The 115,343-nt window shown below is 33.2% G+C and carries 93 protein-coding genes (1 of these 93 running past the window's edge); 51 read left to right on the top strand and 42 right to left on the bottom strand.

Annotated elements, in window-relative coordinates:
• From ACWNT5_RS13775 to ACWNT5_RS13755, 5 genes are all read left to right on the top strand, one after another.
• Nucleotides 1-359 carry the 3' portion of a helix-turn-helix domain-containing protein gene (locus ACWNT5_RS13775; protein ID WP_299606361.1) on the top strand. Its footprint begins 181 nt before the window's first position, so only the last 359 of its 540 coding nucleotides appear in the window; its start codon lies off the left edge, out of view; it ends in the stop codon at nt 357-359.
• Nucleotides 360-725: 366 nt separating this feature from the next.
• Complete coding sequence (locus tag ACWNT5_RS13770; RefSeq protein WP_299605906.1) at nt 726-1,076, top strand: cupin domain-containing protein; 351 nt, start codon at nt 726-728, stop codon at nt 1,074-1,076.
• 234 nt (nt 1,077-1,310) lie between these two features.
• Complete coding sequence (locus tag ACWNT5_RS13765) at nt 1,311-2,348, top strand: beta-1,6-N-acetylglucosaminyltransferase (protein ID WP_299605908.1); 1,038 nt, start codon at nt 1,311-1,313, stop codon at nt 2,346-2,348.
• A gap of 17 nt (nt 2,349-2,365) precedes the next feature.
• Complete coding sequence (locus ACWNT5_RS13760) at nt 2,366-2,551, top strand: hypothetical protein (protein ID WP_299605910.1); 186 nt, start codon at nt 2,366-2,368, stop codon at nt 2,549-2,551.
• A 22-nt stretch (nt 2,552-2,573) separates the two neighbouring features.
• A complete protein-coding gene (locus tag ACWNT5_RS13755; RefSeq protein WP_299605912.1) occupies nt 2,574-2,876 on the top strand; it encodes a co-chaperone GroES in 303 nt (100 codons plus the stop codon).
• Between the two features lie 98 nt (nt 2,877-2,974).
• On the opposite strand, the gene ACWNT5_RS13750 is transcribed toward ACWNT5_RS13755, so the two are convergent.
• From ACWNT5_RS13750 to ACWNT5_RS13740, 3 genes are all read right to left on the bottom strand, one after another.
• Nucleotides 2,975-4,747: an alanine racemase gene (locus ACWNT5_RS13750; RefSeq protein WP_456517648.1), complete on the bottom strand. Its 1,773-nt coding sequence runs from the start codon at nt 4,745-4,747 to the stop codon at nt 2,975-2,977.
• A gap of 145 nt (nt 4,748-4,892) precedes the next feature.
• A complete protein-coding gene (locus tag ACWNT5_RS13745) occupies nt 4,893-5,810 on the bottom strand; it encodes a DUF1611 domain-containing protein (RefSeq protein WP_299605917.1) in 918 nt (305 codons plus the stop codon).
• Nucleotides 5,811-5,851: 41 nt separating this feature from the next.
• Nucleotides 5,852-6,034 carry a hypothetical protein gene (locus ACWNT5_RS13740; RefSeq protein ID WP_140592049.1) on the bottom strand — a complete coding sequence of 61 codons (183 nt, stop codon included), beginning with the start codon at nt 6,032-6,034 and terminating at the stop codon, nt 5,852-5,854.
• A gap of 878 nt (nt 6,035-6,912) precedes the next feature.
• On the opposite strand from ACWNT5_RS13740, the gene ACWNT5_RS13735 reads away from it, so the two are divergent.
• Both ACWNT5_RS13735 and ACWNT5_RS13730 read left to right on the top strand, forming a co-directional pair.
• Nucleotides 6,913-7,215 carry an HPF/RaiA family ribosome-associated protein gene (locus tag ACWNT5_RS13735; protein ID WP_456517769.1) on the top strand — a complete coding sequence of 101 codons (303 nt, stop codon included), beginning with the start codon at nt 6,913-6,915 and terminating at the stop codon, nt 7,213-7,215.
• Between the two features lie 200 nt (nt 7,216-7,415).
• Nucleotides 7,416-8,255 (top strand): universal stress protein, encoded by an 840-nt coding sequence (locus ACWNT5_RS13730; protein ID WP_456517647.1) that lies wholly within the window; start codon nt 7,416-7,418, stop codon nt 8,253-8,255.
• A gap of 147 nt (nt 8,256-8,402) precedes the next feature.
• Here the strand turns inward: ACWNT5_RS13730 and ACWNT5_RS13725 are convergent, their stop codons facing one another.
• From ACWNT5_RS13725 to ACWNT5_RS13715, 3 genes are all read right to left on the bottom strand, one after another.
• Complete coding sequence (locus ACWNT5_RS13725) at nt 8,403-9,290, bottom strand: RsiV family protein (RefSeq protein WP_456517646.1); 888 nt, start codon at nt 9,288-9,290, stop codon at nt 8,403-8,405.
• Between the two features lie 148 nt (nt 9,291-9,438).
• Nucleotides 9,439-9,723, bottom strand: a complete 285-nt coding sequence (locus tag ACWNT5_RS13720; protein ID WP_456517645.1) for a hypothetical protein — start codon at nt 9,721-9,723, stop codon at nt 9,439-9,441.
• Between the two features lie 84 nt (nt 9,724-9,807).
• Nucleotides 9,808-10,212, bottom strand: coding sequence for a hypothetical protein (locus ACWNT5_RS13715; RefSeq protein WP_456517644.1), 405 nt, complete (start codon nt 10,210-10,212; stop codon nt 9,808-9,810).
• A gap of 124 nt (nt 10,213-10,336) precedes the next feature.
• Between ACWNT5_RS13715 and ACWNT5_RS13710 the strand changes: the two genes are divergently transcribed.
• From ACWNT5_RS13710 to hemN, 4 genes are all read left to right on the top strand, one after another.
• Entirely contained in the window at nt 10,337-11,485 is a 1,149-nt protein-coding gene (locus ACWNT5_RS13710; RefSeq protein WP_456517643.1) for a PAS domain-containing sensor histidine kinase, read from the top strand.
• A 7-nt stretch (nt 11,486-11,492) separates the two neighbouring features.
• A complete protein-coding gene (locus tag ACWNT5_RS13705; RefSeq protein WP_456517642.1) occupies nt 11,493-12,545 on the top strand; it encodes a response regulator in 1,053 nt (350 codons plus the stop codon).
• 88 nt (nt 12,546-12,633) lie between these two features.
• Nucleotides 12,634-13,467 (top strand): universal stress protein, encoded by an 834-nt coding sequence (locus ACWNT5_RS13700; protein ID WP_456517641.1) that lies wholly within the window; start codon nt 12,634-12,636, stop codon nt 13,465-13,467.
• A 23-nt stretch (nt 13,468-13,490) separates the two neighbouring features.
• Nucleotides 13,491-14,855, top strand: a complete 1,365-nt coding sequence (gene hemN, locus ACWNT5_RS13695; RefSeq protein ID WP_299605934.1) for an oxygen-independent coproporphyrinogen III oxidase — start codon at nt 13,491-13,493, stop codon at nt 14,853-14,855.
• Between the two features lie 90 nt (nt 14,856-14,945).
• Here the strand turns inward: hemN and ACWNT5_RS13690 are convergent, their stop codons facing one another.
• The 9 genes from ACWNT5_RS13690 to ACWNT5_RS13650 form a co-directional block, all read right to left on the bottom strand.
• Nucleotides 14,946-15,650, bottom strand: a complete 705-nt coding sequence (locus ACWNT5_RS13690) for a sulfite exporter TauE/SafE family protein (RefSeq protein ID WP_456517640.1) — start codon at nt 15,648-15,650, stop codon at nt 14,946-14,948.
• Entirely contained in the window at nt 15,651-16,097 is a 447-nt protein-coding gene (locus ACWNT5_RS13685) for a FixH family protein (protein ID WP_456517639.1), read from the bottom strand. It lies immediately after the preceding gene.
• A 19-nt stretch (nt 16,098-16,116) separates the two neighbouring features.
• Nucleotides 16,117-17,538 carry a cytochrome c oxidase accessory protein CcoG gene (gene ccoG, locus ACWNT5_RS13680; protein ID WP_456517638.1) on the bottom strand — a complete coding sequence of 474 codons (1,422 nt, stop codon included), beginning with the start codon at nt 17,536-17,538 and terminating at the stop codon, nt 16,117-16,119.
• 16 nt (nt 17,539-17,554) lie between these two features.
• Entirely contained in the window at nt 17,555-18,511 is a 957-nt protein-coding gene (locus ACWNT5_RS13675) for a cbb3-type cytochrome c oxidase N-terminal domain-containing protein (protein WP_456517637.1), read from the bottom strand.
• A complete protein-coding gene (locus tag ACWNT5_RS13670) occupies nt 18,508-18,699 on the bottom strand; it encodes a CcoQ/FixQ family Cbb3-type cytochrome c oxidase assembly chaperone (RefSeq protein ID WP_299605945.1) in 192 nt (63 codons plus the stop codon). Before ACWNT5_RS13670 ends, ACWNT5_RS13675 begins: the two co-directional genes overlap by 4 nt.
• Before the next feature lie 4 nt (nt 18,700-18,703).
• A complete protein-coding gene (gene ccoN / locus ACWNT5_RS13665; protein ID WP_456517636.1) occupies nt 18,704-20,911 on the bottom strand; it encodes a cytochrome-c oxidase, cbb3-type subunit I in 2,208 nt (735 codons plus the stop codon).
• 1 nt (nt 20,912) lies between these two features.
• Nucleotides 20,913-21,107: a cbb3-type cytochrome oxidase assembly protein CcoS gene (gene ccoS, locus ACWNT5_RS13660; protein ID WP_299898393.1), complete on the bottom strand. Its 195-nt coding sequence runs from the start codon at nt 21,105-21,107 to the stop codon at nt 20,913-20,915.
• Nucleotides 21,108-21,273: 166 nt separating this feature from the next.
• Nucleotides 21,274-21,873, bottom strand: a complete 600-nt coding sequence (pdxH, locus tag ACWNT5_RS13655; protein ID WP_299605951.1) for a pyridoxamine 5'-phosphate oxidase — start codon at nt 21,871-21,873, stop codon at nt 21,274-21,276.
• Nucleotides 21,857-24,265: a heavy metal translocating P-type ATPase gene (locus tag ACWNT5_RS13650; protein ID WP_456517635.1), complete on the bottom strand. Its 2,409-nt coding sequence runs from the start codon at nt 24,263-24,265 to the stop codon at nt 21,857-21,859. The genes pdxH and ACWNT5_RS13650 overlap by 17 nt, the downstream gene beginning before the upstream one ends.
• A 116-nt stretch (nt 24,266-24,381) precedes the next feature.
• Here ACWNT5_RS13650 and ACWNT5_RS13645 point away from each other — a divergent pair, with 116 nt between their 5' ends.
• The 13 genes from ACWNT5_RS13645 to ACWNT5_RS13585 all read left to right on the top strand — a co-directional run bounded on the left by ACWNT5_RS13645 (nt 24,382) and on the right by ACWNT5_RS13585 (nt 34,035).
• Nucleotides 24,382-25,308 (top strand): universal stress protein, encoded by a 927-nt coding sequence (locus tag ACWNT5_RS13645; RefSeq protein ID WP_456517634.1) that lies wholly within the window; start codon nt 24,382-24,384, stop codon nt 25,306-25,308.
• Nucleotides 25,309-25,374: 66 nt separating this feature from the next.
• The gene (locus ACWNT5_RS13640; protein ID WP_456517633.1) at nt 25,375-26,223 is read left to right on the top strand and encodes a universal stress protein; all 849 of its coding nucleotides are present in this window, start codon (nt 25,375-25,377) and stop codon (nt 26,221-26,223) included.
• 99 nt (nt 26,224-26,322) lie between these two features.
• Complete coding sequence (locus tag ACWNT5_RS13635; protein ID WP_456517632.1) at nt 26,323-27,174, top strand: universal stress protein; 852 nt, start codon at nt 26,323-26,325, stop codon at nt 27,172-27,174.
• Between the two features lie 34 nt (nt 27,175-27,208).
• A complete protein-coding gene (locus ACWNT5_RS13630; protein ID WP_456517631.1) occupies nt 27,209-28,057 on the top strand; it encodes a universal stress protein in 849 nt (282 codons plus the stop codon).
• 65 nt (nt 28,058-28,122) lie between these two features.
• Nucleotides 28,123-28,971 (top strand): universal stress protein, encoded by an 849-nt coding sequence (locus tag ACWNT5_RS13625; RefSeq protein WP_456517630.1) that lies wholly within the window; start codon nt 28,123-28,125, stop codon nt 28,969-28,971.
• Nucleotides 28,972-29,038: 67 nt separating this feature from the next.
• A complete protein-coding gene (locus ACWNT5_RS13620; protein WP_456517629.1) occupies nt 29,039-29,890 on the top strand; it encodes a universal stress protein in 852 nt (283 codons plus the stop codon).
• An 11-nt stretch (nt 29,891-29,901) separates the two neighbouring features.
• Entirely contained in the window at nt 29,902-30,306 is a 405-nt protein-coding gene (locus ACWNT5_RS13615; RefSeq protein WP_456517628.1) for a hypothetical protein, read from the top strand.
• 83 nt (nt 30,307-30,389) lie between these two features.
• Nucleotides 30,390-30,800: a hypothetical protein gene (locus ACWNT5_RS13610; protein WP_299898409.1), complete on the top strand. Its 411-nt coding sequence runs from the start codon at nt 30,390-30,392 to the stop codon at nt 30,798-30,800.
• Nucleotides 30,801-30,884: 84 nt separating this feature from the next.
• Nucleotides 30,885-31,328, top strand: coding sequence for an Hsp20/alpha crystallin family protein (locus ACWNT5_RS13605; protein WP_456517627.1), 444 nt, complete (start codon nt 30,885-30,887; stop codon nt 31,326-31,328).
• A gap of 81 nt (nt 31,329-31,409) precedes the next feature.
• Nucleotides 31,410-31,853, top strand: a complete 444-nt coding sequence (locus tag ACWNT5_RS13600; protein ID WP_456517626.1) for a hypothetical protein — start codon at nt 31,410-31,412, stop codon at nt 31,851-31,853.
• 5 nt (nt 31,854-31,858) lie between these two features.
• Nucleotides 31,859-32,380, top strand: a complete 522-nt coding sequence (locus ACWNT5_RS13595) for a hypothetical protein (RefSeq protein WP_456517625.1) — start codon at nt 31,859-31,861, stop codon at nt 32,378-32,380.
• Nucleotides 32,373-33,041: a hypothetical protein gene (locus ACWNT5_RS13590; RefSeq protein WP_299898416.1), complete on the top strand. Its 669-nt coding sequence runs from the start codon at nt 32,373-32,375 to the stop codon at nt 33,039-33,041. Before ACWNT5_RS13595 ends, ACWNT5_RS13590 begins: the two co-directional genes overlap by 8 nt.
• Nucleotides 33,010-34,035, top strand: a complete 1,026-nt coding sequence (locus tag ACWNT5_RS13585) for a 2-hydroxyacid dehydrogenase (RefSeq protein ID WP_456517624.1) — start codon at nt 33,010-33,012, stop codon at nt 34,033-34,035. Before ACWNT5_RS13590 ends, ACWNT5_RS13585 begins: the two co-directional genes overlap by 32 nt.
• Nucleotides 34,036-34,042: 7 nt before the next feature.
• Here the strand turns inward: ACWNT5_RS13585 and cls are convergent, their stop codons facing one another.
• The gene (gene cls / locus ACWNT5_RS13580; protein WP_456517623.1) at nt 34,043-35,464 is read right to left on the bottom strand and encodes a cardiolipin synthase; all 1,422 of its coding nucleotides are present in this window, start codon (nt 35,462-35,464) and stop codon (nt 34,043-34,045) included.
• 15 nt (nt 35,465-35,479) lie between these two features.
• A complete protein-coding gene (locus ACWNT5_RS13575) occupies nt 35,480-36,316 on the bottom strand; it encodes a universal stress protein (RefSeq protein ID WP_299605993.1) in 837 nt (278 codons plus the stop codon).
• A 433-nt stretch (nt 36,317-36,749) separates the two neighbouring features.
• On the opposite strand from ACWNT5_RS13575, the gene ACWNT5_RS13570 reads away from it, so the two are divergent.
• Genes ACWNT5_RS13570 through ACWNT5_RS13560 form a run of 3 tightly spaced genes read left to right on the top strand, consistent with a single transcriptional unit; the run spans nt 36,750 to nt 42,545 of the window.
• Nucleotides 36,750-38,663, top strand: coding sequence for a T9SS type A sorting domain-containing protein (locus tag ACWNT5_RS13570; protein ID WP_456517622.1), 1,914 nt, complete (start codon nt 36,750-36,752; stop codon nt 38,661-38,663).
• 30 nt (nt 38,664-38,693) lie between these two features.
• Nucleotides 38,694-39,824, top strand: coding sequence for a hypothetical protein (locus tag ACWNT5_RS13565; RefSeq protein ID WP_456517621.1), 1,131 nt, complete (start codon nt 38,694-38,696; stop codon nt 39,822-39,824).
• A 57-nt stretch (nt 39,825-39,881) separates the two neighbouring features.
• On the top strand, nt 39,882-42,545 hold the full coding sequence (locus ACWNT5_RS13560; RefSeq protein ID WP_456517620.1) for a T9SS type A sorting domain-containing protein: 2,664 nt from the start codon (nt 39,882-39,884) through the stop codon (nt 42,543-42,545).
• Between the two features lie 59 nt (nt 42,546-42,604).
• Here the strand turns inward: ACWNT5_RS13560 and ACWNT5_RS13555 are convergent, their stop codons facing one another.
• Both ACWNT5_RS13555 and ACWNT5_RS13550 read right to left on the bottom strand, forming a co-directional pair.
• Nucleotides 42,605-45,346, bottom strand: a complete 2,742-nt coding sequence (locus tag ACWNT5_RS13555) for a CHAT domain-containing protein (protein WP_456517619.1) — start codon at nt 45,344-45,346, stop codon at nt 42,605-42,607.
• A 100-nt stretch (nt 45,347-45,446) separates the two neighbouring features.
• Entirely contained in the window at nt 45,447-46,787 is a 1,341-nt protein-coding gene (locus ACWNT5_RS13550) for a S8 family peptidase (protein WP_456517618.1), read from the bottom strand.
• 388 nt (nt 46,788-47,175) lie between these two features.
• Here ACWNT5_RS13550 and ACWNT5_RS13545 point away from each other — a divergent pair, with 388 nt between their 5' ends.
• The 4 genes from ACWNT5_RS13545 to ACWNT5_RS13530 all read left to right on the top strand — a co-directional run bounded on the left by ACWNT5_RS13545 (nt 47,176) and on the right by ACWNT5_RS13530 (nt 50,392).
• Entirely contained in the window at nt 47,176-47,748 is a 573-nt protein-coding gene (locus ACWNT5_RS13545) for an RNA polymerase sigma factor (RefSeq protein ID WP_299606007.1), read from the top strand.
• A 6-nt stretch (nt 47,749-47,754) separates the two neighbouring features.
• The gene (locus tag ACWNT5_RS13540; RefSeq protein WP_456517617.1) at nt 47,755-48,546 is read left to right on the top strand and encodes a tetratricopeptide repeat protein; all 792 of its coding nucleotides are present in this window, start codon (nt 47,755-47,757) and stop codon (nt 48,544-48,546) included.
• A 165-nt stretch (nt 48,547-48,711) separates the two neighbouring features.
• On the top strand, nt 48,712-49,146 hold the full coding sequence (locus ACWNT5_RS13535) for a response regulator (RefSeq protein WP_299606012.1): 435 nt from the start codon (nt 48,712-48,714) through the stop codon (nt 49,144-49,146).
• A gap of 211 nt (nt 49,147-49,357) precedes the next feature.
• Complete coding sequence (locus tag ACWNT5_RS13530) at nt 49,358-50,392, top strand: bestrophin family protein (RefSeq protein ID WP_299606015.1); 1,035 nt, start codon at nt 49,358-49,360, stop codon at nt 50,390-50,392.
• A gap of 124 nt (nt 50,393-50,516) precedes the next feature.
• On the opposite strand, the gene ACWNT5_RS13525 is transcribed toward ACWNT5_RS13530, so the two are convergent.
• The gene (locus ACWNT5_RS13525) at nt 50,517-51,320 is read right to left on the bottom strand and encodes a DUF3298 domain-containing protein (protein WP_299606018.1); all 804 of its coding nucleotides are present in this window, start codon (nt 51,318-51,320) and stop codon (nt 50,517-50,519) included.
• Between the two features lie 385 nt (nt 51,321-51,705).
• On the opposite strand from ACWNT5_RS13525, the gene ACWNT5_RS13520 reads away from it, so the two are divergent.
• The 3 genes from ACWNT5_RS13520 to ACWNT5_RS13510 are packed head-to-tail and all read left to right on the top strand — an operon-like array spanning nt 51,706 to nt 53,084.
• Complete coding sequence (locus ACWNT5_RS13520) at nt 51,706-52,485, top strand: prohibitin family protein (RefSeq protein ID WP_299606020.1); 780 nt, start codon at nt 51,706-51,708, stop codon at nt 52,483-52,485.
• Between the two features lie 29 nt (nt 52,486-52,514).
• Complete coding sequence (locus ACWNT5_RS13515) at nt 52,515-52,733, top strand: hypothetical protein (RefSeq protein ID WP_299606022.1); 219 nt, start codon at nt 52,515-52,517, stop codon at nt 52,731-52,733.
• A 45-nt stretch (nt 52,734-52,778) separates the two neighbouring features.
• A complete protein-coding gene (locus ACWNT5_RS13510) occupies nt 52,779-53,084 on the top strand; it encodes an HPF/RaiA family ribosome-associated protein (protein WP_299606023.1) in 306 nt (101 codons plus the stop codon).
• 195 nt (nt 53,085-53,279) lie between these two features.
• Here ACWNT5_RS13510 and ACWNT5_RS13505 read toward each other — a convergent pair whose 3' ends face one another.
• The 7 genes from ACWNT5_RS13505 to ACWNT5_RS13475 all read right to left on the bottom strand — a co-directional run bounded on the left by ACWNT5_RS13505 (nt 53,280) and on the right by ACWNT5_RS13475 (nt 67,328).
• Entirely contained in the window at nt 53,280-54,887 is a 1,608-nt protein-coding gene (locus ACWNT5_RS13505; RefSeq protein WP_299606026.1) for an isocitrate lyase, read from the bottom strand.
• A gap of 678 nt (nt 54,888-55,565) precedes the next feature.
• Entirely contained in the window at nt 55,566-57,290 is a 1,725-nt protein-coding gene (locus ACWNT5_RS13500; RefSeq protein WP_456517616.1) for a tetratricopeptide repeat protein, read from the bottom strand.
• A gap of 332 nt (nt 57,291-57,622) precedes the next feature.
• The gene (locus tag ACWNT5_RS13495) at nt 57,623-63,304 is read right to left on the bottom strand and encodes an immunoglobulin-like domain-containing protein (RefSeq protein WP_456517615.1); all 5,682 of its coding nucleotides are present in this window, start codon (nt 63,302-63,304) and stop codon (nt 57,623-57,625) included.
• A 400-nt stretch (nt 63,305-63,704) separates the two neighbouring features.
• On the bottom strand, nt 63,705-64,544 hold the full coding sequence (locus ACWNT5_RS13490) for a helix-turn-helix transcriptional regulator (protein ID WP_299606033.1): 840 nt from the start codon (nt 64,542-64,544) through the stop codon (nt 63,705-63,707).
• A gap of 8 nt (nt 64,545-64,552) precedes the next feature.
• Nucleotides 64,553-64,942, bottom strand: coding sequence for a hypothetical protein (locus ACWNT5_RS13485; RefSeq protein WP_299606036.1), 390 nt, complete (start codon nt 64,940-64,942; stop codon nt 64,553-64,555).
• Between the two features lie 38 nt (nt 64,943-64,980).
• A complete protein-coding gene (locus ACWNT5_RS13480) occupies nt 64,981-65,391 on the bottom strand; it encodes a SpoIIAA family protein (protein ID WP_299606039.1) in 411 nt (136 codons plus the stop codon).
• Nucleotides 65,392-65,693: 302 nt separating this feature from the next.
• Nucleotides 65,694-67,328 carry a 7TM diverse intracellular signaling domain-containing protein gene (locus ACWNT5_RS13475; RefSeq protein ID WP_456517614.1) on the bottom strand — a complete coding sequence of 545 codons (1,635 nt, stop codon included), beginning with the start codon at nt 67,326-67,328 and terminating at the stop codon, nt 65,694-65,696.
• A gap of 325 nt (nt 67,329-67,653) precedes the next feature.
• Between ACWNT5_RS13475 and ACWNT5_RS13470 the strand changes: the two genes are divergently transcribed.
• Entirely contained in the window at nt 67,654-68,409 is a 756-nt protein-coding gene (locus ACWNT5_RS13470) for a DUF481 domain-containing protein (RefSeq protein WP_456517613.1), read from the top strand.
• A gap of 27 nt (nt 68,410-68,436) precedes the next feature.
• Here ACWNT5_RS13470 and ACWNT5_RS13465 read toward each other — a convergent pair whose 3' ends face one another.
• The 3 genes from ACWNT5_RS13465 to ACWNT5_RS13455 form a co-directional block, all read right to left on the bottom strand.
• Nucleotides 68,437-69,186, bottom strand: coding sequence for a LytR/AlgR family response regulator transcription factor (locus ACWNT5_RS13465; RefSeq protein WP_299606047.1), 750 nt, complete (start codon nt 69,184-69,186; stop codon nt 68,437-68,439).
• 7 nt (nt 69,187-69,193) lie between these two features.
• Complete coding sequence (locus tag ACWNT5_RS13460; RefSeq protein ID WP_456517612.1) at nt 69,194-72,244, bottom strand: two-component regulator propeller domain-containing protein; 3,051 nt, start codon at nt 72,242-72,244, stop codon at nt 69,194-69,196.
• A 282-nt stretch (nt 72,245-72,526) separates the two neighbouring features.
• Nucleotides 72,527-73,093, bottom strand: coding sequence for a hypothetical protein (locus ACWNT5_RS13455; RefSeq protein WP_299606052.1), 567 nt, complete (start codon nt 73,091-73,093; stop codon nt 72,527-72,529).
• Between the two features lie 193 nt (nt 73,094-73,286).
• Here ACWNT5_RS13455 and ACWNT5_RS13450 point away from each other — a divergent pair, with 193 nt between their 5' ends.
• The 3 genes from ACWNT5_RS13450 to ACWNT5_RS13440 all read left to right on the top strand — a co-directional run bounded on the left by ACWNT5_RS13450 (nt 73,287) and on the right by ACWNT5_RS13440 (nt 75,856).
• Entirely contained in the window at nt 73,287-73,760 is a 474-nt protein-coding gene (locus tag ACWNT5_RS13450; RefSeq protein WP_299898449.1) for an RNA methyltransferase, read from the top strand.
• Between the two features lie 105 nt (nt 73,761-73,865).
• Nucleotides 73,866-75,212, top strand: a complete 1,347-nt coding sequence (locus ACWNT5_RS13445; protein WP_456517611.1) for an alanine/glycine:cation symporter family protein — start codon at nt 73,866-73,868, stop codon at nt 75,210-75,212.
• A gap of 107 nt (nt 75,213-75,319) precedes the next feature.
• The gene (locus ACWNT5_RS13440) at nt 75,320-75,856 is read left to right on the top strand and encodes a hypothetical protein (RefSeq protein WP_299606060.1); all 537 of its coding nucleotides are present in this window, start codon (nt 75,320-75,322) and stop codon (nt 75,854-75,856) included.
• An 87-nt stretch (nt 75,857-75,943) separates the two neighbouring features.
• Here ACWNT5_RS13440 and ACWNT5_RS13435 read toward each other — a convergent pair whose 3' ends face one another.
• Nucleotides 75,944-77,884 (bottom strand): OmpA family protein, encoded by a 1,941-nt coding sequence (locus ACWNT5_RS13435; protein WP_456517610.1) that lies wholly within the window; start codon nt 77,882-77,884, stop codon nt 75,944-75,946.
• A gap of 295 nt (nt 77,885-78,179) precedes the next feature.
• Here ACWNT5_RS13435 and era point away from each other — a divergent pair, with 295 nt between their 5' ends.
• The 6 genes from era (at nt 78,180) to ACWNT5_RS13405 (ending at nt 88,951) form a co-directional block, all read left to right on the top strand.
• Complete coding sequence (gene era, locus ACWNT5_RS13430; RefSeq protein ID WP_299606065.1) at nt 78,180-79,061, top strand: GTPase Era; 882 nt, start codon at nt 78,180-78,182, stop codon at nt 79,059-79,061.
• A gap of 381 nt (nt 79,062-79,442) precedes the next feature.
• The gene (locus tag ACWNT5_RS13425; protein ID WP_456517609.1) at nt 79,443-84,239 is read left to right on the top strand and encodes a collagen-binding domain-containing protein; all 4,797 of its coding nucleotides are present in this window, start codon (nt 79,443-79,445) and stop codon (nt 84,237-84,239) included.
• A gap of 184 nt (nt 84,240-84,423) precedes the next feature.
• Entirely contained in the window at nt 84,424-85,950 is a 1,527-nt protein-coding gene (locus tag ACWNT5_RS13420; protein WP_456517608.1) for a choice-of-anchor I family protein, read from the top strand.
• Between the two features lie 250 nt (nt 85,951-86,200).
• Nucleotides 86,201-87,508, top strand: coding sequence for a ribosome biogenesis GTPase Der (der, locus tag ACWNT5_RS13415; protein WP_299606071.1), 1,308 nt, complete (start codon nt 86,201-86,203; stop codon nt 87,506-87,508).
• Nucleotides 87,509-87,516: 8 nt separating this feature from the next.
• On the top strand, nt 87,517-88,131 hold the full coding sequence (locus ACWNT5_RS13410; protein WP_299606074.1) for a hypothetical protein: 615 nt from the start codon (nt 87,517-87,519) through the stop codon (nt 88,129-88,131).
• A gap of 217 nt (nt 88,132-88,348) precedes the next feature.
• Nucleotides 88,349-88,951: a hypothetical protein gene (locus tag ACWNT5_RS13405; RefSeq protein ID WP_299606077.1), complete on the top strand. Its 603-nt coding sequence runs from the start codon at nt 88,349-88,351 to the stop codon at nt 88,949-88,951.
• 625 nt (nt 88,952-89,576) lie between these two features.
• On the opposite strand, the gene ACWNT5_RS13400 is transcribed toward ACWNT5_RS13405, so the two are convergent.
• From ACWNT5_RS13400 to ACWNT5_RS13360, 9 genes are all read right to left on the bottom strand, one after another.
• Nucleotides 89,577-89,996: a hypothetical protein gene (locus ACWNT5_RS13400; protein ID WP_299606078.1), complete on the bottom strand. Its 420-nt coding sequence runs from the start codon at nt 89,994-89,996 to the stop codon at nt 89,577-89,579.
• Nucleotides 89,997-90,012: 16 nt separating this feature from the next.
• Complete coding sequence (locus tag ACWNT5_RS13395; protein ID WP_299606080.1) at nt 90,013-93,798, bottom strand: DUF6443 domain-containing protein; 3,786 nt, start codon at nt 93,796-93,798, stop codon at nt 90,013-90,015.
• Between the two features lie 7 nt (nt 93,799-93,805).
• Nucleotides 93,806-97,411 carry an RHS repeat domain-containing protein gene (locus ACWNT5_RS13390; RefSeq protein WP_299606083.1) on the bottom strand — a complete coding sequence of 1,202 codons (3,606 nt, stop codon included), beginning with the start codon at nt 97,409-97,411 and terminating at the stop codon, nt 93,806-93,808.
• A 19-nt stretch (nt 97,412-97,430) separates the two neighbouring features.
• Entirely contained in the window at nt 97,431-97,760 is a 330-nt protein-coding gene (locus tag ACWNT5_RS13385) for a hypothetical protein (RefSeq protein ID WP_456517607.1), read from the bottom strand.
• Between the two features lie 35 nt (nt 97,761-97,795).
• On the bottom strand, nt 97,796-98,617 hold the full coding sequence (locus ACWNT5_RS13380) for a hypothetical protein (protein WP_456517606.1): 822 nt from the start codon (nt 98,615-98,617) through the stop codon (nt 97,796-97,798).
• 109 nt (nt 98,618-98,726) lie between these two features.
• Nucleotides 98,727-99,812 carry a hypothetical protein gene (locus tag ACWNT5_RS13375; protein ID WP_299606087.1) on the bottom strand — a complete coding sequence of 362 codons (1,086 nt, stop codon included), beginning with the start codon at nt 99,810-99,812 and terminating at the stop codon, nt 98,727-98,729.
• A gap of 392 nt (nt 99,813-100,204) precedes the next feature.
• Entirely contained in the window at nt 100,205-100,534 is a 330-nt protein-coding gene (locus ACWNT5_RS13370) for a MerR family transcriptional regulator (RefSeq protein WP_456517605.1), read from the bottom strand.
• 2 nt (nt 100,535-100,536) lie between these two features.
• Nucleotides 100,537-101,655, bottom strand: a complete 1,119-nt coding sequence (locus ACWNT5_RS13365) for a CapA family protein (RefSeq protein ID WP_299606093.1) — start codon at nt 101,653-101,655, stop codon at nt 100,537-100,539.
• A gap of 5 nt (nt 101,656-101,660) precedes the next feature.
• Nucleotides 101,661-102,638, bottom strand: coding sequence for a M23 family metallopeptidase (locus tag ACWNT5_RS13360; protein WP_299606096.1), 978 nt, complete (start codon nt 102,636-102,638; stop codon nt 101,661-101,663).
• Nucleotides 102,639-102,814: 176 nt separating this feature from the next.
• On the opposite strand from ACWNT5_RS13360, the gene alaS reads away from it, so the two are divergent.
• Both alaS and ACWNT5_RS13350 read left to right on the top strand, forming a co-directional pair.
• Nucleotides 102,815-105,448 carry an alanine--tRNA ligase gene (gene alaS, locus ACWNT5_RS13355; RefSeq protein ID WP_456517604.1) on the top strand — a complete coding sequence of 878 codons (2,634 nt, stop codon included), beginning with the start codon at nt 102,815-102,817 and terminating at the stop codon, nt 105,446-105,448.
• Nucleotides 105,449-105,505: 57 nt separating this feature from the next.
• Nucleotides 105,506-106,453, top strand: a complete 948-nt coding sequence (locus ACWNT5_RS13350; protein ID WP_456517603.1) for a GSCFA domain-containing protein — start codon at nt 105,506-105,508, stop codon at nt 106,451-106,453.
• Here ACWNT5_RS13350 and ACWNT5_RS13345 read toward each other — a convergent pair.
• Together ACWNT5_RS13345 and ACWNT5_RS13340 are read right to left on the bottom strand one after the other, a co-directional pair.
• Complete coding sequence (locus ACWNT5_RS13345) at nt 106,450-106,872, bottom strand: hypothetical protein (RefSeq protein WP_299898469.1); 423 nt, start codon at nt 106,870-106,872, stop codon at nt 106,450-106,452. The genes ACWNT5_RS13350 and ACWNT5_RS13345 overlap by 4 nt on opposite strands.
• A gap of 192 nt (nt 106,873-107,064) precedes the next feature.
• Entirely contained in the window at nt 107,065-107,868 is an 804-nt protein-coding gene (locus ACWNT5_RS13340) for a S24 family peptidase (protein WP_299606108.1), read from the bottom strand.
• A 289-nt stretch (nt 107,869-108,157) separates the two neighbouring features.
• Between ACWNT5_RS13340 and ACWNT5_RS13335 the strand changes: the two genes are divergently transcribed.
• The 5 genes from ACWNT5_RS13335 (at nt 108,158) to ACWNT5_RS13315 (ending at nt 115,185) form a co-directional block, all read left to right on the top strand.
• On the top strand, nt 108,158-108,313 hold the full coding sequence (locus ACWNT5_RS13335) for a hypothetical protein (RefSeq protein ID WP_299606110.1): 156 nt from the start codon (nt 108,158-108,160) through the stop codon (nt 108,311-108,313).
• A gap of 2 nt (nt 108,314-108,315) precedes the next feature.
• The gene (locus ACWNT5_RS13330) at nt 108,316-111,744 is read left to right on the top strand and encodes a hypothetical protein (protein ID WP_456517602.1); all 3,429 of its coding nucleotides are present in this window, start codon (nt 108,316-108,318) and stop codon (nt 111,742-111,744) included.
• Between the two features lie 137 nt (nt 111,745-111,881).
• Nucleotides 111,882-113,759 (top strand): hypothetical protein, encoded by a 1,878-nt coding sequence (locus tag ACWNT5_RS13325; protein WP_456517601.1) that lies wholly within the window; start codon nt 111,882-111,884, stop codon nt 113,757-113,759.
• 12 nt (nt 113,760-113,771) lie between these two features.
• The gene (locus ACWNT5_RS13320; protein ID WP_299606119.1) at nt 113,772-114,689 is read left to right on the top strand and encodes a hypothetical protein; all 918 of its coding nucleotides are present in this window, start codon (nt 113,772-113,774) and stop codon (nt 114,687-114,689) included.
• Between the two features lies 1 nt (nt 114,690).
• Entirely contained in the window at nt 114,691-115,185 is a 495-nt protein-coding gene (locus tag ACWNT5_RS13315; RefSeq protein WP_299606121.1) for an SMI1/KNR4 family protein, read from the top strand.
• Nucleotides 115,186-115,343: the final 158 nt, after the last annotated feature.

Genomic DNA, 115,343 nt, shown 5'->3' with positions numbered 1-115,343 from the left:
TTCTAATTGAAAAGATAAGAAATGTTATTGTTGAAATGATTCATTATACAAATGAAATTCCCAAAGTTAATTATTCTGATTATATAAGTGAAAAAGTTGGTTATAATTACACATATCTAGCAAATATATTTTCAGAAGTGAAGGGAATTACTATTCAGCAATTCATCATTATCCACAAAATAGAAAAAGTTAAAGAATTACTTATTTATGATGAACTAAATCTTACAGAAATAGCTTATAAACTTCATTATAGTAGTGTTGCTCACTTATCTAATCAATTTAAAAAAATCACAGGTTTAACACCCACTTTTTATAAAAAACTGAAGGAAAAACGTAAACAAAGTCTAGAGGATTTATGATAAATAAACATAAATTCATATAGCTTGTTCGATGTTCAAAATGTTTGATACTGCAGAAAAGTGTGATATATGTAATGTAGGCTTAAACTAGTGTAACACATTAAAGTATTAATTAACTGAATTTCGTATCCATAACGAACTCTTTTTTATAGATGAAGAGGTATTCATTATCTAAAAACAAAAACCATGGCAAAAGGAAAAGAAGGTAAATCTAAGTTAGGTAAAAAAGCACCTGTAAAAAGTTTGAAAGAAAAGAGAGCTGCAAAAGCTGCAAAAAGAAAGGAGAAACGGAGCGAGGAATAATTAGTAAATACAAATCGTTGCTGACGTATTCTAATTTAACATTAATCATCCATAATATCTTTTATGAAGAATAAAGAACTAGAAAAATCCTATAAGTATAAATTGGTTGATACCATTGATTATGTGCCTGGATCTGTGGTGATGAAAACAATTCTAAAGAAAAACACGGGAATAGTAGCCATATCATCATTTGATAAGGGAGAAGTCTTGACTTTTACAACTTCTCCTTTTGACAATTTTATTCAAATTATTGATGGGGAAGCTGAGATTATTATTAATGAAGAATCAAATATTGTTGAAACAGGTCACGCAATTATTATCCCTGCTCATGCAATAAATATAATGATGGCAAATAAACGATTTAAAATGATATCGATTATCATTAAAAGTGGTTATGAAGATGTAAGTATCTAAAATTTGAAAATAAAGTATATGGAAAGGCAAGAAAGTAAATTCAAACCGGGCGATACCGTTTATGCCAAAGTAAACCCTGAAGTCAAATTGGTCGTACGGTTATATTACCGGCGAATATACTATTGTACGTTTGCTGAAGATCCTAAGAAAAAGGAAGTAGTATTTTTTGAAAGAGAGCTTGTTCAATGAATGTTAAAAATAATAAAAATTAAGAATTAAATGACATACATATAAATGACAAAAAAAATACACATAGCAAAAAAGCAAAGTTTTCATTTCAATATCCCGAAAAGTAAACCGAAGATTGCTTACTTCATATTGGCACATCGTTTCCCTAAACAATTCAGACGATTATTTAAGACAATTTATCACCCAGGAAATCACTACTTAATCCATATTGATCAAGAATCCGATGCTTCTACTAAAAAGGGTATTAAAGCTTTTTTAGAAGATTATTCTAATGCTTATATTTTAAGAAGTGAGAATGTAGTGTGTGGAGGATACAGTCGAGTACAGTCTGAAATTAATGGAATGAAGTATCTCTTAAAACGTTGTCTCAAATGGGATTTTTTTATTAATCTAAGCGATCAGGATTTTCCTTTGAAATCTAACAATTTTATATTTGATTTTTTGGGCAAGAACATCGGTAAAAACTTCATGAAGATTGCTAATCAGATTAGAGATCGCCCAGATACGATGAATCGAATTGAAAACTATTTTCACGAAACTGATATTGGTTTTTCGGGCATACCTTATCAAAGATCCTTCATGAAAAATGTAACCCCATATATAGGAGGGCAATGGATGATCTTGACTAGGACTTGCTGTGAATTTATCTGCTATAACCCTGAAGTAAAAAAATTTGAAGATTTCTATCACAATATATGGTTGGCAGATGAATCATTTTTTCAAACAGTACTAATGAATACTTCATTCAAAGAAACAATCGTAAATGATGATAAAAGAGCTATTATATGGATGTCTGACGAAGGGATGAAATTGAAACCTAAAACTTTGACTGGATCAGATATTGACTTTTTGATGCAAGGAGACAACTTATTCGCCCGAGAATTTGATGAGAATATTGATGTGTTGGTATTGGATTTTTTGGAAGAATCTATAAAAGCAGATCCAATACTAAACAATTCTATTAATATAGATTTTAATCTTATTCCAACTCATAATATGGATACAAAAAAAAGTGTCGTATTAAGCCCAGAAACAATTATAAATCCTCCTACTCAATTAAGAAAACTTAATGGCAATAAATAAATAGTAAAATGGCTAAAATGAATATTACGAGAAGTTGGAGGGAGCAAAAGGTGATGCTAAAACGAAGGTTTTCTTTTCTATCGGACGGGGATTTTGATTTTAAAGATGGACAAAAAGAAGCAATGCTTGATAATCTTGCTGTTAAACTTAAAAAAACAAGAACAGAGCTAGAAGTACTTTTTGCTGAATTACAAACCTATTGAATTATACTTAACAAAAATAATCATGCATAAATTTAAAATACAACCTCTTTCTGATAGGGTGCTTGTAAAAGCAGACATCGCAGAAGAAAAATCAAAAGGAGGTATCATTATACCGGATACTGCTAAGGAGAAATCTCAAAAAGGTATCGTACTAGCCGTCGGAAAGGGAAAGAAAGATGAACCCATGACCGTAAAAATTGGTGATGCCGTATTATATGATAAATATTCGGGCACAGAAATTACGGTTGAAGGAATTGATGCACTTATTATGAAAGAGTCAGATATCTTTGGTATTATTCGGCCAGTCAGATTAGAACTCATATAAAAAGATTTAACAAATATATGTTGAAACTAAGATGATGAGTTATGTATAGATATGAAGATTAACAAATCGGTATATCCTAAAGATAAAAGGGAGTTTTGTCAGGGTATTTTAAAAACAGTTGATTGTACATAAGACTCTTCTAAAATGGCATAGTGAGCATATTTTTTATTTTTTTCTACTGCCCAACCAATATTGCCATAGTCAAAATGCCAATATTCTTTATGATCACACACAAAATCTTCATTCTCGAAAAGTTTCATAAGTAGCTTACGGTTTTTCCTTGCTTCCTCACTAATGCTAGGATGTTTGGGGTAACATTTTTCATTTAAATCTATATGTAGGCCATCGTTAGTTCCGAAATCCAGGACACATTTCTTTCGCAAATCATAAATCAAAGCATCAACCGCGCCTCCAGTTGAATGGGTAGATTGTTTTCTTGGGGCGATAAACCTTGATACTAGCTCATTAATTTCTTCTGCGTTTTTTTTTGGATATTTCTTTTTCATAAAACTTGCTTTTCGCTCCCATAGTTTCTGCTGATGCTCAAATGATCTCCAGGCAGATCTAATAATTAACCTTTTGTCCTGATCATCCAGAAGCTTACTTATTCGACCTATTTTTTCGTAGACCTCTTTTCTAACTAAATAACGATAGTTTTTTTGAATGGACTTTTCGAATATTAAATTAAAATTAGAATCCTGAAGACTTATCAATGGGCTTAGATCATCTTTGATAGTCATAATGGCTGCTTTCTTTTTGTGCGACCTATTTTTCTCTTCGACTACAAGACAATAATCTTTTGCGCTTATTGGAGTCTTGATGTTTTTAAAAATATAGGGTGAATTCATAGCGGTAACTAATGCTCCATATTTTAATGTAAATGACACCTCGTCTCCAACTTTTAAGTCTTCTTTTTTGGCATTGATTATAATGTGATCCCCACCCGCTCCTAGGATTTCAATATTTAATTTTGGGGTTAATCCATTCACCATTACATCTTGAACCCCCATGGCTAAGATAGCTCGTTTTATCATGCCTTGGTCTTTTAAATTTGGTTTGTTACCAAAAGCGTTAAGACCAATTTCGCCATCTGGTACTGATGATTTGTTTTTCAGTTCGATAACCTTGGCTGTCAACATAAAGGCGTCTTGATAAAGTTTTGGAATCGGCTTTCCGCTTAAAGGTTCATAACCTAAAAATATAGACTCTCCAAGTCTCAAATTATTAATCTTGCCTAAATCTTTTGTAGTATTAAACCAATTATAATTAGCTGAGTTCCCTCCTGAGATTATAGATAGCTTTATGTTGAACTTCTTCTCAATACTATTAGCAATAGAGGATAGTATGTCCATTTTTTCCGCGGTGGGTTTAACTCCGGAAAAGCAGGCAAGATTTGTACCTATACCTTCAAGTTTAATACCTTTTAGAGTTAGTACCTTTTTGATAGTGTTTTCCAATTGTAACGGTAATATTCCTTCACGTAAATCTCCTAATTCTACCATTAGTATAATTTTATGGATCTTACGGTGTAGGATAGCATATTCTGAAAGTTTTTTTATTACAGATAATTCCGAGTTTAAACTCATATCAGTATCTAATACTACTGATTCCGTTTGACTGATCATTGGAGTTCTAATCAACAGGAAATTTGCTTTGACTCCAGCAATACGCATTTTTTTGATATTTGATATTCTGGAGTCAGCAAGAATTTTAATCCCGCTCTTTACCAAAATATTAGCAATATGAGGATCCGCACAAACTCCTTTAGTAACAGCAATGATATCTATACCTTTTGACCGAAAAAGGGAACTTAAACCCTTAGCGTTATTAGCAATTTTGTTAAGATTAATATCTATTCTTGGGGTTGGCATAGTAGTGGATTGATACGATTTAAATCAGGAAATATTTCTTAAAGTTTTTCTACCAATTTACCACAGTCGTTTTTTAGGACATCAGTAACAGGTAATTGATATTTTACTTCATAAGCCTTTGTTATATTTTCAACTTCTTCGTCAATCATATCTTCGTGATTGCAATTACCTTAGACCCAGTGAAGGTTTCTAACATTTTTATTTCACTCTCAAGTGTTGGCATTAGAATATCTGGAAAATCACACCTGTTGCGCCTTTTTGGTGGATGTTGAAGGACAATAGCCTTAGGCATAGCACCTTTTAGGGTAGCACTTGAAGAGGTAAATGCCGGATGGCTCAGTGCTCCTTGTCCTTCCACTACAATAATATCGGGTTGTTCCTTGATTGCTTCCAGAACAGCATTTTCAACTTCTCCGTTTGCAAAACCAGAGCTTAGTACATCTATGGCAATACCATATTTGGAACCTTGAAGTATTCCTGTCTGACCTGTAGTTATGAAGATCGCATTTAAACCTATTTTCTTTAGGGCTTCTACTAGCTTAAGTGCTGTAGTTCGCTTACCAACCGCACAATCTGTACCAAATACTGTTATGACAGGAGTTTGAACGTCTCTGATTTGCCCTGTAAAATTATGAAGGTTTTCTTTTGAAGGTGGTTTTCTTACATCAAAAATAGATACATTGTATTTATTTGCAAGCTCTATACAAACTGGATCATCCGAAAGAAACTCTGGTAGTCCATTTACAATATGCATTCCAGATTTAATGGCTGTGTAAATAACTTTTTTCTCTTCATTATTAAGTAATGGTGCGAGTGGAGCAATCCCATAGATAAAGTATTTTGGAACGCTATCTAATATCTCAATCGCTTTGTTAAAATTTTGGAATATTGGTATCTCATTTTTAATTCCATCCAAATACTCTCCGGCATCAAGACCTGATTTAGCGCTATCTATAATCCCAACGATTTTATACTTTCCAGAATGCCTGACAAGACCATTTGCGACTTTACCATCTAATTTGCCAAATTCATTTTCGCAATAAACTATTGCTGATGTTTTCATAATTTGTGCGATTTAAGATAAAAAATAGATTTTGGAATAGTTTAACTTCCCACCAATGCTCTGGCGGTCAAACCTAATTCCCATCTATCGGGGTCATTTTGAAATCCACAGTAATAAACTCCATTAATATATCTTCGAACGATAAGAGAAATATTAGGATTGATTTTAGTGAATACGGTATCTCCTATTTTGTATTTACCAATTACCTTATTATCAAGTTTCATATCTACTATATTATAATTTTTTAATACCTCTTTAATAAAATTTGATCCTTCTAATCTTATTCTTAGAGTTGTTAAGTTTCTTTAAATTCCGGAGATCATACTTGGAGGATCATAATCGCCGGAACCTAAAGTTTTATTAGTAAATTACTAATAAAAAGAAACAGAAAAATGGTTGTAAGAGAATTGTCTTTTTACAAAACCTATTCTAACAATTATTTTTTACTATTTTTTGAATAATAGTCTTTCTTTAAAAAAGAATCATAATTTAAAATGTAAATATCTTTATAATTAATTAATTAAAGGTTGTATAATAAGAGTTGAATGTTACATAAATCACAGTTTTGGTACTATTTGATATTATTATAGGAAAAGTAATAAAATTTAAGATTTCAGAACATGGTTTATAATCACTTATATGTTTTATTTACTACGTTTTTGTCTAAAATGTTTAAAAACCTATTGATTTATTAACATAATATTTGGAATTATAAGCATTTCAGTACTGCGTTTTTGCTTCTAGAAAGAAATATAAACCATGCTCCGTTTTGGAGCATGGTTTTTTAGTACGGAATTGTTGTTAAATGTATCGGTTTGCATGCTCCAAAAAAATATAAAAAACTCTGATACAAAGTGTTGTGGTTTTTTTGATCTGTCCTCATAACCCGAAGGTCACAGGTTCGAGTCCTGTTCCCGCTACTAGGAAAAAGCTTCAGAAATAATCTGAAGCTTTTTTTATTCTCAAAATTAGATGTGCAGTATTTTGGTTTTCTTCGTATAAGCTCACATAAAATTCAAAAAACATAACACATTCATGATAAATGTCATATTTATCGGATTCTACAGGAATTACTTTTGGAGTATATTTTAAAGTAATGCCTATGAAAACAAATATTCAGTTCGTGCAGATGCCAACCAGTGAAACTATGGAGGGTTATGTTCATGAAAAATTAGAAAAACTCTACAGGAAATACGATTGGATTATTAAATCCGATGTTTTTTTCAAAAAAGAAAATGATCCCAAAGGAAAAGGGAAAATTTGTAATATAGAACTAAGTATTCCTGGTCCTAGAATTTATGCTACTTCCAATGAAAATAATTTTGAAATGGCATTTAAAGAAACTATTAAGGATATCGAGACACTGCTGAAGAAAAAGAAGCAGGAGATGAAACCATATCATTAGTACCATTTACAAATTTGATAATATTCGATTCTAAAGGGTGCTATCAATCAATATACTTATCTAGTGATGCTCTATGAATTTATTTATAAATCCATACATATAAACCCATGAAATAAGGCATAACAATTAAGTTGATATTCACCAATATGATTAGATGGCCATTCCGTCTAACCATTAAAAAACAACAAAAATATAAACAGATGAAAAAAATTCTTGTCCCGGTAGATTTTTCGGAATATTCCGAATACGCTTTAGAAGCGGCGGCTATTATTGCTAAAAAATTAAACTCAGAAATTATCGTATTACATATGCTTGGTTTATCAGAAGCCATTCTTACCAAAGATGAAAGTCAAGAAGTAGCAGAAGCTATGTATTATATGAAACTAGCAGAAAAAAGATTTAGCACTTTTTTAGACAAACCGTATTTAGAAGGAATTAAAGTTTCAGAAACGGTTCAGAACTATAAAATCTTTAGCGAGGTAAATAAAGTGGCTAAAGAATATGATGCAGATCTCATCGTAATGGGATCACACGGAACAAGTGGAATGAGCGAAGACATATTCGTCGGTTCGAATACAGAGAAAGTTGTACGAACTTCTGATGTACCCGTATTGGTAATTAAGCAAGCGGTCACAGATTTTAAGATACAAGAAGTGGTTTTTGCATGCGATTTCAAAATAGAAAATATTCGTCCTTATGTAAATGCAATTAATTTGTTCGAATCTTTTGGAGCTAAAATACACCTATTGTATATTAATCTTCCTGGAGATAGTTTTAGAAGCTCTGACCAAATAGAAGAAAGGGTGAAAGAGTTTTTGTTTAAAGCTGATGCTGGAAGTATTGATAGGTTTAAGGACGTTGTTTTTTATAATGATTATACCGTAGAAAATGGTATTTACAAGTATAGTAATCAGGTAGATGCCGATGTGATTGCTATTCCAACTCATGGAAGAAAAGGACTTTCTCACTTTTTTAATGGAAGTATCGGAGAGGATATAGCAAATCATGCTAATAGACCTGTGATTACATTTAGAATTTAAAGCACATATAAAATAAGTTGAGTTTGTATCAAAACGGTTGACAAATAGTCAACCGTTATTTTTTTATCCATTATTGGAAGTATATAAATTTTCTTTCCTAGTATATTAATTGGTACACTAGAACTGTTTTCAATCTAATGAAAACTGCTAGTTACCTATCATAGGAATGTCTTTATAATTCCTAATTAAATGCATAACCGTTGTTATTGGAATTTGGATACTATACGTTCCAGTGTAGGATGGGCAAATAATGCAATCATCAAAATAGTAAGTGATAGTTTCGTCATTGATCACAAAATTGTTTTTATAAGCATTGAAATCTGATTCGGAGATTTCCCAACAGTCGTAATACATTTCTCCAGAATGGATAGATGCTTTTATTTCATCATTCAGAATACTCAATAATTCTTTTTCAGAGCCTAGATCAAAGAAGTCATTGTAATATATAAATTGATGTGTATCCATTTCATAATTAAGACATTCAAACATATACGTAGAATGTTTCATACCCGAATAATAGTTTTCTTTATAAATAACTACACTGACTAAGTCGTTTTTGGCATTGTATATTTTGTAATCGATCAATCTTTTATCCATACATCGTGCTATTTGCATACTGTCGCAAAAGATTACCTTATCCTCCATGATTTCATTTTCAGTAGCTTCAATGTTTAAATAAGTTTCACTTATATAAGTGTTAAAGACAGCATACCCTTTATTAATGTCTTCGTTCAGATATGGATAGGTATAATCCAAAATATAATAATCTTCTGCCTTGTATAATTTTTTATTAATAACTAAATCTTGCAGCTGTGCTTTATCATCGGGAGCAGTAATTAATTTTTTTCTTTTGATTGCCTTCGTTTTTTCTTGGTGCATTTCTAGATTTTCTTCAGAAAAAACAGCTATAGAATCGATATCATCACTATTTGTATCATGATTAGTAGCTTTTGTATGAGAAGGTTCGGGATGAGAAGATGCTTTAGGTTTACAACCTATAGTACATATAATCAGGATAAGAATTAAATATTTCATAAGTATAATTTTATAGTATCAATGTATATCGGATATGCTAGAATAAAAATGACTTTTATCATCTTAATTATCGAACAGATTTTAAAAACAAAAAAGAGTGAACCTTAATAAAAGCTCACTCTTTTTTCAAGTTTATTAATAATGTAAATTAAAAGAGAGTATTGATAAGAATAATTAATGAGTTTATTGCTAAGCTGGTGATCAAAAGATCTAATACCAATTTTGGTTTTTGTACGGTTAATATAGCTGCATTATGAGCACTACAAATCGCTACACTTAGAAATACCGTAAACATTTCTATAGCGCCATGACCACCCATTAAAGTAGACATAATTGCTACAGAACCTAGACAGGTGGAAGCGATAATTGCTAAAGCAGAATATCCAATGTAATTTTCAGAAAAGTCGGTGTTTATTTTTGCATATAGTGTCATAATAATTTGGTTTTTAATTTGTTGTAAAGGTATGTCAGGTCTCAGAACTGAAATATGATATTTGTCAGTAATGGAAAAAAAAGATTAGTTCTCAAAAAGCAATTTTAATTTACCAAGCATCATTAATTCAGATTTATTTTTTCCAGAGAAAGCACTAGCAATGGCATTACAGGTGGACCATATAAGTTCTTTGATCTGATTAGAAAACATGGAAGTGTATTCCGTATAAAAGTTTTGGAACTCCTCAAAACAGTCTTCTGCATTAGGTGTTTCATAATCTAACCAATCAAAAACAATTTCTATTTGAAACGCTGCATCTATTCCAAATTCATCTTCGAGATCACCTAGTGGCAACCATTCTGATTGTACAATCTTATGCAAAGATTCATATTCGGAAACGCGTACTACCTTGTCGGATGCAGCAATGGCATAAAATAGTTTACCTAAGCTTTGATACAATGCTACTCCAATATTTTGTGTTGTATTCATGGTGTATTTTTTTAATGTTGAAGTAAAAGTAATAGGTGTTACGGAGAAAAATTATGACATAAATCAGGTTGCTGTTTTTTTGTGTAAATTTGTGGATACACCCAAAAAAACAACCTCCATTTATATGTCATTAACCGGTGATAACACTTTTGATATTCTTTCTGAAGCGATTTCTGAAGGAGTAATTATTGTAGATGAAAATCAAATGATTGTTGCCACAAATAGTGCTTCAGAACAAATTTTCGGTTATGAAAAAGGAGAGCTTAAAGGACAATCGCTAAATATTCTGATTCCACAGCAATATAGAGGAAATCATGGAGGACATTTCCAAAGCTTTATGAAACATAGTCAAAAACGGCAAATGGGAATTGGGAGAGATATTCATGGAGTAAAAAAGAATGGAGATACCTTTCCTGTAGAAGCAGGATTAAGCCCTTTTCAGATATATGATAAAACATTTGTCATGGCATTGGTAATGGATATCACAGAACGCAAAAACTATACAGAAAAACTGGAAAGCACCGTAAAAGAGCGGACTAAACAGTTACAGGAAGCTTTAGAGAAAGAAAAGGAACTAAATGAGTTAAAAACAAAGTTTTTATCATTAGTATCACACGAATTCAAAACCCCTTTAAGTGGTATACTAACTTCTACTACTTTGATCGGTAAATACCAAAAAACAGAACAACAAGAAAAGCGAGAAAAACACCTTCATACTATTAAAAGTAAGGTGAAGTACCTAGATAATATCTTAACAGATTTTTTGTCTATAGAACGGCTAGATAGTGGAAAAGTAAATTATAAATTTTCCACTTTTCCTTTGAGCAAAGTAATTAACGAAGTAGTCTACGATGCCAATATGCTGCTAAAAGATGGACAAAAGATCAATTATCCTCAGGACATTGATGAATATACCTTAGAGTTTGATGAAAAAATATTGGAGTTAACACTAACCAATTTAATAGGAAATGCGATCAAATATTCTGGAGAAGGTACTATCATAGATTTGCAGGCTTATCCAGAAAAAGAGACCTTCGTTTTTAAGGTAATTGATCAAGGTATCGGGATCCCAGAAAAAGAACAAAAGTTTATCTTTAACAGATATTTTAGAGCAGAAAATGCATTATTGGATCAAGGGACTGGCATAGGACTAAATATTGTAAAAAGTCATATAGAAAATCTTGGAGGTTCTATTACTTTTTTAAGTGTAGAAAATCAAGGTACTACCTTTACCGTTACAATTCCTACAACTATAACAGCAATACACAAATAACTAAATGATGAGTAAGGTTTTATTAATAGAAGACGATACAGCATTACGAGAAAACACAGCAGAATTACTGGAATTGTCTGACTATGATGTTACTACTGCACCTAATGGCAAAGTAGGTATAGAAAAAGCAAAAACCGAAAATCCAGACATTATTGTTTGTGATATTATGATGCCCGAAGTGGATGGATACGGAGTGCTAGAGGCACTATCTTTACATAATCATACGCATCAGATTCCTTTTATCTTTTTGTCGGCAAAAACAGAACATAAAGAAATACGCAAAGGGATGGATCTGGGAGCTGATGATTACCTTACCAAACCTTTTGAAGAAGAAGAATTAATAAGTGCAATCGAAAGTCGCTTGGCTAAAGCAGCGATTTTAAAAAAGATGATGACAGGTAGTGCTGTTGCTTTAGAAGATCAAGAGGATACGCTGCGAAACTTACATGAATTGAAGAACTTTTTTGATGATCAGGGTGAGATTTCTAATTATAAAAAAGGAGAAGTTATATATAAAGAAGGAGATCATTCTAATAAAATTTATCTCATCCTAAAAGGAGTGGTAAAAACTCATAAAATGGATGAAAGCGGGAAGGAATTGATCACAACTTTGTACAAACCCGATGATTTTTTAGGGTTTACTTCTTTCATGGATAATATCCCGTATCAAGAATCTGCAACAGCAGTAGAGGAGACCGAACTCGCTGGAGTTTCTAAAAATGAACTAAAAGATATTTTAGCAAAAAGCAATAATATATCCTTGGAACTAATGGAGCTTCTTACAGATAATCTCTCAGATATCAAGGAACAATTATTACAGATGGCCTATAGCTCTGTACGTAGAAAAACAGCACAGACAATACTTCAGTTTGCAGAAATTTTAAATAAAAAAACTGAGGAAAACATTAAAATTTCACGAAACGATTTAGCTAGTGTGGCAGGAATAGCCACTGAAAGCTTGATACGTACACTGTCTAGTTTTAAAAAAGATGGTCTAATAGAAATTGAAGGCCGAAATATCAAGATACTAGATTTATCTGCATTACAATTGATGGAATAATTTTTCAATAAATTTCCAAACCTGATATTTGTCATATTTCGGGAGGTAGCGACCAGATATATTTGTATATAACTAGGTGGCGAAAGACATGAATAATATATTAATTCCGACTGATTTTTCTGACAATGCATGGAATGCTTTGGATTATGCTGTTTCTTTTTTCAAGAAAGAGGAATGCTCTTTTTATTTACTTCATGTTTCCGCTTCTGAAATGGTTGCATCAGGAATCACTTCTGAAATTATCATGAATCCTTTTGAAGAAAAACCAACAGTATCAAAACGTTTCACAGATCTTCGAGAAAAAATCAAACAGTTTCCCACCAACAAAAAGCACCACTTTTTTACGCTTCACGAATATGGTTATTTAGTAGATACTATACGAAATATTGTAGCCGAAAAGTCTATTGATTATATCGTCATGGGTACCAAAGGGGCGTCGGGATGGAAAGAAAGAACGATCGGAAGCAATACTGGAGATGTAATTACCAAAGTGAAGTGTCCGATTTTAGTAATACCCGAAAAAGCAACTTATATAAAACCAATAGAAATAGCTTTTCCGACAGACTATAATCTACAGTATAGAAGCAAAGTTTTAAATACCATTAGAACCGTTGTTGCCACTAGTGATGCAAATTTTCGAATACTTCATATTGCCAAAAAAGAGAAAGAACTTTCTGAATTGCAAAAAGAAAATAAAAACCTTCTTGATGATTATCTGGGAGATACTCTAAAGCACAGTTTTCATTTTCTTTCTACCGCTAATATCGAAGAAGGAGTTCAATCTTTTGTAGAAAGTAGTAATATAAATATGATAACAATGATTGCAAAAAATGTGAATTTTTTTCAGCGAATTTTATTTCGTCCTACAGTAGAAAAAATTAGTTATCACACCCATATTCCTTTTTTTGTTTTACACGAATAATAAACCCTAATAATTTCTAACGAATGTGTACAAGTTTAATCACCAAGTATAATGTACCAGGACCTAGGTATACAAGCTATCCAACAGTGCCCTATTGGAACAATGATATGTTTTCGCTTAAAAAGTGGACAGAATCAGTTCAAAAATCTTTTCATGTTACCAATAATTCTAAAGGAATCAGTATCTATATACATTTGCCATTTTGTGAGAGTTTGTGTACTTTCTGTGGCTGTCACAAACGAATTACCAAAAGACACGAAGTAGAAATACCTTATATTAATGCCGTTATAAAAGAATGGCAATTGTATGTTGACCTATTTGGAACTAGGCCAATAATTAAAGAACTACATTTAGGAGGAGGTACTCCTACATTCTTCTCTTCTGAAAATTTGCAATACTTACTACAAGGTATCTTTTCCTTTGCAAAAAAAGCAGAAGGATTCGAATTTAGTTTTGAGGGGCATCCTAATAATACAACACGAGAACAGTTACAGGTCTTATACGACGTAGGTTTTAGAAGAGTAAGTTTTGGGGTGCAGGATTATGATGAAACGGTACAGAAGGCTATCCATCGTATTCAGCCCTTTGAAAATGTGAAATATGTTACAGAAGTTGCCAGAGAAATTGGTTACACATCCATAAGTCATGATATCGTTTTTGGATTGCCTTTTCAAACAGAAGAAGCAATTATTAGAACAATCAAAAAGACAAAAGAATTACTTCCTGATCGATTGGCTTTTTATAGTTATGCACACGTTCCTTGGCAAAAAGGGAACGGTCAACGTGGCTTTAAAGAATCAGATCTTCCTACAGCTGCTCAAAAAAGAAGACAATATGAAATAGGTAAAGAATTATTAACGAATCAAGGGTATATAGAAATTGGAATGGATCATTTTGCACTCAAAAGTGATGCACTTTATACATCCAAAATGGAAGGAGATATGCATCGTAATTTTATGGGATATACCATTTCTAATACCAAATTGATGATTGGTTTGGGCGCTTCTTCCATTAGTGATAGTTGGTATGGTTTTGCTCAAAATGTAAAAGGTGTTGAAGCTTATCAGAACTTAGTTCATGAAGGAATCATACCTATTTATAGAGGTCATATGTTAACGAAAGAAGATGAAATCATCAGAAGGCATATACTGAATTTGATGTGTCATTTTGAAACAGATTGGAGTATAGATAATCTTCATTTTGATGAATTAGCAGATGTATCTGATCGATTAGAAGAAATGGAAAGTGATGGATTAGTAGAAGTGACAAATCATAATATAAGAATTACCAAAAAAGGACAACCTTTTGTTCGTAATATTTGCATGGCATTTGATTTAAGATTACAGCGCAATAGACCAGAAACGCAATTGTTTTCAATGACAATCTAGAATACGAAGAAGCTTCAATATTGAAGTGTAACAAAAACCAGCATAATTTTATTCAATTTTAACCCGAATTATATACCGTATGATTCGGGTTTAATGACATTCAAAATTGGTAGAGACAATAGGGGATGCTTGTTTTGGAGAAACATAAGGTATTCCTAGTCCTATTCCTCGTAAAATAAAAAGTAATCCCATTACAATGATAAATATAGGGATCATCTTTTGTATCCGTTGTCGTATCCAAGTTCCTTTGAATAAGTTGTTTGCAAATACTATTGCAGTCATCAATGGAATTGTACCCAATCCAAAAAGAATCATGTATAAACTTGCCTGTACGATATTTGAAGAAGTGATAGCACCAAAAACAGCCATATACACAAGTCCACAAGGTAAAAAACCGTTTAAAAAACCGATGGTTAAAAAGGTATCTGTAGTTTTCTTTTGCAAATTATGACCAAGAGCAGCTTTTACTTTTGTAATTGCATAATAAATTGGTCGGGTAAAAGTGTTTTTCTTGGCTTTAATTGCTGGTACTAGGACTATAAGAATCATTAAAATTCCGATGACGATCGATAATCCTTGTTGTAGATTAAAAATATGAAAACTTTTCCCCAGTAAACCAAAGAAAAAACCTATCATTCCATACGCTAATAGCCTACCAGAATGATATATTAAAACCTGAAATAGTTTTTTAGCACTATTGGACTTATGTACTGGGAGCATAAATGCGATTGGCCCGCACATTCCTATACAATGAAAACTGCCTAAAAAACCTAATATGAAAGCAGATATTAACACTTAATATGTAAATGATTTTTTATATAAGTAATGGATATCTCCATACTTCCAATCTATTGTAATTTTCCATTTTCCTTCGATCATATTTTCGTCTGGAATTATTATGGTATTGCTTTCAAGATTAATTGGAATAGAAAAGTCTAATTGCTTATTTGATGGACGATATAATGAAATAACTCCACTGATTTTTTGAAATTCCTTTTCTTCAGGAAATGTGATGGACAGACCTATAGGTGTTTTTTTAATAAAAACGTCATTAGGCAAAGCTCTTGCATTTTTCTCAGCGTCAATTTCCTTCTGAAAAGCTAGTTCTTTTTTGTAATATTCCTCGGTTACGAGGTCGTGCTCATATTTCTTGTTGGTATTCATACGTACTACGAAGTACATAATAAAGGTTATGAATCCTATAAATACCAATACGATTGCGGTTCCCCAGTTTATTTTCATGGTCTTAGGTTTTTAATTTCTATCTATAACTTCTTGGCCCCAAAAAAGCCGCATAAGTTGTTTCTATTAGTGTATCATTACTATAAACTCCTATTTTTAGTTTGTCTTTATCCCCACTTAGCGCAGATGCATGAACCTCAATAAACAATGTTCCTTCGGCCAGTCCTTGTCTAGGCACAACAAAGTTCTTATGCGTTACTTGCTCAATTTTTCCTTGATGTGATAACAACTCAAAATGTACATCTATAATATCTTCAGTGGTTTTGTTTACCAACTTATACGTAAATACATTACTAATCATATTATTTTCCTTTCTTTCATAAAGTTGGCCAGGTAATCGGAGGATATTGGCTTCTACGTCATTTCTTAAGAACAACATTCCAGTAAGTACACCTGTCAGAATCAATAATACACCGGTATATCCTTTTAATCGGGAAGTGAATTCAAATTTTGCTTTTTTTGCAATGTTCTCCTCACTCGCATATCGAATAAGTCCTTTAGGTAGGTTCACGCTTTCCATGATATGGTCACAAGCATCTATACAGGCAGTACAGTTAACACATTCTAGCTGGGTGCCGTTACGAATATCAATACCTGTAGGACATACATGTACACATTGAAAACAATCTATACAATCTCCTTTTCCAGTACTTGGGCGGTCTTCATTTTTTTTAAACTTGGCTCTGCCTGTCTCTTTCTCTCCACGTTTATAATCGTATGCAACTACAATCGATTTTGAGTCTAATAATACTCCTTGTAATCGACCATAAGGACAAGCTATAATACATACTTGTTCTCTAAACCATGCAAAAACAAAATAGAAAACAGCCGTAAAAATCAGTAATGAAACTAGAGTGCTAACATGTTTTAAAGGGCCATCAATGATATATTGTAATAATTGATCACTTCCTATAAGATAAGCCAAAAATACATTGGCGATTAAGAAGGAAATGATAAAAAATATAATCCACTTTGCTATTCTTTTTCTGATTTTTTCTGCATTCCAGACTTGCTTATCGAGTCGGATTTGTTTTCCTCGATCACCTTCTATCCAGTATTCGATTCTTCTAAAAACCATTTCCATAAAAATCGTTTGTGGACATACCCAACCGCAGAATAATCTCCCGAAAGCCACAGTGAATAAGGTGATGAATATAACTCCTATAATCATGGAAATCACAAACAAATGAAAATCCTGAGGCCAAAAAGGAGCTCCAAAAATATTGAATCGTCGTTCCAGGACATTAAAAAGCAGGAATTGATTTCCGTTGATCTTAATAAAAGGAGCAGAAAACAGAAAGATTAACAATCCGTAACTTACCCACTTTCTATATTTATAGAATTTTCCGCTTGGTTTTTTGGGGTATACCCATGCTCGTTTTCCTTCTGCATTTACAGTAGCAATCGAATCTCTGAACTTTTCATTTGTTGGCGTTTCCAAGAGTTTTGATTTTCAATTATTCATTCAGTGCGACAGAGGTTGAATCTGATACTAATTCTTGTATTTCTTCCTTTGATTGTTCTTTTTTTGGAGCATCAGGATCTATCCATAGTTCTCCTTGTGCTTCTTTTGGTTCGGCAGGAGTTGTTCCTTCTAAGGTGATGATATAACTAGCTACCTGAGCCATTTCTGCAGGTTTTAATGTTTGTTTCCAGGCCACCATTCCTTTACCATCTCTACCTCCTTCAGAAATGGTACGAAATATGTTCTTAATTCCACCACCCAAAATCCAATATCTGTCAGTTAAATTTGGACCAATTCCACCTCCACCATCAGCTTTGTGGCAAGCAACACAATTCGCTGTAAAAATGGCTTTTCCAGAACTAATATCCGAAGCATCAGTTAATAGTGTTACTGTATTTACATCGACTAAATCTTTGGCGGTTTTTTTGTATTCTTCGATCGCAATTTTAGCTTCAGCCATTTCTGTTTCATACTCTTCTCTTTGGGTGTAGTCATTAAACACATGGAAACGTATCATATAGATCATGCCGAATACGATGGTAGCATAAAATCCATATACCCACCAAGGAGGAAGATTATTATCTAATTCTTTAATGCCATCGTAATTATGGTCTAGGATGATTTCATCCTCTTGCGCTACCGGTTTACTATCAAGAAGCTTTAGATAGATATCTTTTAACCATTTGAATTGTTTTTCTTTCTTAATCTTTTGAGCAAGTACATAACGTTCTTGGGCATCTGGTTTTAGAGATAGGAATAGTATATTTTGTAATGCAGCTAAACTAATTTCTATCGCAATAGCAAATAACGCAATCATACCTAATACTAACCAACTAAGAGGTTCTTCAATAAATGCTGAATTGCCGTTAGTTTCAACTGTAAGTTCTATTAAAATATACGCAATGAGTAAAAAGGTACATACTCTTATATATGATGCGGTTGTTTTCATAATGTTAGGTCTTTATCGATTTCTGTTTCTAATGGTATATGACTTACTTCTTTGATGTGTTCTTTTTTTGCAGAAATAACCCACCAAAATAATGCGGTAAAGAAGATGAAAAATATCAGGAGAGAAATCATAGGATAGATTTCTATTCCCTCAATACTTTCCATATGACCTTTTATAAATTTTAGCATAGCTTTATTCTTTAGTTTGTACTATCGTTTCTTCGTCTTGATTTTTGACTTTAATATCTGTTCCTAATCTTTGAATGTAGGCGATAAGTGCTACTACTTCTCGATGTCTCATCTCTATGAAGTCTAACCCATTTTCTTCAGCATATTTCTTATCGGCTTCGTATGTCTTTGCAAAATCAGGATCGGTATATAGATTTTTTTCAATTTGTATAGCTTGCTCGTCCATCCATTCTTGTGCTCTTGCAATCTCCTCTGGAGTATAGGGAACTCCTAGGGTTACCATAGCTTCCATTTTTGTTTCTGTTTGAGATCTGTCGAGCTTATTTTTTATCAGCCATTTGTAGCTAGGCATGATAGAACCCGAAGAGGTGCTTTGTGGATCGTAGAAATGATTAAGATGCCAATTATCAGAATATTTTCCTCCTATCCTCATAAGATCTGGTCCTGTACGTTTACTACCCCATAAGAAAGGATGATCATATATATATTCTCCTGCTTTTGAATATTCTCCATAGCGTTCTACCTCACTTCTAAAAGGCCGAATCATCTGAGAGTGACAAGAAACACAACTCTCTCTAATATAAAGATCACGTCCTTCTAACTCAAGAGGCGTATAAGGTTTCACGCTTGTGATAGTAGGAATATTAGAATCAACCATTAATGTGGGGATGATTTGTACGGCTCCTCCAATAAGAATAGCGATAGTTGCAAAAATGGTAAGCTTTACGGGTCTTCTTTCTAACCAGGTATGGTACCCTTCTTTAGCTGTTCTGTGTCGTGTTACCTTAGTAAGAGGAGCTGCTTCGGCAAGTTCGTCTGCAACTTTGCTTCCACTTTTCACTGTTTTCACAACATTATAGAGCATAATGAATATTCCTAATATGTAGATGCTTCCACCAATAGCACGCATCCAATACATCGGTATAATTTCATTTACGGTTTCTAGAAAATTTCCATATACCAGGCTACCATCAGGATTAAATTGCTTCCACATAGAAGCTTGAACAAATCCTGCTACATACATAGGTAATGCATACATGATAATACCAAGAGTACCTAACCAAAAGTGAGCATTTGCCAATCCTGTAGACCATAATTTGGTTTTGAAGAGTTTAGGAATTAACCAATATGCCATTCCAAAAGTTAAAAATCCATTCCATGCTAATGCGCCCACATGAACGTGAGCGATCACCCAATCACTAAAATGGGCAATGGCATTTACATTTTTAAGAGATAACATTGGACCTTCGAAAGTCGCCATTCCGTAACCAGTGATGGCAACTACCATAAATTTAAGTACAGGATCTGTACGGACTTTGTCCCAGGCTCCACGAAGAGTTAATAAACCATTGATCATTCCACCCCATGATGGAGCGATAAGCATTATAGAAAAAGCAACTCCAAGATTTTGTGCCCAATCTGGTAACGAAGAGTACAACAAATGATGAGGACCAGCCCAGATATATATGAAAATAAGGGACCAAAAATGTACTATCGATAATCGATATGAATAAATAGGTCGATTGGCAGCTTTAGGAATGAAATAATACATTAATCCTAAGAATGGAGTAGTAAGGAAAAAAGCCACTGCATTATGACCATACCACCATTGTACCAATGCGTCTTGTACTCCTGCATACACTGAGTAACTTTTTAATGCACTTACAGGAAGTTCCAGACTATTAAAAATATGGAGTACTGCCACAGTTACAACGGTAGCGATGTAAAACCAAATGGCAACATATAAATGACGTTGCCTTCTTTTTAATATTGTACCAATGAGGTTCCAACCAAAAACAACCCATATTACTGCTATAGCAATATCAAAAGGCCATTCGAGTTCTGCATATTCTTTGGATGTTGTAAAACCTAAAGGAAGCGTAATGGCAGCACCAACAATAATTAATTGCCATCCCCAGAAGTTAATATTACTGAGAATATCGCTGAAAATTCTTGCTTTTAATAAACGTTGTGTAGAATAATATACCCCTGCAAAAATGGCATTTCCTACGAAGGCGAAGATTACAGCATTGGTGTGTAGCGGTCTTAGTCGACCAAAACTCAACCATGATATACCATCGGTAAGGTTAGGGAATAAAAACATGAACGCCAGAAGTAGACCAACTGACATTCCTACAATACCCCATAGCATCGTAGCGTACAAGAATTTTTTTACGATTTTATTATCGTAATAGAACTGTTCCATTTCCATGTTAAGATTGTTTGGTTTTAGAAGGTGTTGAAGATTTTTCTTGGCCTTCCTTTACGAGTTCGTCTTCAAAAAGCATGCGAATAGAAGGCGTATAAACGTCATCGTATTGTCCATTTTTTATAGAAAATATAAAAGCAATAAAAAAGACAATCGCTACTAGAATACTAATCGTTAAGAGCACATAAATAACACCCATACTTATTTTATTATGCATCAAAAGTATGTGCCAACCTTTTCTTAAAAAATGACATTTATCAGGTTTCGAAATCCATCTTGTAAAAAGTATTTTGTATGGAATACAGATTTAGAATTTTAGCCATACTAGAAAACAAATAGTTTTAAATACAGGTATAAAACTATAATCAAAGGAATCTATATGAACTGGTTTTACACCAATTATAATCTTGTTGGAGTGTATATTGAATAACCTTATTTGCTTTAGTGAATGCGTCGTATTTTATAAATTCCATATGAATAGGCCTAAGAATATAACCACCCCAATAGGGTGGTTTTGGAATTTCTTTGTTTTGGAATTTCTTCTCCAATTGTTCCATACCTCTGTCCAGAATTGTTCGGGATGGTATAATAGTACTTTGTTCAGAAACCCAAGCTGCAAGTTTGCTACCTCTAGGACGAGATTCGAAATATCCTTCTGATAAATTTTCAGGTATTTTTTCGGTATGGCCGTAAATATGTACTTCTCTTTGTGATTTATGCCAGTTAAACAATAGTGAAGCTCTATTGTTGTTTGCAAGCGCTTTTCCTTTTTCGCTCTTATAATTGGTGAAAAAGATAAAACCTTCCCAAGTAAATCTCTTTAATAAAACAATCCTGGTTTTTGGAAAACCATCTATTCCAATGGTAGAAAGTTGCATAGCATTTATTTCATCTCCAGTATCCAAGTTTTTTATTTCATAAAACCACTGTTGGAAGTGTTCTATGGGATTATAATGCTTCGACATCTCCTTTCTTTTTATGGTATAGCTTAAAACTCATAAAATTTGTAAGTATCGTCACATAAATTACTATAGAAATTGAACTTAATGGCATTAGAATGGCAGCTACGATAGGAGATAATTGACCTGTTACAGCAAAATACAAGCCAATTATATTATAGAAAAATGATATAATAAAACTTGATTTAATTACTCGAATTGTCTTTTTTGAAATATGTAAAAGATCACTGATTTTTTCAAATTCTGATGCATCTAAAATTGCATCACAAGCTGGAGAAAATACATTTACATTTTCTGATATAGCGATTCCTACGTTACTTTGTGCCAGTGCTCCGGCATCATTAAGACCATCTCCAATCATCATTACGTTTCGATCGTTTTTCTGTAAGTTCTTGATATGGTCAAGTTTGTCTTTTGGTTTTTGATTAAAAAGTAATGAAGTCGTTTTAGGAAGTATTTTCTGTAAATAAGATCTTTCTCCCTGATTATCACCAGAGATTATTGATATTTCGTAAGTGCTAGATAACTTTTTAAATAAATTTTCGAGTCCTTTTCGATATTGATTGTAAAAAATGAAATGGCCTCGGTAATTATCATTTGTGCTTATATGTACGGAAGTGTTAAGCTGTTTTTCGTTATCAGGATTTCCTACAAAATTTGTAGAACCAATTTTAATGGAGTTTTCGGCATGTTTTCCTTCTATACCACTACCGATATACTCTTGATATTCATCTAAAGTCATAATTTCATATGCTGCAAGTGTATCGTATAAAGACCTGCTTAACGGATGGTTTGAAGCCCGTAGAGTGTTTTTTAATAATGCTTCTTCCGTTGGTGATAAAGGTTGCCCATGATATTCAATATTATTTTTTTTATGTACTGTAATAGTACCTGTTTTATCAAACAAAATGGTATCTGCATTTGCCATTTGCTCGATAACGTCAGCATTTTTGAGATAAAATTTATGCTTACCGAAAAATCTTAGTACATTTCCTAGTGCAAATGGTCTGGCCAATGCTAATGCGCAAGGGCATGCAATGATTAAGACTGCTGTAAAAACATTGATGGCTTTGGATGCATCCTTAAATAACCAGTAACTAGTTGCAATAACTGCGATACATAAAATGATTATGGTAAAATATTGGCTTACCATATCTGTAAGATTGGTAAAAGAATCGGCTTTGTTCTTTTTAAAAATATCATTACTCCATAATTGAGTTAGATAACTTTGTTCTACGGATTTGAGCGCTTCAATTTCTATTGCTCCGTTCATCTGTTTTCCTCCTGCAAAAAGTTTATCTCCAGATCGTTTAGAAACAGGCTCACTTTCTCCTGTAACAAAACTGTAATCTATCCTTGCATTACCATTGATTAGTATGCTGTCTACAGGAATTAATTCCTCATTTCTAATTAATAAACGATCTCCTTCTTTAATTTCATATACCTGAATGTTCTCTTCTAGTTTTTGGTCTGAAGAAATTCTGGTGACTGCAATGGGGAAATAGGATTTATAATCTCTTTCGAAGGATAAGAAAGTATATGTCTTCTGTTGAAAAAACTTCCCTAATAATAGGAAGAATACCAAACCGGTGAGGCTATCAAAAAAACCGGTACCCAGATCAAATACTATTTCTGCAGTACTTCTAATGAAGAGTACTAAAATACCTAAGGCAATAGGCACATCGATATTTAATATGTTATTTCGTAACCCTTTATAAGCAGAAATTAGATATTCCTGACCCGCATAAAAAACAACAGGTATTGAAAAAGCAAACATTAACCATCTAAAAACATGTTTATATTGTTCTAACCAATATTCTGATACTTCAAAATATTCAGGGAAAGACAAAAACATTACATTTCCAAAAGCAAAACCTGCAACTCCTAATTTATAGAATAAACTTCGGTTAATATGTTGATTACCCTTAGTATAATCCTCTAAGCTGATGTAAGGCTCATATCCTATGGAGTTAAGTAAGGTAACAATTTCTTTTAGGGTAGTTTTTGAGGTATCAAAAGTTACTCTTACCGTTTTTTTCGAAAAATTTACTTGTGATGCAGAAATCGATGTATGGAGCTTATGCAAATTTTCTAAAATCCAAATGCAGGAACTACAATGTATATGAGGGATATATAAGGTAACTATTTGGATATTTTCATTGCTGAACTCGATTAATCTTTCAATAATATCAGGATTATCGAGATAATCGTACTTTCCTTCGAGCTCTTTGGGAATGGCTCCAGGAGTAGATTGTAAATCATAATAGCAGGATAAATTATTGGTGGAAAAAATTTCATACACTGTTTTGCATCCATTACAGCAAAAAGTTTTATGATCAAATTTCACAATTGTTTTATCACATTCATTGCCGCAGTGAAAACATTTTGTAGCTATCATATCTATTAGATTTTGTACAAAAATCATAAAGACTACGTTCGTATCATATGACAAAAATCATAGTTTGGAGAAGGCAAATAAAATAGTTTTGAGATATCAACATAATACCAAAAACCATGAAAAAGATTTTGCTACTTACCGATTTTTCAGAAAACTCCTGGAATGCTATTGATTATGCTACAGAACTTTTTAAGGAAGAATCTTGTACATTTTATATAGTAAATGCTTACAGCAAAATTATTTATGAAGCTATTCATCTCTCCGATCATCCATCTGAGCGTAGTGTAGAAAATACAGTACAATTAGATGTTTTAACAAACCTGAAACACATAAAGAAAAGCTTGGAGTATGCAAATGTTAATAAGAACCATCATTTTGAAATCATTGCAGCTTTTGGAACGATCACTGAAGTAACATCAGAAATAGTAGCATCCAAGAAAATAGATCTTATCGTTATGGGGACTAAGGGAACTACTGCTGCAAAAGAAGTATTTCTAGGTAGCAATGCTGTACGAATCATAAAAGCTATCAAAAATTGTCCGGTTGTAGTCATACCGTCCAGTTTTTCCTTGATAAGCCATCCTTTGCATATAGCATTTGCAACAGAATTTACACATTTTTATAGTAAGGAAGAATTAACACCTTTAATAGACCTAGCTATACATAATAGTGCGAAAATAGATATTGTACACATTCCGAAGCAAGCAGGTTCTTTATCAGAGGAACAAAAATTTAATTCAGAAATATTACAAGAATATTTTAATGCTATAAATAGTTATGTGCATACCATAAAGATGGGTGATTCTATAGCTTCAACTTTACAAAGTTTTGCAGAAAAATCGAATGTAGATCTATTAGCAATGTTGAATTATAGACACAGTTTTTTAGAGAAATTAACCAGAGAACCTGTAATTAAAAATATAGCGTTTTATTCAAAAATTCCTTTTATGGTACTACCAGAAATAGGAATGAGTACTTCATTCTCTAAAATAGGTAAAGACATATCTAAAAGAGATCAAAATCTGATAAAAGATACGGTATAACTGATATTGGTCATAGTTCATCTTCTAGACAGGACTTAGTTTTGGATATAATAAAAACTATTTATCATGAGAAAGGTTCTAATCCCCACAGATTTTTCAGAGAATTCTTTAAACGCATTAAAATATGCTGTTGAGGTTTTCAAATACGAACAGTGTGATTTCTTCATACTACACGCCTATGCGGACGAAGTATATGATCAGAATGCTCATATGGCTCGAGAACTTTTTAATGAAATAAAAGACAATGTCTATCAAAACTCGGAAAAAGAATTGACCAAAATAGAGGAGGTATTACAACAGATTTCTCCGAACCCAAGACATTCCTATACAACACTATCTAAGTTTGGTCAGTTGGTAGATGAGAGTAATGAAATTATAGAAGAAGAAAATGTAGATATTGTTGTCATGGGAACCAAAGGAAAAACGGATAACAGCAAAATAACCTTTGGAAGTAATACACTACAGGTAATTAAATATGTTAAAAGTCCTGTTTTGGTGATTCCTAATGGTTGTACATATACGCCTCCGAAGAATATCTTATTTCCATCAGATTATCAATTACCATACAAAAGAAGAGAGCTGAAGTTATTGTATACAATGGCTAGAAGTTTTAGATCTAAAATTAACTTTTTATGGGTATCTACTAATGATAAGTTGTCCATACGACAAGAAGACAATAAAGAGTTTTTAGAAACAAGTTTATCAGGTGTCGAACTAGAATCTCATCGGATCTCGTCAGAGAGTTTGACTACAGCAATTAATGAATTTATCGAGTATAAAGGAATAGATTTTTTGGTGATGGTAAATTCTAGACATTCCTACATGGAGAACATATTGTATAACTCTACAATAGATACAATAGGATTAGAGATCAAAATTCCATTTTTGGTGATGCAAAATGTACCAAGAATCTAACTTCTAAAAATAACAAGGAAAAATAGACCACAAGAATTATGAGAGGATATAATGGTTTGTCATAATGTGGTGATTTAGTAAACAATAAATGTAGAAAAGATGAAAAGGATATTATTACCAACAGATTTTTCGGATAATGCATATAATGCTATAAAATATGCAGTACAGTTTTTTAAAGACGAAACCTGTACGTTCTATTTGCTAAATACATTTACTCCTATTTCATATACAGCAGAATACCTTATAGAAAATCCTGCACCTTATGGTATAGAGGAGGTTGCACTTGGACATTCAAAAAAAGAAATAGAAAAAGTAGCACAAAAGATTCAAATAGAATTTCCAAATGAGAAGCATCAATTTGTAAAGCTTTCTGCTTTTAATATGTTGATTGCTGAGATAAAGGATGTTATTGAAACGTATAACATTGATCTTATAATCATGGGTACAAAAGGTGCAACAGGACTTAAAGAAGTATTGATAGGGTCCCAAACTATGTATACCATGAAAAAAGTAAAATGTCCGATTATTGCTATCCCAGATGGATTTGCTTACGAAAAACCTAAAGAAATTCTGTTTCCGACAGACTATAATCTCAATACTTCAAACCCAATTTTACTTCCATTAATTAAGAGTATATGTGACATCCATAACTCGCGGTTACATATTTTAAATGCATATTATGGTGTTCCCTTAGTTACACAACAGAAGGATACAAAAGTATATTTAGATACTTATTTCGAAGAGAATGCTCATGTTTTTGAAATTGCAGACGGCATGGATGTTATGGAAGCTATTGAAGACTATCAGAAATATCATATTATCAACTTATTAGTGATGGTTCATAATAAGCATTCATTTTTTGAGAACCTTTTGTTTAAACCAGTGATCAATCAGATTGCATATCATCTAAACGTTCCTTTTTTAGTGATTCCTTCAATAGAAAGACAATAATAAATTTACGATTAGATCTTAAAAATATAACGATATGAAACGTATATTAATTCCAACAGATTTTTCCGATAATTCATGGAACGCAATAGTGTATGCTTTTAGTTTCTTTGAGAATACTCCATGCGAATTTCATATTGTAAATGCTTATGAATTAACTGCTACACAATTGCTAACTACGATTAGTTCTCAAAAGATAGGACAGCAGTATGAACTTCTTAGATCAGCATCACAAAAGGGGTTGGATATGGTTGTCGAGGATATTGAAAATTCGAAAACTAGTATGCTTCATTCTTTTAAAACCATATCTCGTTTAGGAGATTTAGTGGAAGTTTTACAAAGTTTACTAAAAGAAAATCATTATGATCTCGTTCTGATGGCAACTAAAGGAGCTACTGGGGCAAAAGAGATTTTTATGGGAAGTAATACGCATAAGGTTGTTCAATATCTGGATAGTTGTCCTGTTTTAGTAATTCCTGAAGAGTGTAGATATCAAGAAATTTCAAATATTGCTTTTGCCACTAATTTTGAAAGAATGTATTTCAAATCTGAAATCAATTCTATAAAAGATTTAGCAAAGATTCATGATGCTACTATACGAATGATTCAGGTATATGAAGAACCAAAACTTTCAGAAATGCAAAGCTTTAATTCCAGCACGTTAGAGCATTATTTTAGTAATAGGAAGCATGATTTTCATGTAATTGAAGACTTTTCTACAATAGAAAATGCAATACAGGCTTTTATAGAAGAGCTGGAGATAGATGTATTGGCCATGATTAACTACCCGCATGGGTTTATCAAGCGATTATTAAGAGAACCTGTTATTAAAAAAATAACATTTCATACTGTAATTCCATTCCTGGTAATCCCTGCTGATAACTGAGAATTGTCATAGTTTTTCGTTTCTACAGGAATTAGATTTACTCATAATTAATAAATAGTTTAACGATGAAACGAATACTAGTTCCTACCGATTTTTCGAACAATGCATATAATGCTCTTTTTTATGCTACTCGATTGTTTCAGAATCAACCTTGCCATTTTTATATACTCAATACTTTTGAGGTTAACACCCCAATATTAACTAGTCGTTTGGATACTAGTAAAGGAGATGCACTCTTTCAGAAATTGAGAAAAGAATCTGAAGAAAAGTTACTCGAAACAAAACATAGAATAACTCTTGATACCGAAGAGGTGCAACATCATTTTGAAACGATTTCTATTTCCAAAGAATTGATAGAAACTATTACTAAGACTGTTAAAAGTAAAAAGATTGACTTGGTAGTTATGGGAACAAAGGGAGCTACTGGAGCTAAAGAAATCTTTATGGGAAGTAACACAGTGAAGGTGATTCAATCGATAAAATCCTGTCCTATCTTGATGATTCCAGATGCATTTGAGTTTGTAAAACCTATGGAAATTGCATTTCCTACTGATTTTAAAAGATTCTATTTAGAAGAGGAGTTGAAACCTCTTGTAGATATGACCAAACTTTTTGATGCTAACATTAGGCTTTTTCATATTCACGAAGAAGAACAATTAGATGAACTTCAAGAATATAATTTTACAGCTTTGAAAAAATACCTGAAGGACATAAATCCGACTGTACATTGGATTTCAAAATTCTCAAAAAAATCAAAATTGATCAATGATTTTATTGAAGATATGGATGTTGATATGCTGGCTATGGTGAATTATAAGCATAGTCTGATGGAAAATATCACTCATGAACCAGTAATAAAAAGTATTGGTTTCCATCCTATAGTTCCCTTTTTAATTATTCCTGACGCAAGCTGATAATTGTCATAGTTTACGATAAATAACAGAGGTACATTTACTACACTAATCCTAAATATCAATACTGATGAAAAAGAAGATTTTATTACCAACAGATTTTTCTAAAAATGCATGGACAGCTATTTGTTATGCTATAGAATTGTATAAAAGTGATGAGTGCGAATTTTATTTGCTAAATACGTTTGATGTGTCTGGTTATGCGCTGGAAAGTATGATGGTTCCAGAACCAGGAGAGAAGTTATATGATGCAGCTAAAGAAAAATCAGAAAAAGGACTTGGAAAAACCTTGGAAAGATTAGCATTTAGAGATGAATACCCACGACATACATTCTTTGCAATCTCGCAGATGAATAGCCTGTTAGAGGCCATTAAAGATATCGTGGATAAAAAAGATATCGAAATGATTATCATGGGAACCAAGGGAACTGGTAATCGTAGAGATGTCATATTTGGAAGCAACGCTATATCCGTTATGGAAAAGGTGAGAAACTGTCCTGTAATGATGGTTCCAGAAGAAACACTATACCGAAAACCAAGAGAAATAGTATTTCCAACGGATTATAAAACACATTTTAAGAGAAGAGAATTACAATATTTGGTAGAGATCGCTCAACGAAATAATGCAGCAATTCGTGTGCTATATATCACACAAGACGATACACTTTCTGAAGAACAAAAGAATAATCAGGATTTATTAAAAGAATATTTCGAAGAAGTCCCTTATACATTTCATACGCTGCATAATGTAGATGTAGCTGGAGGCTTGAGCTGTTTTGTAGAAAGTAGGGATAGTGATATGATCACTTTTGTAAATCATAAGCATAGCTTTTTTGGTAGTGTATTCTCTAGACCCTTAGTTAAAAACTTAGGACATCATGCTACAGTTCCTGTACTGGCACTTCACGATTTAAAAAACTAAAACCATATACAATGAAAAACATAGGCATCTGGATGGATAAAGAAAAGGCGTTTATTATTAACCCTAATAAAAACGAAAAAGAGATGATCACCATCCCATCTCAAATAGAAACATATCGAATTCATGGTGGTTCCGGAACCAGATTTAAAGGAGGCCCACAAGATGTGGTACAAGACAGTAAATATTTGGAGCGAGAGAAACATCAGTTCAAAGCTTATTTTAAAGAAATAGCTTCTCATGTAAAAGATGTCGATAAACTGGTTGTTTTTGGACCAGCAGAGGCTGGAGAAAAGTTCAAAAAAGAATTAGGATACTACTATAAAGATCTACATGACAAACTAGAAGGTGTTTTTAAAACTGATAGTATGACCGCAAATCAAACCAAAGCATTGGTAAGAGATTATTTTAATCTGTAAAAGAAGTATTGATAGTACTCTTAATATGAATCCTACTTTTTTCACGCATACTAGAAAAACGGTAATTATAAAATTTTGAAGAAATGAAAACAATACACGAAACAGAAACAAGGTTAAAAGATTTTCATTTTGAAATGTTAACATGGAAATCCTCACTTCAATTTATTGAAGGTGAAGTACAATTCATTAATCAACTCCTTAATTCCTATGTTTTTGAACCCAATACACCAAACCTTTTTGAAAGACTTCAGGAATTTAAAACACAAATAAAAACTGTGCAGACGGAATTAGAGAATATTTATTTAGAGATAAGCAAGCAAGAAAGTGAATTAGGTGGAATGATGGAGTGCGATACCATGTCTTGCGATATTTTTTATAGTGATAAACATTTTTCATTAAAGGAGAAATTTGATCTGTTTTATAAAAACTATCAATTTTTCAAAACAAAGGTGTTTAGCTATGCTGGAGGAGTGCTTAAAAAGAAGAAGAAATAAATCTTAAAGCTGAGAAATATCATTTTTTTCCTCATTCAACTGATTTAATTTTATTACAGATAATAACTATAAAACCTAAATATTATGTCACTAATTAAATTTAAAAGAAACAGACTTCCTTGGATTAATGATAGTATTGGTAATTGGTTAGATACAGATAGTTTTTTCTCTGATGATTTTTTCATTCGAGATAAGGATTTACCAGCCATGAATATTAAGGAAAATAAAGATGATTTTGAAGTAGAACTGGCAGTTCCAGGTTTTTCTAAAGAGGATATAGCTGTAACTATAGAAAATGATATGCTTCATATCTCTGCAGAAAATAGTAATAATGCTGTTCAGGAAGAAGAAAACTATACCCGAAAAGAATTTAGTTATAATTCTTTTCAAAGAAGACTACAGTTACCCAATAGTATTGACCAAAATAAGAAGGTCAAAGCGGCATACAAAGATGGTGTGTTAACCCTGAATTTACTCAAAAAAGAAGAGGCTAAGGAACCACCAAAAAGAGTAATAGAAATTGCTTAGAAAAAGAGGTAGGCAGAAAATGATGTGGGGTTAATTTTCTGCCTTTTCTATTTTAAAACTATCATCAATAAGAGCAGAAATATGAAAACCGATGAGCAACATATAAAATATGCTGAGTGGAAAAGTGCTGATGAATTACATGAAATAACAGTAGGCTGGATTTCTGAATTGAAATTTAGTAAAGATGAACAGTTATTTCTTCAAAATCTTATCAGGAACTATCCGATAACACCAATTTCAGAAATTGAAGTAAAAGAAAGCAAAGAAACTGCGGATCGTCTTGCTAAATTATCTGAACAGATAGATCCTCTGCTTGAGAAAATTAGGAACCATAACAATGAACTTCTTGTATTAGTAGACAGTGAAGATCAATTGGAGGAGGAAAAGGAGTATAAGCAAACACATCGATTATTATCGGAAGAAGTAAATAGCTATTTAGAAACATATAAAGCTCACAAGAGAATAATTTTTGAACTAATTAAAAGCTTTATCAAAAAGGAAAAAGTAAAACGAATATCAAAATAATAGCATTGAGAATACTCAAGAACATATCAATTGTGATAGTTCTTTTGTTTATGGGATTTTGGATTTGGTATGAGTATACATATTCCATGGATACCGTAATACCATTTCAGGTAAATGATCCAAATCTAGAAACAAAAGTGCTTATCGCCTCTCAGGGAAGCAGGTTTAAAGATTCATTGGTACAAAGAGTATTAAAACATTATAAAGAGGATGCTATTTATTTTAAAGTAATTGATGTGTATACACTGTTTACAGTACCAATAGATAAATGGGATGCAATTGTGATTATCAATTCTTGGGAATACGGAAGCCCGCCATCTAATGTGAAGAGATATATCAAAAATCATCCTGAAGATCTTGATAGATTGATTATTCTTTCTACCGTTGGAAGCAGTCATATCACATTACAAGATGTAGATGTAATATCTGGCGAATCCATTATTGAAAAACTGCCAGAATATACAAATGAGATAGTCCATAGACTAGATAAAATATTATCAAATACAAAAACTAACCATAATGAATAAAGTGTTTATATATAACTTACTGATCATAGGATTGCTTTGGAGTTGTTCTTCGAGTGAATTAGTAGAAAATTGGAAACATCCAGATATCGAAGTATTTGAATCTGAAAAGGTACTGGTGGTCGGAATTACTGCAGATAGTAAGAATCGAAAAAGTTTTGAAGAAAGGCTCTCTAAAACGTTACAAAAAAATGGAGTTAATGCTGTTACTAGTCTCGACCTTTTTGAACAATTCTATGACGATTCGCCAAAAACTGAAGAAGAATTACTAGAACTTGAGAAAGAACTGATTCAAGAAGGTTTTGATGCTATATTGCTTTCCAAAGTTCTTGGTGTAGAAGACAAGGTTACGGTAGTTTCTTCCATGAGAAACCTTGATCGCACTTTTAATAATTTTAGAGAAGATTATTACCAGAATCAGGAAATTTATCATGATCAGGATTATTATGAAGAGTATCAAATATTTCATGCTCAGTCCACACTGTATTGTATCTGTCCCGAAAAAGAAAAGGAAGTGATCTGGCAAGGATCCATAGACGTTACCATGCCTGATAATATAAAAAAGGCTATAAAAGATTATGTGAATATGTTAGTCTGGGCATTGAAAGAACAAAAACTATTAATTGTAAAGCATGAACTCTATTATGAAGGTGTTGATATATAGTGCAAAGGATTTTGAAATACCATTTTTGGAGCAGGCTAATAAAGATCAATTTCATATCAAATATAGTAAGGAACGTCTTACCGAAGATACAGCAGTTTTAGCTCTTGGATTTGATGTGGTTTCTATTTTTTCTGCTGATGATTGTTCTTCTTCGGTTTTAGAAAGGCTTAGAGATTTTGGGATACGTCATATTACTTTGCGTTCTGCTGGATATGATAATATAAATCTAAAAACAGCTAGCAGGTTAGGAATTCGAGTGGCCAATGCTGCGGGATATTCACCACACGCTATTGCAGAACATGCCATTACATTATTATTATCACTAAATCGTAAAATAATAATGGCAAATCAACAGGTTCATAATTATAATTTTTTGCTGGATGATCTTATTGGTTTTGATCTTAATCAAAAAACTGTTGGGATAATTGGTACGGGAAGAATAGGAAAGGTAATTGCTAAAATCATGAATGGTTTTGGGTGCCAAATTATTGCTAATGATTTGATAGAAGATCCTGATTTAGTAGAAAATGATAAAGTAACATATTACAAATTAGAGGAACTATTAAAAGAATCAGATATCCTATTTTTAAGTACGCCTTTGACTTCAGAGACACATCACTTAATTCGTACAGAGACTATTGAGTATATGAAACGAAACCTAATTCTTATTAATGTAGCCAGAGGAGGTATCGTAAGAACTGAGGATATCATTAAAGCTTTGGAATTAAAAAAGATTGCAGCGTATGGCTCGGATGTTTACGAGTATGAAAATGGAGTTTTTTTCTATGATAGATCTCAAAATCATCCAAATGATCCACTTTTACAGGAACTAATAGATTTACCCAATTCTTTGATTACATCGCATCAGGCATTCGCGACTAAAGAAGCATTACATAATATTGCGAAAACTACTTTTGATAATATAGAGAGTTGGCAAAATGGAGGAATACCGCAGAATGAGCTAACACCCGTATTAAAGGATATCGATGGTTAGGGTTTGACTAAAGAACTGGACTGAAAATTTTAGCGATGCCTTCTTTTATTTTGTGTGACCAGGGTCTTGTTACGAAAGTATCATACGCTAAAAGAGTACTCTTATGACAATCCTCTAAAAAATCTTCTCGAAGTTGAATTGCAAAATCATCATCAAATAGTACAGCATTCACTTCATAATTTTGTTCGAAGCTCCTTATGTCTAAATTGGTAGTGCCTACTGATGATATTGTATCGTCCGAAACAATCGTTTTACTATGCAAAAAACCATCTTCAAAAAGATAAATCTTTACACCAGCTTGTAACAAATTTTCAAAATAAGAACGAACACACCACTTTACAATTAGGTTATCCGATTTTTGAGATAATAGTAGCCTTACATCCACTCCGCTCAATGCAGCAACCTTCAAAGCATCTAAAATCGATTCTCCCAGAATGATATAAGGATTCGCAATATATACGTAATCTTTTGCCTCATTAATGATAGAAAAATACATCTGTTTTGTAGCTGGAAAATTATCATCTGGACCACTATGAACTATCTGTACAGTAGAGTTTCCGTTAACAAGGTTTTTAGAAAAATAGGATGTGTTTAATATAGATTCGTCATTACTGACCAAATACCAATCAAGAGCAAATATTGCTTTTAAGTTGTTTACAGAAGGACCTTTTAGTTGTAAATGTGTATCATACCAAATTCCTAAATTGGGATCTCCTTTTATATATTTATCCGCAATATTAATTCCTCCTGTAAATCCTATTTCTCCATCGATCACTATGATTTTTCTGTGATTTCTATAATTGATAGAAGAAAGAAATTTGCCAAATTGGATGGGTAAGAATTTATGAATTTTTACTCCGATATTCTGTAATTTTTTGATGTATGCTTTACTCAGAGATAAGCTACCTATTCCATCATAAAGGATATAAATATCTACTCCATCATTAATTTTAGTATTGAATAGATTAAAAAGCTCTGTAGTAAGTCCTCCTTCTTCAAAAATATAATATTCAAGATAGATAAATTTGTTGGCATTCTTTATAGCTTCAAAAATGGCTTCAAACGTAGTTCTTCCATTTTTGAGTAGTTTTACTTCATTTCCTGTACTAGGTCTAAAAAGTGAGTTCTGAGTAATCAACGAAATTATTTTATGATGCTCATTAAATTCTTTTGTCGAAATAGGAGCGCATTCTGCAACGGCTCTTTCCATGAAAGTTGCAACCCTAGGTGTTTTTTTTAATCGAAAGAGTTTATTTTTTCTTCGATTTCTTCCCAACATAAAATACAGAAATATACCACCTATTGGAATTGTGAAAATAGCAAAAAGCCATCCTAATATTTTGGTAGGTCTCATACCATTAAGCAATAATCTAATAGTAATTATTGCACTAATGATTATGTATATAATAATACCTATTGAATAAATCACAAATTAAAGATAAACTTAATAATGCATTATCAATAAAGGAATTTGAGTTCCGTAACTAATTTTAGAAGTTTCAGATCCTTTAAAAAAGCGTTCTAAAAATGTTTCTCTTTTTACGAATATTGCAGTAAGATCTACTTCCATCACCTGCACAAAACTATGAATCGCTAAAGAAAACGGTATATTACTAATAGTATGAAAAGTATGGTTGTAGTCTTTAAAAAATGATTCTAGATTCTTTTTATCATCAAATTCTGTTACGGTTACCAATTCATCTTCTTTGGTTTTCAAAATTCTTAGAGAAGCATTGTGTTTTGATAAAATATCGGTGAGAGGATCAATTCCTTCTGTTGTAAAATGATCATCTATATTCAAAGCATATAACACTGTCTTTGGAACTCTGAATTTGATATTATTTGGTATTGCCAAAACTGGACAATCAATTTTACGGATAACTTTTAGTGTATTGCTTCCAAAAACCACCTCAGCAGCTCCAGTAGCTCCGTTTGTACCCATAACAATTAAATCAATTTCCTTAGTCACGACAGCTTGCCTAATGGCATCCGTGAAAATGTCATAATCAATTATTTTCTCGAAAGCATAGTTTTCATTAGAATATTTAATTTCTAGATCGTCGACAAGCTGATTTAATTTTGTTTTTGATTCATTAGTTATCGAATGATAAAGAGAAGTGTTTGTCGGAGCGCTCATCAAATCATCGGTGGTATAATGAGATGCTTTTTGTACATGTAAAATATAAAAAGTACATAGTTCTTTTTTAAAAAAATCCGTAGCATAGTCAATAGCATTTAAAGAATTTTTTGAAAAATCTGTGGGTAAAAGAATATTCTTCATGATGTTTGATTTATACCATAAAATTACTTTTTAAACCTTAGATCAAATATGATCTTTATCATATAAAAAGGGATTGCTAGAGGGTAGATCACATTACTATATTTTTATGTATTAATACAGATTTGATTTTGGATTTCCTCCAGTATTTCAAAAACAGAAAGTAGATTCTCTTTGGATAATTTGGTTTTAAGATATTAATGTTTGAACAAGAATTATTCATACAGTCTTCCTCTACATTTAGACCAAAACTTAGGGTTACATTCATCAAAAAATAAAAATTTTTAAATGTTGTGGGTAACATTTTAATCTAGTTGAACTCCTTCTATCAAATGGACATTTATTATCTGGTCTGATCAACCTAAATAATTTTTGCAAAGCAAAACGCGTAAGCCGAAAAGCGAAAGAGTAAGCATTTCTTTTAAAACTTAATACAATGAAGCTTAAAAATATTTTATCGCTATTTTTTATGATAGCAAGCATATATCTGGGGATAAGTCAAAACCTGGTGTTAAACGGAGATTTCTCGCAATACGATGTTAACTGTAATGATTTTAGTTTTGGTTTTACTGGATCAGCAAACACCAATTGTGTAGATGATTGGAACTCCTATTCCGGAAGTCCTTCCTTACATGGAGTATCATCAAATCCACATGCCTGGATGTGGTCAGGAGGGACGAATGATCATTATGAAAGTATCCAAACTCCAGTAGCATTTGAACAAGGGAAGTGTTACGCTGTTTCTTTTAAAGTAAAAACGAACGATAGAGGCAATCAGGATATCAGTGATCATGGTACCGTAAACTTAAGAGCTGTAAATTTTCAAAATGGAAGTATTGATACAGAACAAACGATATTTTCTAATACTATCGGAACCTATTTAGGGAATAACTGGCATACCGTAACAACTACGTTTACACCTAATGCTAATTATTCTAGATTATTAATAAATCCATTATACACAGGAGGTGTAAAACAGGCTGAGATGGCGATTGATGATATTATGATTCAGGAAAGTCAAAACCTTAGTGTGGATTTTCATTTTGAAGATACAGCTGGTACTCATAAGAATACTTTTTGCGAGGGAGAGACTATTCTACTGAATGGAAGCGCTTCTCAAGGCGAGATTCATTATTTTATTGATGCCTGGAGAAGACCTAGCGGTAGTTTAGGAAGTTTTCAGTATGTATCTGGATTAGGATGGACAGCAGGACAATTACAAACGGTGAATTTAACCAATCTATTTGCTGGTAATAATGTTAATTTTGAGGCAGGTTATGAATATGAAATCAAAGTAGCGTTAGGGAATGATTGCATCGGTTGGCTGCCTTTAACTAAGAGGTTTACTGTATTACCTAATGCAGCCTTGGATCCTGATTTTACAATGAATGCTAGTTGTGCAGGTAATGGAACTATTACCATTCAGGCAACAGCTACAACAACCAATGCCTACCAATGGTGGGGATTATTCGAAACAGCTACCTCGACTACTACAGGAGGTACACAAGTAGGACCTATTCAAGGAGGAACATCGGTTACTTTTAGTGGACTAAGTAGAACCAAAAATTATTACATAAAGCATGGTGTTTGGAAAGATTCTGATAAGAATTGCTATCCATGGCAAGAAGCCAGAAAAATTGTACCCAATTCTGTTAGTTGGGTAGGATATACTACAGATTTTACACTAAGCCTTAGTGCTAGTGGAGGTCTGGTAAATGTAAATTTACAGGCGGATCCAAATCCTGTATCGGTTTATCACGGCTGGCAAGTCTACGACGTAAATCATAATGTCATTAGCGGTTTTTGCTGTAACTCCGATATCGCTTCTTTTTCAGGACTTTCTACAAACACTTGGTATTATATAAAACATGGAATTTGGAATGATTGTAAAGAATGGCAAGAGACTAGAAGATATTTTAGAGTTCAGATACAGGAAAGTGAGAATAATACAGGAGGTTTTGTATTAGAAACCAAAGAATATCCTTTTGAACCAGATAGTGCCTACACAAAAGAGATCAATGAACTCATTAATTCTGGTGTAATTTTCGAACTTTTTGAAGAGTATGAAGAGGGAAGTTTTGTGGAGGATGATAAAGAAATTTCAAAAATCGAAATGTACCCTAATCCAGTTCCAGCAGGAAGAGTGCTTACCATTACCACCTCAACCGCTGCGGATATTCAACATGTTGAATTGGTAACATTTACAGGGAAGAGTGCATCCATATCGTTTAAAAAAGAAAAAAATATGATCCTCTTAGATATAGATGCGAAAACACCTAAAGGGATGTATTTCGTAAGAATCATTAAAGACTCTGGAGAAGTAATCACAAGACAACTAGCAATACAATAAGCTTTATAACTAATTTAATATATAGAATAGATGAAAAATTTTAAAACATTTTTACTACTCTCATTTTTAGTGCTCATCACTTTTTTTTGGGCTTGTAATGATGAGTTTACTACATCAGAAATGCGTGTAGATATATTGGAAACTACTTTAAAAAGAGAAGGGGTTTTAGATCGCTTAAGTGGGACTCTTCAAACTAAAAACAATAAACCAATTGTAAATGCGACGATCAAACTTCGAGGCGATATAATAGCATTCAGCGATTCGAAAGGAGGTTTTGTTTTAGAGGAAAACAGTTTTAGGTTAGGAGATGTATTAACTATAGAGCATGAGGATTTTGTTACAGTTTCTAAAGTAATTGAAAAGAACACAAAACTATTTGTTTTAATGAAAGAAAGAGCCAAAGCTCATGTAATTGATGCTGATAAAGGAGCAGAAATACCTGTGGCCTTTCAAGGGCAAATATCAATTCCTAGCAATGCGTTTAACTATAGAGGAAAGCCGTATAATGGTAAAGTAGAAATAAGAGCCACTTATATAGATGTAACTGATCCGTTTGAATTAAGAAGTGCTCCTGGAAGTTACATAGCAGAAGAGGAAGATGGAACTTTATATCCATTAACATCTTTTGGAATGATAGAAATTACAGCTACAATACCTGAGAAAAATATTCCTTTAGATCTAAATGAAGGAGCGGTAATTGATGCTTCATTTCCAATACAAACGGAAAATACGCCAGAACAAGTGAATTTATACGAATTGAATAAAGAAACTGGATACTGGGACATTTCTGGAGTTTTGGTTAATCAAGGAAATGTATTAAGAGGAGAGATTACATCGGTTAATAGTTCATGGAATGCAGATGATCCATGTGCAAACGCTTTAGTATGTGTGAGAGTACAAGTGGTATATACCAATGGAGATCCTGGATGTTATGTTTGGGCTACAGGACTTACTTATAATGGTTTTTCGGGCCATTTTACCCCTGATGCAAATGGATTTGTAGAATTTTGGGTGTGTCCTGATAGTGTATTCCAGCTAAACGCTTGTTTATGTTTATGCGTTCCAGGAGGACCAATTTATACTTCGATTATCGATCTGTCTACAGTTACGATGAATCCTTCGGGCTGCACAGATCTTGGTGTCTGGACGATTAATAACTAATATCAAATAATCCACCTTTGTGATTTTATTCATAAAGGTGGATAAAAATACATTACGATGAAATCTTTTGTAACAAACCTATTGTTTATAAGCTTGGGGTTGACCATGCTTTATGGACAAGAACAGATTAAAGAGGGAAGCGATTTTGATCATGTAGATGACTATAGACCTAAGATCTTTCAGTTAAAAGAAACTAATGAGCGTGTAGATAGTTTAGAAGAGTATTTTAAGAGTTATCAGCTTTTAGATTTTAATTTTGAAGAAGTATACCATCATGTTAAAAGAGATAATTATATATCAGAGTTCCTACTAGCTGCAGAAAACTGGAAATATGAAATTAGTTTACAATCTAATGATATAAGAAGTCCCGAGTATGTAGAAAGTATTAATGGAGAGATTATAAATCAAACAGATGAGGCAAACAATACTCAATCAAATACATATAAAGGAGTAGCAGATAAAAACAGAAATAATATTGTAAGAGTAACTATCACTAAAGATAATTTTTGGGGATATATTTATAATCAAGAAAAGGATGATTGGTTGTTTTTTGAATCAACACAACATTTTCTTAAAGATGATGAAGCAAGAAATTATTTGTTAGTATATCATCTAAAAGATATGAGAGAAAATGCATTTGGAGAATGTCAAGAGTTGATAGCTGATATAAGTGATAGAGAAGAAATTAATATTGGAGGGCAAACATTTTCATCAAAAGGCGGTACTTCTACTTGTACACCAAAATATTTAGAAATTGCTACAGATGCAGATTATGAACATTATCAATACTATAGAAATATTGGTGGGTCTAATCCAGAGATTTTATCCTTACTAAATCAAACAGAAGGAATCTTTTCTATTTATTTTAATATTCTTTTTAGTGTAACAGGGCAAAATGTACAAACTTCAAGCATGGATCCTTATACATCAATTATTGCTGAAGATCGTTTAGTAGAATTTAGAGTTAATAGTCCCTCAGTTTTTTCTGGAATTAACAGAGATATAAGCATGTTATTTACAGGGTTAACTCGCATGAAAGATGATAATGGAAGTTTGTCTGTAGCTGGAATTGCTTACGTCGGCACCACTTGTAGATACCCTACATATGCCTGTACGGTTATCGGAAGAACAGCTGGTGCATATATGACCATCGCACATGAAATAGGACATCTACTAAATATGCCGCATCCGTTTGAAGTTTCAGGGAATACCGAATGTAGTACAACTCCAGGAATTATGTGCTACGGTACTAGAGGATATTTTTTTAATGCTTCTAGTATTTCTAAAACACAAAATCACCTTGCTTCATATGGTAATTGTTTAAATAATATTAATTCATCGACGACAGGAAATGATTGGGAAATGACTTGGACTAATGAAAGAAACAAAAGAAGATTAGGAGGATGGTATTTTAATAATGGAGATCATAAACTAGTAGGTGATTTTGATGGAGATACCGATGAAGAACTACTTTTTATGAGTAGTACAACCTGGTCTGGTATGGAAGATTATTCTTGTGATACGGGAACAGATTGGTACGATATGTGGAATAATCACGGAAGCAGATGGATAGGGTCCTGGTATATGAACGAAGGAGATCGCCATTATACAGGAGATTTTGATGGAGATGGAATTACGGATTTATTATCTATTTCTGTTAGTAATGCATGGGCTACATTACAAGGATTTAATGCAACTACCAATTCTTGGTATTATAAATGGAGCAATTTTGGCAGCTTTAATATTTCTACATGGCATATAAGATCTTCTGATCAATTTCAGATAGGAGATTTTGATGGGGATGGAAAAGATGAATTGTTAGGATTCTCTTATAATTGGTCAAGCTTATTTGATTTTGAAGGAGGTACTTTTAGTCAAAGATGGACAAATAGTGGCAGCGGAAGAATTGGAGGTGTAGATGCTAATTATGATAATAGGTATACACCTGGGAGATTTACCGTTACGAATGCAGATGAACTTTTAACTTGGGTTAATACTTGGGTAACAGTACTGAGATTTGATACTAATACTTCGCAATGGAATTGGATCTGGAGTCAATATGGAGATTCAAAATTTGCAAATATGCAGATATTACCTTTAAACAATCAACAGAAAATTTTGATAGGTAACTTTGATCAGGATGCTACGGACGAGGTTTTAAATATTAATAATACTTGGTCTGCAACCGCAGATTATAATGGCATCAATTTTCAACAGAATTGGAATAATTCAGGAACAGGAAGGTTAGATAATTGGTACTTAAATGGAGTTCAAAATGATTATTTAACTGTAAAAGCAACACCACATAATGAAAAACATATACTGGCTCTAAAGTATTACGAAATATTTGATTTCTTTTATTACGAAAAATATCCAGAATTGTCTAGTATGTATCGTAGCAATGAATTACATAACAAACAGAATATAGGAGATCCTTTAAATCCTAATAGTGTAGATGTCTTGAGTTCGTATGAGATAACTTTATTTCCGAATCCTACATCTGATAAAATTCAAGTAAAAATAGAGTCAGAGAATGATAAATTGAATGGACTTCGGATAGAATTGTTTGATTTAAAAGGAACCAAACTGATTTCTGAAATAATCACTCAAAAACATTATAAAATAAATGTAAAACCCTACCCAAGCGGAGTATATATGCTTAAAATCTCTGATACGAATGGTTTTCGAAAAACTCATAAAGTATTAATTACAGATCATTAAACTATTTTTAGTACAAATCTTGAAAGCAATATATGGAATCGAGTATTTCTATTTTGTTTTCAAGATTTTCTCGTTTTTCTAAAATAAATTAGGATTATAATTCCGATAATCACCAGTAAAATAGTTATCCATAAAAAACTGCTTAAATGATTAGAAAAGGATATTGGAGCGTTGTTGCCAATAAGTATCAAAGAACCCCAATAAAAAGGAGATAATTCACTTCCATCATGAGAATTAATGTATTGTAGTTTGGCGTTTCGTAAGGCAGAAGATTTAGAAAGTCCTTGATCAATGTTTTTATAAAAATTAATCATAAGTTCTTGATTAGCTTTATCATTTACAGACCATAATGAAGATACGACACTATTAGTTCCCGAATGAAAAAAACCTCTTGCTAAACTCATAACACCTTCTCCTTTATTAAGCTCTCCTAAAGAAGTTTTACATGCACTTAATACAACCATTTCCGATTGGTTCTTGGTGGCATAAATCTCTTGCAATGTGATTTTTTGATTCCTAAATGCAATCCATGGACTTGTATGATGGTCGATATCAGCATGTGTTGATAAATGTATGATACGATATTGATCTATACTATCCAGCACATTGGTTTTAGTTCCTTGTTCCTCTAACAATACGTCACCAGATAATATGTCCGTGATTGTGGTTATTTCCTTTTTACTATGAACCAAAGACCCCAAGTTTTCTATCTTAAAATCTACAGGCGCGACTCCAAGAAAATCCAATGGTGCATTTCTTTCTTTTTGATCATTTTGGTCCAGATAACTCATGGAGTATGCATATCGTATCTCAACATCTTTAATTAAATAACTATGATCCTTATCAGAAGTAATAAGTGTTTCAAAAGAGAGTTGCTGTAATGCATAATCAGGAATAATAGTGATATTTTTTCCTTTTAGAATAGAGAAAACAGATGAGGGGATTAGTTTTTGAAAAATTTGATATGCTGTTTTGTGGTATGCTTTTAATTCTTCCTCATTCCTAAACCAGTTCGTAACTTGTTTGTTTAAAAGAGTAATATCTTGCGATAATTCGTTCACCCTTGGAATTTTAAAAAATAACTCTTGATCTCTACTGTGAAAAATTCCATATCCTCCATCTTCACTTAAAATATATTGTAATACAACTTCTTGATCTGAAATGAATTGAGATGTAAAACTGTCGTAAGGTAGTACTTTTATTTTCTGTTTGTTAATGGCATAATCAGGATACAGGAGATGAAGTGAATCTACAAATACTTCATAATTCTTTTTATGGTTATAAATTTCTTTTTTAGTCTTTTGCAGAGCATCTTCGGATGTATCGGTAAGAGTATTCAATCTATTTTCGGATAAATAGATGTTTTGTTTTAATAAAAACTCTCTATTGGCTAAGTCTTCAGGTAGTTTGGTGTTTTCTTTAGCTTGTTCGTTCGTAATATCTTCGAGCAGTAAGATCGCTTTATTTTTTTCCATAAAATAATAAGCGTCTTTATGATTATTAAGTAGAAAAGAGGCTGCTACCGCATTTAGATACAAAGCGGAAGCCCGTTCTCTCCAGTATAATTTTGATCTGTATTCTGAACTTTCAAAACGAATAATATCCACTAATTGATCTGCTATTTTAAAGGTTTTGATAGCTTGATATAAGTGATCTTTATTTTGATCATGGTGATAATATTGAATCCAAGCATTAGCCTTTTGGATAAGATGACTCAAGGTGTAGTACTTATTAGATAATAATACCAGGTCTTCGATTTCTATGCTATCTTTATAATCATGTGGTTCGTTTGGATCAATATTGTACTGGATTGCTTTTTGATATGATTCTAAAGCTTTTGTAAACTCTTTTTTGGCGATGTATAGATCTCCCATATTTTCCATCGCAGGAGTATAGTTAGATTTATATTGATTAGATAGTTTTAGGTGAAATTTGGAGCTGTCTAATTGTTTTAGTTTTAGAAATGCCAATCCTAAACTATTATGAGTAGAAGCTCTGTTTATAGAATCTAAAAGTGGTAAACCTTTTAAAGCCTGAGAAAATTTGACAATAGATTTTCTGTATTCTTTTATTTTTAAAAGTCTATTTCCTTCTATTTGAAACGTTCTAGTTTTTTGGTTAGAAGTATTATAAGAAACTAAGTTTAATAAGGAATCCGCTTTTTGCAAATAAGATCTAATTTGTTCTGAATATGGTTTGAATCCCATTGACGAATAGATATCTGCTTTGAGCAAATATAATTCAACTCTTTTTTTATAGTATTGCGGTGAGTTGGGACACATTTCAATAGCTTTTTCTGTGGTGTTTAAAGCTTTGTGATAATCTCCTATTTTTCTGTAAATTTCCGAGAGTTCAGAATATGCACTTATTTTTTTTGGGAGTTGTCCTATCTCTGATAATCTAACGAAATAGTCAACGGCTGCAAAACAGTTATTAACTCTAGAGTTAAAAAGACCGAGATTGAATAAAGTTTTATCTAAGGATTTTGATGACTTAACCTTTAGACTATCTTTTATTTCAAGTGACTTTTTTGTAAACACAATAGCTTTTTTTAAGGCTTTCTCATTATTAAGTGTTTTTCGTTTTTTAAAAAGAAAAACCCCATAAGCATGATAGGCATCGGCTATATCAAAAGTGTAGTTATTGTTTTTAACTCTAAAGAATGAGTCTAACTTCTTTTCTTTTGTTTGTGGATTGGCGTGAGAGTTTAAAATTTTTAAAAACTCTTTGTTATCTTTTTGAGAATAAACTGTATAGGAAGCATGAATGCTAATAAGAAAGAAAAAAAGTGTAATTTTCATACTTTAAAAGTATGAAAATTACACTTTTTGTTGTTAAGAGAAAACACATTTGATTTCTTACGGTTATATAAATCGATCTTTAGAAATGATGTTTTTATAACTATTCCCTTATCACAACTCTTCCTTGATGAATATGATTTTCTAACCTGTATATGTTATACGCACCGCGCAATACATCTTGATGTAGCTCTAGAGAAGTGATTTCTTTGTCGTATAATTTCCCAGCAGAAGCAGTTATGTACGCAGCAGAAAAAGAAGTTCCTATAGGATTAATAGAAAGGTTTGATTCTGTGTTCATAATATAGAAATAGCCGTCTATAGGAGCAGCGATATCAATAGTCTCTGATCCGTAGTTTGATGAATTTATAGAAATGAAATCAAGTATATCTGGCATTTGTACCTCTTCAGGTGCATCAAGCTCATAACCTGCAACTCCCAAAAGATTTTCTATAGCATATCCCGAAGGGAAATGAGGGATCTCTTCGTCAACGTTTACACCTAAATTACCTGCGGAGGTAATGAATAAAACATTACTTTCCATTAGTTTAATGATCTGTTTTAAGATCTTCTGATTCTTTAAACCATACCAACCAAAACTCATATTAACGATATCTATATTGTTTAATTTAGAAAGATAATTCAAGCTACAAACAATATCATAATAACTACCTCTCCCTTCTTGGTCAAAAGCTTTTACTGATAACAACTGATGTGGGATATTGTTTGAAGTAAGTTCTGAGTTAATGATTTTGGCAACCATGGTACCATGCCCGTTATCATCTCTCATATCGTTATCGTGATTAACATAATCCCAACCTGAAATTCCGAATCTATTGTTAAAAATGTTTCTTGTACTATAAAGAATAGGACTGTCAAAATAGTCATAATCAATACCTGTATCTACGATAGCAATATTTACATAATCAGAATTGGTAGCAGGAATTATCTTGTTTTCTAAGATGCTACTGTAATTACCTGATAGTGTTTTATCCGCTATATCAATGTAAAATTGATAATCAAAAATAGCTCTTGGATCTACTTCTACTTCTTCATCTCCTGAATTATTTTCATGATTAGTTACCAAATTTTCTACTAGATGTTTTATTCCTGGAAAATTGGAATAAGTAGTATCTATTGTCCATAATTCAGGGCCTTCAGGATCGCAATCACAAACCTCCTTATTAAGTATTTTGAAATCATATGATTGTTCAATTTGTAGACGAAGTAACTTTTTATCAACTTCGTTTAAGTTCGGATTTGTAAATTTTACAACAACTTGATCTTTCATAATATCGGGTATTACTGAGTTGTAAGAGTTACTTTTTTCATACGCTTTATTAAGTTCAGCACTCTCAATCATGCTTTCCTCATCAACAGAACATCCCCATATTCCTAGTAATGAAAGACAGATTAATTTTAATGTTACAATACTTTTTTTCATGATAATTGATTAGTTTTTTAGGTGAGCAGTACTCATAAAAATACCTGTAGCACTGCACTTTTAAATTGGTATTCATACATCCGATTCAAAAATCTTCGAAATGTTACCCTAAAAATTGGAATAATTAAATTTTTATATCAAAATTTATTTTTCATTGTGATTTTGATATGATGGTTTTGTGTTTAATTGTATGATAATTAATGGATTGCTGTTTTGTAATGATAATTTGTTCTTGGAGTTATAATTGAAACTATATATGAAATCAAAAGAAGTTAACCCTAAAAAAAATAGGTATATCCCCCTGATGAAGTTTTACGAATTATCTTATGTTTGTGATCTTCATAATCTGAAGTAATTAAATAGCACCTATAATTACGCAAGAAATCGAATGGCTACTCAGAAACAAGATGACTATTTATTGCAAAGCCTTATTGATGGTGATGACAAGGGTATAAAAGAGATCTACAAGAAAGTTTATCCTAAGGTTAGGAACTATATCCTCAGTCATGACGGATCAGAAGACGATGCTAAGGATATTATGCAAAAGTCATTACTACAATTACTAGCCAGAGCGCAGGCTGCAGATTTTAAAATTACATCGAGTTTTGATGGTTATTTTGTGACCATTGCCAAGAACTTATGGAGAAGGGCAGCAAAAATGTCAAAATCTCGGGTAACAAATGAAGGTGTTTTGGATCTTGTACATGAAGAACGAGAAATAGCTTTAGCAGCTTATGAACAAGAAAAATGGGAGCTATTTCAGGAAAAACTATCAGAAATATCACAGAACTGTAGAGAAGTTTTAACTTTTTTCTTTAATAAAGTGCCTTATGTCGATATTGCTAAGAAACTAGGGTATGCAACGGAGAATACAGTAAGACAGCGTATTTTTAAGTGTAAGTCAAAATTAAAAGAAGCGATATATTCTGATAAACGTTATAATGAATTAAAAGAGTTGTAAAAGATTATGGAACAGGATATAGAGAGATATCTTAATAATGAAATGACCCAAGAAGAGGTAGCTGCTTTTCTAAATAAAATAGATACGGATCCAGAGGCAAAAAAGTTGCTCAGTCTTTATCAAGAAATGCATATTGTTTATGATCAGAATGATTGGGAATTATCAGATAAAAAAACTACAAATCAAAAGGTTCAACAATACGAACAGTTTTTAAGAAGTGATAAAGGAAAAGAAATAGCCAGTAGTATTAAATCAGCAGAACAATCGTATTTTAATGAGAAACCTTTTAGGTTAACAAAAATTTTAAAGTATGTAGCGGTTGCAGCAATATTTATAGCGGGATTATTTTTGGTTGTTGAATACAATCAAGGGACTAATACCGAACAATTATATGCGACTTATAAGAATTGGGATGAGCTGCCATCATTAACGCTAAGAGATCAAAATTCTGATTTAACGGAGATAGAACAGCAATTTAGAGCAGAAAATTATGAAGAGTCTTTGCTGTTACTAAATACTTATGTTTTGAATAATGATCAAGATGTAAATCCACAGTTACTTATATACAAGGGAATATCTCAATTAGAGTTACATAAAAATGCAGCTGCAATTGATACTTTTACTGAATTATTAGAGAGTAACACCTTGGATGCGGATAAAGCCCATTGGTATTTAGCACTATGTTATCTGAAGAATCAAGATTTGGCAAAAGCCAAAACCGAGTTAGCACTTCTGTTAGAGAAACCTACCAATTTTAAAAATAATGAGGCAAAAGAATTGTTGTCTACACTAAATTGATATTGATTTTATATCTTCTACCTTTTTGTTCACAACTTACAATAGTGAGGGATGATACGCTTCATCGTTTTTTTGTGTTTTTAAACGATGTTTCTTGTCTTGATTAATTGATAATTAAGTTTTTTGGACATCGATTTTTAATTTTCTCTAAAATTAATTGGATCGATGAAAGGGATAGTCAATAGTGTGCTTCTTGTTAATAGCGATAAAACACATAATTTTTTAAATCAGTACCGTTTACTGAAATATTGTGCGCTTGGAAATATCATTAAAGTTTCTAATGGTAATGAAGCAATTGATTATTTGACAAAAGCTAAAAAAGACCTTTCGTTAAAACCAGATTTAATTATCCTGAATTGTGATTTGGCAATGATGAATAGATCAGAATTTTTCTCACACTTTTCTAATTTAGGACCTAGGATTACAAGAGGAATTAAAATAATAATTCTACATGAGACTTTACCTCAACAAGACTTAAAGAAGATATGTAAGTATAGAAATGTAGTAGGTGCCATAAAAAAACCCTTAAGTCCATCTAAAATTGATGAACTCTTTCATAAGTACTTTTTAATCGATATCAATAATCAAGATATATCTTAATTTTTCTCCGCTACATCTAAAAAGATTATGATTCTTTTGATAGTGAATCATTCATAATAACGATATCGTCTGGAAACGAATAATTTTTTGTCCTAAAAGAAATATTGTTTGTAAGTCCTATAAATAGTACCGGATTTCAGTCTAGATTTTCCCAAAATTGGATCAATAGTTTATAAAAATTACATTTGTTATATAGCTTAACTCATACACTATGCAAACGGCAAAGACTATTTCCTTTTTTAAAATTATTAAATGGACAGGATTCCACATACTTTGGTTACTTATTTTTTCTGGAGGAGTAGCGGCTTTGTATTATTTTAAGATTATAGAAGTAAGTATGCCTTGGTTGCCAATATCTGTTATTGGTACTGCAGTAGCTTTTTATGTAGGTTTTAAAAACAATCAGTCGTATGATCGAATGTGGGAAGCACGGAAGATTTGGGGCGGCATTGTAAATGATAGTAGAACCTGGGGGATGTACGTAGATGGTTTTGTTACCAATTTGTTCTCTAATACAGAGGTATCCGAAAAGAAAATTCACCAGATTAAAAAACGCTTAATTTATAGACATATAGCATGGTTGTATGCGCATAGAAGTCAATTATTGGTTCCTACACCTTGGGAACACGTTAGTCAAGGAGGTCCTGTTGCCCGAAAAGCAAGATATTACCAGAAAAAATTCGGAATAGGCTTAGTCGATGATGAATATACACGAACAGAATTAAAGAACTTTTTGCCAGAAGACGAGCATGATCGATTGGTAGCCAATGTAAATACAGCTACACAAATTATTAATGAGCAGTCTCAAGATTTACAAGAGCTTAGAGCGCAAGGGCTGATCGAAGATTTTCGTCATATGAGGATGGCAGAGTTATTGAGAAGCTTTTATGCTTTACAAGGCAAGAACGAGCGTATTAAAAAATTTCCACTTCCCAGGCAGTATGCAAATATGAGCAGAATTTTTGTGTGGATTTTTATTTTCCTACTACCATTTAGTATGATACCAGAGTTAATGAAATTAGGAGAAACGGGGTTTTGGTTATCCGTACCCATTACATCATTGATAGGATGGGTATATGTAATGATGGAATTAGTAGGTGATTACTCCGAAAATCCATTTCAGGGAATGGCGAATGATATTCCTATGTTATCGCTTTGTCGAGTAATAGAAATTGACCTTAGAGAAATGTTAGGAGAAAAAGATTTACCACCTGGCGTTAAAATCAAGAACAATATTTTAATGTAAAAGAGAAGATAATTTGTAAGCAAAAGGCGATCTAAGAGTAGATCACCTTGCTTATAGATGTACTATCTGCTTATCGCATAGCGACTAGCGGTAGGAAGGTTTGCTAACAATCTCTTCAATCTTTTTATAGAAATAAATTAGAAATTTTACTTCTAGGTATTTCAACAGCATAACTGCCTGAGTAGATTGGACAAATAACACAATCATCAAAATAAAATTTCACTGTATTTTGATTGATTACAAAATTATTCTTGTACTGTTGAAAAGTATCTAGGTCTAATTGCCAGCATTCTTCATATTGTGGTTCTGATTTTTTATACTTAGTCAATGTTTTATTTACTGCATCCAACATGTCTATTTCAGATCCATTCTTGAAAATGTTGTTGTAATTGATGAATTCAGCTTTTTTAGGATCAAAATTTAATGCTTTAAACATGTAAGACGATTGGTTATCATCGATATAGTGATTTGCTTTGTATAACAGAATACTAAAAATATTCTCCTGAGAATAAATTTTATAATTAATTAATCTTTTTTGCCGTTCAGAAGAATTATAACCAAGATCACATTGCAACTTTGTTTCATTCAAAGTGTTTTTTACAGAAACATTAGTGGATAAATAATTATTGGATATAAAATCATTAAATTTTTTGAAAGATGGGTTGGATGAAATATTTAAATAAGGATACTTATAATCAATAATGTAGTTTTTTTCCTTTTTATAAAAGGATTTGGTTATTATTATATCTTCTTCTGTTTTTGGATCACCTTTTAAGTCTCCAAAAATACTTGCAGTATTGATTTGCTCATTTGTTTGATTACTTGTCACGTTTTCTCCCGATAAAGTAGATTTTTCCTTTTTGCAAGACCCTACAAAAAGCAACAATACAAGTGATAATGATAAGGTGAAATAGGATCTTGTTGTCATAATATTAGATTTAATGAAGGTTTAATTGATAAATATTGACCGCAAAATTCTATACTTTTTTACATTTAATATTATTTATATTAATTATAATATTCATAATAAAAAATTATAATTAACTCATCTCTTATTTGTTCAGGTTTTTTCGTTAACAATTTTTTACATATTTCTTAAAGATTTATGAGTTCAAGTATTTGTTTTTCAAGTATTTATTAGATTTTTGAAAGCTCTAATGGTTTAACATTTTGGACAGTTGTTTTGTTAAACAAAGTATAATGAAAATTTTCATAAAAAATATTTATTAATTAGATAATAAATATAAATAATAATTAATGAAACAAAACTAGTAATTTAGAACAAAAAGGTTGGTTAATTAAAAGAAAGTAATATGAAAATCAGAGTTTTAATTTATGTCGGGCTTATTGTTTTTTTATCTAATTGCGCGGTAATAAGACCCGGAGAAGCAGGTGTTAAACAAACACTTGGAAAATTATCAAATAATGTTTCTACTCAGGGAACGATGTTCTACAATCCTTTAGTTAGTAGGGTAATAAAAGAATCTACTCAAACAAATAATATCAAGTTGATTTTAAATCTTCCTAGTAAAGAAGGATTGAGTGTTAATTCCGAGATTTCTATTCTTTATAGGTTAGAGCAGAACAAAATACCAAGTGTATTAGAAAACTTGGGAAGAGATTATGAATCCATTATAACAAGTGTATTTAGATCAGCTTCTTCGGATGTCTGTGCGAAATTTTTTGCTAAGGATATGCATTCTGGAATGCGAGCGAATATAGAAGAAGAGATCAAAGTGAAAATGAAAGAAAACCTGGAAAAACAGGCGGATGGTATTGAGCTTATTGCAGTGCTTATGAAAAGCATCCAGTTACCTAGAGGTTTGGCAAATTCTATAGAAAGAAAATTACAAGCTGAGCAAGATGCCATGCGAATGAAATTTGTAATCGACCAGGCAAAACTAGAAGCTGATAGGAAAATCATTGATGCAAAAGGAGAAAGAGATGCTCAAAAAATACTAGCAGAAGGTCTTACAAAAGAAATTATACGAATCCGTAGTATCGAAGCTTTTAACAAACTTTCAGAATCTCCGAATAGCAAAGTGATTATTACAGATGGTAAAGCACCTTTTCTTATAGCAGGAGATGATTAATCAAGAGTTTAACTTAAAAACAAATGATCATGGAATTATTAAATAAAGCATCAGAATTTATAAAAAGAAGTATGGCTAATATGAGCACAAGTGATAGGGTAGTAGCATCCAGAGAAGCCAAGGCGATTGTATTATCAATTAATGAAGTGTATAAAAAAACAAAAGATCCAGAGTTAATGGATATTATGAAGTCTGTAACTAACAAAAAACGTAAAATCGATAGAAGATTACGAGGTATGTTAGGGTAGTTGTTTGATTAGTTTATGGAATAGGAAACTTTAAAAGGAAAAAATATGGAAGTAATTTTTGAATATCATAACGCAAGAAGTAGTGGTTACTTGTCATCCATGGCAACTAAAAAACTGAAAAGATTAATTAAAAAATATCCTTTTGTGGTAAAAAGCTATGTGTTTTTTAAGGAAGAGCTTAGTCTTAAAGAAAAGGGACAAGGATATATATGTGGAATTCGTCTTAGTGGTCCTGGTCCATTATTATATGCTTCTTCGCATAATAGTGATCTCTTAAGTGCTTTGAATGAGACGATAAAAAGTTTAAAAACTCAACTCAATAAGCGTAAAGCGCTCTTATATAATAATTAACGATAGTAATGTTGTTTTCATTGATTGTTTAGTTGTTGCCCATTCTAAAGGCTGTTCTTTTCCCGTATGAACAGCCTTTTTTACAAAAGATCTCTAAGAAGATACTAACAGATAGATTAGTAATCGGTGTATATAATGGAAAACAAAAAGGCGATCTATTTTTAGATCACCTTTTTAAACTAAATGTATAATATATTACTTGTCTAATGCCATTTCTGGTTCTTTGGCAGTACTAGCTTCAAATTGATTACTAGTATTTTTAGCTCCTCCTGCTTTTAGTGCATTGTCACCAGCAAAGAATGTTTTGTGATCATCACCAAGATCTGAACCTGCCATACGTTGGTGTTTTACACAAGAAACTCCTTTTCTGATTTCCTGACGCTGAACAGAACCTACATATGCTAACATTCCTTTATCACCAAAATAACCTTCTACTAAGTCATTCATATGTAGTGCAGTAGTGTGATATGTTGGCAATGTGATCAAGTGGTGGAATACTCCTGCTTCTCTAGATGCATCTGCCTGGAAATTTCTGATCATTTCATCTGCTCTATTCGATAATTCGGTACCGTCATATTTAGCATCCATAAGCTCTTCGCGATTATATGTTGAAGTATCTTCTCCAGCTTCTACCATAAGATCATAAGCCTGCTGACGGAAATTAATTGTCCAGTTAAATGATGGAGAATTGTTATATACTAATTTAGCATTTGGTACTTGCTCTTTTACACGGTTTACCATATGAGCAATTTGTTTTACATTAGGCGTAGGTGTTTCGATCCATAATAAATCAGCACCATTTTCTAAACTAGTTACACAGTCTAATACAACACGATCGATATTAGATCCTTCTTTAAACTTGTATAATCCATTAGGTAATCTCACAGGTCTAACTAATTTTCCATCGCGTTTGAAAAGAACATCGTTTTCATTTACCTCATCAATACGAACTTCCTCAGCTTCTACAAAATCCATATACTGAGAAGCTAAATCACCTTCTTCTTTAGAAACTGGTAATTTTTGAGTTAAACCAGCACCTTCAGAATCTGTTCTTGCTACGATGATACCATCATCAACTCCTAATTCTAAGAATGCATACCTAAGAGCATTCAACTTTGCAATAAAATCTTCGTGTGGTACAGTTACTTTACCATCTTGATGTCCACATTGTTTTGCATCAGAAACCTGATTTTCTATCTGAAGTGCGCATGCACCAGCTTCTATCATTCTTTTTGCTAACAAATAAGTAGCTTCTTCGTTTCCAAAACCAGCATCAATATCAGCAATAATTGGCACTACATGTGTTTCGAAATTATCAATTTGATCTTGTACATCTTCACCTGCATCCAAACGACGGAAAAGATCATTAAGCTCTACCGCATCAGCCTGGCGTAAAAATGTATAAATCTCTTCGATTAGATTTGGTACAGCTGTTTTTTCATGCATTGACTGATCTGGTAAAGGTCCTAATTCAGAACGTAAAGCCGCAACCATCCAACCAGAAAGGTAAAGGTACGTTTTGTCGGTAGTTCCTTTATGCTTTTTTACCGCGATCATTTTTTGCTGTGCTACAAAACCATGCCAGCAACCTAGTGATTGAGTATAATTAACACTATTTGCATCGTATGCTGCCATATCCTTACGCATGATGGAAGCCGTATATTTTGCGATGTCTAATCCAGTTTTAAATCTATTTTGTACCGCAATTCTCGCTGCATTTTCTGGTTTAATGGTTGCCCAAGTGTTTCCGTATTTAGCTTTTAATGCTCGTACTGTATCAAGTGCCGAATTATAAGTAGTCATAATTTTGTATTTAAATTTTATTTCAAGGATTTACTTTTTATGCTTTAGTGGTTTTTTCTGAATTGTAATCAATCGTATTGTTGACCGCCCAGTTAGTGACTAGTGTCTTAGTTTTTGCTTTTGATTTCATCTTTATAATCTTTAGTGTTCATTAATAATCCGAATTCCAATTGCTACTTACAGGCTTCAACCAGATTCATTTTTCTGTAATATTATTTTCTAAGTGTTTTAGTAAATTAATTACAGGACAATATTAGAAAAAAGTTTTTTATAAAAAAAGCGAACGTTCGCTAAAATGATTAAAAAATGTAAAAATAAGATTTTCGCAAAGTGGTTTATATATAAATTTAAAATCTAAGTGCCAGCACTGTTTTTTGTTTATAAAAATCTGATAATTAGATATTTGACATGTTTCTAATTGCTCTTAGAATAGTGCAGAAAATTCGTTGTTAGTAACTGAATTATTTTTAGAAAAAAATAAATTAAAATAGAATTATTTTTCTGTTTTGAGCAGTTTTGAACTGTTTTTGGAAAGTGAAAACGTCAAAAAGAGTGAATCAAAATCTATACAAATGATAAAATCTGATCAAAAATTGAACGTAAAAAGAGGAAGTTGTAGCGGTTTTACGATTGGATTTGATTACTCTGTAAGAGTGTTTTAAAATGGGGAAGATAAAATTATATTGATTTTATATAATCTTCTAGGTTTTCCTGCTCCTGAAGTTGCATTCTTTTTCTTAGGCGACTTCTCGATTTTTTTACAGCTTCTGTAGATGTAAATCGCAGACGGGCAATTTCTTTTCGTCCTAAGGACATTCTTAAATAAGAACATATTTCCAAGTCCGTTTTGGTTAGATTTGGATGTTTTGCACTTAATCTTTCAAAGAAATCATAATTAATTTCTTCCAAATTATTTTTTATAATCGTTATTTTAGAATCCTCCAAAACCTCAGATTTAAGATCCGCAATAATGCTTTGAAGAGAGACCTCATTAGTATTTGAGGCTATTTTTTTGAGATCACCAACTAACTTTTCTTTGGATTGTAAATGCTGAATTGATTTAGTCATCAGCGTGGTTATTTCTTCTCTTTTTGATGTGATTTCATTTTCAAGAACTTCAATTTCAGCACGAACTTGTTTCATCCGTTGTTCGTTTTTCTGAGTTGACAAGGTGAGTAACTGATCTAATTCTTCTTGGGCCAGTCTAGCCTTTTTCCAACGTATTTTAAAATATCGTATTCCATAATATCCTATGATACTGGATACAACGAGTGTTATGATCAATAGAACGAGATATAATTTCTTTTTTACAGATTGTGTTTCTGCTTGAGCTAAGATGACTTTCTTTTCTTGCACAAATTGAATACTATCTTTTAATTTTTGTTGGCTAAATTCGTATTGTAATTCAATTTCTCTTAGTTCTTTTGCTTTAGTCAAATTGAAAACACTGTCGTTAGCTTTTGCATATTTTCTGTAGTAATCTAAAGCAGGTTCAAATTCTTTCATCATATAATAAGAGCGACTTTTTCTTTTATATGCTGCAGCTAATAGCTGCCCCATTTGTTCTTCTTTAACGATTTGTATGCATGAATCAACATGAGATAATGCCTTAGAAAATTGTTCTAAATTATTGTATGTACCTGCGATATTAAAATGTGTATTTCCGATACTAGCTTTTTTAGTATTTTTTTTACAGTAGTTTAAATATTCTAATTGAAGGGAAAGTGCTTGTGAGTATTTTTTTTGTTTCCTCAGAAGTATTGCTTTGGTTGATTTTAAACGATATATTCCTTCTATGTAACCTGCCTGTTCAAATTTTTTGTTTGCTTTACTATAATAATATGAAGTAGAATCTATGAGACCTAATCTTTGATATGATAATCCAATTCCTTCATAATTATCTCCAATTTTTTTAGGAATGTCAAGTTGTTCATTAATTCTAATTGCCTTAATAAAATTTTCTACGGATTTTCTATATTCCTTTTGATATCTAAATACGGTAGCGATATTGTGATAATTAGAGGAGAGGTTGAGTGAATCATTTATGGATAAGAATATTTTTTGAGCGTCTAAATAATACTGTAATGCTTTAGAATAGTTTCCTCGTTTACGATTAATGATTCCTAATTGCTGAAAAACTTCAGCTCTATGTTGCCTTACATCATAGGAAACTTTGGATGCATTCAGAATTGAAGTAACTTCATCCATATAAGATGCTACTTCATTAAAATCTCTGCGAAGCTGATACACTCCTAGTTGTAATAAAGCGTGGACTTTTAGAGAATCGGTAGTGGCTTTGGCTACTTCTTGTTGTAGCATCACTAGTGTAGTGTCTTTTTCCTGAGCAAAGGAAATACAGGTGCTAAAAGTTATAATAATAAGAAAGTATCTGTGCAAAGTCACTCTTATATTGGTTTTAAGATAAAGATATTTGTTTTTCAAGGAATATATAAAGATTTACTTTTGAATTCTATGATAGATAGAGTTCTTTCAATAGACATAAAATATAAATTATAAAAACTGCCTAACATCCAAGATGTAGGCAGTTTTTGATTACCAATATTGCTAATTTAAGTATAACAAAGCCCCCTTATCTTTATACAAATTATTAGCAACCTTAAGTTATCTAACTACGCAGAAGATAACGCTACAATGGTATAAAACATAGTAGAGTAAAACAGTATTAAAATAATAGATAGTCTATGTTTTATTATAAATTCCTTTAACCACATATATTAATTTTTAACTATTCTTTTTATAATACTTCCTTGCTCAGAAGTAATATTTACAAGATAAACTCCCGACTCTAGATGTGAGATATCTATCTTATTACTTGTAGAAACCATTACTTTTTGACCAATTGTACTGTAGAATACTACTTCATCAATATCCATCGTAATAAACAACTTATCTGATGTTGGATTTGGGTAAATCTCTATCTGTTCAATATTGTTATCTTCTATACCTAAAGAAGGAATCACATTTACTGTTCTGGTAACTTCAACCGCATTGTTTCCTGCAGCATCACTTACATTATACGTTATAGTATATGTTCCTTGTACAGAAGTGTCCACAGGATTGGTTACAGTAATGTTTGAACTAATATCACCATCTAAGGAGTCTGAAGCTGTAGCGCCAGCATCTATATAAGTTTCTCCTTGCGCAATTTCAACTGGATTATCTCCTAACAGATTAATGACTGGAATTGTTGTATCAGAGACTGTAACTTGTCTGGTAACTTCTAAGGCATTATTTCCTGCTGTATCACTTACATTATAAGTAATGGTATATATTCCAGGAACAGCCATATCCACTGGGTTTACGGTAACAATATTTGCGGTAATATCATTACCTGAAGAGTCAGTAGCAGTGGCTCCAGCATCTGTATAGGTAGTTCCAGCTTCTACAGTTACAGTAGGAGAACCAATTAAAGTGATTACCGGAAGGGTTGTATCTAATACGGTTACTTGTCTAGTAACTTCTACCGCTTCGTTTCCTGATGCATCACTTACATTATACGTAATCGTGTATAATCCAGGTACATTGATGTTCACTGGGTTTACAACAACAATATCCGTGGTAATATCACCATTAAATGAATCAGATGCAGTGGCCCCAGCATCGGTATAGGTAGTTCCTACTTCTATAGTTATTGTTGGAGAACCAATTAATGTAATTACAGGTATGGTTGTATCTGAAACTGTTACTTCTCTAGTTACTTCTATCGCATCATTTCCAGCAGCATCGCTCACATTATAAGTTATCGTATGTATTCCAGGAACATTAGAGTTTACTGGGTTTACGACAACCATTTCTGCAGTAATATCACCATCTAATGAATCAGAAGCAGTGGCTCCAGCATCAGAATAAGTTGTTCCAGCTTCTACAATTACAGTATCAGAACCTAACAATGCAATTACAGGTATGGTAGTATCGGAAACTGTTACTTCTCTAGTTACTTCTGTAGCATTATTTCCAGCAGCATCACTCACATTATAGGTAATCGTGTATACTCCCGGAACATTTGTATTAACTGGGTTTACAACAACCATTTCTGCGGTAATATCACCATCTAATGAATCAGAAGCAGTAGCTCCAGCATCTGTATAAGTTGTTCCAGCTTCTATGGTTGTAGTTGCAGCTCCTATTAATGTAATTACAGGAATTGTTGTATCGGAAACAGTAACTTCTCTGGTAACTTCTGTAGCATCATTTCCAGCAGCATCACTTACATTATAAGTAATGGTGTATATTCCAGGAATGTTAGTGTTTACTGGGTTTACAGTAATAATATCAGCGGTAATATCACCATCTAATGAATCAAAAGCAGTAGCTCGAGCATCAGAATAAGTTGTCCCAGCCTCTATAGTTACGGTTGCAGCGCCTAATAATGTAATCACAGGAATTGTTGTATCGGAGACAGTAACTTCTCTGGTCACTTCTGTAGCATCATTTCCAGCAGCATCACTTACATTATAAGTAATGGTGTATATTCCAGGAACATTAGTGTTTACTGGGTTTACAGTAACAATGTTGGTGGTAATATCACCATCAAACGAATCAGAAGCAGTAGCTCCAGCATCTGTATAGGTTGTTCCTGCCTCTACGGTTACGGTTGCATTGCCTGCTAATGAAATTACAGGTGCTGTTGTATCCGAAACAGTTACTTCTCTAGTAACTTCTACGGCCTTATTACCCGAAGAATCACTTACATTATAAGTAATTGTATACATTCCTGGTGTAGAGGTGTCTACTGGATTTACAGTAACGATATTTGCAGTGATATCTCCATCGAAGTTATCCATGGCAGTAGCTCCTGCATCTGTGTATGTAGTTCCTGCTTCTACAGTTAATGTTGCGCTGCCATTTAGAGTGATTACAGGTGCAACAGTTTCGCAATTTACTTCATTAAAGGAAGCAGTTACATCAATGTTTGTCCAATTCGTGGAACTATAGGCCGCATCATCCACTAAAATACATGTGAGATTATCATTATTAGTTGCGTTAAAATTGGTGATACTCGTATTATTTCCATTTTGAACATTTAAACTAGTAAGCTGATTATTGTCTGCTAAAAAGGTTGTTAGCGCTGTAAGACTGCTTACGTCAAGAGCAGTAAGCTCATTGCGTCCAGCATCTAAAGTTTTCAATTGTGTATTGTTACCAAATGTCAGTGTTGCCAGATTACAATTTTCAACATCAAGAGTTTCCAAAGCAATATTATTAGAGACATCTAATGATATAAGGTCGTTTGAGTCTATTTGCAAAGTCTCTAATGCTGTGTTATTGGATAGATCTATAGTCGTTAAGCTCATTTGCTGCACATTCATGTATTCCAGTAATGGATTATTAGTTACATCTAATGCAGATACATTATTGTTGCCTCTCATATGCAAGTTTACCAACAATGGATTGTTTGATATATCAAGTGCAGTAAGTTGATTATTAAAGATATTTAAGGTAACCAGTTTTGAGAGTGCACTAACGTCTATGGATGAAATGGTGGTATACTGAACTTCTAGTGTTTCTAAGTTAATGTTTTGGCTTACATCGATAGACCTTAAGTTATTGCCTTGGCAATTAAAGTTAGTCAAATTAACCAATGCAGAAATGTCTATGGATGTTAGGTCATTATCTCTAACATTTAAAACCTGTAAATTGGTATTGTTAGATAAATCTACAGATGATAATGAATTAAGACGAGCTTGTAGTTCTGTAAGTGCAGTGAAATCTTCTATACCAGAAAGATCTGCAACATCTTTGCCTTGTATGCTTAAGTAAGTAATTCCTTCGATCAAGGCAGTAGGCACTCTTCCATCAGCAGTAGTATCATCGTAACCCAAAGCTTCTAAAGCTGCTTCAAAGTTAGTATCGGGTATATCAGTATATCTACAATACGTATCACTAAAACTTGTGGTGTTATCGATTCTTGTCCAATTCGTGTTACTATACGTTACATCATCAACGAGAATACAAGTAAGATTTGGATTATCTCTTGCGTAAAAATCGCCTCCACCTAGATTCGTATTGTTTCCGTTTTGAACATTTAGATATGTTAACCCGGTTTCTTCGATTTCTAAATAAGATAGATTTTCATTTTTAGACAAATCCAGACTTGTAAGGGAAGGAGCTGTAGCAAATTCTAGTTCTTCTAAAGCGATATTGTTACTAAAGTCTACATTCCCTAAATCAACATTCTCACCACACTCAATACCTGTTAATTTCGTATTGTTAGAAACATCAAAGCTAGTCATAGCATTATCCCTTACGGTGATGTAATCTAAGTTAGTATTGGTTGAGATATCTATACTAATTAGTTGATTTTCATTAAGCTGTAATCTTGTTAATGAAGTTAACCCAGATACGTTAATAGTTATCAGATTACAGTTGTTAAAACGTACTTCTTCTAGTAGTGAATTATTACTAAGGTCTATAGTAGTCATTAAATTCCATCCCGCTTCCAAATTGGTAAGGTTTGTAAAATCTTCTATTCCTGTAAAGTCACTAATATCTTCTCTATCTAAATCTAATGCAGTAACAACATTGATAAATGAAGTTGGCACTTGTCCGTCATTTTGAATATTATCTAAACCAATACCAAACAATGCCGCTTCAAAATTAGTATCAGGAATACTTGTATATTCAAACGCTCTAACCAAAGCTGAGGAAGAATTAGTACTATCTCCACAAGGGTTTGTTAGTACTACTCTTAAAGATAGTCCAGTGGTATCTTCCGTATCAATGGTAACAGATAGATTAGCCGTATCTACTCCAGAAAAAGTGGCACCTTCAGTAGCATCAGACCAGTTCATACCGCCGTCTGTAGAAAACTGCCACGTATAGCTGTCTACATTATTGGCTGTGATAGATAGATTTGCCGTTCCTCCAACTTCAATATCAGTTCCAGTAGGTTGTTCCGTAATACTTATGGCATCACAACAATTTATTTGCGTGCTCATGGGTTCAATTCCACATCCTGCTGTTTCTGTAAATAATCCCATGGTATACACAGCTCCATCGATATCTCTTTGGTCTAAAGCATATCTAGAATCACCAGCTCCAATATTATAGTGCATGATCAGGTTATCATCGATTACATGTCCTAATTGATGTGCATGACCTAATTCGTGTAGGGCTACACTTTTAAAGTCGTATTGTGTAGCACTTGGTGTACCACTTCCATAAAACCAATTGGTTCCATCATTCCAGGTAACATCTAATTCCTTTACAATAGCTCTGTTTGTAGTTGGGCAAGTTCCAAGATAACGGCTTGTTACTCTTCCTAAAACACCAGAAGGAAGTTCTGATCCATTATCAAAGCGTACAATATTAATTCCATCATCTACAGATTCGTCTGTAGTAGTGGTTCCACCGAATACAAAATTAATATCGGATTCACAGTTCCAAAGCTCGAAAGCAGCTTCGAAGTCTGCTTTTGCAGAACTGGAATCAAAATCAGTATGATATACAAATGTGTAAGCTCCGTTGCCGTCGTTATCTTGTAAGGTTGAAGGAAAAGCATCCGAACCAGAAGTAGCATTAATATGGCTATAATTTACTGTAAGACTACCACTACTGGTCCCTGTTTCTGAAGTACCATTAGTAACCTGAATAGTACCTGTACCAGCTAACCAAGGAACTTGAACTTGGATTTTTGTATCTGACCAACTAATGATTTCAGAGCTTAAAGCGTCGGTATAGGAAACACCTCCCGCATTTGCATTTGGAAAACTTACTGTCCCGGTAGTATTTCCGAAATTACTTCCGTTTATAGTTAATACCGTTTGTGTACCGGCACTGGCTGATGTAGGAGAGAAACTGGAAATAACTGGAGTAGCTAGTAATGCTTTTGAGTCAAATTTTGATGTAGCTGCAACCGTAGGACGTTTTAATAATGTTCTAAATGTTTTAGAAGTAACCCTTTGAATTTTTGGATACAACTCTTTTGTAATCGAATTGTATTTGTGGAATACATCAGATGCTTCTTCGTTAAATTTGTTATATTTTATAACACCTTGAGCAGCACCTACAAGTTCATATAAAGTGCTTTTGGTGTTAAGCTTTACAGCACTTTCTTTCAAGAAAAAAGTAGCAGTATTTCCTACTTCTAGTGATGCTGCACTAGAAGTAACTTGCATGGCTTCATCTACTTGTCCGCCCATTGTTGCAAATTGTACAGTTGCCGTGCTGTTACCAAGCATATCATTGTAAACTTGTATGGTATGTAAGGTGTAAATATTATGTTTAGGAGTATCCCAATAACTCTGACTACTCGTAATAATACCTTCGACAATTATAGTAGATTCTTGTATACGATCTTCTATGGATAACGGGATCATCATTCCACCACAAGATTGACCAAATGACCAAAAGGTAATTAAATGGATGATAATAAGGTTTAGTAATTTTGATTTCATAAATAGGGATAGTTTTAAAGTTCTGTTTCTGTTTTCATGTTTTATTCTAAAATCTCTTTAGGTTTAGGATAAATAGTCCCAGGATCACCCTTTTTATAAGGAGATCTAACTGATTTTGATTCTTGATTAATGGGGATTAATTCAGCGTGTAAATAAGTTGGTAAGAAGCTTCGGAATTTAGTCTATGAAATGAAGTTTCTTGTCATTTCTTTCTAGGGGTATGGATTTTTATTGTTCATAGTTTTAGGGTTTTAAAGTTTCGATATATATCGAATATGGTTATTAGATTTGGATATGTCTTACTATGTATTTTATACAGATCAAAATTAATGTTGGTTTTGTTTAAAATAAATTAATGCGGGAGACTTATGGGAGACAATAGTTCGTTATTAATTAGTTGTTAGACTTCTATAGTATATATAAACTGACGCAATGACGATGCGGGATCTAATCCTAGTTTTTTACGCAATCGCTGAATTGCTTTTTTAACACCAGATATCGATATTCCCATAAAAAATGAGATTTCTGTATTGTTAAATCCCATTTTTAATAAAGCTGCTAGTTTAAGATCATTGTTTGACAAGCTAGATTCTTTAAATAATAATTTTTTGTAAAATTGTGGATGTACTTCTTCAAAATGTGCTTTAAATAACTCATAGTGGTTTCCATTTTTTAAGTTTTGAATAATATTATTATTTATCTTTATTAGTTCACTTTTAACTTCGCTGTTGGATATTGGATATATGGCTTCTATCTGATTTTTTGATTTCTCAAGGCACTCGGTCTTGGCATCCAATGATAGATAGTTGGTAGATAAAATTCTATTTAATTGATTGGTTTTGATCAATGATTCATTGAGTTTTCTCCAATATTTTACAGTTCCAAAAATCGCCCTAATAATGCTAATTGTATCATTGCGATGAAGTAACAAAAACTCTTTGTCTTTAAGAGACAGAACATCTTCTAGGCGTACTTCTTTTTCACTGAGTACAATCACAGGGATTTCTTTATAGATACTCTCTTCTTTTATTTTATTAATTTGCTTTTCCCATTGATTGTATGAGATGCTATCTATAACGATGGTGTCTGGTGTTGCTCCCCACGATTCTATCGTTTCAGGTATAACATTCCTCACATTTACTGTTATATTATATTGCTGCAAAAGTTGTATGAACTCTTGTGTAGAATCCCCTGTAATTACTGTGATTACTGTTCTTTCGAAATTACTTACTGTTGTCATCTCCATATCTATTGCTGAGTCACATAGTCTAAAGCGGCATCTTTGCTACTAAAAATTTTTACGGGACTTCCTGAGTAACGTATATAAATTTTCAGCATTATCGTTTTAAACCCAACAGTGCCTATGATAGCTGATGATTTAATTCCACGTTGAGCTTTTTCACCAATATCTTTGCAAAATCGAATTGCATCTAAACTTGGGTTGATATCTGTTATATCCGTAAATATCCTGACACTTTTATCTGGTCTTTGTAAAATCATATCACAAGCTTCTGCATAATGCTTTATCATTAAATCTTCCGAGCTATACTGAGCAAGATTAATTTCTATATATTCGATACCTTTATGATGCTTCCATAGTGGTTTTTTATAGGTCTCGTTTGAAACTTCCTTTACCATCTTAATTGTATCGTTTCGCTTTATTCTTTATAAATCACTCAGTCATTAATTAAATACCGGATAGCTGCTTCTTTGTCGGTAAAGAATTTTATTTTACTACCAGTATAACTGATATATATTTTCATTAATAGAGATACAATACCTACTGAGCCTACGAGTGCTGATTTTTTGAGCTTAGGTTGTACCATTTTGCCTAATTTCTTTATTGATCTGATAGCGTTTGGGCTGGTAGTAGAATCTTTTAAATAGACCAATGCTCTTACTGATTTATCTTCTCGCTGTAATCCCATTTCTACCGCATCTGCTACACATTGAATGATATCTTCATCTTTGCGTAATCCAGTGAAATTAATTTCGATATACTCAATGTTCATATAATGTTTCCAAGTAGGAGGTGTATATATGGGGGTAGTATGATCTGGCATCGTATATACATTTAAAGAACTCATTTCTTATCATTTTTTTTAATTGATCTTAATTCGTCTTCTAAATCTTTTAGACGGTTTAGAGTTGCTTGCAGTTCCTTTTTTTTCATTTCCATATCTTGAATTTTCTCGAACTGCGAATTTGATTTTTTAACGGTAAACATCTTTCGTATAAAAGGTATCATAGCTAATTGTTAAGCACACTGCTAAATAACTAACAAAATCTCTTTTATCTAAAAAAGGAGGGGGTACAAATAGGGGTACATGTTTTTAAATATTTGATAATAAGTATTTTAAACAAGTAAGAAGGATTAGGAAATCTAGGTTTAGATAGACTTTATATATTCTTCTAAGTTGATTTCTGAAGATAGTTCCATTTTTTTTCGTAGTCTATTTCTTGATTTTTTTACAGCTTCTGGAGATGTAAAACGCAGTCTGGCAATTTCCTTTCTTCCCAAAGACATGCGTAAATAGGTGCATATTTCTAGGTCGGTTTTGGTGAGCGTTGGATGTACCTTTTTGATGCGTTGGGCAAACTCATAATTATAAGCTTCCAAATCATCTTTGATGAGCTTTAATTGAGAGTCTTCTAATAGTTCTGATTTTAGATCGGCGATTAAGTTTTGGATAGAGATAGTAGTGTCATTTGAGGCAACTTTTTTAAGATTTTCAACAAGTTTTTCTTTGGATTTTAATTGTTGAAAGGTTTCGGTACGTAAATCAGTAATCTCTTCTTCTTTTTCTAAAATTCGATTAGATAATTCAGCCACGTCCGTTGATAGTTTTATCAGTTGTTTTTCGGATTGTAGCTGTATTCTGTTATTCAAAATAATCTGAAACCCAACATAAAATAAAAAGCCATAGGTAATAATGTATGTAGTTTGTATGATAAGAACAGCATTTAAGAGGTCATTGATAAGCATAACCGATACAATACTCATACTAACGAGCATTCCTCTAGCATATGGTTTTTTATCTCTTACAGCATTGATCATTTGGTAAAAACCTAATGAGATGGTGAATAAACCAAATAACTGAAAAAATGGAGCACTGTAGGTGGCGTAGAATACTGGGGTAATCATCACATATAAAACACCTAAAACCGTAATGAACGAACAAAAAAGAGCAAACTTTTTGGAGTAATAGCCAGGGAAAAGATAAAAATGATACATAATTACAGAACCCAATCCTCCATAATATCCTATGTATCGCATTTTTTGAACGATATCGAATGGTATGTCCGGAATGAAGTAATAGATCAGTGCTTCTCCAACAAATAATTGTCTAGAGACACCTAAAAGACAAAACAATCCAAAATAAAGAAAGTAAGGGTATTTAGAGAAACTAAAAAAATGGAATACCTGGTATGCGCCAAAAAGAAGTATTAAGAAGGTTATGATTCCTTCGATTAAGGGTTTTGTTCTGTTTTTATTAGTAAAGTGTGTTTTTTCAGTGATACTATTTTTCAGGGCAAATCCTCCTCCAAGCCGATGTTTATAATTAGAAATTAGTAACATGATATCCAAATCTTGCTCTTGCGGTAATTCGAAGCGAAGAGGACGACCGTCTATCTCTTCTTCATCAGCAGTTTTGGATATTTTTCCATGAGAAGCTATTTTTTTTCCATTCACCCATACTTCTGTAGCTGCCAAACATCTAGGCATATCTACTATAATGTGATTACTCAGATCTTTTCTTTTGACAAAAAATCTAAATGTACCAAAGCCTCTATTTTGATCAATTTTTTGAGTCCATAATCCTGTTGGCCATGATATGGTTTCAGGGTTTTGTAATAATGAATCATCATAAGAATTACTAGTATCTAAAGGCCATTGTTTCCAATAAAAATAACTATCTCCTTGTAATAAGAATTCTGGATTTTTTTCAAAATTCCAGTCAGCAATTTTTATGGTTCCATTTTCTATTTTTGGAGGTGTTGGCTGGTTTGTATTACAGCTCATTAGAAAAAGAAATAGAAATGCCAAACCACAAACTTTGGGTGTGTTCATCATATAAAATAGAGATGAAATTATGGTTTGTTCTATTTTCTTTGGATTCGTCATATTATCAAAGATACTTCAAAAATCTGGTAAGATTTTAGTAGCTTTCTTTGCTTTTCTCTTTAATGTCAAAACTGATTATGTCAATCAAATATTGTACTCCTTATATTTTTGGTAACTATATTTATATGTATAGTTTTGCGATCCTAATGACTAATGTTTTAGATTGAATAAACTAAGCAATATTTTTAGTTTTAGGAATTGTATTGGGTTAAATATGTAATTAATGTTCAAAAGGTATTTACTTTTTATTTTTAGTTGTTTTTGTATAACTGCTAGTGCTCAGATCGTTAATGTGGAGTCATTAAGAAAAGTGTCGGATACTTCTCGTTGGTATGGGTTTGTAAGTTTGGATGTAGCATTGATAAAAAACAAGCGTGATATATTTAAGATCGCTAATAGAACTCATATTCAATATAAAACAGATAAGAATTTGGTGCTTTTTATTAATGATCTTAATCTACAGCAATTGGACTCCGAAAGATTTGTAAACAGAGGTATTCAGCACCTTCGGTATAATTATAGATTTCATCCTAGGGTAACTTGGGAAGCCTTTGTGCAAACTCAATATGACCCTGTTTCTAATATAAAGTTTAGAGGGTTGTTAGGTTCTGGACCAAGATTTAAAATATTACCTTCCGAAAAACATAAGTTTTATATCGGTACCTTGATAATGTATGAATATGAAGAAACAGAAGAGTTAGATCAGATAATTACTAATTCGGATGTTAGAGGAAGTACTTATATTTCTGTAAACCTGTATCCATCCAATCAGGTTTCGATCATAAGTACTACATATTACCAGCCCAAAATAGATCTGCTAAAAGATTACCGTATTTCTACTGAGACTTCATTGGTGTTTAGTATTTTTAAAAATTTCGCTTTTAAATCCACTTTTACCTTGTTGTTTGATTCTTTCCCAGCAATGGGTATACCAGATACACAATACGAATGGACCAATGGCTTAGCCTATTCTTTTTAAATAAAAAATGTTTTGATTTCCTGTTTTTTATCGGTGCATTCTATCTAATATTTCCATTACTTCTACTTTCTTTCGAACAGAAACCGGAACGTTTTCTCCATTTTTTAGCATCAGGTAACCTCCATCAGCTTTTATAAAAGCGCTAATACATTGTAGGTTGATCAAATGACTCTGATGAACGCGTAAGAATTGATAATTTTTAAGCATATCAGCAAAATATTTTAGTGTTTTGGTTACAAAAACTTTCTGACCATCTTGTAAATAGAAAATAGTGTTATTACTATCAGATTCACAACGCACAATATCATCCAGGCTTACAATGATAATCTTGTCCAAAGTATGAAGAGATATTTTATCAGGTTTTTGTTCTGGAGCAGATAAAGTGTCCTTCAGAATGTTTAGGCGTTCTTTATTAGGCTGAATCTGTTGTTTGGCTTTGCTAATAGCCTGGGCAAGTTCTTCATTAGAATATGGCTTTAATACGTAATCTATAGCAGCAAACTTGAAAGCTCGTATAGCATATTCATCACTAGCAGTAACAAAGATGATTTTGGATTTTAATTCAGGAAATATTTCCAGTACATCAAAACCAGTACCATCACCAAGCATAATATCTAGGAATAAAATATCGGGTTCCTGAGTTCTTAATGCCTTTGCGGCTTCTACTACACTTCTAGCAGTATCAATAATTTTTATTTCGGGGTGGTTAGTTTCCAGGTCACTTTTTAATAATTGAAGTGCGTCTGGCATATCTTCTACAATAATTGCTGTAAGCATAGTTAACTTAATAATCAGTTAGTAATGGTATTTTAAACGAAATTTCAGTTCCTTCAATGGAAGAGTCTTCGTGTACAATTTCTTTAATCTGTAAGGCGTCTTTTCCCGAAATAGATTCTAATCTTTCTCTGGTAACCGTCAATGCCATGGATTGATGATCCGTTTTTGCCTTCGCTTTTTGGGATTGGAAAATACCCATCCCATTGTCTAATATTTTACAATGTAAGAATTCTTCATTAGTATCAAAAAAGACTTTCAATTTTCCATCTTTATTTCCTTTTAGGATTCCATGTCGTATGGCATTTTCTACAAAAGGTTGTATTAGCATCGGTGGAATAAGTACTTCTTCTGGATCAAATTCTGAATCAATAGAAATAGTATAATCAAATGGTTTTGTGGCCATTAGTTTTTCTACTTCTATATAATGTTTCAAGGTTTTCATTTCCTGATCCAGAGTAATATGATCCTTTCTAGAATTGTATAATGTCTCTCTTAATAAGGTAGCAAAAGTATTAATGGTACTATTCATTTTTGATGGATTACTAGTTCCCATCGCTTTAATCCCATTTAACACATTAAAGATAAAATGAGGATTCATTTGAAGACGTAAGGCCTTTTGTTCTAATGAAAGGAGGTGGTTTTGCATCTGCAATTTTTCCCGTTCTTCTTTGTTTTTAAGTTTTACTTTTCTAATGTAAAATAAGGCAATAAGGGTCACTATTAAAAGAAGAATACCTAACATGGTTAGTTGAAACCAAAGTTTTTCATAAATAGGACTGTCTATAAAGATATTGAACGTTATGGGTTGACTTTCTTCCCATCGATAATTTCTAGATTGTGCAGAAAAAGAATGGGCTCCATATGCTAATCCTGCTAAGTTTTGCTTTTTTTCTGATGACCAAGGGCTCCAGGCAGTACTATTTAAACGGTATCGATATTCTATATCATTAGGATGATCTAAATCGATTGTTTTATAACTAAAAGATAACTCCGTTTGTTCTGGAGTTAATTGTAAAACATAATTGTTTTTAGCCCAATCGTCTGGATTAATAGAATCTAGTGTTTGGTATGCTATTTCAATATTTTCGAAATGAATTTCAGGTTTTATGGGTTCTTTGTCTGTTTCTCCTGGTTCATATTTTGTTAGGCCATAGATAGCGCCAAACCATAAATTCCCATCATTATCTTTAGTAATCGCATTAAGACAAGTTTCGATACCTAAAAAACCATCATTACGACCATAGTGAAAAATATCCTGGATTTGATTGAGTAAATTAATTTCTACACGATCCACACCACGTTCGGTCCCAATCCATAAGTTTTCTTCATTATCAAATATCATTTGATAGATATTGTTGGAGTAAAGATTTTTTTCGCCTTTTAATTTTTTAAAAGAAAGTTCTTTTTCACTCAGATCAGCCCACCAAATTCCTTGTCCAGCAGTACCTAAATACATTTTCTTGTCTTTAAAAACAAAGCTGTTTATGGCTACTTTTTGATTTAGGACATTGCCGAGGTGAGTGACTTTATTTCTTTTTATAAATCCAAGACTTCCATTTTCTGTAGCATACCAAATCTTACCTTTTTTATCGGCTGACATATACTTAATTTCTAAGTCTTTGATTCCTCTTCTTTTAGCAAATTTGCGAACAGATTTTACCTTATGTCTTCTATAATCATAAATAAATCTGGTAATTCCAGAGGAGTAGGTGGCAGCCCAAACGGTGTCGTTACTGATGTGTATCGATCTTACCCAGTTAGAGGAAAGTCCTCTTTTTTTATTGATTACATAGTTTTTAATAACTTCTTTAGTAATGGTATCTTTCTTAGCCCTTTTAGATCTTCTTTTGGTTGTAAAAATGCTGTCTTTAAGTTTTATCTCTTTAAGTATAATGCCTTTTCCTTCAGTACCAGCCCATATGTTTCCACGGCTATCACTAGTTAATGTTTTAATTTTTAACTCAGATAATTTTTTATCTTGTTTTATTTGATGAATTCCTGCGCTATCAATTTTTATAAGTCCAGCTTCTGAGTTAGAAGCCCAAATTTCATTATCCTTATGATGGACAGCGTATACGCGATTTCCTTTTAAACCTGTATCTTGATTGTAATGTGTGAAGTTATTCTGAGAATATTTATAAAATCCACCTCCAGAAGTAGCGATCCAAATATTCGATTGACGATCCGTAATACTCTTTCTGATATTGGATACAGCTAGTCCGTTTTTACGATTTATTTTTTTCTTTAATCGATAGTTGGTAGCATCTAAAATGGTAACTCCATCATTACTGGTAGAAAACCATAGTTCATTGTTAATGATCGAAATATCATTAACATTTAGTGTTTCCTGTATCCATTTATTTCCATAGCTTTTGGCATTGGTGTTTAAAACTAGAGTTCCTTGGTTTAAAGCGGATGCAAATACTTTGGTTTTATGGTAAAGAGCAGCACTAAAATTATAAGCACTATGACGCACCATAATGCTCGCATCTTTATGAATTTGATTTAGTTTCCAAAGCCCCTTATTAGTGGCGATCCAAAATAGCTTTCCGTCAAATACAATATCATTTACAATACTGGTATTGATTCTAGGATCTAATTGTACTTTTTTCAAGCCATTGCGGGCTGTGTATGTGTAAATTCCAACATTTGATGCTAGATATGTTTTATTATGAATTCTAAAAATCTTATTGATCTGAAGTCCTTCAAAATTGTGGAATTGTTTTTTTGTTTTTATCGAAAGTCCTAATCGTGTACCTACGAATAAACTGTCATTAACGAAAAGTAATGAATGAATATAATTCGATAAAAGCCCATCATCTTCATTCCAGGTTTCAAATTCCTCTCCATTAAACCTGCTAAGTCCACCGCCACGAGTCCCTAACCACAGATATCCTATATCATCTTGGATAATATCATGAACTTGTGATTGCGGTAGTCCATCTTCTAAGGTATAGGCTCTTAAACCATTATTCTGGGCTGTGATTTTATTGGAGCTTCCAATTCCGATATATAATAATAAAAGGAATAGTAGGTATGAAAAGCGATTGGGGCTCATAACTTTTGGTTTGATAACAAATATAATCAAACTTGATTTCTTGTTAACGGTACCCATAAAATACTTATGATAAAAAGGAAAATAAAGTAAAACCGTATACAAGCAGGCAGTTTTTTTGGGAAAAAACAAATTGGAAATAATTGGACGCGCCTGCCGTATACAATGGTTTTAATATGATATTATAACATCTTAATGCTCAATAGAACCATAAAAACAAATAAAATAGCGCAATAAAATAATATGATTGAATAATAGAAATTCGCTGAATTTATATTCAATAAATTAATTACTGGTAATCGCTGTATTTTTTGGAGTAGTAACCTTGTTGTCATTCCAGGTAAAACTTTGTTTTAGATTTACGTATTTTATTTCAGATGTCTCTTTATATAATGTTTCAGTTTCTAATATATTTCCATGGATACCATACTCTTGGCTAGGAAAAGTATATTGAGAATCGGTGTTTGAATTATCGCAATAAACATTCGTTAGATGTGGTAACTTAATTAGTTCATTTTTATCATTCACCATAAAATAATAGGAATCTACCTCAGCACAACAGGCTAAATATTCCACTTCCATCTTAATCACCTCAGAGATCCCTTCCAGACCTGGGTTCTCCAAGGTGGTGATAAAGATGTCCTCAAAAAGCTCACTGTCTTTTACTTCGAAAGTAAAAACGTTTTCTGAAATTCCCCCCAAACGAATCAGATTAACAATGCAAGTCAGTTGTTCTGCCCCATTCTCTTTAATTTCAGTAACTGCTTTATACTTTCCTGTTTTCTGAAAACTTTGCGCTTTCATAAACTGAAATCCTAAAATTAGGATGAAAAAAACAATGATCTTTTTCATAACAGTATTATTTTGAGGTTGATTATTTGATACAAATGTATAGGCGTTACACCGTTCAAAATTGCTGGTTTTAGAATTCGTTAGAATCAATTTAGAATTCGTATCACTAATTACGGTTTTAACATAATGAAGGAATATTCCTTATTGAGAATTCGTTGTATTGTGATTCATATCTAATAGTTATTTTTGCGCTATGATAAATAATTTCGAGAATGAGTTTTTTGGAATAGGAATCCAAAATGGGAAAACGCCAGAGAACTTAGGAGTATTATGGAGAACCGCGCAAAATATGGGCGCTAGTTATATTTTTACTATTGGTAATCGTTATGCTAAGCAAGCTTGTGATACTCATAATGCGGTAAAATCCATGCCATATTTTCACTATAATACTTTCGAAGATTTTTATAGTCACTTACCAAAAGGAGCTATGCTTGTAGGAGTAGAATTGACGGGAGAAGCAGTTCCACTAGAAACTTTTCATCATCCAAAAAGGTGTGTGTATCTATTAGGAGCAGAAGATCACGGTTTGTCTAAATTAGCAATCGAAAAGTCACATTTTTTAGTAAAATTTTCATCTGAACTAAGTGTTAATGTTGCTGTAGCTGGAAGTATAGTGATGTATGATAGAGGTATAGATAAACCAAGGTTTATTAGAGCATCCTCATAAAAGTTCTTGAAGCGCGTCCGAATCGAAATATATCTTTATGCCTCAATTTACAACAGTGTAAGAGAACTACTTTTTTTATAGTACATTTATAACTTATTTAGTTCTATGTTCGAAATAATTGAGAAATCTATAGCCCAATTCAGTTCATGGATTTGGGATTGGCCCTTGTTAGTTCTTTTAATTGGCGGGGGAGCTTTTTTTCTTTTGTATTCTCGATTTACTCCTTTTTTATATTTCGGACATGCTATTCAAATATTACGAGGTAAGTATGATAATGAAGAGGCTCCCGGACAATTAAGCCATTTTCAGGCATTATCATCTGCAATAGCCGCTACAGTGGGTATGGGGAATATTAGTGGAGTGGCTGTAGCCTTGGTTATGGGTGGGCCTGGAGCAATATTCTGGATGTGGATAAGTGCTGTAATTGGAATGGCGACTAAATTTTATACCTGTACTCTGGCGATTATGTATCGATCGGAAAGTGAAGAAGGTACAACTCTTAGTGGTCCGATGTATGTAATTGTTGAAGGATTAGGGAAAAGTTGGAAACCATTAGCAGTTTTCTTTGCTATTGCTGGATTAATAGGAACATTACCCGCTTTTACTGTTAATCAATTAACACAGACACTGGTAGATGTTCTAGATTGGGAGGATGATACTAAGCTATACATAGGAATTGTTTTAGCGGTTATAGCTTCATTTGTCATTCTTGGAGGAATTAAAAGGATTGGTCTAGTTGCAAGTAAATTAGTGCCTTTTATGGTGGTATTATACTTTATTACTGTATTTACCATATTAATATTACAAATCGATAAGGTACCGGAAATGTTTATGTTGATTTTTTCTGATGCTTTTTCTGGAGAAGCGGCAGCTGGAGGTGCCTTAGGATATCTAATAAAAACAGGTGTAAAAAGAGCCGCTTTTTCTAATGAGGCTGGAATAGGAACTGCTCCGATGATGCATGGAACCGCAAAAACGAATGAGCCAATAAGAGAAGGCTTGGTAGCTATGATTGGACCTGCAATAGACACCCTTTTAGTATGTACCTTAACAGCCTTAGCTATTTTGTCTACCGGTGTGTGGCGGCACTCTGACGATAATGGAATTTCACTTACGCTAGCAGCATTTAATTCTGTATTGCCTTATGGGATTGGAGATATTGTGGTAATTACTATGGTACTAGTTTTTGCTTTTTCAACCTTATTTTCATTTTCGTATTACGGAGTTACTTGTCTAGGATTTTTAACCAAACCCCAATTTGGGAAGTATTATAATTATATCTATATACTTTCTATTGTTGTTGCTGCGGTCGTAAAAATAGATTTTGCTATTAACCTTATTGATAGTGCATTTGCCTTAATGGCGATTCCCACCGTAATTTCCGGGTTATTTTTATCAAAAAAGGTAAATGACAAGGCAAAAACGTACTTTCAAAAAATCACTTCCAAATAATCTGTAAAGCTACTTTTTAAACTAGTATTATTTGATAGGAGAAACTACAGAAAACCAAAGTCTCCTATTTTTCGTATATATTTGCTCTAACCCAAATTTTTGAAAATATGAACAAGTTTACCTATTTATCATCTGTAATATTGATGCTTTTTTTTGTTTCCTGTGAAGAATTGGAAAGACTAACAGTATTTGAGATTGACTACGATTCTGAATTTACAGTGGCTTCAACAACAATTATTGATGTGCCAATAAGTATAGAAACACCTCCGGTACCAACTAATTCTGAATCCGAATTTGAAAGTAATAATACGAGTAGTTCACTAATAGAGAGTATTCAATTAAAAAGACTTAGCCTTATCATAGAAAGTCCGGAAAGTGGAGATTTTAACTTTCTTCAAGAGGTTAGGTTATTTATTGATGCAGAGGGATTAGAAGAAACTGAAATCGCATTTGCCGAAGATTTAGAAAATGAAAACCTAAAGGTGATCGAGTTGGAAACGACCCGAGCAGAGTTAAAAGAGTTCTTAAAAAAAGACTCGTTTACTCTGAGAGCTTCCACCACTACCGATGAAACCATAAATGAAGATCATAAGATAAAAGTCGATTGTGTATTTCGAGTAGATGCAAATATTCTAGGGCTTTAATTATTTAAGATAAACACGAGGAATATCATTTTTAATTTCTCGTGTTTGTATTATAATTTAAGATGCATTTTCAAGCAAACAGTAGTTTTATTCTCTTACAATAAATTCACTTCTTCTATTTTCTTGATGCTCTTCTTCTGTACAAGGAACACCATTTGCACATTTATTTTTAAGTCTTCGTTCACCATACGCTTTTCCTCTAATTCTACGCCAATGTATACCGCCATTTCTTATAATATATCGTACCGTCGCTCGCATACGTTTTACACTAAGTCTTTTGTTGTACCAATAGCTTGATCTGCTATCAGTATGCGAACGTACTTCAATTTTTAAATTAGGATTTTGTTGCATAACGGCAATTACTTTTTGTAAGTCAGCAATTGCATCAGGTCTTATTTCATCGTTATCTAGGTCAAAGAAAATCGTATTTAATTGTAAAGGATCTACAATATCGTCACCGATAGAAACAGGTTCGAATGATGTAGACAGTAGTTTTTCTTTTGTGAAATTGATAGGTACATTGTTAAGAGTTTCATAGGTGTTGTCTGATCTAAAAATAATATCATTAGGATTAAGACCATCGATTGCTACTCTTATAATATATTGCTTATCACATTCTACTTCAAAGTTATAACTACCATTATAATCAGATTTGATCTCATTAATCACATTTCCATCTGTATCCAATAAGATAACATCAGCATTTGCAATTGTTTCACCTGTTTTTTCATCAGTAATAATTCCAGTTAAATACTCTTTGCAGGAAGTGATAAGTTCTTCGGTTTGTTTAAAACTATAAATGTCATCATTTCCTTTCCCTCCTTTTCGGTTACTGGCAAAATAACCTGTTCTGTTTTCTTCATCAATAACAAAAGAAAAATCATCTTTTGGACTATTAATAGGTCTCCCTACATTAAATACTTCATAAGAGTTTTCTTCTTTTGGGATAGCAACAAAAACATCTAAACCTCCAAGTCCCACATGACCATCACTGGCAAAATATAATTGTCCACTGTTGCTCACATATGGGAATGTCTCTCTTCCTTCGGTATTAATAGAATCTCCAAGATTTCTAGGCTTCCCATAGCCTCCTCCTGGAAGTATGTCTACGACGAACAAATCAGACTTACCTCGGGTTCCTCTCATATCACTTGCAAAAAACAACTGTTTATCATCAGGGCTTAGTGCCGGATGCGAAATGGAATAATTATCACTGTTAAAAGGTAGTTCTTCAATATTAGTCCACTTTTCATTAATGAATGTTGCTTTATACAATTTGAGTAACACAACACCTTTTCTGCTTTTTCCTAATTTGTTATTGGTGAAATTGTTTCTGGTAAAATACATAGTATTCCCATCCTTGGTAAAACTAGTAGAAGATTCGTGATATTTAGAGTTTATCTTACCCTTTAGTTTTTTAGATTCCTTTGTTGATATATTATCGTCATTTATTTTTGAGGAGAACAGGTCTAAGAAAGGCATTTTATTCCATTCATGTAGTTTTGAATTTTTACTTCTGGAAGAGGCAAAAACAATATTTCCTTTATAATCAAAACTTGGAGCATAATCCGAAAATTCAGAATTTATATCTAATGTATAAGTGTCATATTTACCAGATTGCATTTCGATAAAATTTAAGTAATCTCTTTTGTCAATAAAAGATTTGGCTCGTTTATCATTACCAGTTATCGAATTAAATCTTTCCATAACAGTATCCGCTTCATTGTAACGTTCAGCACTTTTTAGACTTTGCGCATAGCGGAACAAATATTCTGGTTTAATTTGATCAGAAAAATTCGAGATCAATTTTTCATACCACTCGATAGATTCTTCGGGTTCTCCTGTAAAATAAAAGGAATCTGCTAATTTTCTGTATAAGTCTGGTGATGAATATCCTTTCTTTGCAACATCGAGATAGATGTCTCTGGCATTAATATAGGCTAATGCTTCAAAATTTTGATCCGCTTTAGAAAGTAACTTTTCTGTGCTTTGAGAAGAACAATTTATTGATGTCAAAAATAACGTCATGACAGCATAAATAGATACCGTATAAAACGTTTTGAAATTAATAAAAAATGATATAGAACAATTTCCCAAAATGATCCCAGTATTTTAATGTCAATAATTTATTTTCAGGGGTTTTTGAAAATATACTGGAATTAAATTTACAAAAAATTAACAAGAGTACCTTTAGATTGTATTTCTAGATCAGATTTTTCTGTGTTTTATGTGTGTAAATTTTAATCAATTGAAAAAGATAATAGTTTTTAGGAGTGCGTAGTTTTGTGAAATAATCAACTAACTTTGCATCAAAATTATAAGTATGAGTCATAAAGCTGGTTTTGTAAATATTATAGGAAATCCTAATGTAGGGAAATCAACTTTAATGAATGCATTTGTTGGAGAACGGTTATCCATCATTACTTCAAAAGCGCAAACAACACGGCATAGAATTTTAGGAATCGTAAATGGTGATGATTTTCAGGTAATTTTATCGGATACTCCAGGGATTATCAAGCCTGCTTACGAATTGCAGGAATCTATGATGGGATTTGTAAAATCTGCTTTTGAAGATGCAGATGTTCTTATATATATGGTAGAAATTGGTGAGAAAGAACTTAAGGATGAAGCTTTTTTTAAGAAAATTACAAATGCTAAGATCCCGGTGTTTTTATTATTAAATAAAATCGATCAATCCAACCAGGAACAATTAGAAGAACAAGTAAAGTTTTGGTCAGAAAAAGTTCCAAATGCAGAGTTATATCCAATATCTGCGTTAGAAAATTTTAACGTAAGAGAAGTTTTTGAAAGGATTGTAGAATTACTACCAGACTCACCACCTTTTTATCCTAAAGACCAGCTAACCGATAAACCAGAACGTTTCTTTGTAAATGAAGCTATTCGAGAAAAAATCCTGTTGCATTACAAAAAGGAAATTCCTTATGCTGTAGAAGTGGAAACAGAAGAATTTTTTGAAGACGAAAAAATCATTAGGATTAGATCTGTTATTATGGTCGAAAGAGATTCTCAAAAAGGAATTATTATTGGTCACAAAGGTTCTGCACTTAAAAGAGTAGGAGTAGAAGCTAGAAAGGAATTAGAGAAGTTTTTTGGAAAGCAGATACACATAGAATTGTATGTAAAAGTGAATAAAAATTGGAGAAATAATCAGCGTCAATTAAAACGTTTTGGTTATAATCAATAATCATAGTACTTCTAAATTCTTCTAAAACTTTGTTTGTAAGATTTTTATAAGTTATCCAACTTAACGATTTACGGTAAAACTGTATTTGAAAGATAAAACCTTGCATTTAAACGTTTTTATAGGTTTTTCTATGATTTTTTAATGCGAATCTTCTAATTTTGTTACATAACAAATATCTAAAGCCCTAAAATATGATATGAAACTTACTTTAACTTCACTCGTTTTTTAATAACGTTTTACTTTTAAAATTTAATAAACAATAGACAATACAGTTCATGTTATAATGAATTTATTGACTCTTTTTGTCTTGTAATTGTTTATGAAATAACCCAAAATAATTAACCATATTGGATCTCCGAATTCAAAAGAAAAAACTACACAATGTCAATATTTACTAAAAAGCTTAACTCTTTAAGCCGAAAGATAAGCGCAACAAATGTTGGAGCGACTATCTTTAGCCTAACCATGATCGTCATTTTTATGATGACAACAGGATTTAATTCTGTATTAGATAAAAATAATAGTGCTCCTGCTACCGTATGTAGCAATCCATTAGGAGAAGCATTAGGGTATAACGCGTTTGTAAGATATAATACAACACTCAAAGGAGGTGATACCGAAGGGCCTATAGCATTAGGTGGAAATTTAACGATGGATGGTATCATTACTCTAGCGGCACAAACTGCGGGTACTAATTTTTTTAATGGTGATGATCAGCCTTCATCATTAGTGGTAAACGGAAGAATAATTTATACTTCTGGAGAAGGAATTCATTTAAATCAAGGATATGTGAAAGTTGGGGATCTTAATGGTTCTTCTGTATTTGATTTAGATAGAAATAACGCATCTGTAAATACAAGAGTAACTTCTGGAGATTATGATGCAAAACCTAGAGTACAGGTACAAAGAAAACAAGTAGAGAACTCTGTTAGTAATGGAGGTTTAATAGATTTTGAAGCGGCTTTTAGAGCTTTCGAAACGAGATCATTAGATTATAGTCTGTTAACACCAAATCTTACGGTTAGTAGTGATAATAAAATTTCATTAGCTCCAAATACTGTGAATGTATTAAACCTTACGGGAGCTCAACTGCAAAGTCTTCCGTACTTAACTTTTGAGAATACGCCTAATCAAGATACTCCTTTAATTATTAATGTAGATGCGCCAGGTGATTTTGAATGGAATATTTTGAATATTGCTGGAATAGGAGATCCGCAAGGAGCATTTATTATTTGGAATTTTTATAATAATAATAGTATTACACTAAAAGGAGGTTCTACAATAATCGGAAGTTTGTTTGCTCCAAAATCTGATGTAACAAAAGATTCTTCAGGAAATATTAATGGTCAGGTAATTGCTGCTAATTATTATCATATTCAAGGAGAATTGCACCAGCACGTTTTTGATGCTTGTACGGATAACAATATTTGCGAACTTACCGTTGATGCAGGTGAAGATTCTGAATTCTGTGGAGAAGGAGAAGTAACTCTTACTGCTAGAGTTAATGGAGCTTCTGAGTGTGTGGATTGTATTGGGACTTATGGAGTAGAAAATACGAATAACTGTAGAAGAGATCAAGACTACGTGATGTGGTTAACGGATGGGAGCAATCCAAGATGGTTTTCTAATGTAGATCTGGAATGGAATGAGTTGGCAGACGGAACTGCAACGCTTACAGGAACTATTTTTGATCATACCCTTACGCAAACTACGTATGAAGTGAACGCAGTTTTATCTGGAAAAACATTTTCTACACCTGCTAATAGTCCTAAAAACCATGAGTGTAATTCAGAGAATACGAATGATTGGATTTATTATACAGAATTAGCTGGTACAGTAACTAGTACAGATGGATCTTGGTCTATTGATTTATCTAGAAGAGGTCCTTCATTTCAGTTAGGAAATGGAGCAAATGTTACGGAAACGGAACTAGGTAAATTAGGAGCTTGTGGATGGTTCAATACTACAGATGGTCAATACAATAGAGGAGATTTTAACTTTAACTTAGGCGACTGTGTTACAACAACAAATACAGAAGTAAGTTATTTGTGGTCTACAGGAGAAACTACACCTTCTATTACAGTTAATGAAGGAGGAACATATACTGTTACTGTTAAAGATTGTGAGAATTGTGAAGCTTCTGATGCCGTTGAGGTAATCATTAATGAAGCTCCTACGGTAAATGCAGGAGATGATCAGGAAATTTGTCTTGGAGATGAAGTAACATTAACTGCTACTACAGACAACAACGAAAGTTGTGAAAGCTGTGTAGAATATGGTATTCAGGAGACAGAGTATTGTCGTGGAGATCAGAACTATGTGTTGTGGTTAGAAGGAAATAGATTTTTCTCTAACGTAGATCTAGAATGGAATGAACTTGCTGATGGAACTGCAACATTAAAAGGTACTGTTTTTGATTATACGGTAACACAATCTAATTATGAAGTAGACGTGGTATTTACCGGAAAAACTTCGGTAGCACCAGCAAATAGTCCTAAATCACATGTTTGTAATGATGAAAACGAATCAGCATGGGAATATTATACAGAATTTACTGGAACAATTACTAGTGAAGATGGATCTTGGTCAACTAGCTTAACTAGAAGAGGGCCAGCTTTCCAGATGGGTAATGGAGCAAATCAAACAGAAACTGAATTAGGAAAATTTGGAGCTTGTGGTTGGTTTGATACAGATGATAATGAATATCCTGTAGGAGATTTTAATTTTAATTTTGGAGATTGTATTTCCTCAGAAACGAGTAATACAACTTTCTTATGGTCTACAGGAGAAACTACAGCTTCAATTACTGTTTCTCCAGAAGAGGATACTACCTATTCAGTTACTGTTACTAATTGTAATGGTTGTACAGCAACTGATGAAGTAGTGGTAACTGTGAAATCTGCTGTGGTAGATGCAGGAGATGATCAAAATGTATGTTTAGGGGAAGAAGTAACACTAACAGCTACCGGAGAAGGTACATTTGTATGGTCGACAGGAGAGACAACAGAAAGTATTACAGTATCTCCGACAGAAACAACTACATATACTGTTACAGCTACTAGTGGAAGTTGCGAGGCTACAGATTCGGTTACGGTGGTAGTTAATGATCCAGTGATTGTTGATGCTGGTGAAGATCAAGAGATTTGTTTAGGAGAAGAAGTTACTTTAACTGCACAAGCTACAGGTATAGATAATTGTGGTGATTGTATAGAATATGGTATTAAAGATACTGACTATTGCAGAGGAAGACATCATCAGTTTGTTGTTTTCATAAATGATAACGGAACCAGATTATGGTTTAGAAACGTTGATCTTGTTTGGAGTGAAAATGCTGTTGATGGAACTGCAACGTTAAAAGGAGAAGTATTTGAATACAATTCCACGAACACTGCTTTTACAGTAGATGCTACCTTTACTGGATTTACAGATACACCGCCAGCAGGAAGTCCTAAAGCAAGTTCTTGTCAAACAGAAGATGCAACAGGTTGGGTATATTATACAGGAATCAGTGGAACGATTACACAAATTGGAGGTGATTTAAGTTATGATATCTCCAGAAGAGGTGAAGCTTTTCAGGTAGGAAATGGTGCTAACGTATTCGAATATACTCCAGCTGTTTACGGAGGATCTGGATGGTTTAACTTAGAAGGAAACCCAGATTCGTTTGGAGATTTTAATATAAACTTAGGAGATTGCATTTCTCAAGGACAAGGACAAGTACAGTATTTATGGTCTACAGGAGAAACTACACAAAGTATTACCGTTTCACCTGAAGAAGATACTACATATACTGTTACAGTAACTGGATGTACAGAGTGTGTTGGAGAAGATGAGGTAACTGTTACCGTTGATAATGCTACTGCAGATGCTGGTGATGATCAAGTTATTTGTGTTGGAGAAACAGCTACATTAACAGTTGTTGGAGAAGGAGCTATTCTATGGTCTACAGGAGAAACTACAGCAAGTATTGATGTTTCGCCAGATGCTACAACAGAATATACAGTTACAGTAACCAATGGTGAGTGTTCTGCTACAGATGAGGTAGTAGTAACAGTAGGTTCGGCTACAGCCGATGCTGGAGATGATCAAGTTATTTGCGTTGGAGAAACGGCAACACTAACTGTTGTTGGAGAAGGAGCTATTCTATGGTCTACAGGAGAAACTACAGCAAGTATTGATGTTTCGCCAGATGCTACAACAGAATATACAGTTACAGTAACGAATGGAAACTGTTCTGCTACAGATGAAGTAGCAGTTACAGTAAATTCAGCAACTGCAGATGCAGGAGAGGATCAAACAATCACGGTAGGAGAAACCGCTACACTAACAGTTGTTGGAGAAGGAGCTATTCTATGGTCTACAGGAGAAACTACAGCTAGTATCGAAGTTTCACCACAAGAAACTACAACATACACTGTTGCCATAACTAATAATGGATGTACAGCAACTGATGAAGTTACTGTATTTGTAGAAGGTTGTTCACTAGTTGCTGACGCTGGAGAAGATCAGGAAATCTGTTTAGGAGAGGAAGTTGTATTGTCGGTAGAAGGGGAAGGAGATATCTTATGGTCTACTGGAGAAACAACTAGAACTATAACAGTATCACCAGGAAATACAACTACTTATTCTGTAATTGTTACAGATGGAGCTTGTGAATCTATGGATGAAGTTATAGTAGGAGTAACGATATTAGAGGTAAGTGCTGGAAGAGATAGATTTTTATGTGAAGGTTTTGGAGAGGAGGCAACTTTAACAGCTTCTATCGGAGATAGTTATTTATGGTCTAACGGAGAAACAACAAGAACTATTATTGTATCTCCACCAGTTACTACGAATTATACAGTTACAGTGACTACAGGAAACTGTAGCGATTCTGATGAGGTTACCGTATTTGTAGATAACTGTGATGAGAGTATTATAAGTACAAAACTATATCCAACAGTACTACATTCTGGAGAAGATATGACCATAGATATCATGTCTAAGAAAGAACAAAATGTAAGAGTAACTTTCTACAATATGAATGGTTCAAGAATGACTCCTACAAAAGAGTCAGTAATTACGAATGGTAAAAATTCGTTAGTGTTTAACATGACACAATCAATGGAATCAGGAGTGTATGTAGTGAAGATACACAAAGAAGAAGGTGTTGAATATAAGAAGTTTATTATAGAATAATACTTTCTTCGATATAGCTTAAAATTTGAAAGCGCTCTAAAAAGTAACACTTTTTAGAGCGCTTTTTCTATCTAACAATTTCTTAACTCTAAGAATTCGTAAAATAGACGTAATTTATTATTATGGTAACATTAAGGATATATGCATTATTGAATTTAGCTAGCTAACGCAAATCAAATTAATAATGAAAATCTTTAACAAATCAAGTCTATTTGTAATTGGGGCTTTAGGATTATTTTATTCTTGTAATCTCGATGATTATCAAGGTGGAGGTGGTAATACAGACGACCTTACGTTTAACAAAATCGGAGGATTTATCAACGGAACTGGAGATGAAGGCTTTGCAGAAATTTCTGCTTTTGATCCAGAAACAGCAAAACTGTTTGTAGTTAATCCTAATGATGTGGAACTTTCTGTATGGGATCTTTCTAATCCTTCGAATCCAGTAGCTGGCACAGATATTTCTTTAAACGGAATTCCTAATAGTGTAGCAGTACATGATGGACTGGTTGCTGTAGCGTTAGAAAATGCAGCAGATAAACAGGCAAATGGTACAGTAGCAACATACGATGCAGATTCACAAACTTTGCTAACAACCTATCAAGCAGGAGCATTACCAGACATGGTAACATTTAGTCCAAATGGCAAATATATTATAGCTGCAAATGAAGGAGAGCCAAACGATGAGTATACCATTGATCCAGAAGGTTCTGTAACGATTATAGAAGTAGCAACAGGTCAAGTGCACCAAGTAACGTTTACTAGATTTAATGGTGTTTCTATTGGCAATGACTTTAGGGTTTTTGGTCCAAATGCAACATTTGCTCAGGATATAGAACCAGAATATATAGCTGTATCTGATGATTCTAGAACAGCGTATGTAGCATTACAAGAAAATAATGGTATTGCTGCAATAGACTTAAGAACTAAAACGGTACGTTATATTACTGGTTTGGGAACTAAGGATTATTCATTACCAGAAAACCAGATCGATGCGAGTGATCGAGATGATATTGTTGGAAACTTTCAGAACTGGCCAGTATTAGGGTATTATCATCCAGATGCTATGACATTTGCTAAAATACGAGGAGCGAGATTTTTAATTACTGCAAACGAAGGTGATGCCAGAGATTATGATGGATATTCTGAAGAAGAAAGAGTAAAAGATTTAACACTTGATCCTACTGCATATCCAGATGCTGAGACATTACAATTAGACGAAAACCTTGGACGTTTAAAGACAACTACTGCTAATGGTGATATAGACGGAGATGGTGATGTAGATCAAATCTATGCTTATGGAGGAAGATCTTTTACCATTTGGACTACAACAGGAGCAAAAGTATACGATAGTGGTGATCAGATTGCAAGAACCGTATTTGAATTTGATCCTAGCGCCTTTAATAGTAATGAAGGAGATGGAGTAGATAATAGATCTGATGATAAAGGAGCAGAGCCAGAAGCTGTAGAAGTGCTAAAAGTTGACGGAAGTACGTTGTTGTTTGTAGGTTTAGAAAGAACAGGAGGAGTAATGGTGTATGATATTTCTAATCCAGTAAATCCGAGGTTTATCGATTGGTTGCGTGATGCCGCTGATATCTCTCCAGAAGGATTGATTACAGTTAAAGCAGAGGATAGTCCAACAGGTAATGCTTTGGTGATTGTTACACACGAAGTATCTAATTCTGTGGCTATCTACGAGGTGAAATAAAAGCATCCATAAAAATTTTGATGTTTTACAGTAACCAACTTATATAGATTTGTTTATATCTTTGAGGTAAGTAATTATTTCACTGACTGACTATCAATTATGAAAAAGTTCAATAGGTCGATGCGCTGACCGTTGAGCTTTTTCGTTTTTTACACCTATTTCATTACATTTTATTTACTTCATCTTACAGGATCAATAGTTTAGGAAGAATAAAAAGACTAATTTTGCACAAATTTTAGAATTCGAGATAATGAGCAATATAGTGGCAATTGTAGGGAGACCAAATGTAGGAAAATCTACTTTTTTTAATAGACTGATCCAAAGGAGAGAAGCTATCGTAGATGCGGTGAGTGGAGTTACTCGTGATCGTCACTATGGTAAGAGTGATTGGAATGGAAAAGAATTCTCATTGATCGATACAGGTGGTTATGTAGTTGGTAGTGATGATATCTTCGAAGCAGAAATCGATAAGCAAGTAGAACTTGCTATAGATGAAGCTGATGCAATTATCTTCATGGTAGATGTAGAATCTGGTATTACTGGTATGGATGAAGAAGTCGCTAATCTGTTGCGCAAAGTAGATAAGCCCATTTTTGTAGCGGTAAATAAGGTTGATAATGCCAAAAGAGCTGCCGATGCCGTTGAATTCTATAATCTGGGATTAGGAGAATATTATACTATTGCTAGTATTAACGGAAGCGGTACAGGAGAATTATTAGATGCTTTAGTAGACGCTCTGCCAGAACAAGAAGAAGAAGAAGTTTCTGAGCTACCACGTTTTGCTGTAGTAGGAAGACCAAATGCTGGAAAATCGTCTTTTATCAATGCCCTTATCGGCGAAGATCGATATATAGTTACGGATATCGCGGGAACTACAAGAGATGCTATTGATACCAAGTACAATCGTTTTGGTTTTGAATTTAATCTTGTAGATACTGCAGGAATCCGACGTAAATCTAAGGTAAAAGAAGATTTAGAATTTTATTCCGTAATGCGATCGGTAAGAGCGATAGAACATAGTGATGTATGTTTATTGTTAGTAGATGCTACGCGAGGATTTGATTCACAAGTGCAGAATATATTTTGGTTAGCAGAACGCAACCGAAAAGGAATTGTAATTCTGGTAAATAAATGGGATCTGATCGAAAATAAGGAAAGCAATACCCTTAAAGATTTCGAAAAGTATATTCGTAAGCAAATAGAGCCATTTACAGACGTGCCTATTGTGTTTATCTCTGCATTAACCAAGCAACGTATATTTAAAGCCATTGAAACGGCTGTAGAAGTGTATAAAAATCGTTCTAAAAAGATCAAAACGAGTGTTATGAACGATACCATGCTTCCTATTATTGAGCATAATCCACCACCTGCGTATAAAGGAAAGTATGTAAAGATTAAATACTGTATGCAATTACCTACACCCCAACCGCAGTTTGCATTTTTCTGTAATCTACCGCAATATATCAGAGATCCGTACAAACGCTTTATCGAGAATCAACTACGTAAGCAATTTGACTTTCACGGTGTACCTGTTGCAGTATATTTTAGGAAAAAGTAATTTTGGAAGTGAAGAAGTCTACATTGGTTATTTTAGTTCTTGTTGTTATGCTAATTTCTGGTGTAGCATGGTTTCTAAAAAAGGCTTCTCAAGAGGTGTTGACTGCTTTTGGTACAATGAATAGTAGATTGCAAACTAATTCCACTTCTGTAGCAAAAGATAACGATTCTTTATTAACTCTGATAAGAGATGAAGAACATGTGGTAAAAGCTAAAGAAATAGAAGTGTTAGTTGATGATTTTGGAAAGTATTTAGAATCTATCAAAGAAGAGATGTTAGGGATTAAAGATCCAACGAATTATGAAAAAATGGATCAGGCTAACAATATGTTTTTTACAGAAAATGGTCTTTCTGAAAAAGGATTAGAATTCCTAAATACGATCAATCAGTTTAGAGAAGAAATACTTAGTAGGGTTGATGATAATGGATTAAAAACCGATATCTCTGAAAAAATAAACACAAATGATGTGATTGATAGATCAGGAAAAAAACACAATTGGCTAATCTATAATTTTAAAGACTTTCCATTAGTAGCGAGCATAACCAAACTTACCCAAATGCAATCAGATGTTTCCAGTATCGAATCAGATATCTATAGAGCGTATTTAAGAAAACAAAAATAGACTACTAGTCCATTTTCACTTTAACTGTAAGTTCTTCGAAGTTTGCAACTTTGCAGGATCATCATGTATTGAGATTTTGAAGATTGTATAAAAGATAAAACCAATTATGATATATAATGCCCACATATTACATAGGTATTATCCGTTATTGAAGTCTACAACCTAGCGGCAGGAAAGGTATCTATATTTATCATGATAAATTTTAAAAATAGATATTATGCCTGGTAGAACTAACGGAGATCAACCCAATGATGATAAACCTAAAAATATATTTGAACGTGTTAAAAAGGCGTATAAAAAACGACAGGAAAGGAAAGCACGAGAAAGACAACGAAGAGAACGACAGAGAATAGAGGCAGCTAGACGCATTAGCGGATCTAGAGAGAATATAGAATGGCGGCAACAACAACGTAGAGAAGAACGAGAACGTAGGTTAGCAGCACAAATAGAAAGAATAGTATCTAATGTTAGGGTTCTTGATCCACGAGAACCTGTTGTTGAAGCTAGATTAGCAGAACGACAACCAGAAGATCTTAAACCAGGCAAACTCTATAGGAGTAGAGAGAATGGATATGATCCCTATGTAAAAGCTCAATATGTAGAAGAAGTAAATAATACATCACAAAAAGATCTTGATACATCAAATACAAAAGAGATTTCGAAAGAAAAACTTACAAATCTAACCGAACAACCTAAAGAGAAAGCTGAAAAAAGCGAAAAAGCTAAAGCTAGAGAACAAGATAAAAACAATAGAAATAGCCAAGATAGCACCAGAAGTAACAAAAGCAAGAAAAGAAAAAGCCAAGGCAGAAATATATGATGGTAACAAGATAGTGCAGATTTGCAATCCGTTTGATTCCGTACGATGATGTTTCTAAGATACTTGTAGCATCATTACTAATTCATAATCTAAATCTGATAATTTTTAGTTACAAACTTTTAAGAGCCATTGTTAAAAAAGAGATTGCCGACGTAGACAATCTCTTTGTTTCTTATAATTCGCACGGATTACAAATTCGCGTTATCGGGTTGATGCTTTAATTAGAGATTATAATGCTAAAAAAGTATATTCTTAATCCATGAAAAAACCAGCTACAACATCATTGTAACTGGTTCTTAATATTTATAATCCTTCTTTGATCGTTACGCTAAGTCAGGAGACTTTGCGCAGCTGGTCTTTATCTTTTATTATTCCTACCTGCCAATCTTTATCGGCACGAGCCTGGAGGCATCGCGCTAGCTGTTACTTTTTTTTGCTCGCGCTAGATTGGGGAATCACCTCAACCACATATACTAGATAACTTTTTTTGAATTGTTCACCATTTACTTTGATTGACAAATACATCATTATTATTAATTAAAACTGCCAAATAAAACAAAAACCACTCCGAAGAGTGGTTCCTAATTTAAGTTACTAAAATCTTAATTAAAAAAATAAATAAAACTTATTTTTCATCCCCAAAATACGTGATATTGGTTAATGCACCGATATAAATTCCTAAATGTCCTTTGTTCTCTTTAGAAAAAACTCCTTTTATTTTAATTTTCTTGTTAGAACAATCTAAGAGCTTATTTTTTGCAAAAAGTTCATTATTATTATTGTCCAATAAATTCTTTTTATAATCAAAATCAATCCAAATTCTTTGTTTCACACTTGAACTTTTATCATTTGTAATTGCAGCTTCTTCTAAACCATAAAAAAAATAACCGTTTAATTCAATTTTTTTTTCATGATATAAATTAGGGTTTTCCAGAATTTTATCTATTGACACTTTTGTATAATCGTCTTCTTCATAGGACGTTGTTTTGTATGTTCCAATACTAGCACAACCATTTAAAAAGACAATTAGAATCAAGAACTTCATTTTCATAAATATTTAATTAATCAAAAGAGACAAATTTTTGTTTTTTGGTATCATATACTCTTCTTATTGAAGGTTTTCTGACATAAGTATTATCGATGCTTGGATTAAATTCAGGAACAGGAGTTATGCGCTTGTATACTTCATTTCTCCCCAATGGAGCTATGTAAGAATTAAAATAACTTGCGGATTTTCCTCCTAATGCATTGCTAAGACCATAATTAACTCCACCAAATCTATAGTTTAATCTCATATCTGTTTCTCCATCTTGAGCTCTTAAATAATTTTCAAATTTAACAGCATTTATTTCACTTGCCGGCAAGCCTCCTAACGCAATGCTCCCCATATCGAAACCTCTATCTGAATCATATGCATGGGCTAACTCATGTCCTAATTTAATATGACTCTTGTTGAACCTAACGCCATCATGACGACCCGCATCATCTTGAGAATAGCTTATACTATTGGTATTTGGGTCAAACGAATTATCTAATGCATTACCTGAATTAGAAATACTATAACCAGCTGAAGACTCTTGTAATTTTCCAATTATTCTACTTCCTTGCTTAGTATCTCCTATTTTATCTAAATCAGCTATCGCTTGTTTTAAAAACCCATTATCTTTTCCATCATATTCTTCCCCTTTGGTAATATTTCCATCTGAATCCTTGGAGTAATGATAGGTTTTTCCATTTTCATATAAAACAGAATATTTATTACCGTCATTATCTTCAATTCCAATGGTTATATAATCTCCATTATAATCTAGATATAGAATAGGATTATTTGCTCCGTATTGATATGGAGAAATAGGCATAAAAGTTTCCGAATACCTATCCATATTCATAAATCTACCTAATGCAGGGTCGAAATTCCTAGCTCCAAAATCTAACCAAGCTAAACCAAGTTCATCTTGTTCTTCCTTTCCATTATAGCTATAAGGATGTTCACGTCCAGTAATCGTACTATTATACCCCTTATGTGTTAACCCAAAGGGATAGTAGTTATTCTCTTCTAAGATTTCGTTTTCAGCTGATCCTAGGATTACATTAATATTTCCATCTTTGTTTTTATCGGAATAGGATAATCGTATATTTCCTAAATGATCCTTATACTGGTATACATAATCGTATTCACCATTTCCGTTTGGTTCTATATATCCTTCCGTATGATTAAAGAATTTAAGCTCTTCTTCTGGTTGTGGGCAACCACTACAAGTAGAAATACTACTTTTTTCATAGATATAATTACCCGCATAGGAGGTGATATTGGATGCGCCATTATTATAAGTCACTCTTTTACTTAATTTAGTACCTAAAGCATCGTAGGTATACGAAATAGAACCAATTAAAACAGGAAATAATCCAGAATTATCGGTAAAACCTATACTAGTGGGCAAGTTTAAATGATTATACGTAATATTAGAAATTTCTTTATTATTATCTTTTGTCATATTTCCATTCTCATCATAAAGATAATCATTTCCAGAAGTATTTTTATCATTAAATCCAGTGGTAATGCCACTGTTATCTGTTACACTAGTTAATTGATTTCCAATTTCATTTTCATTGTAATTGTAAGTTAACTGATCCATTACCCCAAAACTATTGGCATTTTCAGTTAAGTGCCCATTTCTGTTTAAAGCAGTGATATTACCATTTTTGTCATAGGCAATACTACTTAGACTATATCGCCTATCTGTGGTGTTATCTAATCCAGCAGTAATACGATTTAGTGCATCATATTGGTATCCATAGGCTCTTTTTATATTATCATTCACCGTTTTCCAACTGGTTTCACTAATATTTCCATTATAGAGTGGGGTAGCACCTAGATTTTCTGTAGTAGTACTATAGTTAATTGCAAATCCAAAGAGATCTCCATTATTGGTGGTTCCCTCATTAATGTTTTTTAACCATCCACGCACATTATAGGTATAATCTACTTTTTGTAATCCACCACCAACTTCTTTGGATTCCAATTGTCCAAGTGCATCATAGGTATTGGCTACCATATGTTCTTGAGCTTGATTGTTAATGGTTTGTTTTTGATCTAACAATCTTCCCATATGATCGTAGGTAAAAGTATCTACAGTCACAATAGGAGTGTTGCTTGCTTTGGTATGGGTAGTTTTAGTTTCTAATACCTTCCCAGCAAAATCTAATCGGGATTCTATAATATCTACGGTATTCAAATACTCATTAGTACTATGCACATAAATCGGTCTTCCTTTTGCATCATAATAGGTTACCGTAGTTATCCAATCATCTGTACCTAATACACGTACTTTGGTTCCTGTAGGCAATCCTTTTACATCAGAAGTTACTGTTTGACCGAATACCGTTCCTGGATTCGCAACAGAGTGATCAAAGGTATAGTTATCATAATAGTTAATGGTATAGATCAATTTGGTGTCTGGATACGCATTATCTGAATAGTAAATAGTTGTGTTTGCAATACTTGATGCTGAGTTTTGTTTGGTTTCAAATTGTACCAAATCACTATTGTTAAAAGCATTTTGTTGTAGTCCAGCTCTAGTGGTCACAAAGGAATGTTCGTGTAATCCTGTATATGCAACTCTACCAAAGGCATCATATTTAGTAAACAACCATTCTTTATTAGGTCTTTGTATTCCATCTTGTGTCATCACGGGTTGATCCAGTTTGTTGTATATGATATATTCTATATCCTTGCCAGGAATCTTTTTTTCTACCAATCTATTTCTGTAATCATAAATGTATTGGTAACAGAGTTCTGCAAGTTCTATGTTTGATACACCATCTGTTATATCCACTTTTGGTGGAATGACATAGGTAAGATTCCCAAAATCATCATATACATAATAAGTATCATGTTCTATACCATCATTAAAAGTACGTTTTAGGATCACTCTGCCCAGTTTGTCCTTGTATTCTCTGGTCGTATGATCATTAGGGTGTGTTTGTTCTGGTTGCCAGTTTTCATCTTTGGTAGTAGTTACCAAAAGTTCGTTTGGGTCATAATTCCCTTCCTGTACCAAAATAGGAACTTCGGTGTTTCCTTCATGAAAATTCACCCAAAAATAGGCTACTTCATCTGCTAGATTAGTATTCCAATCAAACTTAATGGTATGATCAGTATCTGCTTGGGAATCTGCTTTCCAATCTTTTCCGGGAGCACCTTGTTCTAGTACACGATTTAGTGGAGAAGGTTCGAAGATACTTTCAGAATAGGCATTAAAATTGGTTGTATCATCCTGATCAATTCCTGCAAAATCACTACTGTATTTGTTTTTATAATACGCATTGATATCGGTAATGATATTTACTGGATCATAGGCACCATTGGTGGCACTGACTTTTTCAAAAGGTAAATATTGTTTGTCTTGTCTTCCATATACATCATATGCAATATGAGTTACAATATCTCTTTTATCAGGAGAAGCTTTGATACCGATCTGCTGCTTCGCTCTTCCAAGTCCATCAAAATAGGTAATGCTCTCTATGACATCGCTATTGTTTTTTACCTCATCAAAGCTTGTTTTTTCTTCTTGATACACTCGAGTAAATACATAATTTTCATTGGTATCTAAAGAAGGTAATAGGTATGGATCTTCTGTGATTACAGCAGAGAATGTGGTTCCTGATTGTATCCAAGTCGTTGGTTTAATGATAATGGTTTGTCCAGCCCTTACATTTAGTAAAGCAGGATCACTGGATGAGTTGATGGTTTCATCCTGTACGGTTACAGTATCTGCAACCTGACTATATGCTGAGATGCCTACAAAAAGTAAGGCAACAGTTATGTATGGAAATAGTTTTTTCATCTGTTTCTTAGTTTTTGTAGTTATACTTGTTTTCTGATACGAGATTACCGTCATTATCTTTTACAAATTTCAGTCGGTTAAATTCATCATAATGATAGGTCATGTTGTATCCTCGGGGATCAATCATTTTAATTAATTGTCCTAAAGAATTATAAGCATAACCTGTGATCATCGCGTTGGGATGATCTGCATACAGATCTGGCAGTAAATTTTCTATATCATTTGCTATAGGGATGTCAGCTTGGTCATCAGAAATTGTAGGATTTGCATTTTCAATTTGAGCAATTATCCATCTGTTGTTAGGATGATATATGATTTCTTTATGCAAGTTTTCATTGACCAGAACTTTAGTTGGTTTAGCCAAGTTGTTATAGCTTTGATATTTTATCCTATTGATAAAGGGATTATTTGCTTTGGACTGATATACGTTATAAGGTAATGGTCCAAGGCCATCAAAACTTTTAAAACTAGTAATAACAGTAGATAATTTTTGGGTGTTTTTAAAACGCTCTATCCGAATCGGTATAGAAATTTTATTTTGATCCACCATAGCATCATATCCAGCCTTTTCCTCGTTATTATATATGTCAAGGTCTGGTAGATTGCCTAATTGATAATCTTTTGGATAGTAATAATGGATTGTCAAATTCTCTGTTGCTTCATTGTTTAGCTCCACAGATCTGAGTAGATAATCAATATCAGCGTCATGAGTGTAGTTTTTAGAAGTCTTTATAGATCCGTTAGAATAATAGTTATATACTATTTCTGATGCTAAAAAACCTCCACGCCCATTAATAGTTCTTCCTATGAGCTGTTTAGTAGCGGATTTTGGATCTAGATTACAATCCGCAAGGTTTGCTGGTCTATTAGGATGATTACTTGAAGTACATATTTCTGGTGGAGCAGCTTCGTTAATTACGACATCATTACTACATTCAAAACAAGATAGGTTTCCTGGATATGTTCCTTCATAAACCTGACCATTAGAATTGTTGTAATATACTTTGTATAAGTATTTGTTTTCTTCATTTAACTGAAATACTAAACCAGGAGAAGAAAAAACCGGATAATCCTCATAGGTAAATGCTCTAGACGATCTTAACCTTCTATAAGCATCGAATACATCTATAGTTTTAGGTTTTCCAATTTTGTAATCAGAAAAATAATTGTTTCCTAATCGATCCGGAACGATACCATGACGCCCTGTATGATAGGTAGTAATAGTATATCCATTTTTAGGAACGGATAATAATCTTGGTTGATCAGGGTCAGTTTCTTCAATTAAAATATCACCTTCGTCAGGAGGTGTTCCTATTGGAGGAGTACTTCCGTCATACTGATCTTCTAATACGCGATTGTATTCATATACTTTTTGGTAAACAATATGGTTTTGTGGCGAACCTGCTGCAGTTGCTTTTCTAACTACTGTTTTAGTATCTATAAAACCTTGATTAGCTTTAAAAATTTTGGAGGAGCTATAACTTACTAAAGAAGGTTTATACAATTCTCTACCACTAGAAAATCCATTGCCCAATCCGGTATCATACTGATATTCTTTTGAAGTCAATTTTGTGTCATTATGGTCATAGTTTGCTATAGATTTTAGGCGTAACCCAGGCTTGGTACTAGTAACTACTTCATATTCCTGAGAACGTCTATCAATGACTTCAATACCTACCGAAGTTCCTTCTTGCTTGTTAGCTATGGTAATTTGGTAATATCCAGAAGCAAAATATACATTGTTATCAGTGTAATCTCCTACCGTAGTATTGGGAAACCAACTAAAACTAGGATTTGGTAAAGAGCCACCTCCCCAGCCAATGAAACCATCATATACTACGGTGTTATTTGGTCTTTTAATGATCCAGGCATCATATAACTGACTTCCAGAATTTGTGAATTTAATGTCATATTTACCACTTTCAGGAATATATAACATTTTGGATTGCACTTTAGGAGGTTGTATATACTTATCCCTACAAAGACCTCTACAATCAAAAGTACTAGTGCCGCCAGAAACTATAACCTTTTCTAAAGTAATCGGATCTGCAGCTAAAGTTTTAGAAATTTGATGATTTTCAAAATTGAATATAGAGTATCCTCCTGTTGGATATATCACTTTTTTTAGCACACCTACATTAGATACAGCAGCGTTTGGATTACGATCTGCTCCAGCTATCTGGAGGTTGTTTTCCTCAATCTTTGGGAATAATGTGGTATTGTTTTTACCATTATAATATCCCATATAATCTTGAGCTTTCGAATTTCTTGCAGGAACAGCTGTTGGACTATAATACTCAAAACCAAACTTTTTATTTAACAAGTCATCGGCGTTTTTGAACGCCACAACATCTAGTTTTAATTTAATTTTTAAATGATCCCAATTAGAAACTGTTTGTGGATTGTTAGCTAGCGCAGATGGGCCAAAATAACTATGCTGCAGGTCGACGCTTTGTACAAGATCATTTATGTTTGTCTTATGATTGTATTGATATATATCGATGGCATCAATAACATTTTGTACAGAAGTATAGGTGTTGTTGGTGCGATTTACCTGTCTGTAATCATATCGATCACTTAAATTGATGTCATAAATTTGTCGTCCATTATAAGAAACACTGGTTAGAAAAAGTTGTTTAATACTTATATCAGGTGTAATACTACTGATATTGTCGATTCCATGATTAACCTGATTTGGTTTAATAGTTGTGGAGGCAATTTCATATTCTTGTGCTATAACGATCTCACTGCTATAAGGTTGTTGTTCATACTGAAATGTATAAATGTCTGCTCTATTGGGAGATTCAATTTTTGTTAGTACCCAAGAAGAATTATATATCTGTAATAGGCTATAAGAATTAAAAGAACTGTCATCTCCAATTTTTCTAGTTTGTTCAGCCATTTCAAAATGGTAACGACTGCCATCCTCTCCTGTAATAATCCATCCTTGAATATCCTGATTTGACGAAGAAGGAAATCCTCCAATGAGTTCAACTTGTATTCGCGGATTAGAAATAACTTTGGCTTCCATTCCACCACTAATATCAAATGCAATTACTTCATTAATTCCTAATGCATTCAAAGTAAAATAATCAGGATGTACATCAATACGGCCTTTTTCTATGTCCTTTGTCCATTCATAATGATCTTTTGCAGAAGAGACACTGCCAAACATACCGCCTTGACCATAATAGTTTTGTAAACTAGCTCTTGTATCTGCATCAAAAACAGTTTGACCACTGATACCGTTATCGGGTAATCCATTGACCACTCTGGAAATTCTACCACCTAGATTCAAATTCCATCCTAAACCAGCTCCTGTAGCCACTTGGGATACTTTGATATTCTGATCATAAGATAAACTCATGGGGAGCGACATCTCTGCTCCAGTATGTGTAAATAATGGTAAGGAATATCCTAAATTACCGGTGTAACTGTTTACGGGAACTTGTCCATATTGCATAAAAGCATATGCCTCAGGAGACAGAGGGGTTGGGATTGAACGACTGAGTTCACTTACATAGTCGAATCCAGCATTAGTTTGGTTGTCTTGAGCCCAACAAGAAATTCCTATGATTATTAAAAAAGTGGTAATATATTTTTGTATAAACATTTTTCTTCTTTTTGAGGAATTATTTCTTTTCTAATAGAGATTCAATCTTTGCAAGTCTCGCTTCGAGTTCGCTATTTTTAGCTTTTACTTCTTGTAGTCTTTTAATTTCCTTTTCTTGGTAATCAAGTTTCTTCTCCTGCGCAATTGTATATAAGGTAAGCTCTTCAATTTTCTCTAATAGTTTAGCATTCATTTCACCTAATTGGATACCATTTTGCTCCACTTCAGCAGCAGATGGAATGTTGATGAGGTGTCCTTTTTGGTCAATATGGTTTTCTACTTGTCTTAGAGTAGGTAATTCATAAGCATCTTCAAATACATAGTCTGGCCAACTATTTTGTAAAGCCACTTTTATTTCTTCTGCGATAACTTTTCCCGCTACTGCTAATTTGTATCCTTGGGATTGGTGGTGCCTATACCTACATTACCCTCGTTGTTGATAATCATTCGGGTAGCAGGAGTAATGGTTTGACCGCTTGAGGTATTCTCCCTATTTGCGTAGAAATAAAGATGTCCCCAGGATGCTTTAACTCCAGCATAACCATAACTATTGGTGTGAGAATATGGAGTGAAAAGTTTATTATGGTCGGTACCACCATTTTGAATCGCTAAGTTGGTTCCAAATACAGCATTCCCTCCACTTGATCCCGAGATGGTAGCACCAAAATTATTTCCTACTACGACTTGGGCGTTTGGAGCAGAAACTCCTAAGCCTAAATTTCCCTTATAGTCCATTAGAAGATCATTTTCTCCAAAATTTAATCGTCCAAATTTAGCAGTAAGTAAAACAGACCCTTCGCCATTAGGCAAAGTTCCTTCGAAAAGTGTACCTCCGGTCCAGGCTGAGCTGTCCAAATAAACATCGAGTAAAGGAATATTTATAGTAAAATTTACTTCCAAATAAGAGCTCGTGCTATCATAGGTAATTCGAGCATCATACCAATGCCCATTATCGGATATAGAAGTTAGATTTAATCCTCCATAATTGCTCCATCCCTTAAACCAAGAAATGGTTGCTACTCTTGGAGTAGTAGCGCCACCTTTAGTCATAAGAGTAATTTTATTATAGCCTCTTCCAGCTCCTCCATCTAGTTTAGCAACTCTTTTCCAACCTGGACTGTCAACAGTTACTGTTTTACTTATGTGGGTTTGAGCATTTATTACGAATGTGAAAAGGCACATTAAAAATAACAATGAGTTTTTCATAATTTAAAAATTGATTATATGATGTATTTTCCTTGAAATTCTCTCATTTAGAAAAGAATTATATAAGATAGTTTCAAAACGAAGGGATATGTTACTATAGAAATTATGATTATTTGCTATCCAGAATTTTGTTTAGTTTTTCTTCTAAAATTTTGATTCGATCTTTCTGTTCCTTTAATTCTTTCTCCTGCGCAATCGTATACAAAGTCAATTCTTCGATTTTTTCGAGGAGTTTAGCATTCATTTCCCCTAATTGAATCCCGTTTTGCGCTACTTCTGCAGCAGATGGAATGTTGATCAGATGTCCTTTTTGATCAATATGATTTTCCACTTCTTGTAAAGTTGGCAATGCATATGAATCTTCGAATACAAAGTCTGGCCAACTATTTTGTAAAGCCACTTTTATTTCTTCTGCGACAACTTTTCCCGCTACTGCTAATTTGTATCCCTGGGTATTGGTGGTGCCTATACCAACGTTACCGTAGTTGTTTACATAAAAAGTAGATATCCATTCTCCATTTTGCCAATTTTTATAACCTATATTAAAACTACCTAGGGAATCATCCCCTATTCTTAATTTTACCACAGCATTATCAACGCCAGCATCTTCTCGAAAAATTGCGGTATAATCAGAATTAGATCCTAAATCAGGATCTATTAATACTAATTCTTTAGATTGGATACTACCATTCACGTCTAATTTTCTAGAAGGAGAAGTAGTCCCAATCCCTACATTACCTCCATTAAAATAGGTTATACCATTGGATGCAATTTGAAATTTATTCTGAAAACTAGAATTCCTTCCTATTATATAGCCATGTTCATTTCCATTTAACGAAATTATGTAACTACCTCCCTTTTGCACATTAATAAAACTCTGTCCTGATATAGTTCCATTAACGTCTAATTTTCTGGAAGGAGAATTGGTTCCAATACCTACATTACCATTAGAGGTAAGCGTCATTATATCTGACCATGTAGAAGAATTATGTCTTCCTTGGAAATTTAGTAAAGTTTGACCTCCAGGATCAGTATTAAGAATTCTATGGCCAAAACCAGAACCATAATTAGATGTATACCAGGTTATAGATTTATTTGTGCTGTAATTGGCAGTTAGGTTATCGAAGTTGGTGTTTTGCCCAAAAACATTAATGCTTGATATTAAAATGCACAAAAAGAACAATGAGTTTCTCATAATTTAAAAATTAACTATGTTATGATATTTTTTTAATACTCTTTTTATTCAAGAAAGGCGACAAAAGTAATAGTTGTATATGAATACGATCAGCAAGAAATCAGATTGTTATCAACAAAATTTGATTAAATTCTGTATTAATATTTTTTCGATTTCCCTTACAACTTCTTCCTTTTTATTCAGAGTACTATTAGGTAGTGTCGAAAAGAGAAGAAATGTTACTATAGAAATTACACTTTTTTAGAAAAAAGTTTTGGATGGGTGTTGGATATTGGATTTTTTAGGAGATTATAGTTTTCCCTCTTCCTAATTCGGTCATAAGACTTCTGTCTTCTATTGATGAAAAAAAAGGAAAAAACTATTTAGGCTTTATCAAATGGGAGAAAAACGTATTACAACTGTTCTTTAATCTTTAACAATTGAGCACGTATAGATTCTAATTTTCGGATGATATCAAAGCTATCTAAAGCTTCTTGCTTTTGTTCTTTAAGGTGAGTTTTAGCACCTTCTAAGGTAAAACCTCGTTCTTTTACCAAATGGTAGATAAGCTCTAAATTTTTAATGTCTTCTGGAGTAAACTTTCGATTTCCTTTGGCATTTTTTTTAGGTTTTAAAATATCAAATTCATTTTCCCAAAAACGGATAAGAGAAGCATTTACATCAAATGCATCAGCTACTTCACCAATACCATAATATAATTTTTTGGGTAAGTCTACGTACATATTTAGTTCTCTTTTTGTTGGGTAAAACTCCCATCTTCTTTAAATACCAAATTGCTTTCTGGAAAATCTTCCTCTGTCAATTTTTTAATTTCTTTTAGAGCTCTTTTTTTGTCATCCATAAACGGATAGATCTCATCAATCTGTTTAGCAGAATGTAATTTGCCTTGGATAAAATTACCTTCCGGATCGATATCGATCTCTGCTATGGGTGCATATCCTTTAATTCCAGTTAAATTAAATCTAGAATAAGTGCAAAAATTTCCTAAACTATAAGCAATAAATTTGTTATTATATACTTCAAAAGCTCTGGAAACGTGCGGTCCATGGCCTAAAATAACGTCTGCTCCTGCATCTATTAATGTATGTGCAAACAGGTATACATTACCGCGATCTTCACCGTAAAAACGTTCTGTTTTTCTAGGTACATGCGTATGATCCGATCCTTCTGCACCACCGTGGAAAGAAACAATTACAATATCTGCTTTTTCCTTCAGTTCCTTTACAATCCTTTTTGCTTTGGTTAAGTTATGAATTTTTACGCAATCTTTGTTTGGGGCAAAGGCACAAAATCCGTACGTGATTCCATTTTTTTCGAAAATAGTAGATTCCTGTGCGAAAATTCCAGCATAGGCAATGTTATGTTTCTCTAAAGTTTTAGCCGTGTTTTTGATACCTATAGCTCCAAAATCACCAATATGGTTATTCGCAACACTCATCACATCAAATCCGCTTTCCTCTAAATATTGACCAAAGAATTCCGGAGAACGAAACGAGTAACATTTAGAAGGGTCAGAACAACGCTTGGCATTTTTACCTTCGTCAGTAAGCGTGCCTTCTAGATTTCCAAAAAGAATATCTGCTTGTTGCAATACTATGTTCACATCATCGAATGGTCCTTTGTCTTTTGGAGGTAGGTAACTTTCGTTAGGAAAATTGGTTCCCATCATGATATCTCCAACAGCCATGAGTTTTATGCTTTTGGGAGCAGACAGTTTTTCCATTTCTAGTTTAAAATCCTCCACAATTGTGGTCATGGAGTCAATGGCTTCTTTTGAAAATTTCTGAGCTTGTATTGTAGTGCTAAAACCAATTAGAATTACAAAAAGAAGTGCTTTGCGCATATAGACTAGTCTAAAGTTTCATTAATAAGAGAAGAAGCTTTTAGCATTTCATTAAATTCCTCAGAAGTTAAACTTCCATAATAGAAGTTACGAGGATTAATACGTTCACCATCTTTAAATATTTCATAATGAAGGTGAGGCGCTACGGATCTACCGGTACTACCTACGTATCCAATAATATCTCCACGTTTTACTTTCTGTCCTTTCTTTACATTGTATTTGCTTAAATGAGCATACAAACTAACATAGTTAAACCCGTGATCTATTCTTATATGTTTTCCGTAACCACTTGAGTTTGCATCTGCACGAGTAACTGTTCCATTTCCAGAAGCATAAATTGGGGTTCCTGTAGCTGCAGAAAAATCCATTCCATAGTGAAACTTTCGGGCTTTGGTAAAAGGGTCACTTCTCCATCCATAACCAGAGGCCATACGTTTTAGATCAGAATTTTCGATCGGTTGAATTGCGGGAATCGTAGCAAGTAATTCTTCTTTCTGTTCTGCTAATTCTTTAATCTCATCTAAAGATATAGATTGAACAGCGATTTGTTTGGTAAGTTTATCTATTTGTTTTTGGCTTTCAATAATCATTTCAGAGTTATCGTAACCTTCATAACCTTTGTATCTATTTACTCCACCGAATCCAGCATTTCGTACTTCTTCAGGAATTGGTGGTGCACCAAAATATAAGCGGTAAATATTATCATCTCTTTCTGCAATTTCAGCAAGAACAGCATGATCTTTTTTCAATTGCTTGTTCATAAGTTCATATTGCAGTTTCATATTGTCTAATTCCCTTTTATATGCTTTCTCTTTAGGAGTTTCTAATTGAGGAATATTTAGGTAGATTACCAGAAGGATGAAGCCTGCTAAAAAAGCACCAAGAATCCCCAAGATGGCAAAACCAAATTTACGACCCTTTTTTTGCTCAATTCTACGATAAGATAGCGTCTCGCTATCGTAGTAATATTTAACCTTTGACATAATCTAAAATATACTATTTTTGCAGGATGTTAGCCAAAAACAGGCTAATTTATACTTTGAGGCTGCAACAAATATAATAAATTGTCGCAAAGTCCAGAAAAAACTGACAATTATCGATGGTGTCGGGAAGTTAGAACTATCGATAACTAACTGATAAGAAATAAAATAGAAGAAAAATGAAATCCCAAGACATCAGAAACCAATTTTTAGCGTTTTTTGAATCCAAAAAACATAGCATAGTGCCTTCTGCACCCATGGTGATCAAAGACGATCCTACACTGATGTTTACCAATGCCGGGATGAACCAGTTTAAAGAGTTCTTTTTAGGAAACGGGATACCAAAAAATAATAGAATTGCAGATACCCAAAAATGTTTGCGAGTAAGTGGTAAGCATAACGATTTGGAAGAAGTGGGGATGGATACGTATCACCATACTATGTTTGAAATGTTAGGGAACTGGAGTTTCGGTGATTACTTTAAAAAGGAAGCGATCGAATGGGCATGGGAACTGCTAACTGATGTTTTCGGTATCGATAAAGATATCTTGTATGTGTCAGTTTTTGAAGGAGCAAAAGATGAAAATCTGGAAATGGATCAAGAAGCATACGATTTGTGGACAAAAATAGTTCCAGAAGATCGTATCATTATGGGGAATAAGAAAGATAATTTCTGGGAGATGGGAGACCAAGGACCTTGTGGACCGTGTTCGGAGATTCACGTAGATCTAAGGTCTGAAGAAGAGAAGATGAAAATTCCTGGACGTGATTTAGTGAATCAGGATGATCCATTAGTAGTAGAGATTTGGAATCTGGTTTTTATGCAGTTTAATCGTAAAGCTGATGGTTCTTTAGAAAAATTACCAGCACAGCATGTGGATACAGGAATGGGATTTGAGCGTTTGTGTATGGCATTGCAAGGAGTAAAGTCTAATTATGATACAGATGTATTTACTCCGTTAATTCGAGAAATAGAAACGATTACGAATAGTACGTATGATAAAGATAGTATCCCAACTGAGGAGAGTGGTAAGGTAAGTGTTGCTATACGGGTAATTGCAGATCACCTTAGGGCAGTATCTTTTTCGATTGCAGATGGACAGTTGCCAAGTAATACAGGTGCTGGATATGTGATTCGTAGAATTCTAAGAAGAGCTATCCGATACGGTTTCACGTTTTTGAATACCAAAGAACCTTTTATCTATAAATTGGTAGATACGCTTAGCAATCAGATGAGTGATGCTTTTCCAGAATTGAAATCTCAGAAAAACTTAATTGTCAATGTAATTAAGGAAGAAGAAAATTCTTTTCTAAGAACCTTGGACCAAGGATTAGTGTTGTTGGATAATGTAATCAAGAATACCAAAGGAAAAGTAGTTTCGGGAGAAAAAGCATTTGAGCTGTATGATACCTATGGTTTTCCAAAAGATTTAACGGCACTTATTTTAAGTGAACAAGGATACGAATATGATGAAGCGAGTTTTGAAGTAGAGTTACAAAAACAAAAAGACCGTTCCAGAGCTGCTTCTGAAGTAAAAGCAGGAGACTGGGAAATTTTATTGCCAGATGCTGAAGAAGAATTTATCGGATACGATCATACTACGGGAGATGCTAAAATATCTCGCTATCGTAAAGTAAATAGTAAGAAAGATGGAGAACTGTATCAATTAGTACTAGATCAAACTCCGTTCTATCCAGAAGGTGGAGGTCAAGTAGGTGATAAAGGATATTTAGAAGTTGCCAATGGAGATGTGGTATATATTGTTGATACTAAAAAAGAGAACAATTTGATTATCCATTTTGCTAAAAGTTTGCCGAAGCATTTAGGAGAAACTTACAAGGCAGTAGTGGATACAAAACAACGTACCAGAACCGCTTCTAATCATACGGCAACACACTTATTACATCAGGCATTGCGCACTGTTTTGGGAACTCATGTGGCTCAAAAGGGTTCGATGGTACATAGTGGGAATTTGAGATTTGATTTCTCTCATTTTTCTAAAGTATCTGCAGATGAGTTACAGCAAGTAGAAGATTTTGTGAATGCTAGAATTAGAGAAGGATTGCCATTAGAAGAAAAACGAAGTATATCTTATGATCAAGCAATTGCAGAAGGTGCAATAGCATTATTCGGAGAGAAATATGGGGATTCAGTAAGAGCAATTCGTTTTGGAGAGTCTATGGAATTATGTGGAGGAATTCACGTGCAAAACACTAGTGATATTTGGCATTTTAAAATTACTTCTGAAAGTGCTGTTGCTGCAGGAATTCGAAGAATAGAGGCCATCACGAGTGATGCTGCTAAAGATTATTTTACAAATCAATCGGAAGCTTTTTCGGAAGTAAAAGCAGTATTGAAAAATGCAAAAGATCCTGTAAAAGCAATTACTGCTTTGCAAGAGGAGAATGCAAGTCTTAAAAAACAAATAGAAGCGCTTCTTAAAGACAAAGCCAAAAATCTAAAAGGAGACCTAAAAGCTGAGTTTGAAGAAGTAAATGGAATTCAGTTTTTAAGTAAAAAAGTAGATCTAGATCCAGCAGGAATTAAAGATCTATCCTTTGAATTAGGTGGAGAAGTGTCAAATGCATTTATGCTTTTTGGAGCAGATAATAACGGTAAAGCATTATTGTCTTGTTATATCTCTAAAAACCTGGTTGAAGAGAAAGGGCTTAATGCTGGTAAGGTGGTTCGCGAACTTGGAAAATATATCCAAGGTGGTGGCGGTGGTCAACCGTTTTTTGCAACTGCAGGTGGTAAAAATCCAGCAGGTATCGAAGAAGCTTTAGAAAAAGTAAAAGAATATTTAAACTGATAGCTCGTTAAGATGTAGAGTGAAACCTTATTTGCGTCTCTGTGAGATATAACATATATGAACTTACAAACCAACATACCCTTAAAACCTCAGCAACCTAAAATCAATTATGATTCTAATCTAGTGTTACTAGGATCGTGTTTTGCTGAAAATATTGGAGAGAAGTTCTCGTACTTTAAATATAAGTCTTTAGTAAACCCTTTCGGTATACTTTTTCATCCTAAAGCTATTGAGACATTTTTGTGGATGGCTACTCAGCAGGAAAAGTATACCGAAACGGATTTATTTTTTCATAACGAACGATGGCATTGCTTTGATGCACATTCTAAATTGAGTCACCCAGATCAAAAAACAGTGTTGAATACACTAAATCAAGGGTTGGATCATACGTATAATGATATGCTGTCTGCTACGCATATTTGTATAACTCTAGGAACAGCCTGGGTATATCGACTGCAAGCGTTAGACATGATTGTAGCAAATTGTCATAAAATTCCTCAAAAAGAGTTTTCTAAAGAAATATTGTCCGTTGCCGAAGTAGTGCAATGTTTGCAGAATAGTGTTGGTTTGATCAGAAGTTTTAATCCAGATGTTCAGATAATTTTTACAGTATCTCCTGTTAGACATAGTAAAGACGGTTTTGTAGAAAATAATCGTAGCAAGTCGCATCTTATCGCTGCAATACATCAGATTATTAGCGTTGATCAGAATAGTACTTATTTTCCTTCCTATGAGATTATGATGGATGAACTTAGGGATTATCGATTTTATAAAGAAGATATGATTCATCCCAGTTCACTAGCTATTGATTATATCTGGGAACGTTTTAAGCAAACCTGGATTGATGAAAATGCCCTGCTGACTATGGATAAGGTAAATGAAATACAAAACGGGATAGCACATCGACCTTTTAATCCCGATAGCGACCAACATCATCAGTTTCTTCAGAAATTAGAACAAAAAAAACTACAAATCCAGCAGCAATATTCTTTTATTAAGTTCTAATTTAGGAAACCAGATAATAATTGTAGACTTCCTGCCAATATTCCTGCACCAAGAGAAGTGGTATTGTAAGGATTGTCCCAATTTCTTCGATCTACAGAATAAGATGTAAATGGGTCAAATAAGAATTCATGAGTAAAAGCATTGCTCGTAACCGCAACAAATGGACGAGATCTTGAGATTCCAAAAACTGGGTAATCAGAAATTCTTGAGGCACCAAAAAAAAGTCTATAGTCTACATTATTCTTACTGATTCCTGTTAATTGATAGTTCTTAGACACAGAAACGGGAATAGAATCTATAATTAAAGTTTTCTGAACGTTTTTTTTCTTTGTCAATGACGGATTTTGTAGCGATTGCGCAGGTAGTATTTGAATACAAACAAAGCAAACGACGCAGAATAAAAGATTAAAATTTTTCATATTTCAAAAGGTTAGTAGGTTTTGAAGAAAAATAGCATCAAAAAATATTCCATAAATATACACTATAAAATGTTAACCTTTTGATTTATTGAAAGACAAAAGGAAGGATAGATATAAGTATAAAAGTCTTTATTGTGAGGTTTTTTTACGTGAGATCGGGTGATGACTACGGTGGTTGCGCCCGATCTTTATCTAATGACTTCTCCTTAATTCCTCTTCTAATAAAACAATTTTAGTTTCTAAATCATGAAGCCTGTCATAAACATCTACAGGTTCAGGCATTTGTTTGGAAGCGAACATGGTAACATACCAAGCTTCCATAATTTCCTCAGAATTTATTGTGTAGGTAGGATAGTTTCCGTTTTTATTGTCAGATTTTAGAATAAGCTTACCTCTTTCTTCAATGCGATTGATTACTCGTTTTAACACAATACCGTCATTCTTACTTACAATTACGTAGATCCTTCCGTCTTTTATATCCTGTAAATCTTCCACATACTTCCCAAAAACCAAATCTCCATCAAAAAAAGTACGCACCATGGAATTTCCTTGTACTTCAAAACATCTAAAGGTTCCATTGGTAAGATGAGGCATATTAAAAGAAGGAAGTGTTTCTATAAATTCAGTATCTCCATATCCATCTAAATAACCAGCACGTGCTTTTATGGGTACGTAAACTACATTTTCGTCTCCTTCTTGATTTACAGCAACAACTTGCGGAATTCCACCATATGTTGAAATTTCTTGTTGTTTTTGTTTTAATATTTGATTGCTTTTACCAAAAAGATACTCAGGATCTATAGAAAATTCTTCAATCATACGTTCTAATAAATCGTACCCAGGTTTGGTTCGTTTTCTAGAGCCGTCAGATTGCAGTCTTCCTGTGGTAATGCTATCTATTGTTGTACTGGTGACTCCTATGCGTTTGGCAAAAGAATGATTATTTAATCCAAAAAAATCTATTATCTCCCTTATTTTCGTGTCAATTTCTACCATTTTCCCATTCTTTTTGTTAAAAACATATGATGAAAATAAAATTAAACATTTTACGGAATTTTTCTGCATTTTGTTGTAAATTTCTGTAAAATGTTGTATATTTGTACTGTAATTAGTTGCTAAAATACGAAAAAGAATTCATAATCAAACATTTGTATTAATTCTATTGCAACATTTTCAGGTGAAATAGTATAAGACGTCGTGCTAAAATCACTTTAGACGGGTAACTGTTCAAACTTTTGTTTGAATAGGGTGATGTTTTTGTGTCTAATTTTAAAATAAGAGACCTATGCAACGAAGTAAACTGTTATTAGAAAAGCGTAAACAGTTTGTTCATAATTATGTACAAAACAATTCAGAAAAACAAATGAAAGTCATCGTTGAAGAGCTGATAGAACAGCTCTTCATTTCCGAAAAAACAATTTATAATATTTTAAAAGACTAAATATGAGTCAAAACATTAAGAATACACTGTATCGATTTGTTACAATGCGCTCTGCAGAGCTAATTGGAGATGAAGAAAAGAGAATTGGATTTATCAGTTATCCAGAGGCTCAAACAGATGTTGCTGTGGCTTCCGCTTTGATCACAGATGAGAGTGCGGATGTTTCTCGAAACGAATTAACTGCAGTTGCTTCTATATATGTTCCTAAATTTAAAACTGTAGAGGATGTTAAAAAAGCATTTCCAGATTTGGCTGAATTTGCAAAATGGTTAATTACAAATAGAACCAAATTAACAGTCGCAGAAACAGATGACAGAGTAGCTGATGTGGCTGGTGAAACCTTATCAACTATAGCCTTAAAATCGCTTTGGGATGATTTGCACAATAGTATTCTAACAAGTGGCTCTCCATATCTAAGAGATTTGTTACTTTCTATTATTGTAGCGGATTATTTTATCAAACAATCTGTACGATTAGAAAAAACCGATGAAGCTTACAGAAAGATGGCACAATCACGGGTGATCATTGACAAATCTTTATTCGAAAATAATGATGACGAAGGATCTGATCCTCTTCCAACTCCGGTAGTGATGGCAAAGGATTTTCAGAAAGAAATGGATATTGCTACAGCTATCGAGAAAAATGAAGAGTTGAGTTTGATTTTAAAAGAAGTTGAACGTGCAGAAACAGTGTATGTAAGGGAAAATGAAAAGGCTAGAGAAATTTACCAAAGAGATTATGATGGGTTGGTTTCAAAAGCGTATAAGGATGCTACGATTATTGATAAAATTATAGAAGATCCTGGATCGGGAAATAATGTTGTAGTTCAGGAATATGAAAATCTAGTCCTTCCAGAATATGATTTTTCTATCACTAATGAGTTGGAAGATCCTAAGGTGTTAGCATTATTGGGAGATAAAACTAAAAGTTACATAAATACTTTAGTTTCAGACTTAGCAATAGACTCTTTAGAAGAAGTGAAAGATGTGATCAATGATCAGATCAAACAAAATGCTGAGGTTATTTCTGAAAACACCTCATCAGGAACCAAACAAGTGAGTGTTTTGGGAGCAACATTACCAGTGTCAGAAATCAATCCTGGACAAGCATTTACATTTAGTTGCTGTTCTTTGTCAGAATTGGGAAGTAATCGATATTCTATTATCATGACGATTAAAGTTCCTGATACATCCTTAGATGTTACCAGTACTTTGTATCATATGAACTATGTAGATGGGACATCGAATACGAATGGATTTTTTAGACAAAGAAAATTTAATAATAGTATTTCTTTAAGCCTATATTCTGGAATCGTAATTGATAAACCTGTTAGTAATTTCAAAGGGAATATAACCTTCTCAAATGGTGCGAAATACAAATTCAATATTCCAGATTTTACACCCACTCAATGTGCTACAGGATCATTAATTCTAGTCTCTGGAGGAGATACGGGTACTCCAGAAGAGGAAGTACCAAATGGTTTTGGAATTCAGCGTTTGGGAATTGCAGATTATCGCAAAGTGGAACAAGAAGTTTGTTGCTATGTGCCAGGAGAAGTTTCTCATATCGAGAACATTATGGCCCGTGAGTACAAGGAAAAATCTACTCGAAGATTAAGAAGGCAAGAAGATACGGTAACTGTTGCTACAGAACAAGAATTAGAAACATTAACGGAAACTACTTCCACAGGTCGTTTCGAGATGAATCAAGAGATTGCTTCAGTTCTAGCGCAGGATAGATCATTTGCTGCATCAGCAGGAGTTTCGTATTCTAATGCCGGATTTAATGCTAGTGCTAATGCAAGTTTTGCAAGTAATACTAGCAAAGAAGAATCTGATATTCAGGCGGTAAGTCAAGCAAGAGAAGTAACAGAACGAGCCTTAGATCGCGTAGTTCAAAAAGTGAGAGAAGAGCGAGTTACCAAGGTAATTGAGGAATACGAAGAAAATAGCTCGCATGGTTTCGATAACCGAGAAGGAGATAAGCATATTTCTGGAGTATATCGTTGGGTTGATAAAATTTACAATAATAGAATCCTTAATTATGGGAAGCGTTTAATGTATGAGTTTATGGTGCCTGAACCTGCTGCTTTTCACGATCTGGCGGTTAAACTAAAAGGAGATAGCGATGCAGAAGTATTGGTAAAACCATTAGATCCTAGAACAGCTTCAGGAACAATGAATCTTAAAGATTTTAGGAAGATTACTGATAGTACTTTAGCGCATTGGGCAGGGATTTACAATGTAGAAGTCGATAGTATTGCAAAAGAAATGAATGTTTCTGATTCATTTAGTGTAACTGGAACCAGTTATTTAAGCTCGCACAACTATCCTGGTGCAAGTGACTTTAGTCTAAGAATTCCAGAAGGGTACAAAGCTACTAGAGCTTATGTAAATGGAGGTTATGTGTTTGTTCCAAATAGAATAGAGCTAAGTTATGCTACGATTTCTGTAGGTGATAAAAGTTTTAGCCTTTCCGGAAGAGCGTATTGGGATCAGGAGAGAACCTTGTATCTAAATGGTGTAGAAAATGAATTAGGAGTTTCTGTAATTGGTTCTGATGTTGGAGGAATTCGTGTGAATGTTGTTGCAAAATGTGTTTTAACAGAAAAGGCTAAGCAACAATGGCAAATGGATTCTTTTGGTAAAATTATCGAGGCATATGAAGCTAAGTTAGCAGAATATGAAGAGAAATTAGCAGAACAAAAGCAATTACAAGAAGAAACCTTCAAGACCAATCCAGGATTCTATCGCCAAATAGAAAAAACCGTTTTACGCAAGAATTGTATCACATATTTATTAGGTCATGAAAATATGGGACTCAATATGTTCACTGGTAACCAGAATAAGCTAGATGAATATCGTCCAGATCATACGAGTGATCGATTAGATGCGTATGCTGCCAAAGTAAAGTTCTTCGAGCAAGCCTTCGAATGGGATATTATGAGCTATCAATTTTATCCATTTTATTGGGCAAGTAAAAATAATTGGTCTAAGCGATACATTATCGAGAATAACGATCCACTATTCAAAGCATTCTTGCAAAGTGGTATGGCCAGAGTTATCGTAACAGTAAGACCTGGATTCGAAGAAATGGTTAACTGGTATTTAGCAACAGGTCAAATCTGGAATGGTGGACAAGTGCCAACAATTGATGATCCCGAGTTTGTGTCTATCGTAGAAGAATTACGTAACCCAGAAAGTGTAGTTGAAGAAACTTGGGAAACAAGAGTTCCTACCTCGCTTACTGTAATTCAAGCAGGATCTATAGGTCTCAATGTAGAAGGATTACCATGCGATGATGATTGTGCCGATTGGACACAGTTTGACTCTGATCGCAATCCTATCCAGCAAACCGATAATCTTATTGGAGGTAATGAGACTTTACAAGGAGTAGGTACTGATATTATTGGAGAAACAGCGGTTTCATAATCCCAACAATTATAAAGGAATGATGAGTTATAAAACCTGAAAAATGGTTTGCTATTCATCGCATACAAGTGTCCCTATTCTTGGGGATAGGGATGCTGTATGCCCTAAAATAAGTGTTAATACAAAAGAAATTAATTATGTATGCATACGATTATGGGGTTAGGAATTTTAATAAAAAATATCAACCCTTTCCCAATATAACGGTTTTCAATGATCAAATAGAAGTACTAGACCAGTCCAGTTCATTGTTCTCAGAAGTTCTTATTTATAAACAAGTTACTTTGGATGAGAACAACGATTCTTACGCAAGAATTACGCCTTCAGGAATCGAATATTCAGATCTTTTTATAAAAGAATATTTGCAAAAGTTTGGCCAATTTCAATCAACAGGAGAAACGAGAAATATTGTTGGGTTTTCTGCCCAAAGAGAAATTTTTGAGTTTAAAGGAAATTACTTCGTTTTCAATCCTGAAATTGTGATTTTAGATGAGGTGGTTATTACTGCTAAAGGAACAGGTAACAAGAAAAAATTCGCACCAGATCTTACGCTGTTGAGTGAGCAATTGCAAGGGTCGGAATTATCAGTGATTTTATTTTTTACCAAAGATGGAGCAAAACTAGAACGTGCTTATCAAAAAATAGATCAATTCGGTGCGAATGAGATTGTCATGTTTGTAGAAAAAGACGATGCTTATAACACCTTTGGTTCTGTGATACGAGTAAATTCTGGTGATGAGATTACTGAAAGCACTGAAATTCCATTTAATGATATTGCCAAATTAACCAAAACCTTTGAAATTGGAGTTAATTCTTCTGCAATTAAAGAAGTGTTAGAAGATCACGTAAAAGACAAAGACAGTGTTTTTTATCTGATTCGAAATGTATTTCAAAAAGGGATTGAAGTAGTAAACATTCCTGCCAATTTTGCTTTAGAAAAAGTAACAGATGCAATGGATGCTGTTTCCAAAGGTATCGAAGATAACCTGAAGATAGGAAGTAAATACTGGAAAGCGTATGATCAAGAAGGAAATCCTGATAAAACTTATAGTCCAATACTTCCAGGTTTTGAATTGATAGAACAATTAGAAACACTGAATGAGAATATAGATTATGATCAGTTATTAAGTGGATTTACTCAAAAGTTGGATGCTTTGGAGAGTCAGTTGCAAACAGGAATTGATAAAATCCCTTTTCAGTTGATTCGTGATTTTGTAAAAGAAAAAGTAAGTGTCCTTTTTGACTTTATTAATGAAGGGAAATCGTTTCTAAAAGAAGTGTCTTCACGGGTACTGTTGTTTACCAAAAGCTATTTTATTTTTCTCAATTCTTTTTTAGTAGGACTGATCAATAGTTTGGTTGATGTCATTAAAGGTATTTTTGATCTGATAGGGTTGATCTGCAAGATTGTTATAGGAATCAATAAAGCACAAGAGCAAACTGCCAAAACTCCAGCATCTATGTTTAGCTTATTTGTGGAGCTTTTCGAAAATGCTATGGAGACTACTGCAAAATTATTTACGCTAAAAAATATCAAAGCTTTTTTCAAGTTTATGATTGGGCTTTTTGTGAAATTCCTGACGTCTCCACCATCTATTTCATCTGATAAATTAGGATATGGAATCGGATATTTAATCGGGTTTATTGTCGAAGAGGTGGTGTTTGCGATTCTTACTGGAGGTGCAAAAACCGTAGGAACAGCCCTAAAACTGGCTGCAGATTCGTACAAGAACTTAGTTAAGGGAGTATATCGCGCAACCAAAAAAACGATCAAATTTACAATCGATGGCATTTTAACCATCATCAGAGAAATACAAAAACAACTGAATGATTTTCCAAAGCTTTTAGATGATTTAGGGAAATGGTTGGATGAGGTTTTGCAGGTGGGGAGGAAATTTTTGGATGAAGCTTATAAAAAACTATTAAGTTTTGAAGAACAAAGACTTCTGAAAAAGATGGGATTCACGCCAACAAAGTTTGATAACGGAATATTAACACTTTGCCCTTTGGGTAAATAATCCCTTTAATAAATGAGAAAATGGTTTAAAAAACTTCTCAGTTGTTGGGAAGTAAAACAAGATGTTAGAGATTCTAAATCGAACTTACGTCAAAATCCACACCTAAAGGTTGTCTACAAAAAGGATACGAGTTTAGTGTTGGGATGTTTTAGTGTACTTACAAAAGGTAAAAAGAAAGTTCTTAATTGGAAAGGTAACGAATTGGTTATCGAAAATAAACCATTTCAGATCAGAAAAGAGCTTAGTAGAATTGAAAAAGAAGCTAAAAAGGCAAATAAGAGTGTTACTAAATACCTTGATGATACAATCAAACTACGAAAAGCTTCTAAATTTGTTTCTGAATACCTTCAATTAAGGAAAAAGTATTTAGCTTTGAGTAAGAGACAATTATATGCTCTTTGGGATGATACAAATATTGTGAGCAGAGAAGTCTTAAGTGAAAAAGAATTGTTTAATTTATATTTTAAATATTTCAATAAATATCTTCGAAGAAGTAAAAAAGGGAATAAACTAAAAAGTAGATTAGAAGGACGAAATTTTGCTGAGTTTGAAATCAAACGTTTTGATGATAATGGAAAATTAGTTGAAAGAACTTTGGAGTTATCACATTCAGGACCTGATAGAATAGATACAGACTTTTTAGACGTTGTAACAGATTCCAAATTTCTTAGAAATGTAGAAGATTTTGAAGGTGTGCGAAGAGGGTTAGATTCAGAAGTTCGTTTTATTTATAATTTTATTCAAGAGCATTTGCCTAAAAAAGGTACTTTTGAGATTACAACAAAAAATATCTTTATTGCTTGTGATAGTTGTAAACGAGAGCTGTTAATGTTGCAAGAGTTAATAAAGGATAGAGGGACAATAAAAGTTGTATCTGTTGATACTATTAAGGGTACTAGAGATTTAAAAAATTATTTAAGAATTAAATAATATGGAAATTAAATATTTAAAGAGTTTTGCGGATCATCCCACATTAGCTGGTTGGACGAATAAGGGGCTTAGTGTAGCTCAAATACAAAAGTTGGAAACTCAGTATTTAAATGGAGTTCAGTTTCCAAGTAGCTATAGAGAGTTTTTGTTTATAGCTGGAGAGCGTACTTATATTGAGGCAGATATATTAGATTGGGATTGGATGATAGAGGAAGCAGAAGAGCGATTTGAGGAAAATAATATTCCTTATTTTGAGAGGCCGATTTGGATTACGGATCAAGTTGACGCGTGTAATCAATTTGGTTTCATTTATTTAGATGAAAATGTTGAAGATCCGATAATTTATAACTGCCGTCCAGGGTATGTGAAATTAGGGGATAAACTCATTGAACCAAGGCCACAAGGGAAATTCAGTAATTATATTAGGACTTGTGTTGAAAGAGCTAAAGTAATCGATGATTCTTTGCGCAAAAGAAAGGAACAAGGACTTCTTTAATAATCGATTTGTTAATATCAAAACCGCTCAATCTGAGCGGTTTTTTTATTCTGGGAGGGTTTAATACCCCGAGGCTTGCCTCGCATGAAAAAAAATAGTAATCTTGAGCGTGAGCTCAAGCATCCATATTCATAAAAGTCACAATGTTTCCCTGTTGT

It is taken from the genome of Aquimarina sp. 433 (assembly GCF_054054605.1).
This window is presented reverse-complemented; position numbering and strand designations above follow the sequence as displayed.

Bases quoted from the DNA above. Each gene is read 5' to 3' on its own strand.
- ACWNT5_RS13770 (WP_299605906.1), top strand. From the start codon at position 726: ATGAAGAATAAAGAACTAGAAAAATCCTATAAGTATAAATTGGTTGAT.
- ACWNT5_RS13765 (WP_299605908.1), top strand. From the start codon at position 1,311: ATGACAAAAAAAATACACATAGCAAAAAAGCAAAGTTTTCATTTCAAT.
- ACWNT5_RS13760 (WP_299605910.1), top strand. From the start codon at position 2,366: ATGAATATTACGAGAAGTTGGAGGGAGCAAAAGGTGATGCTAAAACGA.
- ACWNT5_RS13755 (WP_299605912.1), top strand. From the start codon at position 2,574: ATGCATAAATTTAAAATACAACCTCTTTCTGATAGGGTGCTTGTAAAA.
- ACWNT5_RS13750 (WP_456517648.1), bottom strand. From the start codon at position 4,747: ATGCCAACCCCAAGAATAGATATTAATCTTAACAAAATTGCTAATAAC.
- ACWNT5_RS13745 (WP_299605917.1), bottom strand. From the start codon at position 5,810: ATGAAAACATCAGCAATAGTTTATTGCGAAAATGAATTTGGCAAATTA.
- ACWNT5_RS13740 (WP_140592049.1), bottom strand. From the start codon at position 6,034: ATGAAACTTGATAATAAGGTAATTGGTAAATACAAAATAGGAGATACC.
- ACWNT5_RS13735 (WP_456517769.1), top strand. From the start codon at position 6,913: ATGAAAACAAATATTCAGTTCGTGCAGATGCCAACCAGTGAAACTATG.
- ACWNT5_RS13730 (WP_456517647.1), top strand. From the start codon at position 7,416: ATGAAAAAAATTCTTGTCCCGGTAGATTTTTCGGAATATTCCGAATAC.
- ACWNT5_RS13725 (WP_456517646.1), bottom strand. From the start codon at position 9,290: ATGAAATATTTAATTCTTATCCTGATTATATGTACTATAGGTTGTAAA.
- ACWNT5_RS13720 (WP_456517645.1), bottom strand. From the start codon at position 9,723: ATGACACTATATGCAAAAATAAACACCGACTTTTCTGAAAATTACATT.
- ACWNT5_RS13715 (WP_456517644.1), bottom strand. From the start codon at position 10,212: ATGAATACAACACAAAATATTGGAGTAGCATTGTATCAAAGCTTAGGT.
- ACWNT5_RS13710 (WP_456517643.1), top strand. From the start codon at position 10,337: ATGTCATTAACCGGTGATAACACTTTTGATATTCTTTCTGAAGCGATT.
- ACWNT5_RS13705 (WP_456517642.1), top strand. From the start codon at position 11,493: ATGAGTAAGGTTTTATTAATAGAAGACGATACAGCATTACGAGAAAAC.
- ACWNT5_RS13700 (WP_456517641.1), top strand. From the start codon at position 12,634: ATGAATAATATATTAATTCCGACTGATTTTTCTGACAATGCATGGAAT.
- hemN (WP_299605934.1), top strand. From the start codon at position 13,491: ATGTGTACAAGTTTAATCACCAAGTATAATGTACCAGGACCTAGGTAT.
- ACWNT5_RS13685 (WP_456517639.1), bottom strand. From the start codon at position 16,097: ATGAAAATAAACTGGGGAACCGCAATCGTATTGGTATTTATAGGATTC.
- ACWNT5_RS13675 (WP_456517637.1), bottom strand. From the start codon at position 18,511: ATGAAAACAACCGCATCATATATAAGAGTATGTACCTTTTTACTCATT.
- ACWNT5_RS13670 (WP_299605945.1), bottom strand. From the start codon at position 18,699: ATGCTAAAATTTATAAAAGGTCATATGGAAAGTATTGAGGGAATAGAA.
- ccoN (WP_456517636.1), bottom strand. From the start codon at position 20,911: ATGGAAATGGAACAGTTCTATTACGATAATAAAATCGTAAAAAAATTC.
- ccoS (WP_299898393.1), bottom strand. From the start codon at position 21,107: ATGGGTGTTATTTATGTGCTCTTAACGATTAGTATTCTAGTAGCGATT.
- pdxH (WP_299605951.1), bottom strand. From the start codon at position 21,873: ATGTCGAAGCATTATAATCCCATAGAACACTTCCAACAGTGGTTTTAT.
- ACWNT5_RS13650 (WP_456517635.1), bottom strand. From the start codon at position 24,265: ATGATAGCTACAAAATGTTTTCACTGCGGCAATGAATGTGATAAAACA.
- ACWNT5_RS13645 (WP_456517634.1), top strand. From the start codon at position 24,382: ATGAAAAAGATTTTGCTACTTACCGATTTTTCAGAAAACTCCTGGAAT.
- ACWNT5_RS13640 (WP_456517633.1), top strand. From the start codon at position 25,375: ATGAGAAAGGTTCTAATCCCCACAGATTTTTCAGAGAATTCTTTAAAC.
- ACWNT5_RS13635 (WP_456517632.1), top strand. From the start codon at position 26,323: ATGAAAAGGATATTATTACCAACAGATTTTTCGGATAATGCATATAAT.
- ACWNT5_RS13630 (WP_456517631.1), top strand. From the start codon at position 27,209: ATGAAACGTATATTAATTCCAACAGATTTTTCCGATAATTCATGGAAC.
- ACWNT5_RS13625 (WP_456517630.1), top strand. From the start codon at position 28,123: ATGAAACGAATACTAGTTCCTACCGATTTTTCGAACAATGCATATAAT.
- ACWNT5_RS13620 (WP_456517629.1), top strand. From the start codon at position 29,039: ATGAAAAAGAAGATTTTATTACCAACAGATTTTTCTAAAAATGCATGG.
- ACWNT5_RS13615 (WP_456517628.1), top strand. From the start codon at position 29,902: ATGAAAAACATAGGCATCTGGATGGATAAAGAAAAGGCGTTTATTATT.
- ACWNT5_RS13610 (WP_299898409.1), top strand. From the start codon at position 30,390: ATGAAAACAATACACGAAACAGAAACAAGGTTAAAAGATTTTCATTTT.
- ACWNT5_RS13605 (WP_456517627.1), top strand. From the start codon at position 30,885: ATGTCACTAATTAAATTTAAAAGAAACAGACTTCCTTGGATTAATGAT.
- ACWNT5_RS13600 (WP_456517626.1), top strand. From the start codon at position 31,410: ATGAAAACCGATGAGCAACATATAAAATATGCTGAGTGGAAAAGTGCT.
- ACWNT5_RS13590 (WP_299898416.1), top strand. From the start codon at position 32,373: ATGAATAAAGTGTTTATATATAACTTACTGATCATAGGATTGCTTTGG.
- ACWNT5_RS13585 (WP_456517624.1), top strand. From the start codon at position 33,010: ATGAACTCTATTATGAAGGTGTTGATATATAGTGCAAAGGATTTTGAA.
- ACWNT5_RS13575 (WP_299605993.1), bottom strand. From the start codon at position 36,316: ATGAAGAATATTCTTTTACCCACAGATTTTTCAAAAAATTCTTTAAAT.
- ACWNT5_RS13570 (WP_456517622.1), top strand. From the start codon at position 36,750: ATGAAGCTTAAAAATATTTTATCGCTATTTTTTATGATAGCAAGCATA.
- ACWNT5_RS13565 (WP_456517621.1), top strand. From the start codon at position 38,694: ATGAAAAATTTTAAAACATTTTTACTACTCTCATTTTTAGTGCTCATC.
- ACWNT5_RS13560 (WP_456517620.1), top strand. From the start codon at position 39,882: ATGAAATCTTTTGTAACAAACCTATTGTTTATAAGCTTGGGGTTGACC.
- ACWNT5_RS13555 (WP_456517619.1), bottom strand. From the start codon at position 45,346: ATGAAAATTACACTTTTTTTCTTTCTTATTAGCATTCATGCTTCCTAT.
- ACWNT5_RS13550 (WP_456517618.1), bottom strand. From the start codon at position 46,787: ATGAAAAAAAGTATTGTAACATTAAAATTAATCTGTCTTTCATTACTA.
- ACWNT5_RS13545 (WP_299606007.1), top strand. From the start codon at position 47,176: ATGGCTACTCAGAAACAAGATGACTATTTATTGCAAAGCCTTATTGAT.
- ACWNT5_RS13540 (WP_456517617.1), top strand. From the start codon at position 47,755: ATGGAACAGGATATAGAGAGATATCTTAATAATGAAATGACCCAAGAA.
- ACWNT5_RS13535 (WP_299606012.1), top strand. From the start codon at position 48,712: ATGAAAGGGATAGTCAATAGTGTGCTTCTTGTTAATAGCGATAAAACA.
- ACWNT5_RS13530 (WP_299606015.1), top strand. From the start codon at position 49,358: ATGCAAACGGCAAAGACTATTTCCTTTTTTAAAATTATTAAATGGACA.
- ACWNT5_RS13525 (WP_299606018.1), bottom strand. From the start codon at position 51,320: ATGACAACAAGATCCTATTTCACCTTATCATTATCACTTGTATTGTTG.
- ACWNT5_RS13520 (WP_299606020.1), top strand. From the start codon at position 51,706: ATGAAAATCAGAGTTTTAATTTATGTCGGGCTTATTGTTTTTTTATCT.
- ACWNT5_RS13515 (WP_299606022.1), top strand. From the start codon at position 52,515: ATGGAATTATTAAATAAAGCATCAGAATTTATAAAAAGAAGTATGGCT.
- ACWNT5_RS13510 (WP_299606023.1), top strand. From the start codon at position 52,779: ATGGAAGTAATTTTTGAATATCATAACGCAAGAAGTAGTGGTTACTTG.
- ACWNT5_RS13505 (WP_299606026.1), bottom strand. From the start codon at position 54,887: ATGACTACTTATAATTCGGCACTTGATACAGTACGAGCATTAAAAGCT.
- ACWNT5_RS13495 (WP_456517615.1), bottom strand. From the start codon at position 63,304: ATGAAATCAAAATTACTAAACCTTATTATCATCCATTTAATTACCTTT.
- ACWNT5_RS13490 (WP_299606033.1), bottom strand. From the start codon at position 64,544: ATGACAACAGTAAGTAATTTCGAAAGAACAGTAATCACAGTAATTACA.
- ACWNT5_RS13485 (WP_299606036.1), bottom strand. From the start codon at position 64,942: ATGGTAAAGGAAGTTTCAAACGAGACCTATAAAAAACCACTATGGAAG.
- ACWNT5_RS13480 (WP_299606039.1), bottom strand. From the start codon at position 65,391: ATGAGTTCTTTAAATGTATATACGATGCCAGATCATACTACCCCCATA.
- ACWNT5_RS13475 (WP_456517614.1), bottom strand. From the start codon at position 67,328: ATGAGCTGTAATACAAACCAGCCAACACCTCCAAAAATAGAAAATGGA.
- ACWNT5_RS13470 (WP_456517613.1), top strand. From the start codon at position 67,654: ATGTTCAAAAGGTATTTACTTTTTATTTTTAGTTGTTTTTGTATAACT.
- ACWNT5_RS13465 (WP_299606047.1), bottom strand. From the start codon at position 69,186: ATGCTTACAGCAATTATTGTAGAAGATATGCCAGACGCACTTCAATTA.
- ACWNT5_RS13460 (WP_456517612.1), bottom strand. From the start codon at position 72,244: ATGAGCCCCAATCGCTTTTCATACCTACTATTCCTTTTATTATTATAT.
- ACWNT5_RS13455 (WP_299606052.1), bottom strand. From the start codon at position 73,093: ATGAAAAAGATCATTGTTTTTTTCATCCTAATTTTAGGATTTCAGTTT.
- ACWNT5_RS13450 (WP_299898449.1), top strand. From the start codon at position 73,287: ATGATAAATAATTTCGAGAATGAGTTTTTTGGAATAGGAATCCAAAAT.
- ACWNT5_RS13445 (WP_456517611.1), top strand. From the start codon at position 73,866: ATGTTCGAAATAATTGAGAAATCTATAGCCCAATTCAGTTCATGGATT.
- ACWNT5_RS13440 (WP_299606060.1), top strand. From the start codon at position 75,320: ATGAACAAGTTTACCTATTTATCATCTGTAATATTGATGCTTTTTTTT.
- ACWNT5_RS13435 (WP_456517610.1), bottom strand. From the start codon at position 77,884: ATGACGTTATTTTTGACATCAATAAATTGTTCTTCTCAAAGCACAGAA.
- era (WP_299606065.1), top strand. From the start codon at position 78,180: ATGAGTCATAAAGCTGGTTTTGTAAATATTATAGGAAATCCTAATGTA.
- ACWNT5_RS13425 (WP_456517609.1), top strand. From the start codon at position 79,443: ATGTCAATATTTACTAAAAAGCTTAACTCTTTAAGCCGAAAGATAAGC.
- ACWNT5_RS13420 (WP_456517608.1), top strand. From the start codon at position 84,424: ATGAAAATCTTTAACAAATCAAGTCTATTTGTAATTGGGGCTTTAGGA.
- der (WP_299606071.1), top strand. From the start codon at position 86,201: ATGAGCAATATAGTGGCAATTGTAGGGAGACCAAATGTAGGAAAATCT.
- ACWNT5_RS13405 (WP_299606077.1), top strand. From the start codon at position 88,349: ATGCCTGGTAGAACTAACGGAGATCAACCCAATGATGATAAACCTAAA.
- ACWNT5_RS13400 (WP_299606078.1), bottom strand. From the start codon at position 89,996: ATGAAGTTCTTGATTCTAATTGTCTTTTTAAATGGTTGTGCTAGTATT.
- ACWNT5_RS13395 (WP_299606080.1), bottom strand. From the start codon at position 93,798: ATGAAAAAACTATTTCCATACATAACTGTTGCCTTACTTTTTGTAGGC.
- ACWNT5_RS13390 (WP_299606083.1), bottom strand. From the start codon at position 97,411: ATGTTTATACAAAAATATATTACCACTTTTTTAATAATCATAGGAATT.
- ACWNT5_RS13380 (WP_456517606.1), bottom strand. From the start codon at position 98,617: ATGAAAAACTCATTGTTATTTTTAATGTGCCTTTTCACATTCGTAATA.
- ACWNT5_RS13375 (WP_299606087.1), bottom strand. From the start codon at position 99,812: ATGAGAAACTCATTGTTCTTTTTGTGCATTTTAATATCAAGCATTAAT.
- ACWNT5_RS13370 (WP_456517605.1), bottom strand. From the start codon at position 100,534: ATGTACGTAGACTTACCCAAAAAATTATATTATGGTATTGGTGAAGTA.
- ACWNT5_RS13365 (WP_299606093.1), bottom strand. From the start codon at position 101,655: ATGCGCAAAGCACTTCTTTTTGTAATTCTAATTGGTTTTAGCACTACA.
- ACWNT5_RS13360 (WP_299606096.1), bottom strand. From the start codon at position 102,638: ATGTCAAAGGTTAAATATTACTACGATAGCGAGACGCTATCTTATCGT.
- alaS (WP_456517604.1), top strand. From the start codon at position 102,815: ATGAAATCCCAAGACATCAGAAACCAATTTTTAGCGTTTTTTGAATCC.
- ACWNT5_RS13350 (WP_456517603.1), top strand. From the start codon at position 105,506: ATGAACTTACAAACCAACATACCCTTAAAACCTCAGCAACCTAAAATC.
- ACWNT5_RS13345 (WP_299898469.1), bottom strand. From the start codon at position 106,872: ATGAAAAATTTTAATCTTTTATTCTGCGTCGTTTGCTTTGTTTGTATT.
- ACWNT5_RS13340 (WP_299606108.1), bottom strand. From the start codon at position 107,868: ATGGTAGAAATTGACACGAAAATAAGGGAGATAATAGATTTTTTTGGA.
- ACWNT5_RS13335 (WP_299606110.1), top strand. From the start codon at position 108,158: ATGCAACGAAGTAAACTGTTATTAGAAAAGCGTAAACAGTTTGTTCAT.
- ACWNT5_RS13330 (WP_456517602.1), top strand. From the start codon at position 108,316: ATGAGTCAAAACATTAAGAATACACTGTATCGATTTGTTACAATGCGC.
- ACWNT5_RS13325 (WP_456517601.1), top strand. From the start codon at position 111,882: ATGTATGCATACGATTATGGGGTTAGGAATTTTAATAAAAAATATCAA.
- ACWNT5_RS13320 (WP_299606119.1), top strand. From the start codon at position 113,772: ATGAGAAAATGGTTTAAAAAACTTCTCAGTTGTTGGGAAGTAAAACAA.
- ACWNT5_RS13315 (WP_299606121.1), top strand. From the start codon at position 114,691: ATGGAAATTAAATATTTAAAGAGTTTTGCGGATCATCCCACATTAGCT.